The organism is Xylanibacillus composti, assembly GCF_018403685.1.
Lineage (GTDB): Bacteria > Bacillota > Bacilli > Paenibacillales > K13 > Xylanibacillus > Xylanibacillus composti.
The window spans coordinates 1-103,860 of the sequence record NZ_BOVK01000024.1 but is presented as its reverse complement, the minus strand read 5'-3'; the positions used below and the strand labels follow the sequence as shown (position 1 = coordinate 103,860).

General features: G+C 52.3%; 79 protein-coding genes and 1 pseudogene. 39 read left to right on the top strand and 41 right to left on the bottom strand.

Annotation, left to right across the window (positions count from 1 at the left end):
• Positions 1-472: 472 nt before the first annotated feature.
• From XYCOK13_RS09820 to XYCOK13_RS09800, 5 genes are all read left to right on the top strand, one after another.
• Positions 473-643, top strand: coding sequence for a hypothetical protein (locus tag XYCOK13_RS09820; protein ID WP_213411960.1), 171 nt, complete (start codon positions 473-475; stop codon positions 641-643).
• A gap of 201 nt (positions 644-844) precedes the next feature.
• The gene (locus tag XYCOK13_RS09815) at positions 845-1,543 is read left to right on the top strand and encodes a response regulator transcription factor (protein WP_213411969.1); all 699 of its coding nucleotides are present in this window, start codon (positions 845-847) and stop codon (positions 1,541-1,543) included.
• Complete coding sequence (locus XYCOK13_RS09810; protein WP_213411959.1) at positions 1,536-2,540, top strand: sensor histidine kinase; 1,005 nt, start codon at positions 1,536-1,538, stop codon at positions 2,538-2,540. The genes XYCOK13_RS09815 and XYCOK13_RS09810 overlap by 8 nt, the downstream gene beginning before the upstream one ends.
• Before the next feature lie 103 nt (positions 2,541-2,643).
• Complete coding sequence (locus tag XYCOK13_RS09805) at positions 2,644-3,405, top strand: ABC transporter ATP-binding protein (RefSeq protein ID WP_213411958.1); 762 nt, start codon at positions 2,644-2,646, stop codon at positions 3,403-3,405.
• The gene (locus XYCOK13_RS09800) at positions 3,395-5,335 is read left to right on the top strand and encodes an FtsX-like permease family protein (RefSeq protein ID WP_213411957.1); all 1,941 of its coding nucleotides are present in this window, start codon (positions 3,395-3,397) and stop codon (positions 5,333-5,335) included. The genes XYCOK13_RS09805 and XYCOK13_RS09800 overlap by 11 nt, the downstream gene beginning before the upstream one ends.
• A gap of 976 nt (positions 5,336-6,311) precedes the next feature.
• On the opposite strand, the gene XYCOK13_RS09795 is transcribed toward XYCOK13_RS09800, so the two are convergent.
• The 3 genes and pseudogenes from XYCOK13_RS09795 to XYCOK13_RS09785 all read right to left on the bottom strand — a co-directional run bounded on the left by XYCOK13_RS09795 (position 6,312) and on the right by XYCOK13_RS09785 (position 8,658).
• Positions 6,312-6,602: a LysM peptidoglycan-binding domain-containing protein gene (locus XYCOK13_RS09795; RefSeq protein WP_213411956.1), complete on the bottom strand. Its 291-nt coding sequence runs from the start codon at positions 6,600-6,602 to the stop codon at positions 6,312-6,314.
• A 241-nt stretch (positions 6,603-6,843) separates the two neighbouring features.
• Positions 6,844-7,677: an ion transporter gene (locus tag XYCOK13_RS09790; RefSeq protein WP_213411968.1), complete on the bottom strand. Its 834-nt coding sequence runs from the start codon at positions 7,675-7,677 to the stop codon at positions 6,844-6,846.
• 116 nt (positions 7,678-7,793) lie between these two features.
• A pseudogene (locus XYCOK13_RS09785) lies at positions 7,794-8,658 on the bottom strand (alpha/beta fold hydrolase).
• Between XYCOK13_RS09785 and XYCOK13_RS09780 the strand changes: the two are divergent.
• On the top strand, positions 8,563-8,865 hold the full coding sequence (locus XYCOK13_RS09780) for a hypothetical protein (protein WP_213411970.1): 303 nt from the start codon (positions 8,563-8,565) through the stop codon (positions 8,863-8,865). The pseudogene XYCOK13_RS09785 and the gene XYCOK13_RS09780 overlap by 96 nt on opposite strands.
• Before the next feature lie 71 nt (positions 8,866-8,936).
• On the opposite strand, the gene XYCOK13_RS09775 is transcribed toward XYCOK13_RS09780, so the two are convergent.
• The 4 genes from XYCOK13_RS09775 to XYCOK13_RS09760 form a co-directional block, all read right to left on the bottom strand.
• Positions 8,937-10,412, bottom strand: a complete 1,476-nt coding sequence (locus XYCOK13_RS09775; RefSeq protein WP_213411955.1) for a protein adenylyltransferase SelO — start codon at positions 10,410-10,412, stop codon at positions 8,937-8,939.
• Positions 10,413-10,523: 111 nt separating this feature from the next.
• Complete coding sequence (locus XYCOK13_RS09770) at positions 10,524-12,932, bottom strand: heavy metal translocating P-type ATPase (protein WP_213411954.1); 2,409 nt, start codon at positions 12,930-12,932, stop codon at positions 10,524-10,526.
• A 219-nt stretch (positions 12,933-13,151) separates the two neighbouring features.
• Positions 13,152-14,051 (bottom strand): hypothetical protein, encoded by a 900-nt coding sequence (locus XYCOK13_RS09765; protein ID WP_244865100.1) that lies wholly within the window; start codon positions 14,049-14,051, stop codon positions 13,152-13,154.
• Positions 14,052-14,342: 291 nt separating this feature from the next.
• The gene (locus XYCOK13_RS09760; RefSeq protein ID WP_213411953.1) at positions 14,343-15,944 is read right to left on the bottom strand and encodes an MFS transporter; all 1,602 of its coding nucleotides are present in this window, start codon (positions 15,942-15,944) and stop codon (positions 14,343-14,345) included.
• Positions 15,945-16,280: 336 nt separating this feature from the next.
• Between XYCOK13_RS09760 and XYCOK13_RS09755 the strand changes: the two genes are divergently transcribed.
• Positions 16,281-16,715, top strand: coding sequence for a MarR family winged helix-turn-helix transcriptional regulator (locus XYCOK13_RS09755; protein WP_213411952.1), 435 nt, complete (start codon positions 16,281-16,283; stop codon positions 16,713-16,715).
• Positions 16,716-16,728: 13 nt separating this feature from the next.
• Here XYCOK13_RS09755 and XYCOK13_RS09750 read toward each other — a convergent pair whose 3' ends face one another.
• Both XYCOK13_RS09750 and XYCOK13_RS09745 read right to left on the bottom strand, forming a co-directional pair.
• A complete protein-coding gene (locus tag XYCOK13_RS09750; RefSeq protein WP_213411966.1) occupies positions 16,729-17,688 on the bottom strand; it encodes a phosphotransferase family protein in 960 nt (319 codons plus the stop codon).
• Positions 17,689-17,914: 226 nt separating this feature from the next.
• Complete coding sequence (locus XYCOK13_RS09745) at positions 17,915-19,054, bottom strand: SGNH/GDSL hydrolase family protein (RefSeq protein ID WP_213411951.1); 1,140 nt, start codon at positions 19,052-19,054, stop codon at positions 17,915-17,917.
• Positions 19,055-19,326: 272 nt separating this feature from the next.
• On the opposite strand from XYCOK13_RS09745, the gene XYCOK13_RS09740 reads away from it, so the two are divergent.
• From XYCOK13_RS09740 to XYCOK13_RS09725, 4 genes are read left to right on the top strand one after another with little or no spacing between them, the layout of a single operon-like run.
• Positions 19,327-20,274 (top strand): putative selenate ABC transporter substrate-binding protein, encoded by a 948-nt coding sequence (locus XYCOK13_RS09740; protein ID WP_244865099.1) that lies wholly within the window; start codon positions 19,327-19,329, stop codon positions 20,272-20,274.
• A 31-nt stretch (positions 20,275-20,305) separates the two neighbouring features.
• Positions 20,306-21,073: a phosphonate ABC transporter ATP-binding protein gene (locus XYCOK13_RS09735; protein ID WP_213411950.1), complete on the top strand. Its 768-nt coding sequence runs from the start codon at positions 20,306-20,308 to the stop codon at positions 21,071-21,073.
• Complete coding sequence (locus XYCOK13_RS09730) at positions 21,070-21,864, top strand: PhnE/PtxC family ABC transporter permease (protein ID WP_213411949.1); 795 nt, start codon at positions 21,070-21,072, stop codon at positions 21,862-21,864. Before XYCOK13_RS09735 ends, XYCOK13_RS09730 begins: the two co-directional genes overlap by 4 nt.
• Complete coding sequence (locus XYCOK13_RS09725) at positions 21,864-22,736, top strand: PhnE/PtxC family ABC transporter permease (protein WP_213411948.1); 873 nt, start codon at positions 21,864-21,866, stop codon at positions 22,734-22,736. Before XYCOK13_RS09730 ends, XYCOK13_RS09725 begins: the two co-directional genes overlap by 1 nt.
• Positions 22,737-23,252: 516 nt before the next feature.
• Here the strand turns inward: XYCOK13_RS09725 and XYCOK13_RS09720 are convergent.
• Entirely contained in the window at positions 23,253-24,137 is an 885-nt protein-coding gene (locus tag XYCOK13_RS09720; protein ID WP_213411947.1) for a selenium metabolism-associated LysR family transcriptional regulator, read from the bottom strand.
• A gap of 300 nt (positions 24,138-24,437) precedes the next feature.
• Between XYCOK13_RS09720 and XYCOK13_RS09715 the strand changes: the two genes are divergently transcribed.
• Positions 24,438-25,202, top strand: a complete 765-nt coding sequence (locus XYCOK13_RS09715) for an IucA/IucC family C-terminal-domain containing protein (protein ID WP_213411946.1) — start codon at positions 24,438-24,440, stop codon at positions 25,200-25,202.
• A 27-nt stretch (positions 25,203-25,229) separates the two neighbouring features.
• Positions 25,230-26,489 carry an FAD-binding protein gene (locus XYCOK13_RS09710; RefSeq protein WP_213411945.1) on the top strand — a complete coding sequence of 420 codons (1,260 nt, stop codon included), beginning with the start codon at positions 25,230-25,232 and terminating at the stop codon, positions 26,487-26,489.
• A 30-nt stretch (positions 26,490-26,519) separates the two neighbouring features.
• Here XYCOK13_RS09710 and XYCOK13_RS09705 read toward each other — a convergent pair whose 3' ends face one another.
• The gene (locus tag XYCOK13_RS09705) at positions 26,520-27,617 is read right to left on the bottom strand and encodes a sensor histidine kinase (RefSeq protein ID WP_213411944.1); all 1,098 of its coding nucleotides are present in this window, start codon (positions 27,615-27,617) and stop codon (positions 26,520-26,522) included.
• Position 27,618: 1 nt separating this feature from the next.
• Positions 27,619-28,305 (bottom strand): response regulator transcription factor, encoded by a 687-nt coding sequence (locus tag XYCOK13_RS09700; protein ID WP_213411943.1) that lies wholly within the window; start codon positions 28,303-28,305, stop codon positions 27,619-27,621.
• Between the two features lie 223 nt (positions 28,306-28,528).
• On the opposite strand from XYCOK13_RS09700, the gene XYCOK13_RS09695 reads away from it, so the two are divergent.
• Positions 28,529-29,143 (top strand): DUF2306 domain-containing protein, encoded by a 615-nt coding sequence (locus XYCOK13_RS09695; protein ID WP_213411942.1) that lies wholly within the window; start codon positions 28,529-28,531, stop codon positions 29,141-29,143.
• 178 nt (positions 29,144-29,321) lie between these two features.
• On the opposite strand, the gene XYCOK13_RS09690 is transcribed toward XYCOK13_RS09695, so the two are convergent.
• The 7 genes from XYCOK13_RS09690 to XYCOK13_RS09660 all read right to left on the bottom strand — a co-directional run bounded on the left by XYCOK13_RS09690 (position 29,322) and on the right by XYCOK13_RS09660 (position 35,444).
• On the bottom strand, positions 29,322-30,077 hold the full coding sequence (locus XYCOK13_RS09690; protein ID WP_213411941.1) for a class I SAM-dependent methyltransferase: 756 nt from the start codon (positions 30,075-30,077) through the stop codon (positions 29,322-29,324).
• A 151-nt stretch (positions 30,078-30,228) separates the two neighbouring features.
• Entirely contained in the window at positions 30,229-30,678 is a 450-nt protein-coding gene (locus XYCOK13_RS09685; RefSeq protein WP_213411940.1) for a helix-turn-helix domain-containing protein, read from the bottom strand.
• A 146-nt stretch (positions 30,679-30,824) separates the two neighbouring features.
• Positions 30,825-31,646 carry a phosphotransferase family protein gene (locus tag XYCOK13_RS09680; RefSeq protein WP_213411939.1) on the bottom strand — a complete coding sequence of 274 codons (822 nt, stop codon included), beginning with the start codon at positions 31,644-31,646 and terminating at the stop codon, positions 30,825-30,827.
• A gap of 50 nt (positions 31,647-31,696) precedes the next feature.
• Positions 31,697-32,527 (bottom strand): ABC transporter permease, encoded by an 831-nt coding sequence (locus tag XYCOK13_RS09675; protein WP_244865105.1) that lies wholly within the window; start codon positions 32,525-32,527, stop codon positions 31,697-31,699.
• Positions 32,514-33,482, bottom strand: coding sequence for an ABC transporter ATP-binding protein (locus XYCOK13_RS09670; RefSeq protein WP_213411937.1), 969 nt, complete (start codon positions 33,480-33,482; stop codon positions 32,514-32,516). Before XYCOK13_RS09670 ends, XYCOK13_RS09675 begins: the two co-directional genes overlap by 14 nt.
• Before the next feature lie 63 nt (positions 33,483-33,545).
• On the bottom strand, positions 33,546-34,145 hold the full coding sequence (locus tag XYCOK13_RS09665) for a TetR/AcrR family transcriptional regulator (protein WP_213411936.1): 600 nt from the start codon (positions 34,143-34,145) through the stop codon (positions 33,546-33,548).
• Between the two features lie 99 nt (positions 34,146-34,244).
• Complete coding sequence (locus XYCOK13_RS09660) at positions 34,245-35,444, bottom strand: MFS transporter (RefSeq protein WP_244865104.1); 1,200 nt, start codon at positions 35,442-35,444, stop codon at positions 34,245-34,247.
• Positions 35,445-35,750: 306 nt separating this feature from the next.
• On the opposite strand from XYCOK13_RS09660, the gene XYCOK13_RS09655 reads away from it, so the two are divergent.
• On the top strand, positions 35,751-38,426 hold the full coding sequence (locus XYCOK13_RS09655; RefSeq protein WP_213411934.1) for a hypothetical protein: 2,676 nt from the start codon (positions 35,751-35,753) through the stop codon (positions 38,424-38,426).
• A gap of 29 nt (positions 38,427-38,455) precedes the next feature.
• Entirely contained in the window at positions 38,456-40,768 is a 2,313-nt protein-coding gene (locus XYCOK13_RS09650; RefSeq protein ID WP_213411933.1) for a diguanylate cyclase domain-containing protein, read from the top strand.
• Positions 40,769-40,799: 31 nt separating this feature from the next.
• Here XYCOK13_RS09650 and XYCOK13_RS09645 read toward each other — a convergent pair whose 3' ends face one another.
• Positions 40,800-42,296 carry a malate:quinone oxidoreductase gene (locus XYCOK13_RS09645; RefSeq protein WP_213411932.1) on the bottom strand — a complete coding sequence of 499 codons (1,497 nt, stop codon included), beginning with the start codon at positions 42,294-42,296 and terminating at the stop codon, positions 40,800-40,802.
• A gap of 315 nt (positions 42,297-42,611) precedes the next feature.
• Between XYCOK13_RS09645 and XYCOK13_RS09640 the strand changes: the two genes are divergently transcribed.
• From XYCOK13_RS09640 to XYCOK13_RS09630, 3 genes are all read left to right on the top strand, one after another.
• Positions 42,612-43,217, top strand: coding sequence for a TetR/AcrR family transcriptional regulator (locus XYCOK13_RS09640; RefSeq protein WP_213411931.1), 606 nt, complete (start codon positions 42,612-42,614; stop codon positions 43,215-43,217).
• A gap of 97 nt (positions 43,218-43,314) precedes the next feature.
• Positions 43,315-43,869: a hypothetical protein gene (locus XYCOK13_RS09635; RefSeq protein ID WP_213411930.1), complete on the top strand. Its 555-nt coding sequence runs from the start codon at positions 43,315-43,317 to the stop codon at positions 43,867-43,869.
• A gap of 297 nt (positions 43,870-44,166) precedes the next feature.
• Positions 44,167-44,619 carry a hypothetical protein gene (locus XYCOK13_RS09630; RefSeq protein WP_213411929.1) on the top strand — a complete coding sequence of 151 codons (453 nt, stop codon included), beginning with the start codon at positions 44,167-44,169 and terminating at the stop codon, positions 44,617-44,619.
• Between the two features lie 352 nt (positions 44,620-44,971).
• Here the strand turns inward: XYCOK13_RS09630 and XYCOK13_RS09625 are convergent, their stop codons facing one another.
• The gene (locus XYCOK13_RS09625; protein ID WP_213411964.1) at positions 44,972-45,592 is read right to left on the bottom strand and encodes a DUF1062 domain-containing protein; all 621 of its coding nucleotides are present in this window, start codon (positions 45,590-45,592) and stop codon (positions 44,972-44,974) included.
• Between the two features lie 991 nt (positions 45,593-46,583).
• On the opposite strand from XYCOK13_RS09625, the gene XYCOK13_RS09620 reads away from it, so the two are divergent.
• A complete protein-coding gene (locus XYCOK13_RS09620) occupies positions 46,584-49,844 on the top strand; it encodes a DEAD/DEAH box helicase (protein ID WP_213411928.1) in 3,261 nt (1,086 codons plus the stop codon).
• A gap of 193 nt (positions 49,845-50,037) precedes the next feature.
• Here the strand turns inward: XYCOK13_RS09620 and XYCOK13_RS09615 are convergent, their stop codons facing one another.
• The 11 genes from XYCOK13_RS09615 to XYCOK13_RS09565 all read right to left on the bottom strand — a co-directional run bounded on the left by XYCOK13_RS09615 (position 50,038) and on the right by XYCOK13_RS09565 (position 63,973).
• Positions 50,038-50,982 (bottom strand): ABC transporter permease, encoded by a 945-nt coding sequence (locus tag XYCOK13_RS09615; protein WP_213411927.1) that lies wholly within the window; start codon positions 50,980-50,982, stop codon positions 50,038-50,040.
• Positions 50,982-51,905 (bottom strand): ABC transporter ATP-binding protein, encoded by a 924-nt coding sequence (locus XYCOK13_RS09610; protein WP_213411926.1) that lies wholly within the window; start codon positions 51,903-51,905, stop codon positions 50,982-50,984. The genes XYCOK13_RS09615 and XYCOK13_RS09610 overlap by 1 nt, the downstream gene beginning before the upstream one ends.
• Before the next feature lie 9 nt (positions 51,906-51,914).
• Positions 51,915-52,202: a hypothetical protein gene (locus XYCOK13_RS09605; protein WP_213411925.1), complete on the bottom strand. Its 288-nt coding sequence runs from the start codon at positions 52,200-52,202 to the stop codon at positions 51,915-51,917.
• Between the two features lies 1 nt (position 52,203).
• Complete coding sequence (locus tag XYCOK13_RS09600; RefSeq protein WP_213411963.1) at positions 52,204-52,437, bottom strand: helix-turn-helix transcriptional regulator; 234 nt, start codon at positions 52,435-52,437, stop codon at positions 52,204-52,206.
• A 189-nt stretch (positions 52,438-52,626) separates the two neighbouring features.
• On the bottom strand, positions 52,627-55,884 hold the full coding sequence (locus XYCOK13_RS09595; protein ID WP_213411924.1) for a type 2 lanthipeptide synthetase LanM family protein: 3,258 nt from the start codon (positions 55,882-55,884) through the stop codon (positions 52,627-52,629).
• Between the two features lie 65 nt (positions 55,885-55,949).
• The gene (locus XYCOK13_RS09590; protein WP_213411923.1) at positions 55,950-56,186 is read right to left on the bottom strand and encodes a plantaricin C family lantibiotic; all 237 of its coding nucleotides are present in this window, start codon (positions 56,184-56,186) and stop codon (positions 55,950-55,952) included.
• Entirely contained in the window at positions 56,143-58,347 is a 2,205-nt protein-coding gene (locus XYCOK13_RS09585) for a peptidase domain-containing ABC transporter (protein ID WP_213411922.1), read from the bottom strand. Before XYCOK13_RS09585 ends, XYCOK13_RS09590 begins: the two co-directional genes overlap by 44 nt.
• Positions 58,344-61,493 (bottom strand): type 2 lanthipeptide synthetase LanM, encoded by a 3,150-nt coding sequence (lanM, locus tag XYCOK13_RS09580; protein WP_213411921.1) that lies wholly within the window; start codon positions 61,491-61,493, stop codon positions 58,344-58,346. The genes XYCOK13_RS09585 and lanM overlap by 4 nt, the downstream gene beginning before the upstream one ends.
• A 33-nt stretch (positions 61,494-61,526) precedes the next feature.
• A complete protein-coding gene (locus XYCOK13_RS09575; RefSeq protein ID WP_213411920.1) occupies positions 61,527-61,706 on the bottom strand; it encodes a class II lanthipeptide, LchA2/BrtA2 family in 180 nt (59 codons plus the stop codon).
• A 213-nt stretch (positions 61,707-61,919) separates the two neighbouring features.
• Positions 61,920-62,543, bottom strand: coding sequence for a helix-turn-helix transcriptional regulator (locus XYCOK13_RS09570; RefSeq protein ID WP_213411919.1), 624 nt, complete (start codon positions 62,541-62,543; stop codon positions 61,920-61,922).
• 17 nt (positions 62,544-62,560) lie between these two features.
• Positions 62,561-63,973 (bottom strand): S8 family peptidase, encoded by a 1,413-nt coding sequence (locus XYCOK13_RS09565; protein WP_244865098.1) that lies wholly within the window; start codon positions 63,971-63,973, stop codon positions 62,561-62,563.
• Positions 63,974-64,272: 299 nt separating this feature from the next.
• On the opposite strand from XYCOK13_RS09565, the gene XYCOK13_RS09560 reads away from it, so the two are divergent.
• The 4 genes from XYCOK13_RS09560 (at position 64,273) to XYCOK13_RS09545 (ending at position 69,626) form a co-directional block, all read left to right on the top strand.
• On the top strand, positions 64,273-65,031 hold the full coding sequence (locus XYCOK13_RS09560; protein ID WP_213411918.1) for an IclR family transcriptional regulator: 759 nt from the start codon (positions 64,273-64,275) through the stop codon (positions 65,029-65,031).
• A 123-nt stretch (positions 65,032-65,154) separates the two neighbouring features.
• Positions 65,155-66,036, top strand: coding sequence for a fumarylacetoacetate hydrolase family protein (locus XYCOK13_RS09555; RefSeq protein ID WP_213411917.1), 882 nt, complete (start codon positions 65,155-65,157; stop codon positions 66,034-66,036).
• Positions 66,037-66,137: 101 nt separating this feature from the next.
• Positions 66,138-67,601 (top strand): alpha-ketoglutaric semialdehyde dehydrogenase GucD, encoded by a 1,464-nt coding sequence (gene gucD, locus XYCOK13_RS09550; protein ID WP_213411916.1) that lies wholly within the window; start codon positions 66,138-66,140, stop codon positions 67,599-67,601.
• A 27-nt stretch (positions 67,602-67,628) separates the two neighbouring features.
• Complete coding sequence (locus XYCOK13_RS09545; RefSeq protein WP_213411915.1) at positions 67,629-69,626, top strand: YjhG/YagF family D-xylonate dehydratase; 1,998 nt, start codon at positions 67,629-67,631, stop codon at positions 69,624-69,626.
• Positions 69,627-69,896: 270 nt separating this feature from the next.
• On the opposite strand, the gene XYCOK13_RS09540 is transcribed toward XYCOK13_RS09545, so the two are convergent.
• A complete protein-coding gene (locus XYCOK13_RS09540; RefSeq protein WP_213411914.1) occupies positions 69,897-70,376 on the bottom strand; it encodes a DinB family protein in 480 nt (159 codons plus the stop codon).
• A 209-nt stretch (positions 70,377-70,585) separates the two neighbouring features.
• The gene (locus XYCOK13_RS09535; RefSeq protein ID WP_213411913.1) at positions 70,586-71,227 is read right to left on the bottom strand and encodes a universal stress protein; all 642 of its coding nucleotides are present in this window, start codon (positions 71,225-71,227) and stop codon (positions 70,586-70,588) included.
• 185 nt (positions 71,228-71,412) lie between these two features.
• On the opposite strand from XYCOK13_RS09535, the gene XYCOK13_RS09530 reads away from it, so the two are divergent.
• The 10 genes from XYCOK13_RS09530 to XYCOK13_RS09485 all read left to right on the top strand — a co-directional run bounded on the left by XYCOK13_RS09530 (position 71,413) and on the right by XYCOK13_RS09485 (position 80,108).
• The gene (locus tag XYCOK13_RS09530) at positions 71,413-73,806 is read left to right on the top strand and encodes a Na+/H+ antiporter subunit A (protein WP_213411912.1); all 2,394 of its coding nucleotides are present in this window, start codon (positions 71,413-71,415) and stop codon (positions 73,804-73,806) included.
• Positions 73,803-74,225, top strand: coding sequence for a Na(+)/H(+) antiporter subunit B (locus tag XYCOK13_RS09525; RefSeq protein ID WP_213411911.1), 423 nt, complete (start codon positions 73,803-73,805; stop codon positions 74,223-74,225). Before XYCOK13_RS09530 ends, XYCOK13_RS09525 begins: the two co-directional genes overlap by 4 nt.
• Before the next feature lies 1 nt (position 74,226).
• Complete coding sequence (locus XYCOK13_RS09520; RefSeq protein ID WP_213411910.1) at positions 74,227-74,565, top strand: Na(+)/H(+) antiporter subunit C; 339 nt, start codon at positions 74,227-74,229, stop codon at positions 74,563-74,565.
• The gene (locus XYCOK13_RS09515; protein WP_213411909.1) at positions 74,558-76,039 is read left to right on the top strand and encodes a Na+/H+ antiporter subunit D; all 1,482 of its coding nucleotides are present in this window, start codon (positions 74,558-74,560) and stop codon (positions 76,037-76,039) included. Before XYCOK13_RS09520 ends, XYCOK13_RS09515 begins: the two co-directional genes overlap by 8 nt.
• Before the next feature lie 19 nt (positions 76,040-76,058).
• Positions 76,059-76,535, top strand: a complete 477-nt coding sequence (locus tag XYCOK13_RS09510; protein ID WP_213411908.1) for a Na+/H+ antiporter subunit E — start codon at positions 76,059-76,061, stop codon at positions 76,533-76,535.
• Positions 76,535-76,819, top strand: coding sequence for a Na(+)/H(+) antiporter subunit F1 (locus XYCOK13_RS09505; protein WP_213411907.1), 285 nt, complete (start codon positions 76,535-76,537; stop codon positions 76,817-76,819). Before XYCOK13_RS09510 ends, XYCOK13_RS09505 begins: the two co-directional genes overlap by 1 nt.
• Entirely contained in the window at positions 76,797-77,174 is a 378-nt protein-coding gene (gene mnhG, locus XYCOK13_RS09500) for a monovalent cation/H(+) antiporter subunit G (protein ID WP_373314369.1), read from the top strand. Before XYCOK13_RS09505 ends, mnhG begins: the two co-directional genes overlap by 23 nt.
• A gap of 220 nt (positions 77,175-77,394) precedes the next feature.
• Positions 77,395-78,483 carry a sporulation integral membrane protein YtvI gene (gene ytvI, locus XYCOK13_RS09495; protein ID WP_244865097.1) on the top strand — a complete coding sequence of 363 codons (1,089 nt, stop codon included), beginning with the start codon at positions 77,395-77,397 and terminating at the stop codon, positions 78,481-78,483.
• Between the two features lie 269 nt (positions 78,484-78,752).
• Complete coding sequence (locus XYCOK13_RS09490) at positions 78,753-79,568, top strand: AraC family transcriptional regulator (protein ID WP_244865103.1); 816 nt, start codon at positions 78,753-78,755, stop codon at positions 79,566-79,568.
• Positions 79,569-79,697: 129 nt separating this feature from the next.
• Positions 79,698-80,108: a VOC family protein gene (locus tag XYCOK13_RS09485; RefSeq protein WP_213411904.1), complete on the top strand. Its 411-nt coding sequence runs from the start codon at positions 79,698-79,700 to the stop codon at positions 80,106-80,108.
• 168 nt (positions 80,109-80,276) lie between these two features.
• On the opposite strand, the gene XYCOK13_RS09480 is transcribed toward XYCOK13_RS09485, so the two are convergent.
• The gene (locus tag XYCOK13_RS09480) at positions 80,277-81,221 is read right to left on the bottom strand and encodes a helix-turn-helix transcriptional regulator (protein WP_213411903.1); all 945 of its coding nucleotides are present in this window, start codon (positions 81,219-81,221) and stop codon (positions 80,277-80,279) included.
• A gap of 115 nt (positions 81,222-81,336) precedes the next feature.
• Here XYCOK13_RS09480 and XYCOK13_RS09475 point away from each other — a divergent pair, with 115 nt between their 5' ends.
• Both XYCOK13_RS09475 and XYCOK13_RS09470 read left to right on the top strand, forming a co-directional pair.
• The gene (locus XYCOK13_RS09475) at positions 81,337-82,077 is read left to right on the top strand and encodes an alpha/beta fold hydrolase (protein ID WP_213411902.1); all 741 of its coding nucleotides are present in this window, start codon (positions 81,337-81,339) and stop codon (positions 82,075-82,077) included.
• Between the two features lie 366 nt (positions 82,078-82,443).
• Positions 82,444-85,584, top strand: coding sequence for an ATP-binding protein (locus tag XYCOK13_RS09470; RefSeq protein WP_213411901.1), 3,141 nt, complete (start codon positions 82,444-82,446; stop codon positions 85,582-85,584).
• 533 nt (positions 85,585-86,117) lie between these two features.
• On the opposite strand, the gene XYCOK13_RS09465 is transcribed toward XYCOK13_RS09470, so the two are convergent.
• The gene (locus tag XYCOK13_RS09465) at positions 86,118-88,106 is read right to left on the bottom strand and encodes a glycoside hydrolase family 127 protein (protein WP_373314372.1); all 1,989 of its coding nucleotides are present in this window, start codon (positions 88,104-88,106) and stop codon (positions 86,118-86,120) included.
• A gap of 140 nt (positions 88,107-88,246) precedes the next feature.
• Between XYCOK13_RS09465 and XYCOK13_RS09460 the strand changes: the two genes are divergently transcribed.
• A complete protein-coding gene (locus XYCOK13_RS09460; RefSeq protein ID WP_213411899.1) occupies positions 88,247-89,107 on the top strand; it encodes an AraC family transcriptional regulator in 861 nt (286 codons plus the stop codon).
• Positions 89,108-89,865: 758 nt separating this feature from the next.
• Here XYCOK13_RS09460 and XYCOK13_RS09455 read toward each other — a convergent pair.
• From XYCOK13_RS09455 to XYCOK13_RS09435, 5 genes are all read right to left on the bottom strand, one after another.
• The gene (locus tag XYCOK13_RS09455; RefSeq protein WP_213411898.1) at positions 89,866-91,992 is read right to left on the bottom strand and encodes an S-layer homology domain-containing protein; all 2,127 of its coding nucleotides are present in this window, start codon (positions 91,990-91,992) and stop codon (positions 89,866-89,868) included.
• A gap of 11 nt (positions 91,993-92,003) precedes the next feature.
• On the bottom strand, positions 92,004-97,157 hold the full coding sequence (locus tag XYCOK13_RS09450) for a 5'-nucleotidase C-terminal domain-containing protein (RefSeq protein WP_213411897.1): 5,154 nt from the start codon (positions 97,155-97,157) through the stop codon (positions 92,004-92,006).
• 255 nt (positions 97,158-97,412) lie between these two features.
• Complete coding sequence (gene araA, locus XYCOK13_RS09445) at positions 97,413-98,837, bottom strand: L-arabinose isomerase (protein ID WP_213411896.1); 1,425 nt, start codon at positions 98,835-98,837, stop codon at positions 97,413-97,415.
• A 38-nt stretch (positions 98,838-98,875) separates the two neighbouring features.
• On the bottom strand, positions 98,876-99,571 hold the full coding sequence (locus tag XYCOK13_RS09440; RefSeq protein ID WP_213411895.1) for an L-ribulose-5-phosphate 4-epimerase: 696 nt from the start codon (positions 99,569-99,571) through the stop codon (positions 98,876-98,878).
• Between the two features lie 2 nt (positions 99,572-99,573).
• Positions 99,574-101,184, bottom strand: a complete 1,611-nt coding sequence (locus XYCOK13_RS09435) for a xylulokinase (protein WP_213411894.1) — start codon at positions 101,182-101,184, stop codon at positions 99,574-99,576.
• A 312-nt stretch (positions 101,185-101,496) separates the two neighbouring features.
• Between XYCOK13_RS09435 and XYCOK13_RS09430 the strand changes: the two genes are divergently transcribed.
• Both XYCOK13_RS09430 and XYCOK13_RS09425 read left to right on the top strand, forming a co-directional pair.
• Positions 101,497-102,588, top strand: coding sequence for a GntR family transcriptional regulator (locus XYCOK13_RS09430; protein ID WP_213411893.1), 1,092 nt, complete (start codon positions 101,497-101,499; stop codon positions 102,586-102,588).
• A gap of 97 nt (positions 102,589-102,685) precedes the next feature.
• A complete protein-coding gene (locus XYCOK13_RS09425) occupies positions 102,686-103,537 on the top strand; it encodes a DUF72 domain-containing protein (protein ID WP_213411892.1) in 852 nt (283 codons plus the stop codon).
• The last annotated feature ends 323 nt before the right edge of the window (positions 103,538-103,860 follow it).

The following is a 103,860-nucleotide window of genomic DNA, read 5'->3' as shown; positions in this document are numbered from 1 at the left end:
TATCACGGAATAGTAACACATATGTCTGGCCTTGGTGGCAATCTTTCGCGATCTGTGTTAACATGGGGACATCTTACAGAATGGAGGGTTACGTGTGATTCATTATTCCCGATTGAGAGTACAAGCGAACTAATGGCTGTCGCTCATTCACGCTGTCTTATGCAGCAAAATCGGGATAGGTTTGTCCATTTACACGTATATCCGCCTTCTTCTATCGATCAGGCTCGCTTTCCAGGCCCTTGCTTGGAAGCCTGCTTATTCACATCGCATGTTCAGCATGAAGCTGCGGAATAGAGGTAGTCGTCAGGAATGTCCTGCGGCTTGCCCTTTCTATGAAGGCCTTGTCGCAATGGCTGTTTCAGCCTGAACAAGGAATTCCTTATGCGTGATTCACCTGACATCTTCCGGTTCGATTTCGTGCACGGACAGCATCATGGTCTGTGTGTTATTCGAAAAGGAGGATGTTTTCTTTATGACAAAATTACCCGAATCCCCCATGCCATCCGGCGCGCAACACCTGTTATCCCTAGCGGAACAGCATGGCCTCCGTCTGCGTGCCGAGCAACTGGAAATCAACGAATCCGGCATGGATTTCCTTGTAGCTTTTGCAACAGACGAAGCCGGGCAAGCATGTTTGCCCTGATTACCGGCACGGAAGACAATAGGGAAATGGCTCGCGGCATGCTCGCCAATTGGAACGTGGAATAAAGCCGCTTTTCGTCCGACCGGTCAGACTCATCGCATGCAGCTTGGCGCAGCGGAGAACGGGGCTTTCGCATCTGAAGCTCCGGCTTGCCGCTGCTTCCTGTCTTCCATCTACTCTATACGCTGTGTGGTGACGCTCATGTTCAAGCTGTTAATAATCGAAGACGATTACGCCCTGTTCCAGGAAGTCAAGGAGCGGTTAACCGGCTGGTCCTACGAGGTTCATGGCATCCGGGATTTCCGCATGGTGCTGCAGGAATTTACTGCGCTCAAGCCGGACCTCGTCATGATTGACATCCAATTGCCTTACTTCGACGGCTTCCATTGGTGCCGCTTGATCCGCTCCCATTCGAGCGTCCCGATTATCTTTTTGTCTTCGCGCGACCATCCGACCGACATGGTTATGTCGATGCAGCTGGGAGCTGACGATTACATCCAGAAGCCCTTCCATTTCGATGTGCTGATTGCCAAGATCCAGGCAGTGCTGCGGCGCGTATACCAGTACAACACCGAGCAGATTGAGCTGAGGAGCTGGTGCGGCGCCATGATCGATTACAAGAAGAACACCGTCACCAAGGGCTCGCATACGATCACTTTGACGAAGAACGAAATGTTTATACTGGTGCGTCTGTTAGAGCAGAAAAACCGCATTGTCCCTAGAGAGACGCTGATCGAAAGCCTATGGGAGGACAGCCGCTTTATCAGCGACAACACCTTGACCGTGAATGTGAACCGATTGAGAAAAAGATTAGACGAGTTGGATTTGGGCCGTTATATCGAGACGAAGGTCGGCCAGGGCTACATGGCGATGGAAGATGAGGCATTCCGTCATGATTAGGGCCTATCTCAAGGAGCGACGAAGCTGGATCGTCATGATGCTCGCGCTGCAAGGGCTTGGACTATTCATTGCAGCAGTGGACCCGATGATCCCCGTGTTGTCGATGCTGTATGTTGCTTTTTTGTCCACTCTGCTTTTCGTGATCTTTCTGGTCTTTCGCTATTACAAGGAAACACGTTTCTACAAGAGCCTGCTTCAACGCGAGCACAACCTGGATATGACGACGATTGCGGACGCGAGCAGCCCGCTCGAACGTATTGTGGCGGAAAGCCTGACGGGCGAGATTGAGCAGCTGAGGCAGGATGCCGCTATGAATCGATTGCTGCTGGAACAGGAAAAGGACGAGCTTCTCGCCTGGATCCATGAAGTGAAAACACCGCTTACAGCTATGCGCTTAATGATGGACCGCATGCAGCATGATCCCGTCAAGGCCCAGCTGCACGTCGAGTGGCTCCGTCTGCATCACCTGCTGGATCAGCAGCTCCATCAGAAGCGGCTGCCTTTCATGGAAAATGACCTGTACATCGATGCCGTCAATCTGGAAGATATCGTCGTGCAAGAGATCAAGACGCTGCAGGCCTGGTGCATTCAGAAGGGCCTCGGCTTTGACATTCAACTTGCCGTCACGGAAGTCCTCAGCGATGCGAAGTGGCTGTCATTCATTCTCCGCCAGCTGCTCAGCAACGCAGTAAAGTACAGTGAACAGGCAGACATCACCATCCTGAGCGAGCAGCGCCGTCAGCATACGGTTCTCCTCATTCGCGATGCGGGTATGGGCATTGATCCCAAGGATCTCCCTCGTATTTTCGACAAGGGCTTTACCTCCACCACCGAGCATCAGAATGGGGCGGCAACCGGCATGGGCTTGTATTTGGCCAAAAAGGCCGCGCAATCGCTGCACATCGCCATTGATGCGGCCTCCACGCCGGGGGAGGGCACAACGTTTACGTTGACGTTCCCCAAGCGAAACGAATTCGTCACCACCCAAAGCATGTGACATGATTGTCACATGCTTCTCTTCATTTGTTCGGTGAATCGCAGGAGCGGAAGCGGTGTTCCCTTCTATAATGAGTGGAGACCTATCAGAAGGAGTGAAGAGAATGCCGATTGTAGAGGCACAGAAACTTCATAAAAGCTACGGCAACAAATGGAACCGGCAAGAGGTCCTGAAGGGCATTGACCTCCAAATTGAGCAAGGGGAATTCGTCAGTATCATGGGACCGTCCGGCTCCGGCAAGACGACCTTGCTCAACGTCCTTTCCTCCATAGACAAAGCAAGCAGCGGCTCTGTTCGTATCGAAGGCCAAGAGCTGACGCGTATGAAGGAAAAACAAATCGCGGCCTTTCGCAAACACCACCTGGGGTTCATCTTCCAGGACTATCACCTGCTTGACACTCTGACCGTGAAGGAGAATGTTCTCCTGCCCTTGTCCATTACGAGCCTTTCGCGGCGCGAGGCCGAGCAGTGGTTTCAAGCACTCGCCGAGGAGCTGGGCATCTACGAGCTCCGGGACAAGTACCCGAATGAGCTGTCCGGCGGTCAGAAGCAGCGCACTTCCGCCGCTCGCGCCTTCATCCATCAGCCCAGCGTCATCTTCGCGGACGAGCCGACCGGCGCGCTTGATTCCAAATCGGCATCCGATCTGCTGAATAAATTAAGCGAGCTCAACCGCAAGCGGCAGGCCACGATCGTCATGGTTACGCATGACATGACAGCCGCCAGCTTCAGCAGCCGCGTGATTTTCATCCGCGACGGGCAGATATACACCCAGCTGCATCGCGGCGATGATACGAGACAAGCCTTCTACGAAGCGATCATGCGAACCCAAGGCGTGCTGGGCGGTGTGCAGCATGAGCATTAGTCAGCTGATCTGGCGCAACCTGAAGACAAACCTCAAGAACGATTATTTGTATGTGTTCGCCTTGATCTTCAGCGTCGCGCTGTACTTCGCCTTTGTCACTCTGCAGTACGATCCGGCTATGGATGAGGCCAAGGGCAGTATTAAGGGAGCGGCCGCCATCCGGGCAGCCTCTATTTTGCTCGTCGCCATCGTTGCGGTTTTTCTTGTGTATGCGAACAAAATATTCATCAAGCGCCGCAGCAAAGAGATCGGCCTGTTCCAATTTATCGGCATGACCAAGGGCATGGTCTTCCGCATCGTCAGCGCGGAGAGCTTCCTGCTTTACTTCGGCTCGCTCTTGGCAGGCTCGTTCCTCGGCTTCTCTGTATCCAGGCTGATCATGATGATTCTATTCAAGATCACGGGCGTGGAAGAGGTGGCCACGCTGCAATTTTCCAAGCAGGCCTTTCAGCAGACGATCGCGGTATTCGCGGCCATCTATCTGGTCATTATGCTGCTGAACTGGCTGTTCCTGAAGAAACAGACGATTCTTGCTCTATTTCAGGTTGTCTCCTCTACCGAGGACAAGGTCAGAAAGATGTCAATAGGAGAGGTGCTGGTTGGCATTCTGGGCCTGGCTTTTATCCTTAGCGGCTACTTCGTGTCGGCCCAGCTGTTCAGCGGGGCTTTCTCCAGCATCGAAGCGCTGTTCCTGGCCATGGTCGCTATTCTGGCACTCGTCATTGCCGGCACCTATTTGTTCTACAAAGGCTCGGTCCGGTTTCTCTTGAATGTCCTGCGCCGAAGCAAGAAGGGGCACCTGAACTTAAGCGATGTCGTTTCTCTCTCTTCGCTGATGTTCCGCATGAGATCGAATGCGCTGCTGTTAACGATTATCACGACCGTTTCCGCTCTGGCGATCGGCCTGTTGTCCTTGAGCTACATTTCCTATTATTCCGCAGAACAATCTGCGGCCGATTATGTAGCGGCAGACTTCTCCTTCATCGATCAGGATGAGGCCGCCGCCTTTGCAGAGGCTCTGCATGCGCATGGTATTGCTTATCGCGAACATGTGCACGAGGTGCTGCAAGTGGAGGTCAATATTGAATCGCTGGTGACATCGTCTGTGAACCTGAATGTAGACCCGACCCGTAGTGTGTTCCCCGTCATTAGCGATGAAGGGCTGGATGGCGTGGATATAGCACCTGGCGAGGCGATGCTCAGCGGCTTCAATGACCTGATCCAAACGGTTATGGCGCTGCGCTCTTCTGGCCCTCTTGAGCTGATTGGCTTGCAGCAGACAACTCCTCTGCACTATGTCGGCATACGAGAGGAGTTCCCTGTCTCCTCGTACTTTACGAGCGGACTTCCCGTCTTGATTGTGGATGAAGCGGTATTTGCGCAGCTGCGGCAAGATATCAACCCGGACATCCAGTATCGCTATTCGGTTCATGCAGGCATCGACATAGCGGATGCTTCCGCCTTGCCGCAGGCCAACGCCTTGTTCGGGGAGATGACCGGACAGCAGCAAAACCTCGGCATGTCCCGACTGGACATCAGCGCTTCGCAGAAGCTGAACATGGGTCTTGTCATGTTCATTGTCGGCTTTCTTGGCCTGGCCTTCCTGATTACATCTGGCTGCATCCTTTACTTCAAGCAAATGGATGAAGGCGAGGAAGAGCGATGGAGCTATACCATCTTGAGGAAGCTCGGCTTTACGCCTGCAGACCTGCTCCGCGGCATTCGCGTCAAGCAGCTGTTCAACTTTGGCATTCCCCTTATTGTGGGACTGCTGCACAGCTACTTCGCCGTGCAGTCTGGCTGGTTCCTGTTCGGAACCGAGCTTTGGACACCGATGCTCGTCGTCATGGTCATTTACACCGCGCTCTACTCGGTATTCGGCATGCTGTCGGTCTTGCATTACCGCAAAATCGTGAAAGAATCGCTCTAATCCTCTTGCCAGCCCCGGGGCCATCCGCTCCGGGGCTTTGTTATGCCGGCAGAGCTGCCTCGCGCCAGGGAGGCATGGTGCCTAGTGCTGCGTGCCGAGGCATAAGCAGACACCGGGCGGACAACTGACTCGTGTCATGTGAAACTGACTCGTGTCATGTGCATCTGACTCGTGCCTTTGTCGCTGCATCGTATCTCGCGCAACTCTCTCGCGCCGTGTGCATCTGACTCGTGCCTCAGGCCTCAGGCTGCTGCCTCGTGCACAATAGCGGGAAATGCTGTTCCTATTTCACATTCGTCGAAGAGGGCCACTGAAATAGCGGAAATAAAGGGTCGTATTGACGCGCCCGCTTGCGCTCCTAAGCCAATATCGTGGAAATAAGGCCAGTTTTTTCCGCAATTCGCGTCTCGAACTTAACTTCAACAGCGATAAGGCCTGTTTTTTCCCCTATACAGCTGACATCGGCAAAAGCAAAGCAGTCCCAGACGGGAATGTGTCACCTGGCAGAGATTGAGCCCGGCGGGCACGGACACTCTCGCGCAGAGACAGACTGTCGCCGCTGGTGTTGCGGCAGGAGCAGACCACGGGACGAGACGGCTTTCGCCGTTGGTTCACGGCAGAGATTGAGCCCGGCGGGCACGGACACTTCCGCGCAGAGACAGACTGTCGCCACTGGTGTTGCGGCAGGAGCAGACCACGGGACGAGACGGCTTTCGCCGTTGGTTCACGGCAGAGATTGAGCCCGGCGGGCACGGACACTCTCGCGCAGAGACAGACTGTCGCCGCTGGCGTTGCGGCAGGAGCAGACCACGGGACGAGACGGCTTTCGCCGTTGGTTCACGGCAGGGACAAACCACGGGCACGGGCACTCCCGCGCAGAGCAGCGACGAATGCTGGGGGCCCCCCAGCGGCCGGATCAGTCGTGGCCCATAGCTGCGGGCTGGCGATTCGGGGCATCAGCCGCAGCATGCAGCCGTTACCGCTGGCCGGTGATGCGCTCCAATCGATCGACGCGGCGGTCCAGCTGCTGCACTGCTCTCTCCAATTGTGTCAGCCTGCGCTGCACATCCCCGACGCCGCCCCCGGGCGGAAACGGCGGAAAAACAGGGCCTGGACCCGGTCCTGGAATCGGGATAAAAATTGTGAGTCCTGCATAGATTTGGCTTGGATCGGAGATGCGATTGGCCTGCATGATAGCCTGCACAGTGGTGCCGAAACGCTGGGCAATCGACCATAAGTTGTCACCGGGCTGAATGACGTAGTTCATCAAGCGATTCCTCCAATTTCTTGTTTTTACACCATACAGTGTATGTGCCCGGCCGGTCATCTGCCCCCTATCATCCGCCTAATTTAAAAAAGCCTCATGCCCTGCCCTATATGCTGGCACGCGGATACTCGGGCATGAAAAAAAAAGATGGAGACAAAACGCCCCATCTTTTTGCGTTGCGCCCTGGCCCCGGAATCTATCCATTCCAGGCGGCACGTTCATAATGTCAGGCCGGATAAGATCACCCGTTCCGCTTCAGCTGGTCCAGCAGCAGCTGCTTCATTTCCTGCATCTCCTGCTTCAATTCCTCATTCTCCTTGAACAAGCGCTCCATCTGCTGGCTATGAAGGTCCTCCTCTTCCTGTCCCAAGTAGCTGAGAATAACAGCCACCACCAGATTCAAGATGACAAGCGCACCGATAATAATAAAGGAGACAAAATAGAGCCATGCCCAAGGAATCTCGTGAATGACAGGCCGAGCCACCTGACTCGCCCAGGATTCAAATGTCACGACCTGCATCAAGGTAAACAGCGAAGCATGAAAGCTGCCGAAGAACTCGGCGGGCAGGACTTCACTGAAATAGGTCGTTCCGATGATCGCATAAATCGTGAAGATCAACATCGTCATGCCGAGAACGCCTGTCAAGGCAGGTACGGCTTTCATCAAGGCGTCGACGATCTTCCGCAAAGCCGGAATGGCCGGGATCATTCTGAGCAGACGCAGCACCCGGAGCAAACGCATCATGCTCACAAAAGGCGTGCTGTAGAAGGCCAAGCTTCCTACTACGATGAGAAAGTCAAATATATTCCACCCGTCCCGAAAGTACCGCTTGTAGCCAAATCCCGCCAGCTTCAAGACGAGCTCCAGGACAAAGACCCATACGATAATTCGATCAATCATTTGCAGGGAGCGATTGCCGACGAAATACGTTTCGGCTACGATGATGACACCATTAAATAATATAAGTCCGATAATAAAGGTTTGAAAACGTTTGTCTTCTACCCACTGCCGGATTCTGGCCCGCAAGGAATCAGGCTCCTGCACAGCATGGTTGTTGTTCTCTCTATGCTCCATATTGGTCAACCGCATTCCTCTCTATGAAATGATGAACAGCACAGCTCTCTCTCATTATACAAAGCCAGCGTCTCTTTGTTAACAGCCCGTCTCCTTTTCCCCGGCTGGCCCTGCCCTCACATCCCCTTGCCGTTCCCCAAAAAAGCAAACAGCTTCTCGTGAACTTGTTCGGAACCTTTTCCCAGCCAGATCAGGTGCCCCCACGTGTCAAGGATGCAAAGCTGAGAGCCGTTAATCTGCTCGTGCGCATAATGGGCATGCTCGATCGGGACCGAGCTGTCGTGTTGGCTGTGCATGACGAGGGTCGGGCACGAAATGACGCGCAAATCGACATCCGGCTTCCCCGTCTGCTCCAGATCGATCATAAAACCATGACCGGACCGTTGTTGGCAGATCATCTGCTTGAACGTTTGCACATCTCCCGGGTTCAAATAGGTCTGTACTTCCGAGTAGGGCAGCTTGCTGAAGGATGGTGCCATCATTCTCATCAGGAAGGCAGGGAAAAGGCTGCACAAGGCCCCCATCGCCTTCCACGTGTACTTCTCCACCCCTGGACGGAAGATGATCTTGGCTGCTTTGTACTCCCCCGGGCGTGAGCCATTGCTTGGTTACCGCCGATTGCAAGACAAGGCTCCTGATCCGCTCCGGGAAATGCGCGGCCAAATAAAGGCCGCTCGGTCCCCCGGCGGATATAGCCACAACATGCACCTTGTCCATGTTCAAGTGGTCCAACAGGGCAATGTAGGCTTCGCAGGCGGTTGCCAGACTTGACCCGATTGCAGGGGACGTGCGTCCGTAGCCTGCTCTGGAAGGCGTAATCAGCCTGTATCCCTGCGCGACAAGCTCTTCGTACCCTAAGAACTCGCGGCAGCTGGAATGCCCGCCATGCAGAATGAGAACAGGCGTCCCGGCTCCTTCCACACCATATTCGAGCTGCGCGCCATCTTGAAGCTGAATGTAGTCAATAGGTTTCTCGGCCATCGTATCTCCCCCCTACCCAACTGCCTCGTACCAGCCGCAGCGCTATGCATACGACCCATATCTGCCAGAGCGGGATTTCACTATGTCTGCTATTATCTAAACTCACTGTATCAAACGGCTATCGCCTTGGCAACAGCCGACGGGGCGGCGCAAATCCGGCCGGAAGCCGGCGGGATACGACCAAAAGCGAACCGTTCTCTGGTATAACCCCAAGGGCAATCCCTTAGGGTCAGATCAGAGAGGTTCGCTGTTTTTTTGGGGCGCAGGCAGTATGGTCATCACGTGCCGCAGAATGTGCGATAGGGCTGGGTGGATCGCGATGGCTGGGTGTAGGTGTCATCGTGCTCACAGCCATACTCGTACGGCTTGGCCAGTACGGCAAGCAGGCGATCCATGACGCTGTAGTCGCCTTCGTCCACTGCCGCCGCGAGCGCTTCCTCTACGCGATGATTGCGTGGAATATATGCCGGATTGCTGTCCCGCATCAGCTGGCGCGAGGCTTCCTCCGCTTCCGGCTGCCTCGTTCTCCGCTCTTGCCACTGCTTGTGCCACTCTGCAAATTCCGGCGTTTCGAATAGCAGGCTGCCTGTCAGCTGATCTATCGTCAACGCACGGAAGGTATTCGTGTAATCTGCTTGATACGTCTGCATCAGGCCAAGGAACGCTTCGACCAGCGCCTCATCCTCCGGCTCCTCGTTCCAGATTCCGAGCTTGGCTCGCATGCCGTTCAGCCAATTGGTTTGAAACAGCTCTGAGAAATGGGCGATTTCCTTCTCCGCCAGCTTGACCGCCTCGGCTTCGTCATCATGCAGCAGCGGCAGCAAGGTCTCAGCGAATCGGGCCAGGTTCCATGCCCCTATTGCCGGCTGATTGCCGTAGGCATAACGCCCATGTCTATCAATCGAGCTGAATACGGTAGCCGGATCATACGTATCCATGAATGCGCATGGACCATAATCGATCGTCTCGCCGCCGAGCGCCATATTGTCCGTATTCATCACCCCATGGATAAAGCCTACCAGCTGCCACTGGGCGATCAGCTTAGCCTGGCGCTCGATCACTTCCCGCAGCAGCAACAGGTAGCGATTGTCGTCCTTGGCCGCTTCGGGGAAATGCCTTTGCAGCGTATAGTCGGCCAGGATCCGCACATCCTCGACCGCTCCCCTGGCTGCGGCATATTGGAAGGTGCCGACACGCAGATGGCTGCTCGCCACACGAGTCAATACGGCTCCCGGCAAAGCCGTTTCGCGGATGACAGGCTCGCCTGTGCTCACAACCGCCAAGCTGCGTGTTGTGGGAATGCCCAGCGCATGCATCGCCTCGCTGATGATATATTCGCGCAGCATCGGACCCAGCGCCGCGCGGCCGTCCCCTCCCCGGGAATAAGGCGTTCTTCCCGAGCCCTTCAGCTGGATGTCCATCCGTTCTCCGCTTGGCGTCACCTGCTCGCCAAGCAGCAGCGCCCGCCCGTCGCCCAGTATGGTGAAGTGGCCGAACTGATGCCCGGCGTAGGCTTGAGCCAGCGGCTCGGCTCCTTCGGGGATGCGATTGCCGGCCAATATCGCCGCGCCTTCCTGGCTCCGCAGCGCGTCGACATTCAGGCCCAGGGAGAGCGCCAGCGATTCATTAAGCTTGACCAATCCCGGCTCGCGCACCTCCGTCGGATTCAGGCGACTGTAGAAAAAATCCGGCAACCGCGCATAGCTGTTGTCCCATTGCCACCCTGTTCGGATTTTCGTTGTTTCTTCGCTCATCGTTTCTCCTTTCTCGCGCCATGCAGCCTGGTTTAGGTTGTGCCTCCAGTGCTGTCTTATACATGCGCAACGCAATCGACAATCCGCCGCAAGCAAGCCCCTCGCCTTTCATCAAGACAAGCGCATCCGCTGCAGGCGCAGCGCGTTCAGCACCACCGATACCGAGCTCAATGCCATTGCCGCTCCGGCCAGCCACGGCGCCAGCAAGCCAACAGCAGCTACGGGAATGCCGAGCGAATTATACGCAAGCGCCCAGAACAAATTCTGCTTAATATTGGTCATCGTCTTGCGGCTCATCCTGATCGCATCCGGTATGCTGTTCAAATCGCCGCGCATGAGCGTCACATCGGCCGCCTCCATGGCTACATCCGTTCCAGTGCCAATGGCCATGCCGATATCGGCCGTAGCCAGCGCCGGCGCATCATTGATGCCGTCTCCGACCATGGCCACCTTCAGACCTTGCGCTTGCAGCTTCTTCACTTCCTCCGCCTTGCCCTCAGGGAGTACTTCCGCCAGCACCCGATCAATGCCTACCTGCTTGGCAATCGATTCGGCTGTCCGCTGATTATCCCCTGTTATCATGATCACCTGAATCCCCATTTGTTGCAAGCGCGCAATGGCCTCTTTCGAAGTTTCCTTGATCGTATCCGCTACGGCGACCAGTCCCGCATATTGTCCGTCAATCGCTGCCAGCATAGCAGTCTTGCCGCTCAACTCCATCGCTTCCATATCCGCTGCGGCCTGCTCGAACGAGATATTCTCCTGCTGCAGCAGCCTCCGGGTGCCAATGAGCACAGGCTTGCCTTGCACAACCGCACGAATGCCGAATCCGGGAATCGCCTCGAACTGCTCCGCTGCCGGGAGGTCAATGCCCTTGGCTTGAATGCCCTTCACAATCGCCTCAGCCAACGGATGCTCGGAAAGCTTCTCCGCAGCGCCTACCCACTGCAGAAACTCGATTTCATTCATCTCCGTCCGCACATCTGTCAGCTCCGGCTGCCCCTTCGTTACCGTACCGGTCTTATCCAGAATGACCGCTTCAATCTGATGGGTCGATTCCAGGTGTTCTCCTCCCCGGAACAAAATTCCTGCTTCGGCCGCCCGGCCTGAGCCCGCCATAATGGAGGTAGGCGTAGCCAAGCCCAGGGCACAAGGGCACGCAATCACCAGCACGGCTATCGCTTTCTCCAATGCCCCGGCGAAATGGCCGGGATCGGCGACAAAGAACCAAATCAGGAATGTGACCAGGGCAATGCCGACTACAATCGGCACGAAGACGCCGGAAATGCGGTCAGCTACCCGCTGAATAGGCGCCTTGGAGCCCTGGGCCTCTTCCACCACTTTGATGATTTGGGCCAATGCGGTTTCTTTCCCTACCTTGGTCGCCTCAATAGTGAGAGAGCCGTTCTTGTTCAGTGTTGCGCCGATGACGGCATCTCCCGCTTTCTTCTCGACCGGAATGCTTTCCCCTGTCAGCATGGATTCGTCAACGGAGGACTGACCCTCCACTACCGTACCATCCACTGGAACCTTTTCTCCCGGCTTCACAAGTACCCTATCCCCTACTGCTACCTCTTCCACGGGCACAACCTGCTCTTGCCCGTTCCGAACAATCGAAGCGGTCTTCGCTTGCAGACCCATCAAGGTTTTGATCGCTTCCGAAGTACGGCCCTTCGCCAATGCTTCAAACAGCTTGCCCAGGATGATGAGCGTAATAAGAATGGCGCTAGTCTCGTAGTACATCTCCGGCGCGTGATGACCGGGGCTTTCCAGCCATTGTATGGTCAAGTAAATGCTGTAGAAGTAAGCGGCCGAGGTGCCCAGCGCGACCAGCACATCCATATTCGCACTGCGATTGCGCAGCGCTTTGTACGCGCCGACATAGAACTGCTTGCCTATCCAGAACTGCACTGGCGTAGCCAGAGCCAGCTGAAACCAGGGATTCATGAACACGTCCGGCGACCAGATGAACGAAGTCCAGGCAAAATGATCGACCATCGCCCAGAGCAAGGGAAAGGACAGAATGGCGGAGACGACAAACTTCACCTTTTGTGCGCGAATTTCCCGCTCCCTCGGGTTGTCTTCGCTTTGTGCGTCTTCCTTGAGCGAGGCTTGATAGCCCAGCTGCTCCACTTTCTTCTGAATGTCCTGGACTGACAGCTCGGGACTGGCGTATTCCACATGAGCGGTTTCCAGTGCGAAATTGACCGTTGCCCGGCTGACGCCCGGCAGCTTGTTCAAGCCCTTCTCAATACGATTGGCGCAAGCCGCGCACGTCATGCCCGTAATTTGCAGCTCGACACTTTCCTTGACCGTGCCGTATCCCAGCCGCTCAATCTGCTGCTCCAAGGCTGCCGCATCCACCTGTTCGGGGTGGAACGTAACCGTGGCTCTCTCCAGCGCAAAGTTCACATTCGCTTCTTCCACCCCGTCCATGCGCTTCAAGCCTTTTTCGATTCGGTTCGCACAAGCGGCGCAGGTCATGCCTGTAATGCGCATCGTTGCTTGTTTGGTTTCCATACTTTATCCACTCCCTAATACCCCTAATAGGTATACATGATTGCAAAAAAAGAGCTCGCCTGCCACCATTCATTCAAGCGGCAACAGAGGGCGGTTGACTTCTGAATATGAAGCAGCATAACCGCACTCCCAAATACCCCCCTGGCGTATTTGGAATACTCTAATCATAGTATACCCCCAAGGGGTATGTCAATGCATGAGTGGCTCCATTTTTCAACTTCAGCTGGCCTGATCTATACCCATGCGCCGTGCCGCAGCTGACGTGGTTTGGCGGAACAACAGCGCTCCCGGCGCCAACGCAAGCAAGAAGCAGCCGCATGCCAGGATAGGGAGCACGTCCCATTCGAACACCGAGCGCCCAAGCCAAGTCTGCCATCCGATCGCAATCAAGCCCAAAATATACGCGCAACCCGTTATATGCAGGACCCCGCGCCGCCAGATTCCCGCGTTCCACTTTTGTCTGAGGAGCCATGCAGCAAGGGGCAGTGCCTGTAGAGCATGAAAGCCAAATCCGTGCAGCCAGATCACATTGCCCTCGCTGCCTGTGAACCGGCTCTGCAGTACGGAAATCCATATCCCGGCTGCGAACGAAAGCATGACGCCAATCATGGCATACCGGATAGCTGCGACAAGTTCGGGATGCTTCACATAAGCTTTTTTGCGGAAAAAATAAGCAGCGAAAAACATATAACACACGACCAGCAGCACCGCGTCAATTGCAAAGAGCGCACCGATTATATAATCGAAGGGCGTGCCATCCTTGACGAAGCGCGGGTTGACGCCCCGCATATGCTGCACGGTCTCTGCGAAGTACGCATATAGCGCCAGTACAATATAGGACCAGCGGAAGAATACTCGGCTTTTCTTGCCCATGGCCGCGAAAGGAACAAGCAGCGCCGTCGACAGCAGAAACAATCCTAGTGCGGCATTGAAGGAAAGGGCCTTGGATACATCGCCATCCGGAGCGACATACCCCCCTTTGAACAACATCCACCCTGCGCAAAATGCTGCAAGCGCAAATCCCAACAGTCCGGTAAGCGTCAGCCACCTCTCCTCTTTTAACCGATTGGCAATACCCGCTGCCGCATACCCGAATTCTTCTCTGCTCATTATGCTCATATTGTTCATCCTCCTGCAAAGTAGTAGTTGGTTCAACTTTACAAGAGGAGATGGATGCGCATAACAGGCGCTGGATGGAAACTGGACTGGTCCCGCGGAACGGCTGAGCACCCCGTCTAAAGTCCAGCTGGCTAACCGTTTTTTTTCTAGCTCGTGCAAGGCCGGGTGTGACCTTTCGTCGTTCAACGCGAAAAAGCTGCCCATCATCTCGAACGGGCAGCTTCCTCGTCGTATGCAAATCGTATGGTTTCCAAGACTCATGCCGAACATATCCTTGCAGAGAAGGATCGATTAGAGCTGCGGCTCTGGCTTTAACGATGGCTGCGTTGTCGCTTCCGGTTCTTGCTCGCCGGAACGGAGCGGAACCTCCCTTAAGCAGAATACCAGTACAAGTCCAATCAGCATCAGCACTGCCACGCTGAAAAAGATCGTAGACAGCGTATCCGCCAGCACAGCGCGCAGCATGCCCAGCATCTGCCCGAATAAGGTTTGCAGCTGTTCCGGCATCGCGGCCTGAATGGTCTTCAACTGCGGCTGATCCAGCAGGATCTGCGGGTTCATCAGCGGAGCAAGCTGCTCGGCCGCAGCCGTATCAAGCTGCGACAAATCTGCTTGGGCTGCCGCTTGTTCCAGGTTGCGGGAAAGCGTGCTGTTCATCACTGAGCCCAGCAGCGCAATACCGATCGTACCGCCAAGATTCCGGAACAGCGTCGTCGTCGCAGTCGCCACGCCGAGCTGCGCCGTCGGCACCGCATTTTGCACAACCAGGGTGAAGACTGGCATGCTCAAGCCCAAGCCAACGCCAAATACGCACATGCTGGCTACCGCCATCGTGATCGTTTCCATATACCCCATCATCACCATGCCCAGAATCATGAAGCCGAAGCCGATAATCGCATAACGCTTGTACTTCCCTGTTTTGGACATCCATCGTCCAACCAAAGTGCTGAGCACAATCATCGTGATCGTCATCGGCATATTAATCAGACCAGATTGCGTCGGACTGTACCCCTTCACCCCTTGGACGAAGAACGGCAAATACATCATCGCCCCCATCATGCCCGCATTCATCAAGAAGCCAATGGCGTTGGAAACATTCACAATGCCATTCTTGAACAAGGATAGGGGCAGGATCGGATTCGCAGCCTTGCGCTCAATAAGCACCAGAACGACTGCACTCGCGATGGTAATGGCAAACAGGCCGATGATTTCCATGGAAGCCCACGCATACTTCGAACCGCCCCAAGAAACAGCCAGCAGCAAAGCTACAATAGCGACGGATAACGCTGCCGCACCCGCATAATCGATAGATTCCCTGCTGGTCTGCACCTTCTTGGGAAACATCCGTCCAATCATGATGAAAGCGACAAAACCGAGGGGAAGGAAAATCCAGAACAACCACTGCCATGGCATATAGTCAATCAAAAATCCGCCCAAGGTCGGACCCACCACGCTGGAAAAACCGAAAATGGCCATCATCAGCCCCGTCCACTTGGCCCTCTCGCGAGGCGCGAACAAGTCCCCTACAGCCATCGTCGTAGCAGCCATCAAAATACCGCCGCCCAGACCCTGGATTCCGCGATAAGCAATCATCTGAAAAATGCTCGTGGAAAATCCAGTTAAACATGCGCCCGCCATAAAAACGATAATCCCAATGAGCAGGAACGGCTTTCTCCCATACATATCCGACAGCTTGCCGACCAGCACGGTCGCAACGGTTGAAGTCAGCAAGTAAATCGTAATAACCCATGAATAGTAATCCATGCCTCCGAGCATGGCCACAATTCGCGGCATAGACGTACTGACAAGCGTCTGGTTGATGGCTGCGAAAAACATGGAAGCCATTAACGCGATCATAATGGTTACTTTCTGTTTATAGGACAAGCTCTCCATATCCAATCCCTCTTTCTCTTTTTATTGCTGTCCAAACAATTAGGTAGGTAACCTAAATATATAGGAACATACAACGGATATTGTTTGTAATCAAGGACCTTCTTTTTCCTCCCTGCCTTGCTGCATAGGTGTTCTGGATAAATCGGTTCATTCTGGCCATCCTACAAAGTATGCACAAGACAGTCGAACAGACTTCCGTCATTATAGTTGTATCATACAAACATATAATTGTATCCTACAACCAGATTGCGCATTTGTCAAGAGACTGGCACATTGCTCCTCTTCTCCGGTATGCGTTATGATAGACGAAAGCAGGATCACATTGAGGTGTCAGCCATGCATGAGCAATCTATGGAACGGATCGAACAGGAATTAACGGATTTCATCCGCAGAATTGTGGCCACGGAGACGAGAACAGGCAGTCTGGACCGCTCGGCCTATATTCTTTTGCGCCAACTGTCCCTGCATGGTCCAGCGGGTGTCAAAACCTTGGCGGACGAGCTTCGTCTGGATGTGTCAACCGTCAGCCGACAGGCCGCAGCGCTTGTGGACAAGCAATATGTGGAGAAAGTCCCGAATCCGCTGGATGGGCGGTCGTATTTCTATCGGCTGTCTGCACGGGGTGAGAAGGAATTCGAGGAAAACCGACGGCTGCGGCAAGCCAAGCTGATGGAGGTCTTTCAGGATTGGACGGAGGAGGAGCGCGAGAGCTTCGGACAGCTGCTGCAAAAGTACAACCAGTCTGTCAATCGGATGCTCCACAACCTGTAAAGGGCTGCTTAGTCTACAGATATTGCAGCAGGCACGCCGCATGATAAGCTGCCAAACGCTCCGCAAACGCTTGATCGGGAAAGCCTCTGTGCAGCAGCTTCAAGCCGCCCGAAGTCAAGGAGATATGATGGTGGAACCGGTAGAAGCGCATCCTGTCCGGGTCCAGCCGATCCGTGGAGAAATAGCGATAATGCTCGCCGAATCGCAGCTGCAGGAAGGCGTGTTCGTGCTCGATATCAAAGTATTGGGCTCCTTCTATATCAATCAAGCAAGGTTCCAACAAATCGTTGACTAGCACATGATCTGGACCCAGCTCCCCATGAATCCATCCGTATCGACGCCTGGGACGAATGTTGGAGGCGAGCTCGGCCAATACATCAAGCAGTTTGTTACGATGTTCCCGGATGGTGTCCTCATGTTCGATTAGATATGACAGCTGTATCCTCGCATTTTCTAATAAGATATGGTGGCAGTCTGCTGCCTTTGCTTCCAACCCGGGAACGCCGTATTCCTTCCTTTCCCTAGTATGCATATGCTGCACCATTGCGCCCAACCGCTCGAACACATCGTCCTGTACGCGCTTATCGGCATGTTGCATGTATGATTCAGCCTTGCGCCCTTCTATATACTCTACAAGCGCGTAATCGAACGGATACTTGTCCCGCTCCTGATTCAAATCATACAAGACTGGTACACGAACACCCAGCTTCCCCATCTCATCATGGGCGCGTCTAAATGGCTCGCTGCCATATGTCTGGGCATGAATCCCTCCGCGCACAATATCTTCTTCAAAGTAATTCTCGGCTAGCTCCCACACATACAGCACGCAGGAAAATCCATTGGTTGCATCCACCTTCCAAATCACTTTTTGCGCGCCGCCATGCAGTCTCGTTGCTTGCTTAACCTCATAACTTGAACCTAGCACGTTTTTGACATACGTTTGCAAGTCTTTCTGATTGAGATGATTGTTCATCGCCACGGGGGACACTACTTCCACTGTTGCTGACGGACGGCAGCTTGTACTATTGGGGAAATTAGAGCGAAATATAGAATTGCCGGCAACCTCACTGTAGGACAAATTCCGCAGAAATACTAGACTGTTTCTTTCCTGTTTGGTATGATGTTGTATAAGGTCTAGGTAAAAATATCCATACAAAAAAGCCTCTGGATGCAAGTCCAAAGGCTTTTTTTTGATCGCTTCAAAGCGATGCTGCACCGTTCAGCAGCCCGCGAATATAGGCAGACAGGTCGCGCGCAGCCCGTTCATGCGCCAACCGCCCTGGATGGGTGCGGGCGCCGATCGTCTCTGCGGTCGTATCCGGCAGCTGGAAGACGGTCACGTTCCGGTCTCCGGTCTGCTTCCTATACGCATCCACCGCACGGTAAATCGCCGGCATCATCGGAATGCCCAGCATGCCGTAAGCCCAGACGATCTGTGCTTGCGGATTGCACCTTCTGAGCTTGCGGAGAAATTGCACGACAGCATCTTCGAACGCTTGCACATCCTCCGCATGATAAGTGCCATCCTCCAGCAAGCGCTGTTGATGCGTCTCCCCTGTCGCCTCATCCCGCCAAGGAGGCGAGTGAAATGCTCCGCCGTCATTGGTCCCCAGATTCACTACCACCACATCCGGCTGCCACGAGGCAAAGTCATGCGCTTCGAACGCCCCCAGCGCCCGGTTCTTCTCGCCTGTCAGCAAGCCGCATACTTGCTCGTAGTAATCCGGCAGATTGCCGCGGGGATTGTTGTCCCAGCTCGTCAATACTCCCCAGCCGCTTTGGGAGAGAATGCGATATTCGGCATTCAACGCTTCCGCAGTCAGCGCAGCATAGTTATGGACAGCGCTGAACCACATCGGAATCCAGTCTTCCTCTTCCTTCGCGCCGATTGCGCCTTCTCCCGATGTGATGCTGTCGCCTATAAATTCAATTTTGTACGGCTTCTCCTCGACAGGCAGGATGTGCCCGTCGCTCTTCACCGCATGGATATGCAGCGAGCAAGCCGGGTCCGCGCTCATCGCCTGCAAGTCTTTGACCAGTCGAATCTGCTTCGCTTTGGCCGCATTCATGCCGCGGAACAGGCATATCCAATACCGGCCTGCGGTGAGCATTTGCCTGCTGACCACAGCGCCGTTAACCAAGAGGCTAATCCACGGCTCGTACTGCTCATAGTCGACTTCCACCTCGATCCACAGCTCCGAGCCTGTTGCGTTCAGCTCGATCCCGCTGCCTGTCCAGAACAGCGTTAGCGGAGACAGGCGGCCTGTCGTGCGGCCGTGAACCTTCAAATGCTCGATATCGGACAGCCTATATTCCTTCATGTTGGTGCTTGCCTTCATGATGGACTCCTCCTCATATTCGTCCTTTCTCCCTAGTCTACTTGAATTTGCTCTTGCGGCAAATAACTATTCTTCATCAGCATCGCCCATGACTACACACGCGCCAATCCGTCGATTGCTTCTGTACGCCGCTCTGACTTCCCGGCTTTTCATACCAATTTACATTCTCTTCGATTGGTGCTACATTATTTGATGATATTTTTTTCTAAGCTTGCTGAGGAAATATCATGATCACCAAAACACTAGACATCACTTGCAGGGGGTACTTGTACATGTTCGCAATGACAAGAAAAACTATACTAGCGCTTGCAGCCTTAGCGGCTGTTCTCGTTCTGCTCGCAGGATGCGGCGGCGGAAGCAACGGGAGCGGAAGCAACGGGGGCGCGAACAGCGCCAATGAGGGTGCGGCGGCGAATACGCCTGAGGTAACGCCTGTCTTCAAGATCGGCGGTATTCCCGATCAAGACGTGGCCGTGCTGACTAGAAGATTCGGCGGAGTGGCTGACTATCTGAGCGAGCAAACCGGGCTGACGGTGGAATATGTGCCTACGCAGGATTACGCTGCACTCGTGACGGCTTTCCAGCGCGGGGATATTCAGCTGGCTTGGTTCGGCGGGCTGACTGGCGTGCAGGCTCGCAATATGACGCCGGGCTCCGAAGCGATTGCCATGCGGCCCGAGGATGGCGAGTTCCATTCCGTATTCATCGCGCAAGCTGATCTGGATGTGAATAGCCTGTCGGATTTGGCTGGACTGAGCTTCGCCTTCGGCAGCGAAAGCTCGACATCCGGTCATCTGATGCCGCGCCACTTCCTCATGCAAGCGGGGATTGATCCGGAGCAGGATTTCGACGGCACTCCGAACTATACGGGTTCCCATGACAAGACCTGGCAGCTGGTGGAGTCCGGCGCTTACCAAGCCGGGGCATTGAATGCGGTAGTCTGGAAGAGCCGCGTCGAAGAAGGATCGATTGACTTGAGCAAAGTCAAGGTTGTAGAAACAACGCCGGCTTACTTCGATTACAACTGGACGATTAACGATGTCGATGCCGCGTACGGCGATGGGACGAAGGAAGCGGTCGCCGCCGCGCTGCTCGGCATGAATATGACCGAACACGCTGAGCTGCTGGAGCCGTTCCAGACCGATCAATTCGTCGAGACGAACAACGGCAACTATGCGGAAATTGAGGAAGTCGCCAAGCAATTGGGCATTATCAAATAAGAAGGAACAACTAGACTGAAGGGGACAAACCATGCCTGATACCGAAATGTTCGCGCTGGAACAGGTCTGCAAGTCCTACGGGGCAGCCTATACGCTGCATCCCTTGGATCTGCACATACGCAAAGGCGAGATCGTCGCGCTGATCGGACCTAGCGGCGCCGGCAAGACCACTTGCTTGAATATGCTGGCCGGCACGATCCGGCCTGATGCCGGGTCGCTGCGCATTGCCGGAAAGCCCGCCGAGAGCTACGCTTCCGGCAAGCAATTGGCGAAGGTCGTCGGCATGATCCGCCAGCAATTCGACTTGGTCGGCTCTCTGCCTGTCATTCATAATGTGCTTGCAGGACGGCTGCATGAGTGGGGACTTGGCAAGTCCCTGCTCTCTTTCTTGTTCCCGCAGGACAAGCCTATCGCGGCAGACGCCTTGCATCGCGTCGGGTTAGCCGACAAGCTGTATGACAAGACGGCCAACCTGTCCGGCGGCGAGCAGCAGCGCGTAGCGCTGGCGCGCCTGCTTGTGCAGCATCCGCAAGCGATTCTGGCCGATGAGCCGATCGCTTCGCTGGACCCGGCGCGAGCAGAGGACGTGCTCGGCATGCTCGTAAGGCTTGTGCGGGAAGAGAACCTGACGCTGGTGTCGAGTCTCCATTCCGTCGAGCTGGCCCGGCAATTTTTCGAGCGCATGATCGCGATCAAGGAAGGCCGGATATTCTTCGATCTGCCGACCGCACAAGTGACCGATCAGCTCATCAGCGAGCTTTATCAATTGGAGCACGCTCATGGGACGGGAGCCTCATGATCAGAACGTATCTTGATTTCCACAAAAAGAATCTATTGACCGGGCTGTTATTAGCCATCTTCATCTGGAGCCTGTTCGCGGTTCAGTGGGGACCCGGCTTGTTCCACCAGGGCGGCCGGGCTGCGTTGAGCCAGATGCTGCAAGGACTTATCCAACCCGATTTTTCCGGAGAGATCCTGCGATTGGCCTTCTCGGCCGCATGGACGACGCTGGCATACGCGGTGGCCGGGATGTCGCTGGCCATTGTGATCGCACTCGTGTTCGGGGTATTCGCCTCGGGGGTGCTCGCTTCAGGACGGTCCGCACGCACTGTGCAGACAGTCGGCTTTCGGAGCGTGCTTGGCTTCATGCGGGCGATTCACGAGCTGGTATGGGCATGGCTGTTCGTAGCGGCAATCGGGCTGTCGCCCTTTGCCGGCATTTTCGCCATTGCGATTCCTTATGGCGGCATTCTCGGGCGCATCTTCGCGGATATGCTGCAGGATGTGCCGGATGAACCCATTTCGGCCTTGCGGTCGGCGGGGGCATCCAAGCTGCAATTGCTGTGCTACGGATATTTCCCGATTGCTCTGGCGGACATGCTCAGCTACTTGATGTACCGCTTCGAATGCGCCATTCGATCTTCCGCGATTATGAGCTTTATCGGGTTAGGCGGACTTGGCTTTCAAATCCAGCTTTCGCTTCATGACCTGAGGTATGATCAAGTGTGGACGTTCCTCTTCTTCTTGATCGGTCTTGTCGTGCTGGTGGATTTGTGGAGCCAACAGCTGCGGAAAAGGCTGGTGGCATAATGCAGCCCATCCAACCTGCAACACCTGACGCGCGCAAGCCCGGCCGACGGTTCGGATTCGTCCGCTTCTCGGTATACCTGGCACTTGTCCTTGCCGCAGCTTCGTGGGCATACATCTTCGTTGGGGAACAGGCCAGTCTCGCTGCGCTATTCTCGGCCAAGAACCTGCACTATGCTGTCCAGTTTCTGAAGGGTATGGCAGGAATCGGGGAAGCAAGCCCCGCCTTCCTCGACATCGAGAGCTGGAAGCGAGCCCTGGCCCTGACCTATCAGACGCTCCAAATGAGCCTGATGGCGATCGGCTTCGCCACAATCGGCATGCTGCTCACAGTCATTCCCGCCTCCCGCGTATATGCCGGGGGCAGCGAATCGGCTGCGCGAAGATGGTATAATCGGGCCGCATACGGCCTTGTCCGGGCCATGTATGTCGTGTCCCGTTCGGTTCCCGAGCTTATCTGGGCCATGATGATTATCTTCTTTTTCAAGCCGGGTCTGCTGCCTGGGGCCATCGCTTTAGCCCTGCACAACTTCGGCATTCTCGGGAAGCTGTGCGCCGAGGTGATCGAAGACCTGGACATGCGCCCGATCCGCAATCTGGCTTCGTCCGGCGCTTCCAAGGCGCAAATATTGGTATACGGGATCATTCCCGCCGTGCTGCCGCGATTCCTGACGTACATACTGTACCGCTGGGAGGTCATCATCCGTACAACGATCGTTGTCGGATTTGTTGGCGCGGGCGGTCTGGGACTCGAGTTCAAGCTGAGCATGAGCTGGTTCCACTATACCGAGTTGACGCTGTACCTGATGTGCTATCTGCTGCTCGTGTTCGCGGTCGATCTGATTTCCGCCGGACTTCGCAAGTGGATGCAATAAAGATTGGAAGCTGCCCCATCTCTGAGGCAGCTTCTTGTATACGTGGAAAGTTGAAGCCGTCTATATCGCTTTTGGCGCCGAAATCACCGAAGGCGGCTTGTTCTGAAATTCGTTGCAACGGGAATTATTGGCAGTCGTACTATTCGTTAATGGTAGCAACTTCACTCTTTTTGAGGGATTTTCGATGAAAATGATCCATCTATTACCCTATTACTATTATTACTTACGCTGCCTTCCACTATGAATGGTAATTCGGTAATATATGCGACTCTATATGCTGTATGCGCCATTTTTCATTACTTTGCTGCCCTAAATGATTGATAGTACTGCTAATAATCGTTCATGCCAGCGATGAATGGCAAAGGACATGCGGCTAGTGATTGCGGCAGATTGCTGCTTAGTCACTGGAATTGCGGTGCGGATACGGCGGCTAGATATGATGAGATGAGTTGCTGGAACCGTCGGTGTGACAACGGCGCGTACCCGCTGCAACTATCAGCTGTGCTCGATTCCCGTTCAAGGCTGGCTGCCGCCAATCGTATTCACCGTCTCGGCGATGAAGGATTGAACAAGCGCGTCATGCTGGCGCGATGCCAGGGCAACGGTCGAGAAGCAACGGTCCGTCGCGAGCTCCATTAATATGTGCACATGCTGGCGGGGCCGGTTGCCGACAGCCCAGCAGGAGACAAGCGAAAGCCCCATCCCTGCCTCCACTAAGGCAAGGACCGATTCCGTCGTGTTGACTTCCGCGACTGTCCGAAGCTGCTCCGGATCGAGGCCGTGGCTGCGCAACGCCCGGTCCGCCGCCTCCCTTGTCCCGGAGCCTTTCTCCCTCATAATAAACGGATCATGCACGACCTCCTCCAGCGTGGACACCTTGCGCTCGGGATCGCTGCCAATCAGCGCCAGACGGTCTTCTGCGATCACCTTCGATACCAGTCCTGAACCTTGGGGGCTGTCGCCAATCAGCGCAACGTCTATCCGTCGCTCTACCAGCTGCTGCAGAATGCTCGCCGAGTCGTCCATGCTGATAGACAATTCCACCTGCGGATACTTGTTGCGGAAGGCCTGTGCCACACTCGGAAGCATGTACAGAGCCGGTATCGTGCTCGCGCCAATGCGCAGCAGCCCCGATAAGCCCTCCTGCAGCTGGCGGCACTCCCGCTGGAACTGCTCCCAATGTCCCAGCAGCTCCCTGGCTTTCTTGTAGACCACCCGCCCCGCAGACGTAAGCTCCACAAACGCCGTATTGCGGTTGAACAGCTGCAGACCCAACTCCTCCTCCAGCGTCTTGATCTGCCGGCTGACCGCCGATTGCGTCAGCTTCAGCCGTTCTGCCGCCTCGGAGAAATGGTGATGGTCCGCCACGCGAATAAATGTCTCAAGCCTTTTCAGATTCATCATCAATCTCCTTGCCTATACGTATTGCTTGCAGTATATCGAATTGCGTCCCTTCCTACAATCTGTTTCTCCCGACTGCCGCAGCTCGCCGTTATGCATCACCGTCTGCATAAGAAACCTCTAATCAGCACCCCCATCGCTTTAGCCGCAAACGAAATGCGTCGCGGACATGCAATGAGACTGATTCTCAATTTCTTTGACAATGATTCTCATTTGCGTTATCTTGAATACAGAGCATTATCCAGAACGATTACGGCTGCATGGATTGTCCGTACAGACCGACACAAGCAGGTGAACAGAATGAAGATCATGCCGTTAACAGCGGACGAACGAAGAGTGCTGTCCGATTATCGTGTAGCGTTGGAGCGACTGGGAGAGAGCGACTTGTCTCTCGCTGCCGCTTCCTTATTCCGTCCGCATGAACTGAGACCATTCTTGGCGAAGGCGCAAGACGTGCTGAAAGCCCCTGATCTGCGCACAGCCGCATCCATCTTCGCCAAGCGATATGGCTATTTGTTGACCGTTCCCGCGTTCTATAGCTTCTCCGTATGGAACAAATCCTTGCAGCTGCACAGTGACCGGCTGTATCTTGAACCGTCCGACTCCGAGGAGCACTGGCTTCCCAGACTGGGTGTTCCGGACACCGTCACTGTACCCGAATCTGCGGCAGAGCGGGAGCTCCTGCGGGACACCCTGATTCAAGCCGTATTCGCCGATCACCTGCATCCCTTGTGGAGCCTGCTCTCCGAGACAGCTTCCATCTCCAAGCAAGTGCTTTGGGAGAATACAGCGATCTATCTGTACTGGCTGTACGAGACTCTCTTGCACTCGGATTTGCCGGAAGACGTGATGAAGAGAGTTCGCGAGGATTTGGACTATGTGCTGCATGCGGACTTCCGCTTGTTCGGCACCGCGCAAAAGCAGCCGCTTGCCAAGTTTTACACGGATAAGAGGCAGGTAGACGACCAGCTCATTCGCATTCGACAAACCTGCTGCCTCACTTACATGGCAAGCGGTTCCTACTGCAAGTCTTGTCCGAAAGCGTGCCATGTCCTACAATCATAGAAAAGCCAATATATGAGGTGATCCCGAATGAAGGATCGAAACTGGGCGGGCAACCTCCGTTACCAAGCCAAGGAGTGCCTTGTCCCGGAGCATGTGGAGCAAGTGCAGGAGTGGGTCGCGCGAAGCGGGCAGATCAAGACGCTGGGCAGCCGCCATTCCTTCAATGAAATAGCCGATTGCACCGGCAGCCACATCTCGCTGGAGAAGCTGAATCGCATCATCGCCCTGGATCGCGAGAAGCATCAAATCACCGTGGAGGGCGGCATCCGCTATGGGGAGTTGTGCCAATACTTGCATCAGGCAGGCTATGCCCTGCACAATTTGGCCTCACTGCCGCACATTACGGTAGCAGGCGCCTGCGCGACAGCTACACACGGTTCCGGCGACCAGAACGGCAATCTCGCCACGGTCGTCGCTTCGCTGGAAGTGGCGAAGGCCGACGGCGAGACGGTCACACTATCTCGCGGCAACCATCCGGACTTTGCCGGGGCTGCGGTTAATCTGGGCGCCATTGGCATCGTCACGAAGCTCACCCTGGACCTGATACCCGCCTTCCAGATGCGCCAGCATGTATACGAACGGCTGCACCTCGAGCAGCTTGAAGCCAATTTCGACGCGATCTTCTCCAGCGCTTACAGCGTCAGCCTGTTCACGGATTGGCGGGAGCCCATCTTCAACCAAGTTTGGCTGAAGGAAAAGCTGACCGGCGAGGACCGGCCAGAGGCAGAAGCTACGCGCTGGGGGGCCGCGCTGGCGAAGGCCAATGTCCATCCCGTACCTGGCATGGAGGCGGAGCCTTGCAGTGCGCAGATGGGCATACCCGGAGCCTGGCATGACCGGTTGCCGCACTTCCGCTTCGAATTCCAGCCAAGCGCCGGCGACGAGCTGCAAAGCGAATATTTCGTGCCGCGGGAGCAGGCTTATGCGGCGCTGTCCGCTCTCAGCCGCATCCGTTCGCAGATTGCCCCGCTGCTGCACATCAGCGAAATTCGCACGATTGCCGCTGACGAGCTGTGGATGAGCCCCTGCTGCCAACAGCATACGGTCGGCATCCATTTTACCTGGAAAGCAGACTGGGAGGCCGTTCGGGCCGTCCTGCCGCTAATCGAAGCTGAACTCGAGCCGTTCGGCGCACGTCCGCATTGGGGGAAGCTGTTCACTATGCCCGCCAGCAAGCTGAAGGCCATGTATGCCAAATTGCCAGACTTTCAGAAGCTAGTGCACCGCTATGATCCATCAGGGAAATTTGCCAACGCCTTTATACGTCAATATATCCGGGAAGCCTGACGGCTTCCCTTTTCTATGCTCTCATCAGGTTTATTTTAATAATAAGGATTGTCCAGCATTCGAGCAGTAAGCTGGTATCCAGCCTTTTATCCGTGCACCGCCTTCTGAATGGTTACTTACGACAAGGTCGCCTCTATGTTGCCTTATGATCTTTCTTGAAATCGTTAACCCTAAGCCTATTCCTCCGGTTGAGCGATTTCTCGAGGATTCACCACGATATAGCGGTTCGAAAGCACGTTGTATTTCTTCCGATGAGAAACCTTCCCCTGTATCTTGAACAGTAAAGGTCACATTGCTGCCATCCTTGCAGCATTGAACAACAATCTTACCAGAGTGCGGCGTATGTCTGACAGCATTATCCAATAGGTTGTTCATGGCACGTTCTAATAAATACGAATCCCCCATGACTATACTATCTTCACCGAACTCGCTCAGGATAGAGATATGCTTCTGTCGAGCCAGCAGAGCCAGGCTGTTAATCGATTTCTGCAATATATGCGAAAGATCCAATATATTTTCTTTGATGTCCATCTCCACATATTCCGTCTTAGCAAATGCAAAAAGGTCCTCTACAAGACGGTCCAATTGTGCTGACTTCTCCTTGCAGACCGCCAGATATTTGGATTTCTTTTCCGGCGTATCGGCAATTCCCTGTTCCAGGCCGTCCAAATAACCACGCAAGGCAAATAATGGTGTCCGTAAATCATGGGCGACTGCAGCAATGACAAATCGCCGTTCTGCTTCTAATTCCACTTGTTTTTGAATCGATTCCTGAAGACTGTCTGTCATCACATTAAATCCATCGCGTACTTCAGTAATTTCAGTAATCCGGGAAGCAGGCAACTCGACGTCCAAATCTCCCTTGGCCACCTCTCGGACTGCTTGGCTCAATCTCTCAAGCGGTTTGAGAATAGACCGCTGCATTACATAACCAATGATGCAAAAAGCAAGCAGCAATCCTGCAACTGCCGCAATCATCTGGACCATTCTTGAATCCGGAGAATCATGCATATCGAGACGGAGTGATCCTGTTGTTAGCAAGTGGGCAGCTACATAACATACCCATGGCAACATCAAGATTAAAAGCAAACTAAGTATAGAAAATGTACGAATGCGAATCGATCTCATCCTATTCTCCTTTAAAACGGTAGCCTATGCCCCAGACATTGATTATATATTTGGGGTCGTTTGGATCGGACTCAATTTTCTCGCGCAAGCGGCTAATATGGACGCGGACAGTATGTTTATCGCCAATTCCGTCCCAAAATTTATCAAGTAATTGACCGTATGTGAAAACCAATTGCGGATGCTCGGCAAACAGTCGCAATAATTCATATTCTTTGGGTGTAAGCGAGATGCATCTTCCCTCTACAGATACTTCTCTTGCGGATAAATCCAAGGCAAGGCCGCCGTAATGCAAGACTCTCCTGCTAACTCCCTTCTGGGAACCAGCGCGTCGCAATACAGCCTTCACTCGGGCAATTATCTCTCCCGGAGATGCGGTTTTAACCATATAATCATCCCCTCCAAGCGCCAGCCCGCGAATTTTATCTACATCATCACTGAGGGCGCTCAGGAAGAGGATAGGAATGTTGCTTTCCTCCCGTACCTGCCGACAGAGCTCAAAACCATTCTGGTTCGGCATCATGATATCAAGAATTATGCAATCAATTGTAAATTTCTTAAGTGCGGACAGCGCTTGATCGGCATCATTAGCCGTTTTTACATAGAAACCGTCATTTTCCAAAAAGTCTCTTAATAGTTCGACAATGCTTCTGTCATCATCTACAACTAGAATCGTCTGTATTTCCTTCACAAAATCCTACCTTCCGTTCGATGTTAGTGAAAAGAAACGGACCTTCCAGCGCAATCTCCTTTCAGTATATCACTGTTTCCACCATGATCACTCTATTGTGATGGATTGTGATTGTTTTGTGACCTTTTTGCACCATCATTTGAGACACTTTGAGGGTATTCTTTTATGGTGAAACAATCGGCGGTTTATGCATCTCAATCTAAGAGGGAAAGGACAGCGATAAATGAAAAAGAACATGGGAATCGTTCTTCTAATCGTGTCATTCATGTGGGTCATGCATACATTATCCAAAAACTTCATGGTTGATCCCGCTTTTCAGGATTTTCTTGCGAAAAAAGATGCGGCCCTAACCAACGAGTCGTTGTGGGTGCTTATGATCAGATTCCACATCATTTTTGCGATTATCTCCCTAATCACTGGACCCTTGGGTGTGATTAAGAAATTGCGAATAAAATCTGTTCCATTTCATCGTTGGAATGGTCGAGTCTATGTGCTGTCTATTTTGTTGAATGTTATCCCTGGTGTTTACGTTTCTTTTTTTGCAACTGGAGGATGGTTGAGCACCATTGGATTTCTCGTTTTAAGTACACTTTGGTTTGGTACAACCATTCTAGGCTATATCCATATTAGAAGAAAAAACGTGCTCAAGCATAGTTCTTGGATGTCAAGAAGCTTCTTTCTTACCTTTGCCAATATGTTCATCTACATCCTTGTGGCCATTTCACACAATGCCTTGCAATTATCGTATGCTACTTCTTACACGATAGCTGTATGGTTATGCTGGGTGATCAGTTGGTGCATGGCAGAAATCATGATACGAAAAAAAGTATTTATATAATTGGGCATCCATCCAAATGCCCACTCCAGGAGATTGAAAAAAAAATCGAACGTGCCGCCATGATCGCTTATGAAGACAATGAATCATAATGGCCGTGGATAAAGCGCTCCGAACAAAAGGAGCCGTCCCAGAAAGTCTAATCCTAGACTGGAACAGCTCCTTTTCTCATCCATGCGCGCTACACTTCTCCCCAGAAAACCTCGGTCTCGTAATCAACGTGCACGTATCCGTCTTGCTGATGCTGGTCAAACATTCGCTGCAAATCTTTCATCATCGGTTCATACCCGGCATCCCCCGGCAGAGGCATATACGACGAGGAAATCACCCTTCCACGCAGCGCTTCAACATCCACGGTTTGTCCGTTGGGAAAACGCGCTTCCGTCATGCCCCCGGGTTTGAAAAATAGCGCCAAATCCGCCGGTGCAATGTTTTTGTGACGCACCTTGCTGTAATCCGTGCCGTGCGTTTCAAGCAGCCTGCTGTATGCTTCCCGGAAAGGCGTGCCGTGCGCAAGCCGAGTGTTCCAGATCAAGACGGCTTTCCCGCCCGGCTTCAAGATGCGCCTGAACTCGGCCTGTGCCGCTGGCCGGTCGAACCAGTGAAAAGCTTGCGCACACACGATGACATCTACCGATTGTTCCGGAAGTCCCGTCTCCTCAGCTGAACCCGGCACCAGGCTAAGATTCGGATAATGACCAAGCTTGCTGGCGGCCGCTTCCCGCATTTCGCGATTTGGCTCAACAGCCGTCACCTGGCTGCCCCGCTCCAGCAGCAGCTCGGTGAAAATGCCGGTTCCCGCCCCAATGTCAGCCACCTTGCCGCCGTTCTGAAGCCCCACAGTTTCATACAAGTAATCCAGCGCTTCCTTCGGATAACTGGGCCGGTATTTCACATACACCTCAACCCGGTTGGAAAAACGCTCCTTGCTGTTCATGGGAAACGCCCCCTCTCTAACCAAAATCGTTGGTCAACTTGGCTCCACGTCAGTATTTTACCATATTCCTTCCTGTGCAAATAAACGGGAATGCCCTTGGGACAAAAAGGACTCCCTGGAACAGCCCTATCTGTCCCAGAGAGTCCAGCCACTATTCCTTATACTTATCCTTCACGATGCTGGAGCCAATTCCCGCGCCGACCATCAGAATGAGGGGACCGAAGTTCCAGAGGAATGATCCCCCGTACAAAGGTATCTCCAAAGCCGTAAATTTGTTCAGAAGGACAGCGCCTATTTTGACCGCCAACAGACCGATTCCAATCAGAAATACGACATCGAATGCAAACTTCAGTCTCGGATACGCCAACTGCTTGCTGTCCTCGATTACCTTTTTCGTCAATTCCTCATCGCTCCTTAGCAGTTCATCAATGGTTACACCCAAGAGATCGCTGACTTTGATAATAATCTCAATGCTCGGGTAATTCTGGCCGTTCTCCCACTTGGAAACCGACTGTCGGCTGACATACAGCTTCTCTGCCAATTCTTCCTGTGACCAGCCTCTTTGCTTTCGCTCATTCTTCAGCTTCTCTCCAAAGATCATATCAGCAACAACCTTTCTGTTATCTGTGTCCCATTATGATGACTGCCGTAGCTTAAAGTAAAGATACCTTTGGTTGCAGACCCGCGCAACCCCTGGTTGCATCGCTATGAGGCCTGCAGTAGCAGCGTTTTTTCAATCGGGTCCGGTTATTCTGCTCGAGCCGCCGCCATACTCTTCATCCTCCGCTGAATCAGGCGCAGCAGCCACTTTCGCTCGCCTGGAACTTGCTCCTGCAACCTGGCGGCCGCGACGGGCAAGATCCACACGTCCACACGTTCGCGGCTGACCTTCGCCAATCTGCAATATTCCCGGATATAAGCACGATTCAACCATCTCCTGATCTGCCGTTCCAGGAAGGCCTTGATCGCCGAGATGTCCCGCAAGTTCGCAGGCGAGAGGAAGATCAAGGAAGTTCTGGCCACATCACACAACGGATCCCCGATGGTCGCATTGGACCAGTCTACGGCCACATAGTCGTCAGCCGTCACAAGAATATTGTCAGGATGCAAGTCGCCATGGCAAATCTGACGGCCTTCCGGCAAGGCGTGCAGATAGCTGCATATGGTCGCCGTGTTCTCCTTCAACAGCCCCTCGCCCTCCCGGATCGACTGCTCGAGCTTGTCCTTCTGGCGGGGAAGCTTCGTGGAGGAGCAGCTATGTATGCGATGATGCAGCCGGGCCATTTCCCTTGCATGCTTGAACAGACCCCTCGGATGAGCCCGCATCATCGCAGCCAAAGCGGAACCCGGGATTCGCTCGTAAATCAGGCCCCTCCGACCGCTCTCCTCCATCAACTCGTAAACCCTCGGAGCCGCCACTCCCGCTTCGCGAACGATCTGGCCGATTTCAGCTTCTCTTCGAATCGCATCCGCAGCGTACCCCGGATAGTACAGCTTCAAGGCGCGCTGTTCCCCCCAAGCATACACCTCGGCGGTCCTGCCTTTGCCAATCAGCTTCCCTTTTTTCATTCCAGATCCTCCATTGCGCCATTTTTGTGAAATCTCTTACTGCCATTCCGTCACAACAGATGGAAACCCTTCTTCTTGGCTACGCGCTCTACCTTATGCAAGAGGAAAACAGACAGCAGAGTGAATAACAGCGCGTAGGCGCCTAGAATCCCCCACTCTACCCCAATCGGCAGCAAGGGGCTCCACTCGGTCTGAAGGCTGTAGTAACGGACCAGATCGTATGCCCAGGTGAATGGAAGCATATAAGCCAGGGTCTGCACCAGAGGCGGAAGATGACTCACCGGAAAATAAGCGCCTGCTACAAATTCAAGCAGCATGGCCAAAACCCCTGCAAGCGCTTGCGCTTGTCTGAACAAAATGCCCAGCAGTGCGATCATCACGCCAAGCGCGACGAGAGAAGCTAACACCAATACACAGACCGCTAATATGATGAAGGATTCCATAACACCAAGCCCGGCATACATAATCAACATCACATATAACGGGAGAAAAAAGATCAGGTTCAGCGCCACGCCGCCCAAGACAGTGCCGAGGAAATAAGCGTATCGCGAAATCGGGTTGCTGTACAAGTACTCCAGTGTCCCGTTGTACAAATCATTCGTGACGGCCGACAAGGGAGCCTGCAAGGCAACTCCGCTAAAGATCCAGATCAGCATGGCACTAATGAAAAAAATGAATAATCGGTCGCCGGCCAAAGACTGCTCGCCCTGGAGGGCAATGTTGTCGGATAAAACCAAAAAGAATAATATCCGGATAGCCATCTGCACCAAATAGCCAATCGAGTTGGGCAAATACCTTGCGGCAATCTGCAATTCCTTCATCGCCGCCGCCCTGACTGCACCAAGAAACAGCGGAGCCGCGTCAGGCTTATGCACGCGCACGTTCAAGTGAATCCTCCTCCTTCTCCCCCAACAGCATCACGAACAAATCCTCCAGCGCCAGTGACCTGTGCCGGAACGTCGCACGGACATCGTCCTCTCTCAAAACCTGCAGAATCGCTTCCATGCCTTCCCATACCTGATAGACGCCGTAGGAAAGCACGGCGCCGTCCTCCCTCTCGGTGACGAACGCAACCTGCGGCAATTGCGAAAGCCTGTCTTGCGTGGCGGCTGGCAAATCGCTCTTGGGCATATCGATGAATTCGCTTGCCTTTGCCTGCTTGCGCAATTCAAGAACGGTGCCGCTCTGGATGCGCGCACCGTGGCGCATGAGGGATACCCGGTCGCTCAAATCCTCCACCTCGGATAAAATATGGGACGTGAGCAGAATCGACTTCCCTTTGTTCCTCGCATAATCCTTCAGGCAATTCCGCACTTGCGCCGATACGAGGGGGTCCAGCCCCTTCGTCGGTTCATCCAGATAGACAATCATCGGTTCATGAAGCAGCGCCCGCATGATCACCATTGTTTGCTTTTGTCCGCCGGACAAGTGCATGAATGGCGTATCCAGCTTGTCTTGAAAGCCCAAATCTGTACTCATATTAGTGATGCGAGTCCGGATCTGATCTTCCTTCATCCCCCGCAATCTTCCGAAGAATAGCAAGTTCTCCCTGGCTGTCAGCCGGGCGTAAGCCGATCTCTCCGTATCCTGTCCGACATAGCCGATCAAGCGGCGTATCCTGACCGGATCGCGGTCGATATCGTACCCGCCTATGCGAACAGCGCCGGAATCCTTCGCAAGGAGCGCGGACAAAATTTTGATAAAGGTAGTTTTGCCCGCCCCGTTCCTGCCCAGAATCGCATGAATCTCTCCCTTTTTCAGATCGAATGCCATATGGTCCAGGACCATTCGATTCCCGTATGCTTTGCACACGTCGAAAGCTGTCAACACTTCCATAAGAAAACCTCCTATAATTACGATTGATTAATCAATCGTTTTATGTGAAAAAGAGAGGGTCCGCTAGCGAATCGGACCAAAGATTTGAACTGCGCACGGCGCAAACTGCTCCCAGACCGGGTGATCGGGTTCATTGGTAATATTCAGGCGCAAGCCGATCAGAAAGCTGGTATAGGTAATGGCTGTCTTCTCTGCGTCGGAAGCCCTTAACTGGCCCTTTTCCTGCCCCTTCTGGATCAGCAGCGCAAGTCTTTGCACCAGATTCTTATGAAACTGCCTCAATAAGCTGTACTCCTTCGCAAATGTAGAGGGCTGCCCGATAATCTGTTGAATCAAGCGCAAATATATGCCCATCTTGGCGAACTGATAGAGGTGATCGCGAACCATCCGCTCTATTTCCTCCATCGGATGTTCCGGATCTGTCTGGAAATCCAAGATTTCCGCCTCTCGTTCCTGGAGAGGTTCTGCCACTACAGCATGAAAGAGCGCTTCCTTATTCTCGAAATAAGTGAAGACGCTGCCGAAGCTGACCTTGGACGCTTTCGCCACCTTCTGAATCGTCGTATCGTAATAGCCATATTCGGAAAACAGACGAAGCGCTTGCTCCAGGATTGTGGCCCGCTTCTGTTTCATGTTCTGTATTTGTTTCTCGGATGCCGGCATGAACGAAAACCTCCCGCCACAAACGATTGATTAGTCAATCATAATTTATACTTTCCTCGCGTCCTCTGTCAAGAAGGAATTTGCAAGCGCCTTCTCGCTCTAGATCACTTCTCCCCGCTTCCGCAAGTACAGGAATAGCAGAATGCCGGTTATGGCGCATAGCGCCGCGCATAAACCGATAAATCCGTAACCCGCCTGCAGACCGCGAAGCAAGGCTATCTGCGCGTCGGCCTTGTAGACGTTCTTCACGCCCTCGATAATCCAGCCAATCAGGTAATTGCCGATCACACTGCCGATGCCCATAAGCGTAACGGTGAACGTAATGGCCACATCGCTGCCGTTCGGATACCGCTTCGCCAGAAAAGCCATAACCGTGGGATACACCATAGCGATACCTATGCCTGAAGCCGCAAACAGGAATGCATAGCTTTCCCCACCGAGAATCGCGCCAAATGTGCAAATGGCTGAGAATGCAGAAAAACCGATCAGCGATATGGCAAAGCCCCATTTATCCGTCGCTGCTCCGAGTAATAGCCTTGCCGCCGCAAAGCAGACGAAAAATCCGGACAACAACCCGGAAGCCCGGACAGTATCCCAGCCGTAGGCCTTCTCCAGAAAGTTGACGAGCCATCCGCCCACGGCCAGCTCAGAGACCACGCCAAATGTGAGAATCAGCACCATCAGCCACAGCACGGGGTCGCGCACTAGTAATTTGAGCGGAACCCGCTCCTCCTGCTTCGTCGCATCGCCCGGAAACTTGCTGAACAGGGCAAACAGGATGGGCACAATAGACAACGACAGCATGGCCAAATACATGCCGCGCCAATCCAACGCATACCCGTTCACTGTCACGTTCATCAACCCTGTTGCGGCTAACGGGGCCACAACTGAACTCAGTCCATAGAAACCATGCACCAGATTCATCATCATACCGGCATTCTTCACGAAAATGCGCGCGCCAAGAATCGCCAGGGCGATCTCCAGCATTCCGTTGCCAATATACATAAGAAAGTAAGAGCCCGTAAACACGGAGAAGCTGTGAGAATAGAAGATCAGCACACCGGAGGCGATCATCGCTGCGAAGGCTGCGATCGTGACCTTCTGAAGCCCCCATACTCGCGTCAGGTAGGCTGTGAAGGAGCAGGCAATCAAATAACCCAGCGCATTAAGCGACAGCAAGGTGCCCAGCTGCGATTCCTCCAGCATGAACTCAAATTGTATACGCGGGATAGCCGGGCCCTTGATGTTTTCCGAGAATCCGAACAGGACAAAACCAATAAATATCGTCGCCAGCTGCATGGCGTAAATCTTGTTGATTCTTGCTGACTTCTTCCCCACTCTGTATGCTCCTTCGCCGTCTCTGTACTCTTTTTCTAACATGCCGCTTCGCTTGCCATATTATATCATGCCGTTCGTCTTCTGTATTCTCCACGCTATCAAATCTTTTGGTAAAGATTCTGCTCGGACATGCAGGCAAAAGCGCGAACCGGATGTCCTATTCTTCGCCGAAATCTTGTGACCTCTGCACAATAAATCGAGACACTTTGGGGCTGGCAGGCCGCATGCAAGTTCGCTACCCTTTACGTAGAAGAAGGAGGAGATAGCGTGGAATGGAACAAGCTCGAGGATTTGCTGACCAGAACCTTTTATCCCATCGGGATTTCCGGCGATGTGCCCAACCCGCTGAATCGCTGGTTGGTCAAGAGCGCGCAAGGCCCCCTCTCCTCGCCGTTCGATGACCCGCTGGCGGAGTTGGGCGGGCGCATCTTGCTTGCATGGGAAGAGGACCAGCTGGAGGAAAAAGTGAAAGAAACAAACTGGCGTTTCCATATTTCCGATATGGTGCATCGCTACCAGGAACCGAATCGAATCTTTCCTTTGTTTACATCCCGGCCAGATAACTATATGTATGCTTGCACAGGAGTCTATTGCTCCAGAGACACCGATGTCGTGGTCAATGTTCTCCCTTATTTCCCGTCTCCGATCCGCATATGGATCAACGGCGAGCTTGCGCTCTGCGGCCCCCGCTCGTCGATAGTCAACAATACGCATTTCATGTACCGGCTGCGCGCAGGGATGAATGCGGTGCTGGTCGAATGTCCGCTGTTTCACCCGATATCCCTAACCTATAACGAATTTATTGTGCATCTTCATCCTGTCCAGCATTTGCTAGAGACTGGAAAAGACTGGTTCTTCGATCCGGCATTCTTGTCCTACCTGCAGCAATCGTACTGTCTAGTGCCGGATCGGACTGAGGTGCGAGCCGGAGAAACGGTTCGCCTTCTCGTCCAGCCGCTGTATCTGGGCGATTCAACGCGGAGACGGGAGTCCTTGCTCGTATCCGCTCAAGACAGCGCCGGGTCCGTCGTGGCTGAGGCGAATGCGCTGCCGGGACAAGTCATAACGCTGCAGATGCCCGCTGACCAGCCAATCGGTGTGCTGCGCCTGCAGGTCAGAAGCTTGGCCGCCGACCAGACGCTTGGCCGCCTGTTTCTCGCCTGCGGTGAAATCGCAGAAATCGCTCAGTGCATAGAGGCGAAACTCCCCTCGCGAAGCGACTTTCACCCGGATGTGCAGCGTTCGGTTCAATTCGCAGCGGAGCTCCCGCGCATGCTGCAAGAAGTCCACCAATATTGCAATCGGGGTTGTCGGGAAGAAGCGCTCCGCACGCTTTACGAGACTGAACGTTATTTGCACAGTGCGGCTGGCGAGCACCCCGTGCAGCTGCATCAGGTTTTTCCGCGCATCTACACGTATGTTCAAACCAAGACCACAAGCAGCGGAACAGCAGCGTGCACGATCATATTGCCTGATCATTACAACCCGGAGCGAGCATACCCCGTCGTGTTCTTCTTCCATGATCCGCAAGCCAGGCAGATTCCTGTCCACCTGCCATGGACCGCGTGGACTTCCACTCGCGATGCCATCATAGCGTGCTTGCCCGGTATCGGAAGAAGGAACGATGCGGACGATCTCCAGACGATCCGAACCATTCGTGGCGTGATGGCGCATCTGAACGCGGACCGGGAACGCATATACGGCATCGGCTTCTGTTACGGCTCCACGAAGCTGTTCCAGATTGCCATGCTGGTGCCGCATCTGTTCGCTGCCATTGCACCGATTATCGGCGATCCTCGTCTCGATTCCGATCAGCCGGAATACGCGCGTATCGACAACCTGCAGCAACTGGCCATCTACGGCATCAGCAGTGTGCAGAATTGGTTCTATAACAGTCTTCGTATGCGTCATGCCTTGTCACGCATCCCCCAATCCCGCACCTGCATGGTCCATGGGTATATGCACAACGAAGTGAACGACTTTCTCAACAGCCGCTTGCTGCTCCGCCGTCTGACCGAGCATCGATTAACCGCCTACCCGCGGTCTGTGCGATTTGCCATCTTGAACCCCGCTTGCAATAAGGCATACTGGATTGAAGGAATCAGCCTGTACGACCGCGGTGAAAAAACCGCCTTCATCGAAGCGGAATGGAGCGCTGATGGCGATCTGCATGTACAAACAAGGAATATACGCGAAGTTACGCTGTTGTCAGGCAGAAGAGAAAGCGGCTGCGAAGATCGATTTCGCCTTACGGTGAATGCCTCCCGGCATGAAGCCACGCTTGGCAGCGATTATGCAAGCCTGGCTCTGACGCTGAATAAGGAAGGCCGGCTCGTGCAGCTCCGCACTGAAGCGATAAGCCAGTCAGATTTCGAGACGCGCTTGACCGCTATTGCGGAGGATACGGACAAGCTCGGTTTGCGCAAGCTCTACGTCAGCAATCCGCTGATTGTCAAGCCTTCGCCTGCCGGCGATCCCCGCCGCTCCTTTCACCTTCAGCTGTCTTACCTCTTGCAGCACCCGATTGGCGACCGCTACATTCATTATCATTATCGCGCTTGTTATGAGCATCAACTCGATCCATCGCAGCTTGAATCCGAGACGCTCTTATACCTGATCGACCTGAGACGAATGAGCGATGCGCAGGAGGAAGTGCTGAGGAAGCTGGGTCTGGCGGCGAATGCAGCAGCAATGGAGCTGGACGGACACCACTATGCAGGAGACTACGCGATGATGGCTATCCGACGGGATTGTCAGCGGCTTATCGAGATCGTTGCCTACAATAGCGATGCTTCCGGCGAAGCGCTGCTGGAGCTGTGGAAAACATTCGATGCCAACCCGGTCTTTCTCGAGGAAACCGTAATCTGGCACGAAGGAAAATGGAATGCACCCGCTCACCTTCTCGCCAATAAGAGGAAAATGCGCCCTTTTGTCGAATGGTAAACGTAACATCGCTTAGGGGAGTGAACTCCTTGGATACGAACAGCAAGCGTCGAACCATTGGATTGATTATTGATGATGTGGCAGGATGGGGATTTGGCGACTATATCCAATCGAACGTTATCGCTGGCGCTGCAGCCATGGCTCGCAAGCACGATGCGAATGTGCTTTGCTTCGCGGCCGGCAATCTTGATTCGCACAATGAATGGGTGCGCGGACGGAATATCCTTTTTGAGTTCATCGATGCAGACAAGGTGGACGGATTGATAGCGCTCACAACCTCCATTGGCCTGAGAGTTTCCAGGCAGAGAGTGTTGGAGAAATTAGCCCAATATAAGGGCATCCCTATCGTGACAATTGGCGATACTTTTGAAGAACATTATTCCGTGTCGATTCCTAACTATCAAGGTATGTGCGAAGCGTTAGAGCACATCATTCTGCACCATGACCGCAGGAAAATCGCCTTTATTAAGGGGGCTCCGGGAAGCAAAGAGGCGGAGGATCGATTCCGCGCCTACCGGGATACGCTGGCCAAATACAACATTCCTTATGACGAACGGCTCGTATTTCAAGGAAACTTCCTGTTCGAATCGGGGGCCAGTGCCATTCTTGCCCTCCACGAACAGCAGATCACGTATGACGCGGTAGTCGCAGCTAACGACAGCATGGCGATTGGCGCGCTGACAGAGATTCACAAGATTGACGGGAAGCTGCCGGAGCATCTTTCCATCGTTGGCTTTGACGACATTGAGCCCAGTGAGATGCTGTCCCTTACGACGGTGAAGCAGTCCTTCTATACCGAGGCAGAGACCGCCGTAGATATGCTGATCCGCGTGCTTAAAGGCGAAGATGTTCGCAAAAACCAGGAAACCCATACGCACCTGGTCGTACGTTCCTCATGCGGATGCATCCCGCGCATTATTGCCGAAACGACTCTGGATGTCGATTCCATAGCCATAGGCGCGAAGCTGTCCATTGACCAATTGAAAGATTCGTTCATGGCGCACATGGATCATATGGCCGAAGCTACTCCCGGCGCAATCAACCCCGATGTATATCGGGCCATTCGCTGCGATCTCGAGCACCTGCCGGATGCGCTTGTGCAAGAGCTCTTTTTCGAAAAAGACAAAATGTTCTTTTACGCTTGGAGAAGCATTATCTTTCATGCTATTCAGCATAAGATCGACTTGAGCTTTATGCATAATGCCCTATCTTTTATGCGTGTACTGACCCTTCACACCGTAACGGAAACAGCCGATGGTTCTGCCAAAGCGGAAAATCTGTTTCAGATGGCGCGCGTCCAAATTAGTGAAGCCGTTCAACGCACGAGCTTTTCGCTTTCCTATATGTCATCGTTGTTATCGAACCAGTTGGAACAGCTGGGCGAGCAGTTGGGCACTCACCTGGATATGTCCGGCTTGCAGGATGTCATCGTGAATGAGTTTCCGAAGCACGGCATCCATGAGGGGTATATTTGCCTCTATGAAAACCCGGATAAACCTTTGGACCGGGCACGATTGATGCTTGCCTATCGCAATGGCGAACGCATGGATGCGGATGCGAATGAGGTTTGTTTTCCAACTGCCCAGCTTCTGCCTCTGCAATTGCGAGCGAGGCTGGAGGACTATCGCCATCAGTTCATTGTCCAAACCTTGCATCTTAGCGATCACCATATTGGTTATGTGCTCTTCTCGTTCGATACAGCGGTCAATAAGGCGCATGACCTGCTTCGCTATCGGCTGAGCAATGTGCTTCGGGTAAGCAGGCTCCTCCATGATGTGCAGAAGCACTCGCTCGAGCTGGAAAGTCAGGTCATTGCCCGAACCAAGGAACTGTCCTTATTGAACGAAGAACTGCACAAGCAATCGATTCGCGACGATCTGACCGGTCTGCTGAACCGCCGCGGCTTTATGCGGCGCGGCCAGGAGGCGTTCGAGGAGGCTGCCTGCCAGCATGCGAGACTTCTCCTCGTCTTCGCGGATCTGGACAATCTGAAGAAGATTAATGATAATTTCGGTCATTCCGAGGGCGATCTGGCCATTCAAATGACGGCCGAGGTGTTGAAAAAAGCGTTCGGTCCGGACGACATTATCTCACGGCTGGCGGGAGATGAATTTACCGTGATCGTCGAAGGGCCGACCTCCCTTGCAGGGAAGACGATTAGACGTAACATCGAAGAAGAAACTGCCCGTATGAATCAGAAGCACGGCAAGCCGTTCAAGCTATCGATCAGCATCGGATTTGCCGAGTATCATCCAGATCATCCATGCACCTTTGACAAGCTGATGCGGCTGGCCGATGAAGCCTTGTACCGCGAGAAGAAAGGGAAGAAAAAAGCCACCTAAGAAAAAAAGCATAAATGCGCCAAACGGCCATTTATGCTTCCTGCAATACTTTTTCCTGCTGGAGATTCTCCAAGCCCAGCGTTCGCGCTGTCGAGGCATGAATGTCTTGAATCAGCTTCGGATTGTTCTTCAAGGACTCACCGTAAGAAGGGATCATCTCTTTGATCTTAGGCTCCCATTCTTGCAGGTGCTGCGGGAAGCATTTGTTGATAACTTCCAGCATGACAGAAACAGCCGTGGACGCCCCCGGCGAAGCGCCGAGCAAGGCGGCGATCGAACCGTCTGCCGCACTGATCACTTCTGTACCGAACTGCAGTGTGCCTCGGCCGGCTGCTGTGTCCTTGATAACTTGCACACGCTGGCCCGCTACGAGCAGATCCCAATCCTCGCTCTTGGCGTTCGGAATAAAGTCCCGCAGAGCGTCCATGCGCTGTTCCTTGGACAGCATGACTTGCTTAATCAAATACGTGGTCAAGGGCACATTCTTCGCGCCTGCCGCCAGCATAGTCACCAGATTATGCGGCTTGACGGATGTAAACAGGTCCATGAGGGAACCATACTTCAAGAACTTAGGCGAGAAGCCGGCGAATGGGCCGAACAACAGCGATTCCTTGCCGTCGATGTAGCGGGTGTCCAAATGCGGAACGGACATAGGCGGCGCGCCAACCGGCGCTTTGCCGTAGACCTTGGCCCGATGCTTGGCAACGATATCCGGATTTTGGCATACCATAAACAGACCGCTAACCGGGAATCCCCCAATGCCTCTGCCCTCCGGAATGCCGGATTTCTGCAGCAGGTGCAGGCTGCCGCCGCCGCCGCCGATAAATACGAATTTGGCCGTATGTCGCTCAACGGTGCCGGTCTTGACGTCACGCACCTTCAGCTCCCACGAGCCGTCGCCAGCACGCTTGATATCATCGACTTGTTGATTATAGTGGATATTAACATGCTGCTTCTGCAAGTGAGCGAACAACATTCGGGTTAACGCGCCGAAGTTAACGTCCGTACCGGATTCGATCCTTGTGGCCGCTATCGGCTTCGTCACGTTCCGATCCTGCATCATCAACGGAATCCATTCCTTCAGCTTGTCCGGATCGTCGGAGTATTCCATTCCTTGAAACAAGGGATTCTTCGAAAGCGCATCGAATCTCTTCTTAAGAAACGCTACATCCTCATCCCCCTGCACGAAGCTCATATGCGGCACAGACATGATAAAATCATGCGGGTTTTTGATCAGCTTGCTGTCAACAAGATAAGACCAGAACTGCTTGGATACTTGAAACTCTTCATTGACTTTGACGGCTTTGCTTATGTCAATGGAACCGTCCGGCTTTGCGGTAGTGTAGTTCAGCTCGCACAAGGAAGAATGCCCTGTACCCGCATTGTTCCATTCGTTGGAGCTTTCCTCCCCTGCGTTCGCGCGCCTCTCAAACACAGTAATCTCCCAGTCCGGTACTAATTCTTTCAGCAGTGACCCTAGGGTCGCACTCATGATCCCGGCACCAATTAAGATAACGTCTGTTCTCATGTATACCGCCTCTATATTTAAGATTTGCAGAAAAGATGCATGCGCTCCTGCTCAGGCGCCCAGCAAGCCAAGTTAAGACCTGGCCACACATCTTTCTGGATCAATTGATAACCTATCATAGTGTATCACTATTGCATGTGGATGAAAATATGCAACTACTATTATATGATAGTTGCCGTCTATTTCCTAGCGGTAAATGTCGGTGTTCACAGGTTGATCACTTGTACGCCGCACGAGAGAAGGCATAAACGCAAAAAACTTGACCGTTCGGTCGGTCACTATTACAATCAAAACAAATGAACGGAGGTTCTACGCATGACTGCCAACCTATCTGACAAGCGCTTGCGGAAGGGCGAGCAAACCCGCGCACATATCCTTCGTTCAGCCATCGAATTGATCGCCGGGCAAGGCTTGAAGTCGCTTTCCACTGCCAAGCTGGCATCCGCCAGCGGCGTAAGCAAGAGTACGATCTTTCACCATTTCCCTTCCAGCGATGATGTACTGGTCAGCGCGCTGCACCTTATTGTGGATGAGATGAAGCGTGCCATGCTGAGCGGTTCCTATCAGCATGTGGAGCATTTCATGCAGGCGCTCGGCGAATCTCTGTTTGACACGCCGGAGTCATCTATGACTTTGTTCCGGGCATTCCTCTCTTATTCGCATGAGAGCCTGTTCAATCCTGCGTATCATGCGCTGCTCGCTTCATTCGCTGACGAGCTGGAGCAGGCATTCTACGATCAACTGTCCAGACTCGTACCGGATTCTGTAAAACCCGAAGCCGTTCGTGCCGCCTCTTCACTCCTGCTGCCGCTCATGGACGGAATGGGCCTCCACTATCTCCTAACCGGGGACGACAGCAAGTATAAGCAAATGTGGTCCGCCCAAACAGCCTTTCTCGTCCAAATGCTTCAACCCTCGTAATGCCCGTCTGATTCGCAACAGATCGGGTATAGTTTTGCGCCCCAATAACTGACCGATTGGTCGGTTTGTTATAAATGCATTGTAAGGAGGAACAAAAATGAAGCATGTGCGCGTACCGAAAGCCTTTCACGAGCTGTTTGGCTTGCGAATACCTCTGCTGGAGTTGGTGCTTATCCTGCTGTTCTGTGCAGGCATGTCGGCTGTTCTGCTCGGTTGGACTTACCCGGAATGGCGCGTATTGGCGGGGTGGAAAATTGTGCTGCTCGTCGCCCTGACCATCGATATCACCGGCGGCGTGATTGCCAACTTCGCCTGTTCCACCAATGATTACTATCGATCCCGAGCAAGGACCCGGCTGCTCTTCATCGCTGTGCATATCCAGCCGATCCTGCTGGCCCTGCTGTTTGGTGAAGGCTATTGGGCTAGCATCCTGGTTTGGGGATATACGGGCGGGGCCGCACTGCTAGTCAACGCGTTGTTTGGCTTCCCCAGCCAGCGCATGATTGCCGCCATACTCGCCATTTCCGGGATCGTCCTGCTGCTGTTCTCGGCTGGCCACATCCCGAGCGTTCTGCTAGCCTTATGGTCTCTATTCATGTTCAAGGTCATATTCAGCTTCGCTGTCGACCATGACGCCGCACGATCGCATTGAAGCTTACGCCTGAGCGAGGCATGGGCCTGGTTAGCCTGCGCTCCAACTGCTCGCTAGTGAAATTCCTGCGATGAAGCAGGCTCTGCCGGCCCGACCGCCGTCAAATTGAGAAGTTCCTTCGATTCGATGGTAAACGCTTTTATTGCATGCAACAGGAACATTTGCAGTCATGAGAGAAGAGAGGATCGCGAGCATGCTGATGATTTCTTTATAATACACATCGTCACTTCCTTATTACAATGTGAAAAAGGCAAGCTTTATATTCAACCTCACTACTTCTCCTGGACCATTTGGGGCTTGGCCACATTCATCGTATTCTTCGCGCAGCTGCAGGATAACGGCGGTTTAGGGGCATGGCCCATGGGCGTATCGGGTGTCATTACGATCCTGATTGCCGTCATGGCGTATCAAAGAAGAAAGGATATTGTCATTACGCGGTTGGATTGGACCTTTCTAATTTTGGCGATTTCCTCATTGCCTGCATGGGCTCTGACTTCTGACCCGCTGTGGGCAGTCATTATCTTGACGGCAGTCGATGTGCTAGGATTTGGTCCATCCATACGAAAGGCTTATCACTATCCGTTCGAGGAGGATGTGACCTTCTTTGTTCTGTTCGTCATCCGAAATGTCTTGTCCGTTATTGCTTTGGAACATTATTCGATGACCACCATGCTGTTCCCCTTGACAGGGAGCGCCGCCTGTATCATCCTGATTCTTACGATCCTATGGAGAAGAAAAGCACTATCCTAAACCGCGCACTTCACAGCCGACAACCTGGGATGGCCTCAGACAGCAACCAGCCTGAACATGTTGCCAGCAATTTCGGTTGTTTAACGGCCAAGACATTGCAACAAAGTGTTGGTAAATGCAACTTGATCCTCTTTGTATTGGTTCGTATATTTGTTGAACATCCTAACACCTACTGCATTGTATTGCGGCAGAACGACACAATGACAATCAGCAGCTCCAGTAGCGTAGTACCATTTGTCTTGATGGGACCACTCGAGTATGCGTTTGGTTGGATACTGTGAATTCAATTCTTCGATATATGCAAACAATTTGATCGGAGATCATCTGCCCTTCCTTCACAGCCTCTTTCCCTCTAAAATGTGATATTGCTTGCCTCGCCTTTAATTGTAATCTCTACATCATGCTTGATTTTATGTTTTATGCTCACTTGCGGCTTTGTCCGAATTCTGCCTCCTTCAACCATCTGATACAGTTTTGATCTAGATATCCCTAGAACCTGCACCAACAACTTGTCTAATCGGAGATCAAACTTGTATGGGGAAACCAGATGAATCGTCACGTCTCCACTTTCCAATTTGATCGGCTTACTTACCGTCGTGTACTTGATATTCGTATTGACGCTATTGCACAGCTTCCTTAGTCTTTCTATCTGAAATGCATATGTCCAGGCAGTCTCGCGGTCGTTGTTCATGAATTTTTGATACAGATTCTTGTCGATTCCGCCGATACGAACTCTCGATATAACAGGTAAATTCCACGTGCTATCACAATATACACATTTATAGATGAGCCAGACGTCAATATGTTTCTGCTGTGCATTGACTCTAAACTTCTCACTACAATAAAACTCCGCGCTTTTTTTGCAGGCTTGACAATGGTGTTCGACCTTCGGCGGTTCTTGAGCGACAATTTGACATTGTATGGTATAACTCACTATATTGCTCCTCCAATTTCTCAGAGGAACGCAGAACATCGGTTGGGGGAGAAAAGATTTTCCACACAAAAAAAGAGCACCTTATAGGCACTCCGCATGGAATAGTAACAACTATGGTTACCCTGCGTCCCTGTAATGGTTAAAATAGGCACACTTCTCCCGAATTTGTTCAACATGTTCATGAGAGATGTGTTCTATTCGATTCCTTAACCATTACAAGTATGCTGGCAAAATGGGACTCCACCTTTCAGGTTCTCCTTATCCAAGCATATCTGTCATGATCCCGAATGTCAATCATTAACAGTATTTTTCTTCCTCCTCTGATGGCGTATCTCTAGCCACACCATTAGGGCAACCACTACGATTACGATCACCCCTAGTCCTGACTTTTCTGCAGGCGACATGGATAAGTACTATGATAGGATCAAATGAATCTCCCCTCCTTGCAAAAGGATTTTGAAATAATATGTTGGTCTCAAATGAAAAAATACCTATAAGTATTAACATATGCAATACTTTTGTGTTGCTTATTTTTCCACCCGCCATTGTCTACACTTGACTAAGAGGTGTTTACATTGCCAGATATCCGAAAATTAGTGGGTGCTAGAATTCGTGATTACCGAGTACCAACCAGCCGATTGAATGTATAGCGGTCCCCCATGACCATTAGAGCGAAAAAAACATTCCTTCAATTTTCTAACGGTCGCCGATGTCCATTAGAGGTCAAAAGGCGTCGTTTTGACCTGTCCATTCAGCGCTAATGGTCATCCGTGTCCGTTACAATGTCACATAACGCCGCATTCGGCCTTTAACGGTCGTCCGTGTCCGTTAAAGCTACATGTCATCGGCAAGGTCAATCGCAGTGGCCGAGCGTCAAGCCTGGCGGGTAGAGGAGCTAAACAGTATATAATTGGACGTTCGCTTCCGTCGCCGGCCTTCCCCTGCTGCCCGACCGCGATTTCGCTCTTTTCCAAGGAACTGTGCTACAATGGACAATACTAACCACCGCTGTGAAAAGAAGGTTCGATTGATGCGCTTAAGATTAACTCGAAAATCGATCAAGCAATGGTGCGGCACCTATGCTTACCAAACAGGCGAACGGCTGTCCCGCACCAATAAAGTTCGCTTCGTCCAATTTGACAAGCATACCGATACATATATAGCGGAAGTGTCTAGTTCCGACCTGCATGAAGTGTCTCTTGCGTTTCCTTCCAATGACAAGCCGGAAGCGCATTGCAGCTGTCCCTCACTGGCTTCCGTGCCTACATTTTGCCAGCATATTGCCGCTGCGCTCATCCAGCTCTACACGATGCAGCCATCTGGCCACGAGGCCGTTTCTTCCCCCCAGATCGAATCGAAGCCTGCGGACATGCCTGCGGAACTTCCTATCGCCGAACGAATTCTCGAACTGCTTGACGACAAGCCTGCTCGCCCCCTTCATAACCAAACATTGGCGGAAACGAGAACGCCGCTCGAAGCTGCGTTTATCCTGAAGCTCCTGTCGGTTAACCCCGACACTGCTATATTCGGGATCGAGCTTAAGATCGGACCCAGAGCGTTGTACATGGTCAAGCAGCTCTCCTCCTTCCTAGAGCATCTGGTGCGGGAGGAGAGCTATGTGTTCTCATCGCGATTCAGTTACGAACCGGAGCTGCACACCTTCTCGCAGGAAAACGAAGCCGTCTTGCAAGCTCTTATCGATATAGCGAATACCCATACGGTATACCGGGGGTCAAGCCGTCTCTATTCGACCCTTGCCTCAGACACGAAGGGGAACCGCATACTGCCGATCCCTCCTCAAGCCTGGAAGGGCTTGCTTCCCCTGTTGGCGCAAGCCCCAAGGGTTGTTCTGATGGATGGCGACCAGAAGTATGACGGAATCTCTGTAACGGCAGAGCCTCTGCCTCTTCGCTTCGCCTTTCGGGAAGCGCAATCCGATAACTTTGCACTTTGTATCTATGGATTAGAGCCCCTGACTGTCATGGAGCCTTATGAAATGGCCTTCCTGGAGGGAAAGCTGTTCCCGCTTACCGCCAAGCAAAGCAAACAGCTTCCAGAGTTGAAGAAGATCCTGGCCGAATCTGGTCAGAGCCGGATTGTAATGCAGCGCGATCAAATCATACCGTTTATCGAAAAAGCTACTCCCAGCCTTAAGAAGCTGGGCAGTGTCACAATCGCTCCCGCCATTGCCAATCGCATTGCATCATCCAAGCTGCAAGCGAAGCTTTACTTGGATCGTGTCAAGGATCGTCTGCTCGCCGCGGTTGAATTCCAGTATGATGGAGTCATCTTTAACCCGCTGGAGGACAAGCAAAGGCAGCCAGACTCTCCTCTTGTCGTCCTGCGGGATCTTGAGCAGGAGCAACGCATACTTGATTTGATCGAGCAATGCCCGTTTATGAAGACAGAAAGCGGCTACGTCATGAGCGAGGAGGAAGCGGAGTTCGACTTCCTTTACAACGTGGTTCCCCAGCTGGAAAAACTGCTTAAGGTCTATGCGACAACTGCCGTGAAGGTACGCGTACTCAAGAAGAGTGCGGTCCCCAAAGCCGATGTCCATGTATCCCCAGCCGAGCGAATCAACTGGCTGGAATTCCGCATCCATATGGGATGGATACCGGAAACGGAAATTCGCAGCCTGGTGAAGTCGGTAGTGGAGAAGCGGAGATATTACCGGCTGCCGAACGGCTCCCTCTTGCCGCTTGACAGCGAGGAGCTTCAGAACCTGGTTACATTCCTGAACGAAACCGGAATTCCTTATTCGGAGATGACGGAATCGAAGATCGAGATCCCTCTAGCGCGCGGCATCCATCTGTTGGAGCACACATTCGACGGCGTGAAGATCGAAAGATCGATCCGCCAGCTCTTGGACAACCTGCGCCATCCGGATAATCTCGCGTTTCCCATTCCCGCTCCGCTGGCGGAGGTGCTGCGGGATTATCAGAAGCTCGGCTACCAGTGGATGAAGACGTTGGCGCATTACGGGTTCGGCGGCATCCTGGCGGATGATATGGGCCTTGGGAAGACATTGCAGAGCATCGCCTATCTCGCCTCCATCTTGCCGGACATCCGCAAGCTGGGCACCCCGGCCCTTGTCATTTGCCCCGGTTCGCTTCTTTACAACTGGCGGAACGAAATTCAGAAATTTGCCCCCGACATACGGGTGCTGATCGCAGACGGCAACCGGTTCGAGCGGATCAACAAAATGCACGGGGTCGCGGGGGTGGACGTTGTCGTCACATCCTATCCGCTCCTGCTCCGGGATGCAAAGGATTATGCCAAGCAACGGTTCCACTCCCTCATCTTGGATGAGGCGCAGGTGTTCAAGAACCCTTCGACGCGGACCGCACATGCAGTCAAAGCCATTCAAGCCGATTACCGCTTCGCCCTAACGGGGACCTCGATAGAGAATCGCCTGGAAGAACTGTGGTCGATCTTCGACGTCGTCTTCCCGGCATTGTTCCAGGACCTGAAGACGTTCAGCAACTTGACACTTCAAGAGATAGCCAAGAGGACTCGGCCCTTCCTCCTGCGCAGGTGGAAGCGCGATGTACTGGAAGACCTGCCGGATAAGCTGGAATCGACAAAGCCTGTCGAGCTGTTCCCCGAACAGAAGAAGCTGTATGCCGCTTATCTGGCCAAGCTGCAGCAGGATACCTTGAAGCATCTGAGCGTGGACGGATATCAGAAGAGCCGGATCAAGATCCTGGCCGGGCTCACACGGCTCCGGCAAATTTGCTGCCACCCTGCTCTATTTGTGCAAGGGTACACAGGCGGCTCTGCGAAGCTGGAGCAATTGAAGGAGATAGTGGAGGAAGCTCTGGCCAATCGCAAGCGCCTGTTGATCTTCTCGCAATTCACAGACATGCTCAAGCTGATTGGCAAGGAACTCAGCGTGCACGGACACCCGTACTTTTACCTGGACGGAACGACGCCCTCCCGGGAGCGCGTCGAGCTCTGCAACCGATTTAATGATGGCGAAATGGATCTTTTCCTCATCTCCTTGAAGGCTGGAGGAACCGGCCTGAATCTGACAGGCGCGGACACCGTTGTCCTCTATGATTTGTGGTGGAATCCTGCCATCGAACAGCAAGCTGCCGACCGGGCCCATCGCATCGGCCAGAAGAACGTCGTCCAGATCATCCGGCTGATTACGCAAGGCACGATGGAAGAGAAGATGGTCGAGCTGCAGAGTCGGAAGAAGCATTTGATCGACGAAGTGCTTAGCCCCAACCAGGCAACAGCATCCATGCTAACGGAGCAGGATATTCGCGAGATTCTGATGATCTGAGGGGGTTTGCTTCGCTTGGAAGGAAACCCCTCTTCCTATGCCCCTGTCAAAAAGCCGCCTATAGATGCCGAGTCCTGATTTTCGCAATACGGAGGCCGACATAAAAAATACCTCTCCACAGGTAATCCCGTGTTAAGGTATCTTAAGGCCTTAATCCATCTCTTGTACAAACTCCATTACTGTACCAGCACTGTCAGGACAACGGCACGTCTTTGTTGTGCACGGATTTGTAGACCACCAGCGCAAATAATGCCAAGTGGACAAGCAGAAGCGTCAGCGAGAACGGCAAGGTCAGCCCTTCCGCCATAGGCCTGCCCTCAAAATACGCATTCAAATCCAAGTTTGCGAACAAGAGGTACTTCGCCCATTCGAATCGGGCAGCCAGCAAGCGGGCAACCAGTTCCCCCGAGTAATACAGAAACAGCGATACAGCCGTGGCGACAGCGACGCTGCGCAGGACGCAGGCCAAAGTAAAAGCGCCTGCACAATAGACCAAAATCTCCACGCCTGTCCATGCAAACTGACGGAGCGAGGCGAAGGCCGCGTTCTGAACTACGACTTCATCGCCTGCCACAACAAGCATTTCCGTAGGTCCGGACGTACCGAGCAGCACCAGTCCCGTCAGATACGATGCGGCGAACACAAAGCTGATGGCAACGAACGCCAGCGTCACAATCAGCGTCCACTTGCTGATCATGACCGATAGTGGCGCAACCGGCTTTAAGAATAGAAACTTGACCGTTCCTTGCTGGTATTCTGACGCCACCACATACACGGACATCGTGATCAAGTACAAGCCGACGACAGCTAGCAGCAGATGGTTATCGGAGACAAAGCTCCACACATTCCGGCCGTTGTCTGGCGGCATGTCATGCTCCAGTTGATACTGGTACAGTATCATGCGTTCCCGGTTGACCTCATACATCAGCGTCCCGGGATTCAGCTCTTGCTGCTGTTCCTCCAGCCGCTCCAGCTCGCTTTGCAATGCCGGCTGCCACGGCTCGCTTGTCGGAACAGGCTGCTGATAAGCCTGGATGACGCCGTGGCCAAGCGTCAGCACGAGCAAGCCGAGCAGAACGACAGCCAATACTTTTTGCCTGCGAATCTTCAGCCACTCGCCTTGCAGCAGCGCCAACATTATCCCCCTCCCCCTTCGGATTTACGGGTCATCTGCAAGTATGCCTCCTCCAAATCAAAGGATTTTTCCTGGATTGATCGCACCCCGGCCTGACTAAGCAGCAGAAGAAGCGAGGAATAATGGCTGCGTTCCATAACAAACGTAATTTTGCCGTCTGCACTCCGCTGCGGCTCGAAGATGTATGACTGCTGTTCAAGCAATTCGACGGCCCTTCCCGGGTCCTCAGCTTCAATGACAAACACAACGCTGTCGCCATAACGCGATTTATTAGCCCCGAGCAGCGTTAACGTGCCATTCTGCAGCAGGCCGAATTGGTGGCAGATATTCTCGATTTCCCTGAGATGATGGCTGGAGATCAGAACCGATAGCTTAAACTTGGAGGCAATGCTGCGGATCATCTCGCGAAATTCAATCATGGCCCCCGGATCAAGGCCGTTCGTGGGTTCATCCAATATCAGCAAGGTCGGCTTGTGCAGCAGGCATTGGGCAATGGCCAGACGCTTCTTCATTCCGAGGGAATATTGCCCGACCTTCTTGTGAATGAAATCCTCCAGCTTCAGAAGGGATAGGACCTCGGCGATCCGATCACTGGTGATCTCCCCATACAAGCGGCTGCCGTAGAGCATATGCTCCATGCCGGTCAAGTATTTATAGAAATGCGGTTCCTCAATCAGCGCTCCGATACGCCGGAGCACCTGCTTGCGCATCGTGCTAACCGGCATCCCTTCAACATGGATCGTTCCCGAGGTTGGCGCGATTAATCCGCACACCATACCGAGGACGGTTGTCTTTCCCGCGCCATTCTCCCCGATCAAGCCGAACACGGTCCCCCGTTCAATGGCAAACGACAGCGACCGGATAATCGTCTGATTGCCTATTTTTTTCATGACTTGCTTCACGCTCAGAACAGGCTGCGCACTCACTGCGATCACCTACATCTTTCGGTTCAAAATGATGGCCGTCAGCATCACCGTAAGATGGGCTGCCAGCACATCGACCAATACGGCTTCTTGAAAATGCTCGTCTACGACTTCGAATAACTTGGACAGAACAAATGTGACTAGCAGCGCCGCCAACATGACATAATAGGCATTCTGGAAGGCATGCTTCAAAATCAAGTTGGAGCGCTCGTCTCGTTCCCTGGGAAAGATAAGAATAAAATACACTCCGGATAAGGCAAATATGAACAAGGCTGCCGGCATCAAATAAGTCATGAACATTTCACTCATCCCCTTTCGTCTGCTGAGGGTGATAGCGGAACACATCCTCAATCCCCACCCCGAAAACTTCCGCAATGCGAAATGCCAGGATTAAGGAAGGATTGTAGCGATTCGCTTCGAGTGAGATGATCGTTTGTCTGCTGACGCCGATTTGTTCGGCCAGATATTTCTGCGACCACCTTCTTTCGGCACGCAGCATGTAGATGTTGTTAGTCAATGAACCTGCCACTTCGATCCCCTCCTTGCTTCACATGGTATACTATTTTTTACTGTATGTCAAATATATATTACATACTGTACAAAATAGTATACACCCCCTTCTTAGTTCCCGTGCAGGCCGGCGGAGCAGCCTGAAGCAAGTAAAAAAGGGACGGCTTGTCGGCAGCATTCATTCACGCATCCGCACGCTTCGTCCCTTACCCATTTACCCGACCCTTTGATTGGCTTGTCCCGCCATCGCTTCCTGTCCTTTCAATTCGAGCGTCAGCAGAGAGGGAACATCCTGCGGATCATGTATTCTTAACAGCCCGTATCCAATACTGGCCAAGCCGTTCATGACGCCGATTGCGTTAATATCCGCATGAATGACATCCGAACGGCGGAACAATTCATCCAGCATCGCATGTTTCTTGGCTTCAATCTGCGCCTGTTCCTGCATGCTGGCATACGGTGCCGCCAATACCAACACATCGAAATTGCCGAAATTGCCGTGGCAAAAGGAGAAGTTGCCGCCCAGCGATACGTCCAGTGTCGTGGCAAGTGCAGCTTGACGGTCGCGCTCCAGCTGCTCGTGGGCGATCCCGCAGCGGACAGCCTCCATTCTGGACAGCAAAATGCCGGGAGCCCCGTGACACCAGGCAATGGAATGCTTGTTCAGATGCACGCTGAACCAGTTCCGCACCGCTGGATCGTAGAATCGGTTCTCATAATCCAGGGCTTCCTGCACGGTCTTTTTGATCGCTGCTTGCTGCCTGGACCATGTCATGAACCGACAAAGCGCGAATATAATACCTGCATTGCCGTGGGAGAACCCGATATACGGTCGCTCCGGCGAGTTGGCCGGCGTCCACGCCACGCCCGATTCCATGGGGACGGCATGCTGGATCAAATGGCTAACCAGCTTCTCGCCAATTTCAATCAACCATGCGCTTTCGGGGTTTTGTTCCAGGACGCTTGCAATGACAGCCAGCGCCCCCGCGCTGCCCCCAATGAGGTCATATAGGCGGTCTTGATGGACAAGTCTCGGGATCTCCCTCAGCAGCCGGTCGCTGCATTGCTTCATCTCCGCATCTTTCAATACCGCGCCCAATTGGGCAAAGCCGTATGCCATCCCTCCGATGCCCAAGAAGGCCCCGAGATTAATATTGTCCGGCTGGACCAGTTCCTCCAGAATCAATTGAATGGGCCGGATAGCGGCCAAGCAAGCTTCGCGGTATCTTTCCTTCCCTGTCAATCGCCAAAGCTGGGCGAACAGCAGCGCGATGCCCGGGTTTCCGTCGTAGATGCCAGGACCTGTCACCGAATACTGCCAGACATGCTTTCTCCCGCCTTTGGTCACCATGCTGGTCCAGCAATATTCCAATCCCTGCTCCCCTTCATGCTTGATAGCGGCGCGAATGACGGTGTCCGCGATGATCTCTGCTTTGTGGAGCAAGTTCACTTGTTCGGCCTCCGTCGCTTTCCAATTGTCCAGACGGATCAATTTGATGTCCTCTTTGGCATACACGGCGGCAATGGTCGCTTGAATGATGTTCAACTGATGCTCCAGGTCAATTGCCGAAAGTTGATCGAGCTTGCGCAAACTCCGCGTTAGCCCATCTTCATAAAAAAAGCCGTCAATCGATTGGTTGCGGGCATCACGCATCCACGTTCCGGAAGGGATTGCGGAAAAGTACGGAATATCCCCGTCCAGCAAATCCGCGATCTCGGCCAATACGATGCGTCTGTCCAAATCGTCCGATGCAAGCGATATGCGATTTAGCAGCATCTCCCGATCCAGCTGGTTTCGGAGAAAATCGGGATGATAGCTCAAATGCAGCAGCTTGCTGTATATCATCGTGCTTTTTAAGATTTTTCGCACTTCACAATTTCCGAAGGCTTCCAACTGGCGGACCGCTTCAGGCTTATGAATCAGAAACAGCCGGTACCCGGCCTGAAAACCGTCCAGCAGAAAGTCCATATAGTGCATAATTTCGCGGCTTGCCCCATTATCCTGCTGCCCGGCCAATGGGTTGTTATGCCCTGATTCCAGCTTGCCCAATCTTTTGACCAGACGAATTTCGTCCGTATGCTTCCCTTCCACCGTTTGAATTTGAAAAGGGCTTTGCTGTTCTCCGATGCCGCCGACCCCGCTGATGTCAAAGCTCTGCTCCCGATCAATGTTTGTCGGCACAACCCCGGTCGACAAGACCGAATCCCGAATGAGTGTGAGCGCCCGGTTAATCGCGCCGCTTCCTGTATAATCGTGATCCTTGCTAACCGTATGCTGAAACAGCGACTCCAGATCAACCAATACAGGCTGGTCAGTACTGGCTATAATATTCTCATAATGAAAATCGGTGGCGTTCATCGTATGAAGCACGGCTAGAAGTTTGCCCAACCGGTAATAAAAACGCTGACGCTCCTCATCAGAGGCGCATGGCGCATACGAAATATATTCCATCCAGCCATATGTCTGCCGATTCCATACACCGGCCGTGCAAAGCGGCAAACCGTCATCCAACCGCTCGTTCATCCATTGCAAAAACTGTTGAAATGTATCGTCAATCCCCATGCTGCGGGGCTTATATACCAGCTTTGTGCCGCAGCCGAATTGAAGAATGGCGACGGTTCTCCCCTTCTTGTGGGAATCGCCCTTCCCCAGTTGAAGTCGGACAATGTCCGGCTCCCTCACGCTGAACCGCTGCTGCAATGCATGCCAGTCCTGGTGCGCATGCCCCAAGATTTCGCGGATGAATCGCTTCAGGTTTCCGGTTTTTTCGGCAATCAGCCGGAACATGACCGGATATTCCTCCAGCAGATTGCTCAAGTAATGCCGATTCCTTAGAAACTGCGAGACATAATGTTCATACCGCTGCTCAGGACTCTCTCCTTCCAGCTTCCCTTCCAAGCGCAAGCAGTTAATCTCCAGCATTAGCGTCTTGTGGGTGATGGCGTACAGGAGATCCAAATAATATTGAATCAGGTCATGCTTGGCCAGCCGGCGAACGACCATCTCAGGGGCAGCTCCCTCCCCGACGAACAGGTCCGTGTAAAATTCCTGTACAAGCGGTTCGTAAATGGTGTAGAACGGAAAGTCCGACAGGCTGGTGCCCTCCATGACCTGCTCATAGTCATGAAGGAGAGGGCTTCTTTCTTTCACATTTGTGCTTGAACCCGGATTCAGCCCTTCTGACCGCTTTATGAGTACTTCCTTCATATAAGCAACCCAGTCCGACTGCAGGTTTTCCGCCTTGCTCCCGCCGCCGGTTCCATCGGCATTCTCTCGAAAGTGCCGGCGAAGAAACGGAAGATCGATTTGGTAGTGACGTGCCAGAAGCGCTTCGAACGATTGCTCGCTTTCACAATCCAATAGCTGCCGCCAATACGGGAGAACCTCTGTCAGATCCGACTCGGCTCGCGCCGGACCGAATGATTTGCGCTCCTGAAGATGCAGGGCGTTGTATACAATGGACGAGGACATGCATTCACCTCCTGTCATGATTGGAGAGAGACAAGGCATGCTCGTCTCTCCCCGGTTTTGCGCGATTAGTTGCAGGAACGCTGGCACTCAACAGTCAGTGTGCACATATGTCCCGGATTGCCCATGAAGTAGCTGGCTGCAGCACATGCGACACCCGAAATGATCACTTCTAACCAGCGCTCTTCCGCTGCGCCGCTCACTTGCAGCAGCTCGTCCTCCTTCAATTCAACAAGAGGATTCTCGATCGGCAATTGGGCATTATGAGTTCTGGAGTACGGGTTTTTCAAACCTTGATTCATCATTGGATTCACCTCCTTTCATGTCCATGTCACGATAGGCTTCTATCAGCCTTCGGTAATATCCGCTCGTTCGTCTCAATTGTTCATGTGTGCCCCTCTCCACAATTTCTCCTTGCGACAGGACTAGGATTTGATCGGCGTCCATGATCGTGGACAACCGGTGCGCAATGACGATGCGCGTACATTGCAGCTGCGCCAAGTAGTCGTCGATCTTCTTCTCGTTGATGCTGTCCAAGGCGTTGGTAGCCTCGTCGAACACGATGATTCTTGGCGAATGGACAAGCGCTCTGGCGATTGCCAACCGCTGTCTTTGACCGCCGGACAAGTTTTGCCCGTTCTCGGACAAGATGGTCTCGTATCGCATGGGCATGGCCATGATTTCCTCGTGAATTTGCGCCACCATGGCGGCCCGCACAATATCGTCCATCGTCACGTGCGCATTGTTGCCTTTGATATTGTCGTATATGGATTGATTGTATAGAAATGGCTGCTGGTTGACGATCCCCATTTGTTTGCGAATATGCGGCTTATCGAGCTCTTCCAGGCGATGCGGCCCATAGTATACGGCGCCGGCGCTCGGCTGGTACAGGCCAACCAGCAAATTGGCGAGCGTGCTCTTGCCCGACCCGGACGCGCCGATAATGGCAACTTTTTGCCCGTTCCGGATGCGAAAGCTCATGTCTCTCAACACCGGCTTGGCGTAAGGCGTATAGGAGAACGAGACCTGGTCGAAGACAATCTCTCCATTCAGTTCAATCCGGCGCAGCGCCTGCCCTTCGGGCACTTCGCGGGGCGTATCGACCACATCGCGGATTCTCCGCAAATACACCTTAAGCTGATAAAAGGTTTCCAGTGACAAAATGAGAGAGTTGGCCGTACTGATGAAGTAAATGGCTATGGATTGAAAGGCGATCAGCTCGCCCAGCGACAACCCTCCGGCAGCAACCTGGCGGGCGCCGATCCAGATGATAAACAAGGGCATGTACAAGGCAAGCCCGCCGGAGAATGCGTTCAGCACGCCATACAGTCGCTCCCGGACAACGAACGCTTTAACGAAATCCTGATAATGCGACTTCCATCGCTCGGATACCGTCTGCTCGGCCCCGGAAATTTTCACGTTCAAAATACCGGATACAGATTCGTTCTGATAGGAGAATAGCTTCGTGTCTTTGGACAGTTCGCTGCGGCTTGCTTCATGCAGGTGCGGCCTCAGCAGTTGAATGCCCAGGTAGAGCAAACCGGCAAAGAGAAACACATACAGGGACAAATGCATCGATTGGGCCAGCATATATCCGATAATGACCAGGAACAGGATGGCGTCCAGCACACTCTTCATGACTTGGTTGGAAAGAATGAGGCGAATGGACCGTAAATTAGAGAAACGGTACATGATGTCCCCGGTGCTGCGTATTTGAAAAAAGTTATAGGGAATGGCAAGCAGATGGCGAAAGTACTCCCAGGACATCGCCTGATCCAAATGCTTGAACACTTGTATGGCTGCCTCGTTCTTAATTAGAGAAAAGGCGAAGTACAAACCGAGCGCCACGGTCATGCCGATCAGATATATGTGCATGTCCCCGATATTCTGCTTCACAACGAAATTATCAATCAGCTGCTGCACCATGATGGGAGTGACCAAGACAAACGACTGAAGCAGCAGATTGGCACCCAGCATAAAGGCGAGCAGCTTCGGCTTTTGCCATAACAACATCAAGTAAGGCTTCCAGAGACTCTTCGGCTTTTGCTTCTGAAATGCGGGTCCTGGCTTCCCGTACAGCACATAGCGGGAGAATAGACGGTTGAATTCGTCTTTGTCCAGCTTCATCCTGCCTTGTGCCGGGTCCAGAATGTGGAAGTAATCCCGGCTGATTTTCTCGAGAACGACATAATGCTTCTGCTCCCAGAAGCAGATAACCGGCTCGTCGATCTGCCTCAATATGTTCAGGTCTTCGACTTTGTAGCATTTGGCTTCGAAGCCGAGGTCCTCGCCTAATCGCTTCAGTTCGTACAAAGTGCTGCCGTCTCTGCCGCTGCCGATGCGATCGCGCAGCTCGAACAGGGTCACATGTTTGCCGTAGTAGGCGCTGAGCATGGCCATACAGGCAATGCCGCATTCCGTCTGGCTCATCTGTTCGATAAACGGAACTTTTCGCTTCGGCCTCAACGCGCCCCCTCCTCTGCAAACAATCGTTCCGGCCGCAGGCTCCCGGCCGCTTCCGCGGGAAATTGCAGCGTCAACGCGGAGGGCAATCCGGCCCGGGCAAGCCGCAGGCATGTCCATCCGATTCCTGCTACGCCCAGCATTAAGCCGACCAGTCCCCGTTCCTTCATGCCTTGAATCTTGCCCGGAATGTCGGGCCTTGCCGCCAAGCGCCACACGGCCTCCTCCATGACAGACCGGAGCGGCCGCCACTCGGGCTTGTCCATCAGGCTGAGCAGAATGTCAATATTGCCGAATACGCCATGGCATAAGGACAGGCGGGGGTTCGCCGATGTACGCTCAATTATGCTGCGCAGCAGCTTCTCCCTCTCCGCCGCCTCTACTTGCTCTACGTGCCCTTCGCTTCTGCCCAACAGCACTCCCGGCGCGCCGTGGCACCAGAACTGGGCGGCAAAGGGTTCCGCTGCATGGCTTCGCAGATCTTTCCAATTCGCCTTCGTCTTGTCGTAATGCGCGTTCTCGAATTGCAGCAGAGCCGGGATGAAGCCGCTTTCCTCAGGGAGAAGGCCATGCCGCTCCAGCTTGCCAAGCGCATACAGCAGGCCAGAGGAGCCGTGCGCAAACCCGGTTAAATTCACGCGCTCCCGACTCAATAACCCACAGAGCCTCTGACCGCTCATTCGCGCAGCTTCAAGCGCCTGAGGCTCCCGGAACCTCTCCCATATATGAATGCTTAGTGTGACAATGCCCGCGCAACCGTCTAGAAAGTCCAGCTCGGACTGCGTCTCGCTCTTCATTGCATGTTCGGGGATATGACTTGCTTGGCTATCTGACCCGATCCGCTTCAATTGTGCCAACGCAGCCTCGCGCGCTTCGGGAAATCCCCAAATCGCATGCAAGAAAAAGCCTGCGTATGCAACCGCTCCCCTGCCGTTAAATACAGACGGCAGCAGCTCATCGTCTCCCATCCTGTCGAACACGGACAGCACGTATCGGAAATTTTGGACGGCGGCGTCCCTGTAGACCGGATTTTTGGTTTCTCCATACATGAGGCCGAGAAACATGGAGATACCCAGCGTGCCGCTATAGATGGAGAAATCCAGCACGGCCATGCGAAACTGATTGTCATGATTCCTCAGTCCGATCCAGGCGGCATGTTCATCGTCCGCCAACCGATGCTCGATCAAGTAATCGGCAATGTCCGATGCCATGGCCAGCGGTTCGAACGGCCTTCCCGATGCGACTGGGGACGGATGATCCAGCGCCTCTGCTTCGGGCAGCTCCATGCCGCCGACATGAGCAGAATGAATGGCGTACTTCAACAGGCGCAGTTGGAACGCCAAGTCTTCCTCACCATACCGATCCAAGCGTTCTTCGATCCATTGCAAGCTGCTCTTTCGGAATACGGCCGGAATCCGCTGTTTGCTGCTCGTATACAAGCACGTGTCCTTCACATCAAATGTGAAATAAGGTATATCATGATGGAGCAAATCGGCGATCTCGGCGGGCACGATCTGCTCAAACGCTTTTTCGCCTTTGGTAATGTTCCACAGCATCTCCAGCAGCTTCTCCCGGTCCAGGCCGTCCTGCAAATATTGCGGATGCTGGGACGCCGTCAAAAAACGGGCGTACAGGTAAGTCGGCCGCAGCAGCGCTCTGCCGGTCAACCGACCGAAGCGCTCCCGGATTTCCCGCTTCGCCGCTTCTTTATCACGCGCAAGGATGCGGTAAACGTCCGCAAACCCTTCGCCAATCTCCGGCACATACTTGACCGGGTCTACGATCTCGCCCTCCAGTCTGACCAGATGTTGGGCCTGCTTTGTCACAAAGGGCACTTCCGCAAATTTGATTTCATCTGTCCCTTCCTGCTGCAATATCCAGCCTTTCATATTCGTCGAGGTTTGCTCCGGTTTTCCGGCGATGCCGCTCAAGTCGAAATCAATCCTCGACTGGAACAGCTGTCCGGTTGGCACAAGGCCCGATAGCAAGACGCTGCGGTACAGGTGGGATAGGGGGAAATGCAGCTTCTCCTCATCGTAAATGTTATTGGCCAGCAAAGTTTCGTTATCAATAACGTAAGGCATGTCGCCGCATGCCACGATGTTCTCATAATGCATGTCCGTTGATTGCAGCGTGAGGAAGACGCCGCACAGTACGCCCATTCGGTAGTAATACCGCCTTACTTCCTCCTCGTTCACGCAAGGCCGATGCTCCACAAACTGCTGCCAGCCGTACTGCTGCTTGGCGATAGTGGCCGGAACGCCCAACGGATAACGAAGTCCCTGGTGTCCCAAGCAGTGAAGCCATCCGGCCAAAGCGATGTCTGTTTCCAACGAACGGGGCTTGTACACCAGCTTCAGGCCGCAGTCGAACTGCAGCGTGGCGACCGTTCTCCCGTCTTGGTGGGAATCGCCTTCCCCCATCTGCACAGACTGCAGGCGAGGGCGCCTGCCGCCGAAATAAACCTTGTCCAATTCGTCATAATCGTCCAGGAACCGCTCAAGCATTTCTTTACTGTTGCGCGCCGCGCGGGTCGTCATTTCCGTCAATATTCTGGCCAGTACAGGGAAGGACGCAAGCAGCTTCTCGATTTCCGACGTTCCTGCAGCCAGGCGTGCCACGAAAGTTTCGATCGTCAAGGCCGTGTCTTGCTCCTTCGCCTGATGAAAAACATAGACAACTGTCCGGTCGGCAGCCATGCGCAGATCGCGCAGGTGACTGTTCTGCAAGGATTGCAAGACAGAATCCAACAGTACTTTGCCTGCTGCCGCAGCGGGGAACCACCGGCGTACCCGGTCGGTCAATTCATGAAGAAACGGCAGGACAAATACGCCAATCCCCATATGTAAATGTTGGGCCAACCAGGAATCGGGCGTATGGTTCAGAATACGCTCGAGTTCCTCCATCCAGCCCGTATTTGAGGTAGTGGGGATATCTCTGCTCGCAAGCAAACGGTTGAACTCCTGCAGGCTCAATCCCTTCGATTTTAGCCTTGTTTCGAATTCTTCCTCGGTCGCCCTGGACTTGGCCATCCAGGAAGCCAGCTCTGCCGAACAGTCTGCCGGACGGGCATGGTCGGCGGCGACCGGGATTCGCTCCGAAACATAAGAGGCCCTCCTGTACGGATGTTCCGATTTGAGAGTAACCATAGATATCCCCACCTTTCTACCGATCAGATTACATTAGCATCTCGAAGAACACGCAGTCGTCGGGCAAGAATTGCTGGAATCCTGGATCGTATAAATGATTACCGGCGGCGTAATGGCGCAAGGCCACGAGCTGCGCTGCTCGACTTCCCCGGCGCCTGCCAGTTCCATCAATTCTGCTTCATTGACTTCACCGATCATTTCCAAAGCCTTCATGAGTTTCACCTCCTTTCATCAAGCAGGTCAACCCGGTCCATTGTTGTTCTCTTTGTTTTATCTTAATGGACTCCCCCATGACCGCCTATCCGGGAAGTCCACATACTTCCCTTGCGGATTTCCACATACTAGCGCGGCACGTCAAAAAAAGCCTGAAGACAAGGACCGTTCAGGTCTCTTGTTTCAGGCTTACGGTCAGGCTTGCAGTCAGGCTTATGGCGCCGTGCTTTGAATATATTTGCAAACGGCCTCCACTCGATTGCGAGCACCGAGCTTGCGATAGATTTTATTCAAATGCGTCTCCACTGTGCGCACGCTAAGATGCATCATCCGGGCGATTTCCGTATTCGTGCGCCCTGCCGCGACTTGCTCCAGTACCTGCTGCTCGTTTTCGGTCAACATGGAGGAGGGACTGCGTAAGGATTGGCTGACCTCCACCTGCTTGGCCATATGGACAGGCATGACGGAAAATCCGCAAAGTTCGCCTTCGAGCGCAAGCATCAATTGCTTCGGATTGGAGTGAAAGGGCAGGTAACTGACAATGTGACATTTCCACAACTCGTCTACCCTCAAATCTTTGTCTTTGTCATATAAAACAATAATATGATCAACGACCCGACTGCTTTTCCATTCTGCCAGCTTCTGTGCGTGAGCATAGGCGATCGTGTCTTCCAGAAGCAGGATGTCTGGCCTCAGCCGTTCAACGGCACACGGCTCCAACCCGTTGCTGAGCGTTACTCTCTCGATGAATTCGAACTGTTCAATGATATGCTTCAGGCCAAATACAATAGACGCATAGCTCATGATGATTTTGACGACTTTTTTGTGTCCCCTCATCATTCGCGTCTACCTCTCTAACGGCTAACGGCTTGATACACGTTCAAGTGGCCGTTGCCGAAATACGCCTTGTCCCGGCCCTTCGAACGGTCAACGCCATATTGGAACAGATGGCGCTCCGCAACACCCGGATTTTTCTGATACCCGTATTTGCCTATAATTAGCGCCAGTGCGCCCGAAACTTTCGGCGTAGCGGCGGAAGTGCCTGACGAGAAGAAATAAGCGCCGTTCGGGGCCGTGCTGAGAATCAACTCCTTCTGATACCAGCCTTCCGCCAGCCACCGTTCCATTCCATATTGCTCCAGATACCGGGTATCCCCGCCTGGCGCTGCTATATCGATCAATCCATTCCCGTAGTTCGAGAAGGAAGACAGTTGGCCGGTTGGTCCTACCGAACTTACGGTGACTACCCCCGGCAGCGCAGCTGGCACGTCATAGACATTGCCGGTGAAGCGAACGCCGTCTTCCGCCAGCTTGGCTTGCATCCACGCGCGAAACTGTTTCCTGTCGCGTTCGTTGATGCCGTCGTTGCCTACAGCGGCCACAATGACAGAACCAGCCCTTCGCGCATAGTTAATCGCTCTGCGATACCCTTCGATCTCGACCAAGTCTTGATTGCCTTTGCCATCCGCGCTAAAGGTCTTGCCTTTAATTAGATAGCTGCCCAAACTCAGATTGATCACATCCACATTATCCTTGGCAGCTTCGACGATCGCTTTCAGCACCCACACCGTCTCGGCAGATGTGGAACCGAATACGCGGTAGGCGCGAATGCCGGTATTCGGCGCAACCCCCTTCATCAATCCGTTCGCGGCAACTTGTCCGGCCGTGTGGGTGCCGTGCCCGGTCAAATCCGCAAGCCTGTCCGCTGCACCTGTCTCATTGGGCTCTGTCCCCCTGAACCCGCCTGCCGGAACCAGATTTTTCGAGCCTTGGCGAACGTTGGCGGCCAAATCTGGATGGTTGATCGCAAGCCCCGAATCCACGATGCCGACCACAACATGTGGAGATCCCGCATACACTTGGTAGCTGCTTCCCTGGTTCGTCAATTCGTGCATGTCCCACTGCAGCTCCCAAAGCTCCGGCAGGTCGACGCTTCGCGGTGCCGTCATCGGCGAAAAAGACGGCTCCACAGCTCGTACTGATCTGTTGTAATTTTCAACAGACGTGGATTGTCCCAGTAGCCGAATTTGGTCAGCCGTCCCCCGCAATTGATAAATATCGATTTCCCTAATCTCGTAAACCAATTCCAGACCTCGTTGCTGTACTTGTCTTATAAAATTATCGTAGGTTACGTGTCTGCTCTTCAAAACAGTATAATACCCAAATTGCGATTCTGGGGATTCCGCAGACACATTGACAGAAGCGAATACCATCAACATGACAACAAATCCTATAGTCCACCGTACAAACAACTTCTTCTTCCTCACGAACCATCCTCTCCCTTCTTCGTGATTTGCTTCTGATTGGTTTTGTGCAGTTAAGCACTTAAGCCGCGCCACCCCCCTTTACCTTCCGCTTCGCCTCTCTTCTTGTCATTTGACAAAGATTATAGCACTCTCTCACATTATACCAATTTTTGCGACCATATCAAACTTGCAATCTATTTAGGATAGACTGCTCGAAAGGGAAAGACATTGCGTTACTTCTTGCGTAAACAAACCCGTGTTTGGTACAATTATATAGAACCAAGTTCTATAATATAAAACACAGGATGGAATGGAACGAAATGCCGATCATTCAAGCCGTAGACCGCGCGCTGAGAATCCTCGATCTGTTCAATGAACAGACAAAGGAACTGAAGATTTCCGAAATTAGCGCCCAGATGCAATTACATAAGAGCACGGTGCATTCTTTGCTGAAGACCCTCCAGTTGCATGGATACATGGAACAAAACCCCGCTACGGGCCAGTACCGGCTCGGGATCAAGCTGGTAGAGCGAGGACAGCTGCTTCTGCAAGGGTTCGATATACGCGCCCTGGCCCGGCCGTTCCTGCAGCAATTGTCTGACGAAACTGGGCAGACCACTCATTTGGTCATCATGGAAGGGGCGCACGGCGTATACATTGATAAGGTGGAAGGAACAAGGGCGCCGATCCGCTACTCCCGGGTCGGGCGAAGAATCCCGCTTCACAGCAGCGCCTGCGGAAAGATCCTGGCCGCCTTCCTGCCCGCCGAGAAATTGCACAGGCTGTTGGAAAGCTATGATTTCAGTCCGCATACCTCTCACACCATTCGATCTCGCGAGAAGTTTCTGCAAGCCTTAGAGCTGGTTTGTCAAGAAGGAATCGCCTTTGACCGCGAAGAGAATGAACCGGGTGTGCGCTGCGCTGCGGCGCCAATCCTGGATCATACCGGAGAGGTCATTGCCGCAATCAGCATCTCTACCACTGTCTCGCATGTGGATGAAACCGAGCTGCTACAGCTTGGGCATCGACTGCGTCAAGTTTCCGAACGCATCTCCCGGCAGCTCGGACATACGTTCTAGACATACATGCAAGTGTAATGTTCTATATTACATTGCGTTCAATTGTGCGGTCATTGCCGCACTATCATTTTCGCTACATAGTAGAACAATGTTTTATATTATAAAACAAAAGGAGAGATTGGGTTGCGCATTATTCGCTATCTACAAGATTCATCCGCCGTGACAGCCGCCGTGACCGATGACGATCAAGTATTTCCTTTGCAGGACTCTAGCTTTATGGAGCTTGTCTATCGCGCGCGCGAAGAGAACAGCTCCCCGCTTGACCGGGTGCGACGCCAAGTGGCGAATGCCCGGCCTTTGGACGCCAAGTGGATCCATCTGCCTTTGCTCGTTCCAATAGAAGCGCCGGAGGTATGGGCTGCAGGGGTGACCTATCAGCGCAGCCGCGAAGCGAGAAATTATGAAGCCACGGAAGGAAAACTTGACGCCGCCACGTTCTACGACAAGGTTTATGTTGCGGAGCGGCCCGAGCTATTCCTCAAATCCACACAGGCACGGACCGTCGGTCCGAAGGCAGAAGTATGCCTGCGCAGCGATTCGAATTGGCAGGTGCCTGAGCCGGAGCTTGGCCTGGTGCTAGACCGTGACGGTTCAATCTTGGGGTACACCATCGGCAACGATATGAGCTGCCGGGATATTGAAGGCGAGAATCCGCTCTACTTGCCGCAAGCGAAGATATGGCGCCAATCGTGCTCCATCGGGCCCGCCATACGCCTGGCTGAGACCGTAGCGAATCCTTATGACTTCGAGCTAACCTGCCGTATCTATCGTCAAGGAGAGCTTGCGGTGACTGAATCAGCCAATACCGGACTTCTGAAACGAAAGCTGGAAGAATTGGTTTCCTTCCTGTGCAGAGACAACATCTTGTTCGCTGGCACCGTTCTGCTCACCGGGACTTGCATCGTGCCGCCCAATCAGTTCACGTTGAAATCCGGAGACCGCATTGAGATTTCAATCAGCCAAATCGGGACATTGATCAACACCGTTGCGCCAGCCAGCCCATAACACTCTCGCGCCTCTCTCGGATATGACGCAAGCTTGCGCCAACTTGTTATGTTATCCAGATTTACTGGAAATTCCATTACGAAAGGAAGCAGAGTATTGACATGAATATGCATGAAACGATCACCGTAAACAATTACGTGAATGGCGCCTGGACGGCCCCATCAAGCGAGGAGAAGTCTAAGAGCATCAATCCTGCCAATATGCAGGAAATTGTCGGACTTGTGCCGGACTCGACCCTAGAGGACCTGGACCGTGCCGTCGCCGCAGCCGAAGCGGCAAGAACCGTCTGGCGCAAGCTGCCCGGTGCGGAACGCGGTTCTCTCCTTTACAAGGCAGCCGATCTGTTGGAGCAGCGTGCGGACGACATTGGGGTAACCATGACCCGCGAAATGGGCAAGACGCTGCCGGAAGCGAAGGGCGAGACACTGAGAGGCGTGGCGATCTTGCGTTATTATGCCGGGGAAGGCATGCGCAAGATCGGGGATGTCATTCCCTCCACGGACGCGGATGCGTTCATGTACACCACACGTTCTCCGCTTGGGGTGGTAGGCGTCATATCCCCGTGGAACTTCCCGGTAGCGATCCCGATATGGAAGATCGCCCCGGCCTTGATTTATGGCAATGCGGTTGTCTGGAAGCCAGCCACGGAAACAGCAGTGACCGCCGCGAAGGTCATGGCATGCTTCCATGACGCGGGCTTCCCTGCGGGCGTTCTCAACATGGTTGTGGGCAGCGGAAGCGTAATCGGCCACGGCATTGCTTCGCATCCCGGCATTCACGGCGTGACCTTCACGGGTTCCAATGCTGTGGGCAAGCACGTCGGACAGGCGGCATTGTCACGGGGAGCGAAATATCAACTGGAGATGGGCGGCAAAAACCCGATTATCGTCGCAGCCGATGCCGACCTGGATCTGGCGGTTGATGCAGCGATCAGCGGCGGCTTGAAGTCCACCGGACAGAAGTGCACGGCAACAAGCCGCGTAATTGTAGTGAAGGACATATATGAGTCGTTCAAAGCCAGGCTAGTCGAGAAAGTAGCCGCACTGAAAGTCGGCGACGGGCTTGACCCTTCTACCTGGATGGGACCATGTGCGAATGAAAGCCAGATGATGCAGGTTCTCGATTATGTAAAGAAAGGGATTGAAGAAGGGGCCGAACTGTTGGTCGGCGGTCAACGTGTGGAGGAGAAAGGACGAACGAATGGTTTCTACGTCTCCCCGGCAGTGTTCGACAAAGTGACCGCGACGATGACCATCGCCCGGGAGGAAATCTTCGGGCCGGTGCTGGCGCTGATCGAAGTGGACAGCTTCGAGGAGGCCATACAGGTCGCCAACGATTCCGAATACGGATTGAGCGCATCCATCTATACGAAGAACATCGGCCATATCCTGCAATTCGTCCAGGATATGGAGGCAGGGCTTGTCCGCGTGAACGCGGAAACTGCGGGTGTAGAGCTGCAAGCGCCATTCGGGGGCATGAAGCAGTCCAGCTCCCACTCCCGCGAGCAAGGCCAAGCCGCCATCGAATTCTTCACCTCTATCAAGACCGTATTCATTAAGCCATAGAGCGAACGCTAAAGGGGGCGAACCCGCATGAAGTCAAGTTTAGAACAGATCATGGGCCGGCATGAGGAAGACGTCTACCAGATCACCACCAAAGCGCCAGGACCGGAGGGGAAGCTTCCCCTCACATCCGAGATGCTACTGGATTCCCCCAGCGGCCATCTCTTCGGCTGGACGCAAAATGTTGGCATGGGCTGGAGCCCTTCCAAGCTGCTCGGCAAGCAAGTGCTCATTCTAGGCACGCAGGGCGGCATTCGCAGGCCGGATGGCGCGCCGGTTGCCCTCGGTTATCATACCGGCCACTGGGAGGTCGGGCTCCTGATGCAGGAAGCCGCCGAAGAGATCTCGCGGGCAGGCAACATTCCCTTCGCAGGCTTCGTCAGCGACCCGTGTGACGGACGCTCGCAGGGCACTTCCGGCATGTTCGACTCGCTGCCGTACCGGAATGACGCCGCCATGGTCATGCGCCGCCTGATCCGTTCGCTGCCTACCTGCTCAGCCGTGCTGGGAGTGGCCACCTGCGACAAGGGATTGCCCGCGATGATGATCGCGCTGGCGAGCATGCACTCGCTGCCGGTCGTCGTCGTGCCGGGCGGAGTAACGCTGCCGCCAATTCAGGGAGAAGATGCCGGCAAGGTTCAGACGATCGGCTCCCGTTATGCGCACGGCGAACTGTCGCTAGAGGAAGCGGCCGATTTGGGCTGCCGCGCCTGCGCCACACCCGGCGGCGGCTGCCAGTTCCTTGGCACGGCAGGCACAGCACAAGTCGTGGCCGAGGCGCTGGGTCTGACGGTGCCGCACGCGGCTCTCGCTCCGTCTGGCCAGCCGGTTTGGCTGGAGATGGCGCGGCAATCGGCGCGGGCTGCGCAGCATATGGCTGCCGAGGGGCTGATCGCTGCGCACATCTTGACGGATGAAGCGATTGAGAATGCGATGGCGGTCCATGCGGCATTCGGCGGCTCTACGAATTTGCTTCTTCACATCCCGGCGATCGCGCACGCCAGCAAGCGGAGAATGCCGGATGTGTCCGACTGGACGCGCATCAACCGCGAGGTGCCCAGGCTCGTCAGCGTATTGCCGAATGGGCCAATCCCGCATCCTACTGTCCGACTCTTCCTTGCCGGCGGGGTGCCGGAGGTCATGCTGCATATGCGGCGCCTGGGCGTCCTTCACGAACAGGCGATTACTGTCACGGGACAGACTGTAGGTGAAGTACTGGATTGGTGGAGCGACTCCGAGCGCCGCCACCGCATGCGGACCTACTTGAAAGAAGTGGAGGGCATCGACCCGGATACCGTCATCTATTCTGCGAAATCCGCCAAGCAAGCCGGGCTGGCCTCAACGCTCACCTTCCCGACCGGCAACATCGCGCCGGAAGGTTCCGTCATCAAATCGACCGCGATCGACCCATCCATGCTCGATGAACACGGGGTCTACCATCATGTCGGACGAGTCAAAGTGTTCACCGCGGAACGGGATGCGATCCGGGCGATCAAGTCCGGCGGCATTGCCGCAGGCGATGTGCTGGCCCTGATCGGCAGAGGGCCGCTTGGAACAGGAATGGAGGAGACATATCAACTCACCTCCGCACTGAAGCACCTCCCGTTCGGCAAGGAGGTCTCCTTGATCACGGATGCCAGATTCTCCGGCGTATCGACTGGCGCTTGCTTGGGCCATATCGGCCCAGAGGCATTGGACGGCGGGCCACTCGGCAAGCTCCGCGACGGGGACTGGATCGAGATCCGGATTGACACCAGACGGCTCCAAGGCTCGCTGAATATGGTGGGGAGCGGCGAGCAGCCGGGATCACCCGGAGAAGGACAAGCGGTGCTCGACTGCCGCGATCCGCACCCCGGGCTAAGCGCTGACCCCGAATTGCCGGACGATACCCGCTTATGGGCGGCCCTGCAGGCGGCAAGCGGCGGCACCTGGAGCGGCTGTGTGTACGATGTAGACCGGATAATTGAAACACTGGAGGCCGGAATACAAGCGCTCCAACGAAAGCAATCCGCAACCGGGCGTCAATGAGAGAAGAGTGGCGAGATATCGTCGCAAACATCCGGCAGCCGGCCTGATCATCAACGCGGTTTGATTAGAGTCTACATTGATGAATTCTATATGATATTTCGTATACATGGAGCTATTTCTCCTTAAATACGCGAAGTCAAATTCGCTGGAGGCTTTTTGGATGCTTGCAAGTTGGCGAACTTTACGACGGTTCAAGAATTTTAGAGCAAGATGAAGATAAAGAAAAACCGCCCCATAAGGGACGGTTTCATAAACTCGAACTCGAAAGAATCAGATTACCGATAAAATTTGATTCTTATGGTGAATGTCATGCTCAATAAATTCGTAGATGATGTAGAGCAATGAGTAGGGAGTGCCTGTATGTGGACAATTTTCCACACCGTTTGCCGTCACATTTTTAGTGGCGACATCTGGCTCTGTTAGCATTATCTCAATCAACTGAATACGGGTTTGCTTGAATTCGTCGAGCAAACCTTTTTTGGAAATGCCCGAACGAGCATATTCATAAGCTTTTTGATTGAACGAATCGAAATCGGGAAAGACCATTCCTTCGCCATTTTTAATTGCTGGGATAATGGTATTGATAAGGTAATTATCCCAATTTTTAAGATGTGAAATAATCTCCGCCACTGTTGCTTTTCCTTCAGCGATTGGAGTTAACCAAATGTTATCGTCCAAATCACTTAATGTGTCCGTCCATTCTATAAATTCTTTATATCGATGAATCGTTTCCTTGCCTAAACTTATCATATCGGGACCTCCAGGTTATTAAGCCAAAATGGGAACCTACGTTCCTATTTTATTCTATAATATCCCCGAAAGCAAGAGATGTTAATACTTTTAGTTAAAAGCAACAATATTTCCGAAAACAGCGATAAAAAAAAAAAAGACTGCCGACAGAAAATTGTCGACAGTCTAGACCGCCTCAACGGGTCGGTCGATTGCCATGTTCAAGATATCTATTCAAGATCAGTGACATAATCCTCTTTAACATGCACTTCGATCATCTGGTTATCTTTCATAAACTTAAAGATCCCGTTATTGAAATCCGTGCCAATCTCCTTGAAGAAAATCCCTTCGTGTACATCCTGCGGCGTATGAACGAAAGTTAGCTTATATCCTTTTGAATCCTTGATCAAATATGCCCGAATTCCTTTTTCATAAAACCCATCCTGATTTTTCAGTTCCCTGGAAACCGAAACAATATGCAAGTCAATGAAAGGAATCTCATGCAGCAAGACATTGATGAATGATCCCTTCGTAATTTCTCTCCAGCGGCTCTGCGCGGTCTGACCCAGAACGATTTGCGTAATATGCTTCTGCTTGACCACTTCGCCAATCACTTTGGCAATAGGGCGCTTCTCGTTGTATTTCACGATGAATTCCTCTGCGCCATGCTCCTTCGCCAGTTCCTCCCACTTGGAAATATAGTGGCTTTTCTCTATGTCCAACTCATCCTCCGGCAGCGGATCCACAGTTAAAATATACAGAGGGCAGTCTAGCATCTGGGCCATTTTACAGCCTCTTCTTATCAATCGTTCACCATTGGGACCATAGTACACGCATACCAGTATACTTTCGTCCATTCTTTGATGTTTCATTTCAACAATTCACCTCATCAAAAATAAGCAGAGAAAGCTCTCCTTAATCAATATATAGGGTACATGGTAAACAGTCGACTGTCAAATTCCACATTTAACGCCTCTTTGTGAATTTATCCTTCGAATAGTGTATAATATATTAGTGCCGGAATACTGAAATAAAAAAACATTAGGGGGAGCCAAGATTGTCATTATTGCATTTCATGATCCTGACACCATTTGTATTCGCAGTTTTTGTACCATTGTTCAGAACATATATGCGGAACATACATACAGGGTGGTTTGTATTAGCTGTACCGCTCATTTTATTTTCTTATTTTGCAAGTCATCTGTCTACAAATTTAGGCTTTGCCCCCGTTACATATTCCATTCCTTGGATTGAAAAACTCGATATCCACTTTACCGTTTATCTTGACGGTTTAAGTTTACTGCTTTCCTTAATTATTACGGCTATCGGTGCATTGGTCATATTCTATTCTATTTATTATATGTCGAAAGAACGCGAATCGCTCCACAACTTCTACATCTATCTACTTATGTTCATGGGCGCGATGCTGGGGGTTGTCTTGTCAGACAACCTTATGGTTCTTTATTTGTTCTGGGAATTGACAAGTGTCGCTTCCTTCTTGCTGATCGCGTACTGGTTTCAACGGCAAAAGCCGCGGTACGGCGCACAAAAATCCATGTTGATCACGATCACCGGCGGATTTTTCATGCTTTTGGGTTTTCTCCTCGTCTATGCGATGACCGGAACGTTCAGCCTTCGTGAAATTATTGCAGATACAAGTCTGATTACGGAACATGCCTTGTTCGTGCCTGCCATGCTCCTGATTCTGTTCGGCGCATTCACCAAATCGGCTCAATTTCCATTTCACATCTGGCTTCCCGACGCAATGGAAGCTCCTACGCCTATCAGCGCCTACCTTCACTCGGCAACGATGGTGAAGGCCGGAGTTTACCTGGTGGCACGATTCACCCCGGTATTCGGAGGTACAACGGAATGGTTTTGGATTATTGCGTCCTTCGGCATCGTCACCTTGTTCTGGGGTTCTTTTATGGCCATCCGTCAATCTGACCTTAAGGCATTGCTGGCTTATTCAACGATAAGTCAGCTGGGCTTGATCATGTCCTTGCTTGGGATTGGTTCCATGGCGCTTCACCCGGATCAAGCTGCCAATTCCATGCTCTTGGCAGGCGCTACGCTCGCGGCAGTGTTCCATCTGTTCAACCATTCCATGTTTAAGGGATGCTTATTCATGGTTATTGGGATCTTGGACCACGAAACCGGGACTCGCGACATTCGCCGCTTGGGGGGACTGATGAGCTTAATGCCGGTTTCATTCACGCTTACGGTCATTGGTGGCCTCTCGATGGCTGGCCTTCCTCCTTTCAGCGGTTTTCTCAGCAAGGAGATGTTTTTCACCGGCGTATTAAGCGCCTATCGGAGCATGGACGGTTGGGTTGTACTGGTGCCTGTATTGGCATGGGTCGCAAGCATCCTGACATTTGTTTATAGCATGATCCTGATTTTCAGAACCTTTACCGGTCCCTTTAAGCAGGAGCAATTGGATAAGACTCCGCATGAGGCCCCGTTTGGCATGCTGTTGTCGCCATTGATTCTGGCTTCCATCGTGGTTATAACGTTCTTTTTTCCTAATTTGTTGTCGTACACCATTCTGGAGCCTGCCATGCATGCTATTTTGCCGAGTCTGCTCCAGGGCGAAGAAGTGTTCACCGTTAAAATCAAACCATGGCATGGATGGAATACAGAATTGTTCATGACATTGGGGGTTGTTGCCATTGGCGCGCTCCTGTATATATACCGTCGCTACTGGTCCGGCATTTACGAGTGGCTGACACCGAAATTCTCGCTGAACCACTTGTATGATCGAGGATTAGTCGGCATGGAGAATATGTCTGCCCGGATTACCAGGCTGCATATGACAGGCTATTTACGCGATTACTTGGCATATGTCTTTGCCTTCTTGATCTTCGTTGTCGGCGGATCACTCATTATGCAAAATGCCTTGAGATTGGATATCTCTTCCGGCGCTGTGATCAGTATCTACGAATATGTACTTGGCATTTCCATCGCCGGCACCGCATTGTTTGTCGTCTTTTCCAACTCGAGACTCATTTCCATTATTACCGTAGGAGCGATCGGGTATATTGTTTCTCTGTTTTTCGTCATATTCAGGGCGCCTGACCTGGCTTTGACACAGTTGGTTGTCGAAACCATGACAACTGCCATATTCCTGCTTTGCTTTTATTTCCTGCCGAAATTAAAGAAAGAAATTACACGCATCCGGTTTCGGTTGAGCAATTTTATCATTTCGCTTGGCGTTGGGGTTACATTAACGTTGATCGGATTATCTGTGCAAAATTACAGACTGTTCGAACCCATTTCTTCCTACTTTGAAGAATCCTATACTTTGGCAGGAGCAAAAAACATGGTCAATGCGATATTGGTTGATTTCCGCGCGTTTGACACCATGCTCGAAATTGTAGTTCTGTTCATTGCCGGCGCAGGTGTATTTACGCTCATTAAACTACGTCAGAGCAGGAGGAATGCGGAATGAAATTTACCGATATCATCTTACAGACTACAACCAAAGTATTGGTCTTCATTATTCTGACGTATTCCGTCTATATCCTATTTGCGGGCCATCATAACCCGGGCGGGGGCTTTATCGGCGGATTAATTACAGCTTCATCCCTTGTCCTGCTATACATGGCATTTGATGTGCAAACCGTGCGCAAGATTGTGCCTTTTGATTTCAAGCGAGTTGGGGCGATCGGTGTCATTATAGCGCTATTGACCGGCACCAGCGCTCTCTTGTTCGGAGCTCCGTTCTTATTCCAGACCTTCTCTTATGTTGACCTGCCGGTGTTTGGCACGAGGGAATTGGCAACGGCGGTTTTGTTCGATCTGGGCGTTTATTTCGCGGTCATCGGCACAGCCATAACGATTATACTGAGCATAAGCGAGGATCGTTGATATGGAAACATTCATGACTATTATCGCGGGAATCTTATTCACTGTCGGCACCTACCTTGCTCTCAGCAAAAGCTTGCTTAGAATCATTCTGGGAACAGCGATTTTTGCCCATGCTACCCATTTAATGCTGCTGACTATTGCCGGTTTAAAACAGGGAGCCGCCCCCTTGCTCGGCGAACAATCCGGCACCTATACCGATCCCCTGCCGCAAGCACTGATACTGACTTCGATCGTAATCAGCTTTGCGCTTACTGCATACTTCTTAGTTTTGGGATACCGCGCTTATATTGAATTGGGGACAGACGATATGGATAAATTAAGGGGGGAAGAGCATGAATAATCTAGTTGTATTTCCTATCCTTCTCCCTGTATTAAGCGGCATGATTATGTTCTTGTTCCGGGATAACATTCGCTTGCAAAAGTGGATTTCGATCATCGGCTTGTCAGGGGCGCTCGTTACTTCCTTGTTCCTGGTGAATGCCAATATGAACGACGGCATTCAGGTTCTTCAAGTTGGCGGATGGGAAGCGCCCTTCGGGATTTCATTGGTCGCTGACATGCTGGCGAGCTTGCTCGTATCGACATCTTCCATTGTCAGTTTGGCTTGTCTAATCTACGCCTTTCACTCAACAGACAAACAGCGTGAGAGACACTATACCTATCCTTTAATCATGCTGCTTGTTTGTGGAGTGAACGGTTCCTTTCTGACAGGCGATTTATTTAATCTGTTCGTGTTCTTCGAGGTGATGCTGATCGCATCCTATGTATTGCTGAGCCTCGGCGGCAGTAAAACACAGTTGCGCGAATCGATTAAATATGTAGCCATCAACATTATCTCATCCATGCTGTTTATTGTGGCCATAGCCTATCTTTACGGTGTCGTTGGAACGTTGAATATGGCCCACCTCTCCGAACGAGTCGCGGAGATTGGACAAGATGGCATGATCACCACAATCAGCTTAATGTTTCTGCTCGTTTTTGGCCTAAAGGCAGCGCTGTTCCTGTACTTCTGGCTCCCAGGTTCCTACAGCTCCCCGCCTGCAGCTGTATCGGCCATCTTTGCCGCATTGCTGACCAAGGTCGGGATTTATACGATCCTCCGGATGTTTACGCTCGTATTTTATCACCACACTGCAGTCACGCATAATCTGATGATTTGGCTGGCTGGGCTCACTATGCTCTTCGGCGCTTTCGGCGCTGTGTCGCAATGGAATGTAAGGAAGATTCTCGCTTATAACGTCATTATTGCAGTAGGCTTCATCGTCGTCGGAATTGGTCTGAATAATGCCGCCGCTTTAACGGGAACTCTGTTTTATCTTGTTCACGATATGATCGCCAAAGCCTTGATATTTATACTGGGCGGGGCCATGATCAGTATTGCCGGTACGCATAAATTGCGTGAAATAAGCGGCTTAATCAGCCATCACCCGCTGCTTGGATGGTTGTTTTTCCTCTCTGCCTTGGCGTTGGCAGGCGTTCCGCCGTTCAGCGGATTTGTAGGAAAATTGATGATTCTTCAAGGCGGTGTTGAGAAGGAGTTTTATGCAATTGTTAGTATCAGTTTAGTAACCAGCTTGCTCGTCCTATATTCTGTCATGAAGATATTTATTCATGGTTTCTGGGGAGAAACCATTCTCAGTGAGGATGAAGAAAAATCAACGGGGAAAGGGATACTGATCCCTGGATCAATCTTGGCGGCATTTATCATTGCGCTCGGTCTTGGCGCAGATTGGGCGCTCATCTACATTGATCAAGCCGTTGAAGTGTTAATGAATCCATCCCTTTATATTGAAGCAGTGTATTCTAAGTCATGATTGGAGGAAGTGATGCAGGATGGCTATACAAATTTTACTAAATCTGATAATCGCTTTACTCTGGATGCTCTTGCATGATGTGTGGGATTCCCTAACGTTCGCAATCGGATACTTGCTCGGTATGTTGTTTATATTTACGCTTCGCAGATTTTTCCCTGGACCGTTCTACGGCAAAAAAGTGATCTCCATCATAAAGTTGTTCTATTTGTTTAATGTGGAGCTAATTAAATCGAGCGCGGTCGTGATCGCTCAAATTACGCGTCCCCGAATTAACATAAAGCCCGGCGTTTTCAGAATGGAAACCAAGTTAAGAGGACAATGGGAAATTACTATTTTATGCTGCTTGCTCACTTTAACTCCGGGATCTGTTGTTCTGGAGGTAGCACCCGAAGACGGAGTCCTGTATCTCCATGGCATGGATGTTGCAGAAATCGAGGATATGATCATTCAAACTAAAACCGTCTTTGAAGAGGCAATTATAGAGGTGATGAATTGATGTTCGAATGGCTATTGTTATTTTGTATGTTTTTATTGTCCGTATCCATTGTTGTTGCTGTATTCCGCTTAATTAAAGGCCCTTCCATGTCGGACCGTGTCTTATCCTTGGACTCTATAGGCTATAACATTATTGGCATCGTTACCGTACTGACTGTGATGATGAAAACACAGGCTTTTCTTGAAATCATCCTGCTGATTGGCATCATAGCCTTTCTGGGTACGATTGCATTATCAAAGTTTGTAGAGCGAGGTGTAGTGATTGAATACAACCGTGATGAGTGAAGTCATTGCCGGCATTCTCATAATTTCAGGCACTATACTAAGTTTGCTAAGCTCTCTTGGTTTACTGCGCCTGCCTGATGTATATACAAGATCCCATGCCGGAACCAAAAGTGTTACGCTCGGCTTATTATGCATTTTAATGGGCGCATTTTTATATTTCCTCATAAAAGACGGGTTCGTTAGTATCAGGCTGCTGCTAGGCATTGTGTTCGTATTTTTAACGGCCCCGGTCGCAGGTCATTTAATAGCGCGATCGGCATACCGGTCCGGCGTCAAGCTTGCGGATATTAGTGTAAAAGACGAGTTGAGGGACGACAAGCTAAAATTAGAACAGCAAAAAACTTCCGACTCCTAGGAAACTCGCACATGATTCAAAGGGTATATTGGGGCAACCAACCATCGGTCTTCATGGCGATGGTTGTTTTTCCTTGGTTTGTATCAGGCAAAAGTGGGCAACTCTAATGAAGACGGGAAATCATCGTATTCCCGTTTACATTCTTTCATCTAGACATTAAGATAAAAATAGAGAGGCGGCACGATCCACAATCTCCTCTCGTCTTTAGCATATACAAGGTATGTGGAAGGCAGGTTATCACTTGATAAATAAAATTCTTCTTAGACGGATAATAATCGTACTGGCTTTATTGGTTATATGCGTTTTTGCTTACATTTATTTCTCCAAAATCTTGCCAATATTGCTCGCTCTCCTGACTGCCATGATGTTTGAACCCCTTGTCAGATGGCTGCAACGACGGATGAAAACAGAGAAAAGACTTCTCCCTGTCACGATCGTCTTCACAACTTTCTTTGCAATTTGTTCGGCTACTCTGTATTTAACCTTAACCAGAGTCTTGAAATCAATCTATGAATTGGCGTTAAAAATACCGCATTATGCCGTAGAAATGCAACAGTTTATTGATAACCTCATCGTGAGTTTCAACAAATTCATCGATGAAATTCCACAAGGGCATCTCATTATCATGGAGTTAGAGAACCAGTCTAAGGGGTTGACGACAACTGCGGTTCAGATGACGTCCCAACTGATTAACTGGCTCGGCATGTGGCTGCAATCCATCCCTAATATGTTATTTGTTACGCTGATATATTTCATTACCTTCTTTCTAATCAGTCTGGATTTGCCCAGGCTGCTAAACGTATTTTTCAATTTTTTTGAAGCAGAGACATCCGGCAAGCTGCGCTTCGTCTTTCAACGAATGGGCAAGGTATTCCTCGGATATTGGAAAGCCCAATTCATTCTTAGTATAGGCGTCCTGCTTATTACCTATATCAGCCTCCTGTTTATATCACCGAAGGCCGCTCTATTGATGTCCATTATTATTTGGGTAGTCGATATCATTCCCCTCTATGTAGGCCCTGCACTCGTGCTGGTCCCTTGGGCGCTGCTGGAGATCATAATGGGAAATACGCATACAGGCATTCAGCTTCTCATTCTTGCCACCGTTCTGCTCATTCTTCGTCGTGTGATCGAGCCGAAGGTGCTTGGCGATTCTATCGGCCTTGCCGCTCTGCCGACGGTGTTATCGATGTACTTCGGCTTCGTATTCTTTGGAGTAACAGGCTTGATCTTAGGGCCATTTGTTTACATTGCCATTCGTTCGGCCAAGGAATCCGGACTGTTTCATTTGAACTTTATGAAGAAATGAGAGCATACGGGAATCATTTCGGGCAACTTAACAAGTCCCCTCTATGGCAAGATACCATACACATAAACATAGAGGGAGGGTTTTATATCAGGGGCGCCTTGGAAAAGGCGTCCTTTGTCAAAGCGCCGTCGCGCACACGGACGAATACGGCTGCCGTGGTCTGGTAGCATGGGCTAGGACCCAAAGGAGATCACGCCTACATTAAAAAATCCGTTGATGCCATGATGTTCGTTCAGCTGAAATCTGTCTCGTAAAGGAGATGTTTGGGCATGATCATGCACACTTGCAAATCCACCGGGGTATTATCAGCATTCGTGGATTATTTTTGGTACATGGAAAGCCAAAACACTTCATATCAAAATGAGCTTTCATTACCGGACGGTTCTGTTGATCTCATTATTGATTTAACTGCGGATAAAGTCCTCATGGCAACTGCATCGAACGAGACATTGCGGCTCAACCATGTATTTGTCTGCGGGCCTCATTCGAGACATTTCGTCATCTGCAATTCGCTTGAAACGAGAGTGATTGGCATCCATTTCAAACCCGGTGGCGCTTATCCGTTTCTCGGCTGTCCACTGGATCAATTACATAATGTCATGCAATCGATGGATGCGATCTGGGGGCATTCAGCCGGAGAATTACGCGAGGAGCTGCTTGAATTGTCATCTGTCGGGCAAATGTTTCACGTGCTAAGCGACCGATTGTTGCAATTGGCGGTTAAGCCGCTTGATAGCCATCCGGCAGTTCACTATGCGATTGAACAATTAGATAAAATAAACGTACAGACGGACCAAGTTGGAAATATTGTTGGCCGAATTGGCATCAGCCACAGACGGTTTATCGAGCTGTTCCAGAGGGAAACCGGCTATACACCGAAACGCTACAGCCGCATCCGGCGATTTCAAGAGGTGCTCAGGAAACTGAATGAACGTCAGAACACGATACAATGGTCAGATATCGCTTTCGACTGCGGGTATTTCGATCAGTCCCACTTTATTAAGGATTTTCGCGCTTTTTCCGGATTGAACCCGTCTGATTATGAGGCGATTCCCGGGAGGCATTACAACCATGTGCCGTTATGAAGAATAGGGGTCAATTATTTACAATACGGTGAACTGTGTTAGTTATAAAATAAGTTTCGAACAAGCACGAAACAAAGCAACAGCTTATCACTTAACGCTTTTACGCCTTATCGCGAGGAGGACATTAGGATGGGAAATGAATGGACCCCGGCAAGATATTCTTCCGTTGTTCCGACACTGCGTGCGGACAACGCCAGTCGATTATTGGACTTTTTGCAAGCCGTTTTCGATGCGGAAGTTCTTCACTGTGCGACAGATAATACTGGAAAGATTACGCATGCCGAAGTGCTTATCGGCCATGGAATTATCGAAGTGTCGGATGCTAATGAGGCGTGGCCGGCCAATGAAACTTCATTGCATGTTTTTGTTCAGAATGCGGATGAGTGCTACAGACGTGCATTAGAAGCTGGAGCGGTTTCTCTATATGAACCGGCTGACATGCCGTATGGAGAAAGATGCGGCGGTATCCAAGATCCATTCGGAAACAGTTGGTTTATTGCAACATTTCAACGTGGTGAAGGGAAGGGCTATTACGATTGATGACGTGCGGACGAATTAGGACCCTCAACCTGTTCGTATCCGGAAATCGGAAACCACTCGGAACAGATTCGTTCCCATAGCTTTTCCAAATCACACGGCGGCTCCGGGAAAATAGCTATCGCGGATTGAAGTGTCTTGCCTTGCATTCCTTGCACCAATTTGTCAGCATTAAAGGGCATAAAGCAACCGCATAGACTCGATTTTTTGATGCATGTATGCCTTGGCCTCGGCAGGCCCCACAATTTTGACTTCATCTCCCCACTGCCATAACAAGTCCACGTAGAACTTCATGTCCTGCACCGCTATACCCATTGTCAGTGTCCCGCTGCCATCCTTGTTGTGCTGTATGAATGAACGAAAACGAGGGTTGGATTCCAGCAGCCACACCCCTTTCTTCGTCAGCTCCAGTTCGATTATAGTCTGTTCCAGACCTTCCTTATTAGGTTTATCCAATAAAGTCTTCTGACTGATTTCCGCCCGGCAAGGAATGGTTCCGTTGAGCTCGGCGGAGAGGATCCGATCGGCTCTGAACTGCCTCATGTCCTCTCTAGTGAAGCAATATGCGGGACAATACCAATAACCGGAACTGGCATAAAGACCGATCGGCTGAATGTTCCGCTCCGAGACTCCGCTGCTAGATTTATACTCGATGGTGACCACACTGCGGACCATTATCGAATGCAGGAGAGTTTGAAGAACCTCCGCAGACATGAATCGATACGGGCTCCAGAACATGATCCTGTTTTTTAGCCGGTCAATCTGTTCTCTTACATCGGCAGGCAAGTAATGATAAAACTTGTGAAGCGCTGCGTCCGCTCCCTCGCCAAAAGGCAAAGAGCCGAAATAATCCATCGTCTGACATGCAAAAAACATTGCCACTGCTTCATGTTCGGTGAAGCTGATTGGTGGCAGCAGCCTTTCTTGCAGCAGCTTGTATCCTCCCCCCCTTCCCTGAACGGAATAAACCGGAACGCCGAGTTCGCTCAGCTCTTGCAGATCCCTTGTAATCGTACGTGTGGACAGGCCAAATTCATCGGCCAACTCTTTAACAGTGAAGGATCGTTTGGCGTTGATCCTCATAATCATTTGGATGAGACGCTGTGATTTTTGCATTGGCCCACCTCATGCTTTTATTTTTTTCATATTACCGTATAAATAAGACATATTCTGTCTTGTTTTCGTGCTACCATTATCTTATAAGTAAGCTGAAAAGACAACGACAGGGGGCATGATCGGTGTGCTAAAGCATTCCCAAGAAAAAATAGGCTTTGTTTTCGTCCATGGGGCAGGCTTGGAAGGCCTCGTTTGGAGTAAAGTGGTGGAGGATTTCGAACATCCGTGTTTACTTGTTGAGTTTCCTTTGAGGAAGAGCTCTCTAGAGTCAAGGAGCAGTCTTTCTTTGGAGGATTATGTGGCACATATGAAAAGACAAGTGGATGAATGGGGGACACGCAAAATTGTCATTGTCGCGCATTCAATTGGTGGCGTGCTTGCTCAAAGCCTGGCATCCGGACTGACGGATCGGCTGGCTGGCATTGTGGCTGTAGGGGCGGCAATCCCGAAGAATGGCGGTTCATTCGTATCCGTTTTACCGCTTCCCCAGAAGCTTATCATGTCTGTTATCCTGCGAATGTTGGGCACGAAACCGCCAGAGTCGGTCATCCGCAAGGGGTTATGCAGCGATCTCTCGCCGGATCAAGCTACGGAGATCGTGAAAGGATTCATTCCCGAGGCGGTGCGTTTGTATACGGATCGAATCAACGTGCCTGTTCCGGATGTACCAAGGCTATATGTGAAGCTAACCAACGATAAAGAATTCAGTCCTTCTTTACAAGATAAAATGATTTCAAACTTTTCCCCGCAATCCGTCCAAAGCTTGGAAACCGGACATTTGCCGATGATAAGCAACCCGGAAGGCTTGAGATCGATACTGGAACATTTCTTATCGGAAGAACTGCGGCAACCTTAAATGATCGCGTAGAAAATATAACTTGCCGTGGTCGGAAAGCGGCCCTCAAGCAGCTCAATACCGATCTGCTGCAAGCGACTGCCGCGCTCAATCGTTCAAGGGCAGCGGCAAGGCAAGCTCCGGGAAAGGGAATCGATGCCGTCGAGATCGCTCTTAACCCTTGTACTCGAAAAAGGGGAACCGTTGTGAAACACCCGGGCGCATGAGAAAATAGCTCCGCTGGTACATGATGGTTCCCACCAAAGGATAACCATGCTAAACTTAGCCTATCACTCTGATTTTCTCCGTCGAAACTATCGCGCTTCCGACAGAATAGATCTGGCTGGTGAAGCAGGCTGGTTCATTCACGATGTATGATGGTTTTGGGTGAAGCAGAAAGGAATGGGCTATTTGAAAAATAAAATGGTACTCCCCTTCATCATGATCGCCATCACCCTCTTGACAACGTACTACGTCCTTCATTCCTTTCGTGTATTCGACTCCCATGCATTCACGGCACAAGATGGGGTTCTTTCCTTGCAGCATTGGGATCAACAGAAGGATCGAGTTATTCCGCTAGATGGGGTATGGGATTTTTATCCGGATGAATTAATCGTGCCTAGCCCGGATGAAGATGTCTTTGAACAATATAGGGACAAGCGCCAATCCATTCCAGTCCCTTCAGCCTGGGATCGCTATAAACCGGATAGCGCAAGCCCTCATGGGGCGGGTACGTATCGCTTGCTTATTCACGTTCCGGAGGACGACCGTTACGGGGTAAAGCTCAATACGATTCGAAATGCCAATACCGTGTATATAAACGGGAAAGAGCTAGGCTCAGCTGGGGTTCCTTCAAAAAACACCGATGAATATCGCTTCGATTACAAAAAGTATGTCGTGCTGGAAAATAGTACAAATAAACAAATAGAGCTGGTTATCCTAGTTGCTAACCATGACTATGCGGTTGGCGGGATTGTCAGTTCGCTCCATTTCGGTCCAGCCGATCAAATATTAGCATTGCAAGGCCGTGAAAAATTTATTGAAGCCTTCCTCATTTCCGGCTATTTATTGTTTGCATGTATCTACTTTACGAGGTACCTGCAGCATAAACGGAGATTCCGGTATGAGCTATATTTTAGTCTATCCAGTTTGGCGCAAGCTATCCATATATCGACGATCAATGAAAGATGGATCTACTTACTGTTTCCGGAGGTCAGCCCAACCTCACAAGTAACGATACAAGCTATTTCACTTACACTTTTCGTATTGTTTTTCCTATTGTTTGTATATCATTTCTTCAACATGTCTGCCAGCAAAAGGATCGTCACAGCATTAAGTGCCATATTAGGATTTCAAGCCTTGGCAATAAGTGTGTTAAGCATAACGATTGATCTAGTAGCAAAGGTTTCATTTCCGCTCATACAACTCATTGTTTCAGGGACTATCGCTCTTGGTTATGTGTATATCTTTATTATGCTGTTAAAAGCCTACAAGCAAAAAACGGATGAGTCCAACTATGTGCTGATGGTTGTTTTTACTTTTGCCCTTTATGGCGCGCTGCTTGCAGTGGTCCTGCTATTTGAAGTGGATATCGAAATACCGTCGCTTCTTTTGTTTTTAACTATGGTGATGAACTTGGCGCTGTTAATGAGTCATCGTTCTCAACAAGCTTATAATGATATTGAGAAGCTGTCTGCTGAGTTGCTTGAATTCGACCGAATCAAGGATGAATTTCTAGTCAAGACATCGCATGAGCTCGGTACGCCGCTCCACAGTATTATGAATCTATCTCAATCGCTGCTGGAGGGGGTAGAGGGACCTTTAAAAAAGAAACAGCAAGAAAATGTGATTTTGATACATTCGGTCAGCAAAAGATTAGCTAGTTTGGTTAAGGATCTGCTATATATTTCAAAAATAAAGCAAGGCGAGGTGTTGATTACATCCAAACCTATCGAGATCCGAATTATTGAAGAAGTGCTCGATGAGGTTGCCTATCTCATGCCGCCCGCTCATCCTGTTCAATTGATCAATGCGATCCCAGAAAATTTGCCGCTTGTCTACACCGATGGGCAGAAGCTAAAGCAAGTTTTCTTCAATTTGATCTACAATGCAATTAAATTCACCAAGCAGGGGACCATCACGATTTCCGCTCAAATCATAGAGGAACAGATGCACATATCGATTGAGGATACGGGCCCGGGTATTGCTCCAGAGTACCAAGACCTCATATTTACAACTTTTTATCAAGTTGAAAGCAGTCGGATCAGGGAATCCGTAGGACTTGGGTTGGGGTTAAGCATTGCCAAAGAAATTGTGGAGGGTGCAGGCGGACGAATCTGGGTAACTTCTGAAATCGGCAAAGGCTCATGCTTTACCTTCACCATCCCATTGGCTACTCCACAACAGCTGTTAGAACATCAAGAACTCAACCATCATGAAATGAACAAGCAAATGACGCCTGATCCAAACAAAAATCGGAGGCTGCAGCAGTCTCAGGTTATCCTGCCTGCAAAAGTGAAGGGCTCGAAGCCATATACGATACTAGTTGTAGATGATGAGCCCGCCAACTTGAAGGTGCTGATTAATATGCTTCAATCGCTTCATTACAGCGTAATTGCAGTAGGCAGCGGGCAAGAGGCACTTGACGTCATCGCAAAGGAAAAGGTGGATCTATTAATTTTAGATTTGATGATGCCCCATATGACAGGATATGAGGTTTGCAAAACGATCAGACAGGAGTACGACTTAGTAGAACTGCCTGTTATCATATTAACTGCATCAGGACAATTGTCTGACTTAGTCGCATCCTTCCAATTCGGGGCCAATGATTATTTGCAAAAGCCTGTTAATTTGAAAGAATTAGAGGTTCGCGTCAATTCCTTGTTATTAATGAAAAAATCGGCGCAGGATGCGGTGGAGCATGAACTCAACTACTTTTACACCCAGATTAAACCGCATTTTTTATACAACACACTCAGCGCCATTATTCATCTAAGTTCGTCTGATCCGAACAAAGCCGGAACTGCATTAACCCATCTTTCTACCTATTTCCGCGGAAAGCTGAATTACCAGAAGCAGCGCTCACTCATCCCTCTGGAGGAAGAAATCGAATTAGTGAAAGCTTACCTGGCGATAGAACAAATGCGCTTCGAAGAAAGGCTTCATATCGAATATAACATTGACGAAACGATTCAAACCTATATCCCAGCCATGACACTGCAGCCGCTAGTTGAAAATGCCGTTCATCACGGGATATCCAACAGAAGAAATGGCGGAACGCTGCGTCTAACTATCGAGCGGGAGCAACCGTATATCAAGATCGTGATAGAGGATAACGGTGTCGGGATTCCTCCAGAAAAGCAGCAAGAGCTATTGCGTGGTCAAAATGAGCGCCTGGGCTTCACCAATCCATTTAAAAAGCTTTCCCTTGTTAAAGGAGCCCGTTTGCAAATGAACAGCGAGGTGGGTAAAGGAACAACCATCATCATTCATATGCTCGAGGTCCAGGACAACAGGGAAGCATTCTAATTCTGATGAATGACGTTCAACTCTTCCTGTCGATGCGCCCTGTCTAGAAAAGTGGTCAGTTTCTACATGGCTCCAAAAGCTTTCTTCAGATGGTTATGGGGATGAGCACTAAAGACTTCGGTGCTTATGCCGAATATAAATGTCTGGCCGAAGAGAGTCCCCTAGGAGGATTTCACGAAAGCGGACAAAGCTTATGATGTCGTATTTGATGCTGTAGGCAAACGCTCCTTCTCGGCATGCAAGCGTGTACTTACGGCCAAGGGAATTTATCTGACTACCGTACCCAAGCTGTGTACCGTTATACAGATGATGTGGACCAGCCTATTTAAAGGCAAACTCCTGCCGGATGCCCACAAATACGTAGACACCGAACGAAAAAAAGGGAATGTGATTATTACGTTCTAAGGTAGAACAGGGACATATCGCTCAAAACTTGCCGTTACTTCTGATGCGGTTCGCTTGCTCCAGCAAAGCAGACGGACGAAAGCGGCTGACGTCCGTCTGCATCTGGGAGCTCTACGAAGCCCTTGCTTCTATTCGTGGCAAGCGCGGATCCACACCGTCATTTCGCCCGGCGTCCGATTGCCCCACAGGTAATAAGGCACGGCCCTCAGCTTGACCGGCTCCTTCGGTTGCGATGGTGCGAAGGGCCGGTATGGCGTATCCGGGCTCCATGAGGCTTGTTCGTCGACACGACCCTCTGCTTCGATCACAACGGTTCCGCCAAGCAATCCGTCATCGTTATGCGCTTCCAGCTTTGTACTGGGTATAATCGACAAAGCCGAAAGCGGGCTGCCATTGTCCGCTTCCTCCAGGCAGTAGACAAGCGGTCCGCGTTCAATGGCGACTTTCCCTGCAGTGGCCCGTATCTTCGGATTGGCGGCAATGATTTGCGGCTCAAGACGAGGCTCCCATTCCACAACGTCCCCCTTCTCCCATTGCCTGCACACAGTCGCATACCCATGGACAACGTCATACGCCACAGCAACGCCATTCACTTTCATCGCGGCCTTTCCATAGCACCAGGACGGTATGCGCAATGCGAGCGAGAATGCATCGTCCGGCACTTCGGTCAGCTCCAACCGCACGTAACCTTCCCGAGGCAGACGCGATTGCTGCCGGAAAGCCACCCGGCCAGCGGCCAGCTCGAATTGCGCTTCGCCGCCGATGAACAGATGCGTGTAGATCTTGTTGCGATCAGCGGAAGCCGTATAGATGTATTGGTTCAAGGAGCTAAGCAGCCGCGCCACATTCGGCGGGCAGCAGGAGCATCCGAACCATTTCTGCCGTACCGCCTTTACGTGATGACGGCCGGGATTCTTCTCTGAAGCTTCCGGCCATACCTCCAAGGGGTTTACATAAAAGTAATGCTTGCCGTCCTGTGACATGCTGCCAATTACATTGTTGTAAAGCGCGCGTTCCATAACATCCGCATATTCGCTCTTCTCCTCCAACTGCAGCATGCGTTGGGCAAAGAAGATCAGTCCGATGGAAGCGCATGTCTCCGCATAGACCGTATCGTTCGGCAAGTCATAGTCGAAGGAGAACGCCTCTCCGTGATGCGTGGAGCCGATGCCTCCCGTAATGTACATTTGTCTTCTTGTCATGTTCTTCCACAATCGCCTGCATGCTTCAAGCAGCCCTTGATCGTTCGTGAGCAAGGCAAGATCGGCCATAGCCGTATACATGTACACCGCCCGGACGGAGTGTCCCACTGCGACATCCTGCTCGCGCACCGGCTTATGCGCCTGATTGTATGCCATCTGCTCAGGCGAAGGTATCGGCATCTTCCTCTTGGCCCAATGGCTGTACCCGTCCCTCTGCTTGCACTCCTCCACCAGGAAGTTCGGCGTCGCGCCGCGCTCGTCTATGAAGAACTGCGCCAGCTTCAGATAACGCTCTTCCCTTGTCACCTTATACAGCTTGACCAGCGCAAGCTCAATTTCCTGGTGTCCGTCGTATCCCCGCAGCTTGCCCGGCTCTCTGCCGAACACCGTGTCGATATAGTCGGCGAATTTGCACACCACATCCAGCAGCTTCCGTTTTCCTGTAGCTTCGTAATAAGCTGCTGCCGCTTCTATCATATGGCCTGCACAGTACAATTCGTGCGCTTCATGAAGATTCGTCCACTGCTTGCCCGGTTCCTGGATGGAGAAATACGTGTTGAGATACCCATTCTCATGCTGGGCGGCGGCAATCAACTCGATCACCTCGTCCGCGGTCCGCTCCAGCTCGGGATCGGGATGCGCTTCCAGCGAATATCCCACTGCCTCCAGCCACTTGGCCACATCGCTGTCTTGGAATACCATGCCTCCGAATTCTCCCTGCTCCCATCCGGCCGCAATGCGGAAGTTCCGAATCGCGTAGCTCGGTTCAGCATCCGGAATCCGGTCGTTCAGAGCCTCCCATTGATACGGAATCACCGTCTTCCGCACCAGCTCTGTATATCGGTCCCAAAATTCGTCCTTTATGCGTATGCGCGGTTTGCCCTGCGGCCCGTTTTTTGCGATTTCCACTGCAATCCCTCCTGAAAGCACTACTAGAATTATATGAAATTTGAATATGACTCTCATTCAGTTTATCCTTGTTATCAAAGGTAAACTACGAACGATTCCAACTTGTTTTTTATAATATTTAACACTTCGAGGAGGGCGGCAATCGCATGAGCGATCAGGGACTCATTCTGTTGGAGATTCCACCGGTTCCTTATTACATCACGACTGGACTGTCTGTCTTTCAACCCGGAGAACAGCATCCGAGCCGGCACAATTTGGGCGTATTCGACCTGCTGTGGGTGATAGAAGGCACGCTTTATATCGGCGAAGAGGATCAACAGTGGGAGGTGACGAGCGGACAGACGCTGCTGTTGCTGCCCGATCGCTATCATTATGCGGTGAGGCCCTGTGAGGCAGAAACCCGCTTCTACTGGAACCACTTTGATTTCAGAGGAAGGTGGCGCCAGACGGAGAAAATCGGCGGTCCCGTCCACCCTGTGCGAAATGCGTGGGAGAACCCTTATAAGGTCCGGCTTCGCCAATATGCCGCTCCGCCGGAATTCTCGCTTGCCGAACGGCATTTGCGGCAGCTGCTCTCTTATGCAAGCCAAATCCCCGGAGAAGCATACTGGAGGGAGCAGCAGCTTTTCATGGAACTGCTGCGCCTGCTGGAGGTAGGATATCGCGGTAGTCAGGACTCCCCCGCCCTGAAGCTCGCCGAGCAGACAGAAGCCTACCTGCGCCAGCATTACCAGGCTGATGTGACGAATGAAGTGCTTGCGGAGGTGCTTCATTTCCACCCGAATTATATTGTCCGGTGCATGAAAGAAATCTACCGCTGCACCCCGATGGAATATTTGCACGAGTATCGGTTGGAGCAAGCCAAGCTGCTGCTCATCAAGACGGAATGGCCGATCTCCCGAATTGCAGAGCATGTCGGTTTTCCATACACGCCGTACTTCTCCAGGTGCTTCAAACAGTACGCCGGCATCTCGCCATTGCGGTTCCGCAAGCAATTTGTGCCATAAGTATGATCACTGGCTTCAAGCCTGAGTCGAGTCCGAATGGTACTGACCGCGGGCACCGCTAGCGATTAGCATATGCGCATGTTCGGCACGCTGCGTTCGCATTGTTCCTCTCGACCGGATGCACCCTGACGTTCCTGCAGTGGTCGGCTTATGCTATGCGGATGCATGCTGAACAGAGGCGGCCCCAAAAGTCATGATAGGACTTGGGCCGCCTCTTCTTGTTAAACGGATGCATGGGCTTCTATTTGGTCAGGGTAGGGGATTCCGATCTCTTCCACTGCCGCTAACCCCATTGCCATCACTTTGTGCGTGACTTCCGTTGTAGAGTGACAGCGATTCGACGTATCTTTCATTAGCACCCGTTATGCGGATGAGAATGTCGATTCGAATAGCCGAAACTGCCGCTCCTTGTTTGTACGAAGTATCGTACAAATGTGCTGGCTATACTTTGCCGTTCCCTCTTCTTGTACGAAAAATCGTACAAATGTGCTAGCTGCACGCTACCGATCCCTCTCTTTGTACGAAATATCGTACAAATGTGCTGGCTATACTCTGCGGCCCACGGCATTTGTACGAAGTATCGTATAAGCAGCCGGTTTACCGCCATGTTGGACTGATTTTGTATGAAGATCCGCAAGTTTGGCGAATAGCCTTAGCATCAAACATTGAATTGATATGCTCACGATGGCTCTTGGAGCTTGGAAATCCCGAATATAGCTTTCGGGCAGCTCCTTCATGTTTGTAGAAAACGGCTGGCTCTAGTTCAATTGCGCAAGCAGGTTGTAGATCGCCTGCGCTGCTTCTGCACGAGTAGCGAACGCCCTGGGTGCAAACATGCGGGCGTCGGACCCGATCATCAGCCCCGCTTCGGCTGCCCGGTTCACATAAGGCACCGCCCATGCCGCGATCTCATCCTGATCCGCATATCCGGGAGAAGAGGCGGTTCCCTGTCCCCCTTTGGCATAGGCATACGCCCTTACGAGCATCGCTGCCATCTCCTCGCGCGTGATGTTCCCATGCGGCAGGAAGAGACCCTCCGCTTGACCGCTGACTATGCCTGCTTCATAAGCAGCCGCCACATCCCCGGCATACCAAGCAGAGCCGGGAACATCCCGGAACGGCTGAGAGTGGACAGCGGCCTTTAAGCCAAGCCCGCGGACCAATAATGCCGTGAATGACGCCCGGTTCACTGTCTGCTGCGGCGCGAACGTTGTGTCTGTCACACCGCTAATGACGTGCTTGGCCGCAAGCGCCTTAATTGTCGGGCTCGCCCAATGGTTCGCCGGAACGTCGGCAAATATCTTCTCATACTCTAGAACGGCGTACGTGCTGAAGTGGTACAGCTTCGCCACAATACGGCGAAGGTCCGCATCGATTTCCCCGCCGATATATTCCCACATGCCGATATCTTCATTCCGGTAATAGATGCCTAGCAAATTCTCGTCAGCATCTGCATCGTAGCTGAAGGCAACCTCAATCGGCTGGGAGAATGCGGACAGCCTTCTTGCAACGCCATCCTTCGTTGTAATCGCCAGGTCGAACTGCAGCACTTGACCCGCTATCTGCAGCCTCGTACCGCTTTGGCCGATCGGCATGGTTTCGTCCGCTTCCTCCCGCGCCCCTTCCGCGAACTGGAGGGAAATCGAGGCATCCTCGAATCCCTCATTGTCTGCGAGATGCAACAGCTCCGCCAACACTTCAGGCTGGATGATCATTGTCATCCGCCCGCTTTGCAGCCGCAGGCTGCTGCTGCCCAACAGCTCGGCAGCGTTAGCCGGCAGCAGCACCTCCTCCTTGCCAGCCGGAACCATGACCGTGACGAAACCGCTGTCCGGATCAGATGGCACGAGGCTGTCCGCATTCACTACATGCGTCCGCTGCATGCTGTCCTCATCATCGCCTTCCGTCTCCCGACCGGTATTGCTGTCTGCTTCCTGCGAACCTCCTCCACCGCCGCTGCTGCCGCTGTTGCCGCTATTGCCGGGGCGTCTTGTTCGCACATCTATACTTGCCGCTGCGGACACATTGCCGGCGTCATCCCTGGCTCTCACTAGATACAAATAGAGCGTATTGGTCTGCAGGCCTGTATCCGTAAAGGAAGTGTCGCTGACAAAGGCCGTCTTCATCAGCTTCTTGCCCCGCCATGCTTCGACTTCGTAGCCAGCTACCCCGACATTGTCTGTGGAGGCTTGCCAGTTCAAAGAAACGGTATTCCTCGTAGCCGTCGCCGTTACATTGGCGGGGGCCGATGGCGGCGTAGCGTCATGAACGGTTACCTCTGCAGCATCTGTCTTGCCGCCGTCCACCGTCGTTGCCGTGATGATCGCCGTTCCTGCTCCCTGTGCCGTCACCAAGCCGGATGGACTCACGACCGCCACCGCTTCGTCGGACGAGCTCCACTCCACCTGCTTGTTCGTCGCATCCGCAGGGCTTACAGTTGCAGTCAAGGAGGCAGACGTGACTTCCTCCGTATCCAGCGTCACTTGCTTGGGCGTCACGGAGACACCTGTCACCGCAACGCCTTCAACAGAGGTGGAATACGTGAACGTCGTAGTCGCTGGGCTGCTCACTCCGCTGCCCCCGGCCTTTACCATATACGTCCCGCTCCTGTTGTCATCCAGCGTGTATCGGAACGCATAACGGCCACCGCTGCCGCTCGTTGTCTGATCGATATAATCTATGCTGCCGGAAGGATGGGTCACCAGCACCGTCACCTGCTGCCCTGCTCCGCTGGAAATCGTGCCGGTAATTGTCACAGCCTTCGCGGCATTGTCTACCTCCGCGACAACCGATAAGCTCGGCTCGTCCGCACTTGCGAGAGGCGTCAGCAAGAATGACGTGATGAACAGGAAACTGGATAGTAGCAGAAACAATCGTTTTTTCATAGAATCCCCTCTCAGCCCGCTTCCGGGAACGCAACCGCTTCGGACAACGGCTGCATGCTATGGAAGCTGTCCCATACAAAGACTTTCACAACATGGCCCTCGACATTCTCCGGGAGGCTGAATCCGGCATTCAGCGTGACCGTGTCGCCTGCGCCGATCTGCTTATCCACGAAGGAAATGTTCCGCACACTGCCATTCGCATCATATAGCGCCGCGATCAAGGACGCCTGCTTGTCTTCACTCGTTCGATTCGTTATGGCCACGCCAGCCTTGACAAAGCCGTTCGGCGTCAACGCCGTTACCTCTTCGCCGGCGAAGTTCGTGAAGATCGGCGTGCCAACCACAAATCCAAAATCGGGTACTTCATGAACAGCTTTGAAATCCCTCATCATTCTGGGCTTCAACTCATAGTCTCCTCGATAAGGCGCCGCAATGCCTGTGATGTGAAGCAGGTCTCCCTCCGCGTATGCCGAAGTAAAGGAGTCGTGGGAGATGCCTGTGCGGCTATCGACATAAATTCTCGTCACATGGTCATCGCTGACCGCTTGGAAGCTAAAGTTGCCATACCCGTCCACGCCTGAAATATCCGCCACTCTCACATTGCGCAGCATGACCAGCTCATAGGCCAAGGTGTCATCCAACTCAATCACGATTTGCGGCAATGGCTCAACCTGGCCCTGTATGTCAAAGGCAGCGATGCCATTGAGCTGCAATGTCCCATTGTACGTGTCCTTCTTCGACTTCAGCTTCACTTGATCGCCGAGGCTCACTCCGGGATTCGCATACGTATATACTTGGATTGCGCCGGACGCATCCTCCAAGTAAAAGCTGTTGTTGGCGCCGAACGCGCCAGGGGGAATCGTGACGATGCCTTCCACCGTAACCTCCGTGCCGTCGGCAAGGAGCTTCGCATTCGCAATGCTGATCACCTCGCCAAATACGGGACCGCTGACCGCAACTTCGGAAATCCGGCCCTCAGCGGCATAAGCAATCGGTCCGTCAAAGCTCTTCACGAAGCGAACAAGCCCGTCCAGATCCTCTGGTCCCATGACCGGGTTTTGGCCCAGCTGTCCAATCGCTTTGTATTTATCCCCGGTTGAGGTGGCCATAAAATTATTGACTGCCAGCGTATAAGTCGCGTCCGGGTCAATCGCGCTGCCGTCTGGAAAGGTGATGTCCGCCACTTTGGCAGTGGAGCCGTCCCACGTATACTTGAATCCGCTGATGCTGAAGTCCGGCCCGTAATAGCTGGATAACTGGCCGTTGACGATCTCCCTCAGTTCACTGCCTGTTACCTCAAGCTTCATCAGTACATTATTAAAAGGCAAAATATTATACAGCTCGCCATACGTTATGTCTCCGGCATTCAGACGATCGCGGATGCCGCCGCCGTTCATCATGGCAAAATCGCTGTCCATTGCCCATTTCATGCTGTCCGCAATCAGATTGCCCAGCGCATTGTCGCCGATCTCGCCTTTGACGCCGTAGCCGCCCTCCATCTCATGCGCGGCTACGCCCACCACTTCGTTCAGCAGCGGAGCGACCAGCTCTTCATAATAGTCCAGGATTCCCCTGACTTCCGAATCTGGCTCTATCTGCGCGTTGTCCACCCAGATAATGTCGGCGCTCTTCTCCACAATATCACCTGTGGTCGGGTCAATCGCCAACTGTACGTGACTGAGCGCCTTGCCATATTCCGATGCTTGTACAATGAGCGTATCGCCAACCAGTCCATTCACGATGGCATGATTGTGCGCAGCGAAGATCACATCGACGTCCGCATCAATCTGACCGACGTAGGCAGCAGATTCGCCAGTAATGTTCCCGCGCTCGTCTTGTTCCGCTGCGCTGTGCGCCAGCACAATAATCGCATGAATGCCCTGAGCCTGCAGCTCGCCCACCGCATCGTTAATGGCATCTACCGGGTCCGTAAATACAATGTCCTGAATGCCTGCAGGCATGACCATATCCGCGGCCCCTTCGGTAACAACCCCGATGAAGCCAATTTGCTGCCCTGCCGCTTCCACAATCTCATAGGCAGGCAGAATGGTCTCCCCTGCGCGGTCTCCGGATTTCCAGACAACGTTCGCGGCCAGCTGCGCAAAATCCATGCCCGCATACTCGCGATATACGTCATCGCCCGGATAATCGCCGCCGTTCACCATTCGCATCAATTCCGTGACACCTCTATCAAATTCGTGGTTGCCGACTGTATTCACGTCCATGTCCAAGGCGTTCAAGATTTCAACTGTCGGCTCATCCTGGAACAGTGCGGATACCGGGGAGCTTCCGCCAATCAGGTCGCCTACGCCAACGAATAAGGTATCCGGGTTAGCGGCTTGCACCTCCCGAACATAGGCCGCCCAGTACTCCGCTCCGCCATAGGTGCCATCCACCAAGCCGTCGCCGTTAATATCCAATTCATAGCGCTGATCGATCTTGCCGTGAAGATCGTTGAGGCCGATCAGATCCACTTCGATCCAGTCCGAACCATAGTCGGAGAATGCAATATCATCCGCTGAACGGGGCTTCAGCTGATACGTCCCGTTATAGATGCTGGCAACACCGGCAAGATCCAACACGTCGCCTTCGGTGTATTGAGCCGTAAAGGTATCGTAGTTCACCCCCGTGCGGTTATCGATGCGGACGAGCGTGCTGACGTCCCCCTTCACCGCCCGGAGCTCAAGCGTGCCATAGCTGTCTGCTCTCACAATATTCGTAATCGTGACAGCTTCCAGCTTTACAACCTGCCCCTGGTTGCTGTCGTCTACCGTATCCACCACCTTCGGTGCCGGCAGCGTGCCAGTGCCAAGTACGGTGATTTCGGACACATTGGCCAATTCCAGCTCCGTATTGTACAGCGTCACTTCCCCTGTCACCTGTACGCGCTGACCGGGCTGGTAGCCGTTCGAGGTCTGGTAAATATAAATGCCGCCTGTCTCATCCTGCAGGTAGAATGCTTGTCCGCCCCAGGAGCCCGGCTTCGAGGTAATGGTCCCTTCTACAGTCAGCGTGGTACGGACCGGGTATTGTCTTGCCTCTCCGATCGATGTCACACCTGGAATGACGACCGGCCCCGGCGCTTCTTTACCCGAACCATAGGAGCCTGGCGCGAAGGTAGTCGGATCATGCCACTTGTATCCGGCCGGCGGGGTTGTCCATGGCTCCGTTTGCGGCTCAGTCGAGTCCGCAGGATTCTCAAAATCCAGCAACGGCGTAACAGGGCTTAATTCGACCAGCCCTTCGAAGCTTGTATAGTCTTCTTGAATGGCCAGCCATTTCACGGTCTGGAGCAAAAATTCGCTGTTGTCTCCTTCTTCCAGAAATCCGTCATAGGTCGTCTTGGTGGCGCCGCTGTCCTCGCGCAGATACTTCGGCGAGGCGTCCTCCACCGGTGAGGAATCGCCGATGAACGCAGCTTTCCCCGCGCCTACCTTGGCTATAGCCGCAAAGGGCCCTTCGTCAATGCCCCCGCCGTTATAAACCCCTTGATCCACCGCAGGTCCCCATGCAGGCGGGTTCTCCGGCACATACACAAGCCCCTTCGCAATCGTCGGGTCCAGGATCGCCAGCGTACCGCCGGCATGCATCTCAACTGTTCTTACACCTTCCGTTATGCCGAACGAATCACCCGGCGGCACCACAATATGTCCGCTTTCAATTGTGCCCAGCGCATTGTAGCGGAACCGAATGCCGAAGTGCGTCCCCAGCCAATCCGTACTGGTCACATCCTGCATAGCTCCAGAGCTCGCCTCTTCTGCAGACATGCCTTTCGTCGGATTTCCGTATGCGCCGCGGCGATAACCATTGAAGACCTCGGTGGAATCCCAACGATTATAGTTGCGGTCCGCATTATAGTGGTCGCCGATGAAGAAGATGCTTCCCCCGCCCTGCACATAAGCAAGCATGGCATCTTGTTCAGACGTCTTAAACGGAATATTCGCTTCACCGAGAATGAATACGTCATATTCTTGCAGCTTCTCCAGCGTGATGGCTTGTTCGCTGAAATCGAACGGATAGTCGCGCTCCAGCTGATCCACGGTGAAGCCTTCCGCTCTCAGCCCATCCGCGAAATCAGAAAATCCGCCGTCGATAATCCAGTCCGACGCACCCGCGGTTTGGCCGTGCGTATTGGCGAATAATACCTTCTTGCCGGTCCCGTCTGCCAATGCCGGAATGATATCGTTCACACCGGTTGGCTTGATTTCCAGACCGCCGCCATAAGGAATGACCACGCCAGTGATGTTTACGACAAGACCGTTGCGGACAGCATCCTTGGTCAGGCCTGTCCGATTGTCTACATAGATGAGGATTCGACCGTCGCTGCCATTCGCATAGAAGGAATACGACCCATACGCGCCGACATCCGCAATGTCGCTGACCGTTACCCCGGCAAGCTTTACCAGCTGGCCGTATACGTTGCCCGTTACCGTTGCCGGAGTCAATGCGATAGGTGCCGGGACTGCATCCGCACCCGTTATGACTATGGTCGGATTGATGATTTCCACTTCATTCGCATAGGTCGTCTTGGTACCGGTGACCTTGACCGCATCGCCCGGTTTCAGATCTATCTGATCCTGGTATAGCAGAATGCCCGCCGTATCGTCTTGCACGTACACGCTCTTCTTGCCATAGACGCCGGATGGCGTGGTCACGACCCCTCTGATTACGACCGTTTCCCCGTCGGCGGCTGCCCGCGCATCAGCAATTGAGACGACGTCGGGGTCTGTCTCTTCTACAACCCATGCCATCGCGGTTGGGCTTCTGAGTCCAGGGAAGTTGTTGTAGAGCTGGAAGCTTCCCGACACTCGAACCTTCTTCCCGATTAGATCGGGATTCGTCTGAAGCCCGAACTCGGCTCTGTACCCAGCTGTAACCTGGACATCCAACACCTTGGTCAAATCCCGCTCACTCGCAGAATCGGCAATCAAGAAGTTGAAATCATTGGCGAATGGCGGGGTAAACTTGGCGGTGCGAGAGCCGGTAGCATGTCCGACAATATACCCTTCTACTGTACCGCTGCCGCTATTATTGGCGATGGCCTCGGCTACCGTCATCGCTCCATTCGCAGCAGACGCCTGATTCGGCATCAGCGTGAAGAAATTCGTGAATAAGAGCATGCTGCTTAAGAATAGAGCCAGCCACTTTCTGTTGATCGATCTCATTGCATCATATCCCTCCTATACTTTTCTCACTTTCTCCCAAAGTATAGCTGAGAGAGGTTTAGGAAGCTTTTGCGCTATGTAAAATCGGATTGAAAGTTTTGTAAATAGCAGGAATCTGATCCTAGTTCTCCCTACCCATTTCATAAAAAATCCCCCTGCAGAAGAGAGTTACTCTTACCGCAAGGGGTTCTGTTCGACTATTTATACATGCATCCAGGCACATACTATTGCATTGGCAGCTATGATGGTTCCCGACTACTTTATAACGACGTACTCCAAGTCAACCAGCTTCGCGTAGGTGACGATCTGATCTGTCGTCAGGTTCAAGGAAACGACCGTATGGTGTCCGCCGCCGTTCTCGATCCAGGCTTTGACCCCGTCCTGGAAATTCGGCTTCACCTTCCACAGAACGCGAGCCACGGGAAGCTTCGGAGCTGGAACCGTCGGTTCGAACGCGGTAATCTCGTTGATCAGCAGCTTGTAGTGCGTCCCGAAGTCCGCCATGGATACGACGACGCCCTCGCCGGCCTTGCCGTCGAATACGAGACGCGCCGGATCTTCACGGTCACCGATTCCGAGAGGAGATACGACGATTCTCGGCTTTGTGCTTGCCAAGCTCGGGTCCACTTCAAGCATATGGGATTGCAGAATAGACTCCTGACCGGCAGCCAACTCGTACGTGTAATCTTCCATAAAGCCCGTGTTTTGGTTACGGCTCATGACCTTCAACAACCGATCAAGCGCAGCAGTCTTCCAATCGCCCTCTCCGGCAAATCCGTACCCTTGCGCCATCAGGCGCTGCACGGCAAGACCCGGAAGCTGCCTCATGCCGTGCAGATCTTCGAAGTTCGAGGTGAACGCATTGTATCCTCTCTCGTCCAAGAAACGTTTAAGCGCGATCTCATAGCTGGCTTGGATTCTAACGCTGGCTTCCCAATCTTCCTTGCTGTAATTCCCGTAATCGAAGTCGTAGAGCTCTGCATATTCACCCATCAGCTCATCGATTTCCTTCTCCGTCACCGCATTCACGTACTGGACAAGATCGCCGATTCCGTAATAGTCTACGGTCCATCCGAATTGAATCTGCGCCTCAACCTTGTCCCCTTCGGTTACGCCAACATGGCGCATATTATCGCCGAACCGAGCGACTTTGATGTTGAAGCTTTCGTCATAGGCAACCGCCACGTCCATCCAATCCGCAATCTGCTGCTGCACCTCCGGACGCTTCCAGTATCCGACGACGATCTTGTTTTGCTTGTTCAGGCGGGCATTGATGAATCCGTATTCGCGATCTCCGTGCGCGGCCTGGTTCAGATTCATGAAGTCCATGTCGATCGTTGCCCAAGGAATGCTTTCATTGAACTGCGTAGCCAAGTGAAGCAGCGGCTTCTGCAACAATTTGGTCCCGCGAATCCACATCTTCGCAGGCGAGAACGTATGCATCCAGGTGATGACACCCGCTACCTCGTCGCGATAGTTGACCTCTTTCATAATACTGGTGATGGTATCCGCACTGACGGCCAGATCCTGCAGAACAAGCGGATATGGCAGCACACCGCTGTTATTTAAGGCATCCGTCATCGTCTGTGCGTTCGCCCTGACTTCTGCAAGCGCTTCTTCCCCATACAGATGCTGCGAACCGACGACGAACCAAAACTGTTTCGTTGCTGCTTTAGACATCTTGATCATCCTCTTTTCTGTAAAAGTGTCGTTACCCCTTACTTCTGCCCGTAGTAGGCATCTTTCCCGTGCTTGCGAAGATAGTGTTTATCCAGGATGCCTTGCGGCAATTCCTTGGCGAAATGGTTCAACTGACGCGCGTATAGATTCGTCATACAAACCTCTTCCAGCACAACGCTGTTGACGACAGCCGACTTCACATCCTTGCCCCAGGTGAAAGGCGCGTGCCCTTGGAGCAGGACGGCCGGAATCGCCATGACATCCAAGCCCCGCTCCTCGAATGTCTCGATGATGACGCGGCCTGTTTCGTATTCGTATCCCCGGTCGATCTCCTCTTGCTTCAGGAATCGGGCGCAGGGAACGGCACCATAGAAGGTGTCGGCGTGCGTCGTTCCCATAACGGGCACATCAAGACCGGCTTGCGCCCAGATGGTTGCCCAGGTAGAGTGCGTATGCACAATACCGCCGATTTGCGGAAAATGCTTATACAGAACAGCGTGCGTGGCGGTGTCGGAGGAAGGTCTCAACTCGCCCTCTACGACATGACCGTCGAGATCGACGACCACCATATCGCTCGGTTTCATCGCTTCATAACTGACTCCGCTCGGCTTGATGACGATAAGGCCGCTCTCCCGATCGATACCGCTTGCATTGCCCCATGTGAATTTGACAAGTCCTTGCTTGGGCAATTCCAAATTGGCCTCATACACTTCTTCTTTCAGTCGCTCTAACACGGCTATGCCCTCCCGTTCTCTAGCAAATGCTCTACAGCTGCCCGTTCGATTGCCAGTCCTGCCCGATAACGCTCGATGAATGCTTCAAATCCTTGTACATCCGCCCTGTCCGGAGACAGCTTCTCACCCTCAACAGCTTGGAATACCTTCTGTTCGAGGAAGTCCTCCAAGCTTTCCCCTTGATCTTGGTTGGTCATGTAAGCGGCCAAAAGCGCCATCCCCCATGCCCCGCCTTCTCCTGCCGTAGACATGACCGACACCGGTACGTTCAGCGCAGCGGCCAGCATTTTCTGCCCGACAACAGGCGTCTTGAAGAGACCTCCATGAGCCAATATGCTGTCTATCGCCACCTGTTCGTTCTCGGTCAATATGTCCATGCCGATCTTCAGCGCTCCGAATGCTGTGAATAAGTGCGTGCGCATGAAGTTCGCCAGATTGAACTTGCTTTCAGGCGAGCGAACGAATAACGGCCGGCCTTGCTCGAGCCCTGTAATATTCTCTCCCGAGAGATAGCCGTAGCTGAGCAATCCCCCGCCATCCGGATCGGCTTCAAGCGCTTTATTCAGCAGCACGCTGAACAGCTTGCCGGAATCCGCACCGAAGCCCATCGCCTCGGAAAACTCGCGGAACAAGTCCATCCATGCGTTCAAATCGCTGGAGCAGTTGTTGGCATGCACCATCGCGACCGGACTGCCGCTTGGCGTTGTGACCATGTCGATCTCCGGATACACTTTGGATAATTCCTTCTCCAGAACAATCATCGCAAAGACGGAAGTGCCGACGGAGATGTTGCCGGTGCGCTTCCTCACGCTATTCGTCGCCACCATCCCCGTTCCGGCATCGCCTTCAGGCGGGCAGAGCGGAATGCCGGGCGCAAGATCCCGATCCGGATCCAGAATGCCGACCCCCGATTCTGTCAATACACCGGCTTGCTGACCGGAGAGATACACGCTCGGCAAAATATCCTCAAGCTTCCACGGATAGCCCTTCTCTGCGATAAGCGCATCGAATTGCTGGATCATCGATGGATGGTAGTTATGGGTTGCTTCATCAATCGGGAATATGCCTGATGCATCTCCGACGCCAATCGCTTTGTTGCCGGTCAGCAGCCAATGTACGTATCCGGCAAGCGTCGTCACGTAATCAATGCGCGGCACATGCTCTTCTTCATTCAATATAGCCTGGTACAAATGGGCGATGCTCCAACGCTCGGGAATATTGAACCCGAATAATTCCGTCAGCTTCCTTGCAGCGGCGCCTGTTGTTGCGTTGCGCCAAGTCCGAAACGGCACGAGCAGTTCACCCTTGCTGTCAAAGGCCATGTACCCGTGCATCATCGCGGAGAATCCAATCGAACCGATGGTGCGGAGGGTGACGCCGTATCTCTTGTTCACTTCCCGCTTCATTTCACGATAAGCAGACTGAAGGCCCGTTATCATATCCGCTTGATCGTATGTCCAATATCCACCCTTTAACTGATTTTCCCACTCGTAGCTCCCGGATGCGATTGTCTGGAAGTGACGATCGATCAGCACCGCTTTAATCCGAGTAGATCCCAATTCGATGCCTAGGGAAGTGTCTCCATTGATTATCGCTTCTTTCCATTGATTCATGAGCACGCGAGTCCCCTTTCTGTACGCGGTTAGGAGCAATCCTCCAACGCGAGAATTGCAAATCGAAGAAGGCTCTTTCACTACCCTTAGTTTATTTTCCTGTACGTACATTTGTCAATCAATATTGGTAGTTATACATACATGGAATACAGGAACGATTTCTTGTTTACCATCGGGCGTTCTTCTGGTCAATCCATACTCGCTGAGTTGTCGTTTTTCGACATTACTTGACACTGCATTTTCAAAATATGAAATTCATGCTAGTATATGTACGTACAACTTTTTGAAGTATGAATGAAAGAAGTGGACCGTGTGAAGCCAAAGTACCAGATCATCATTGATGATATCAAGAGTCATATCTTGTCGGGGACATACAAAGCAGGCGAGCAGATCCCTTCGGAGGCCGCTCTGCAGCATATGTATAAGGTGAGCCGGCAGACTGTCCGCAAAGCGATATTAGCGTTATCGCAAGAGGGATTTCTTAGAAGCGAGAAAGGGTCGGGCACGTATGTCAGCAACCAGTACAGGTTGAGATCGAATGGAAAAACGACGAATAAAACGATCGGCGTCATCACGACTTATATCTCGGACTACATCTTCCCTTCGATCATCCGCGGCATTGAAAGCCGGTTGAACGAAGACAGCTATTCCTTGCTGTTGGCGAGTACGAATAATGATGTCACACAAGAGAAAAAAGCGTTGGAGACGATGCTGTCCAATGGTGTGGACGGACTGATTGTCGAGCCTACCAGGAGCAACGTATACAATCCCAATATCGCTTACTACTTGATGTTTCAAGAGCAAGAGACCCCTCTCGTCATGATCAATGCCTTTTATGAAGAGCTGGAGGTTCCTTTCTTCTGTTTGGATGATGTGCAGTCCAGCTATCTCGCGACAAATGAACTAATCGCCAAAGGGCATACGCGGATCGGCATAATAGCCAAGATGGATGACTTGCAAGGGAAATATCGCATGAAAGGGTTCATCAAGGCGCTTGGAGAAGCCAAGTTGCCGTTCGATCCTGGACATGTGTTATCTTTCGATACGACGACGAAGCCGGATTTGTCAACGAACCTGGAGAAGTTTCTCAGCGACCATTTGCACGAATTGACCGCCCTGGTGTGTTACAACGACGAGGTCGGGTTGGAAGTCGTGCATGTGTGCAGAAGACTGGGGATCTCCATTCCAGGGGAGCTGTCCATTGTCGGTCAGGACAATTCGTATATCGCCAAGAATGCGAATATTCAACTCACTACGCTTACCCACCCGCAGGAACAGATGGGACGAGACGCAGCAGACTGGATTATCCGGCGTCTGCAAGGCAAAAAAGATCTGCCCGCGAGCACATACTATGAACCTGTACTCATAGAAGGGGAAACCATACGAGCAATCGAAGCGGAATAACGTTGTCCGTGCGTCACGACCAACGAGATCGGCCGCAATGCTGAGATGGAGAAGTTAAACACGTGTATGCCGAAAGGCGTGGCAAGGAGGGGTTCGCTTGATTCTGATCGGACTCGCTGGTTGGGGGGATCATGACGATCTGTACCCGGACGGGACCCCTGCCGGCGATAAGCTCAAAGTGTACAGCCGCCACTTCCCGGTTGTGGAGGTAGACAGCTCGTTCTATGCGGTGCAGCCGGAACGGAATATCGCCAAATGGTTGAGGGACACCCCCGGCCATTTCAGTTTCGTGTTCAAGGCGTACCAGGGTATGACGGGGCATGCCAGAGGCAAGCTCCCGTACGCTACCGCGGATGAGATGTTCGACAGCTTTCATCTTTCGATCGGACCGGTTCACCGGGCCGGGCGGCTGAAGGCGGTGTTGTTCCAGTATCCGCCCTGGTTCGACTGCTGCAAAAAACACGTCGAGCTATTGAAGCGGACGAGGGAAAGGATGGGCGATGTGCCTGTGGCGCTCGAATTTCGCCACCAATCCTGGTTTCGCCCAGCGTACATCGAGAAGACGCTTGCCTTCATGGAGCGTGAAGGATGGATTCACAGCATATGCGATGAGCCTCAGGCGGGAGAAGGCTCTGTACCGACTGTTGAACGAGTCACTTCGCATACGCGGACGATCGTACGCTTTCACGGTCGCAATGCGGAGGGATGGAACCGCCAAGGGAAGCGCGACGAATGGCGAGCCGTTCGCTATCTGTACCGCTATAGCGAGGCTGAGCTGGAGGAATGGAAAGCGCGGCTCATCCGACTTGAGAAGCAGTGCGAGGAGATTTGCGTGCTGTTCAACAACAATTCGGGCGGAGATGCGGCCAGCAACGCGAAACAATTGCAGCAGATGCTGGGACAAGAGCCGGAGCCTCTGCCGCCGAGTCAGATCGAGTTGGATAGTTAACAGGAAGCAGACAGTTCCATTTGCGTACCATACTGGACGGATTTGCGTGGCATATCGTTGCTTCTTGCTGCCCAATATCTGCGGAAATATCGGACGGTGCCAGAGCAGGAAAAGTAGCGGATAGGAGCAGAAAGGATGACCGGACCAGCCGGTTCAAGCTGCTGCGGTCATCCATGTCCATCAAAGCGAAAAAAAAAACGTTCTTTCGATTTTCTAACGGCCGCCGATGTCCATTAGAGGCCAAAAAGCGTTGATTTGACTTGTCCATTCTGCGCTAACGGTCATCCGTATCCGTTATAATGCCAATCAACGCCTCATCTGCC

What these genes read in the sequence shown, in the direction of transcription:
- XYCOK13_RS09540 (WP_213411914.1), bottom strand. Translation starts at nt 70,376, where the DNA reads ATGATAAGTTTAGGCAAGGAAACGATTCATCGATATAAAGAATTTATA.
- XYCOK13_RS09755 (WP_213411952.1), top strand. Translation starts at nt 16,281, where the DNA reads ATGCATGAGCAATCTATGGAACGGATCGAACAGGAATTAACGGATTTC.
- XYCOK13_RS09560 (WP_213411918.1), top strand. Translation starts at nt 64,273, where the DNA reads ATGCCGATCATTCAAGCCGTAGACCGCGCGCTGAGAATCCTCGATCTG.
- XYCOK13_RS09575 (WP_213411920.1), bottom strand. Translation starts at nt 61,706, where the DNA reads ATGAAGGCTTTGGAAATGATCGGTGAAGTCAATGAAGCAGAATTGATG.
- XYCOK13_RS09535 (WP_213411913.1), bottom strand. Translation starts at nt 71,227, where the DNA reads ATGAAACATCAAAGAATGGACGAAAGTATACTGGTATGCGTGTACTAT.
- XYCOK13_RS09815 (WP_213411969.1), top strand. Translation starts at nt 845, where the DNA reads ATGTTCAAGCTGTTAATAATCGAAGACGATTACGCCCTGTTCCAGGAA.
- XYCOK13_RS09490 (WP_244865103.1), top strand. Translation starts at nt 78,753, where the DNA reads ATGATCATGCACACTTGCAAATCCACCGGGGTATTATCAGCATTCGTG.
- XYCOK13_RS09740 (WP_244865099.1), top strand. Translation starts at nt 19,327, where the DNA reads ATGTTCGCAATGACAAGAAAAACTATACTAGCGCTTGCAGCCTTAGCG.
- XYCOK13_RS09665 (WP_213411936.1), bottom strand. Translation starts at nt 34,145, where the DNA reads ATGCCGGCATCCGAGAAACAAATACAGAACATGAAACAGAAGCGGGCC.
- XYCOK13_RS09780 (WP_213411970.1), top strand. Translation starts at nt 8,563, where the DNA reads ATGCAGAATGAGAACAGGCGTCCCGGCTCCTTCCACACCATATTCGAG.
- XYCOK13_RS09525 (WP_213411911.1), top strand. Translation starts at nt 73,803, where the DNA reads ATGAAATTTACCGATATCATCTTACAGACTACAACCAAAGTATTGGTC.
- XYCOK13_RS09720 (WP_213411947.1), bottom strand. Translation starts at nt 24,137, where the DNA reads ATGAATCTGAAAAGGCTTGAGACATTTATTCGCGTGGCGGACCATCAC.
- XYCOK13_RS09710 (WP_213411945.1), top strand. Translation starts at nt 25,230, where the DNA reads ATGAAGGATCGAAACTGGGCGGGCAACCTCCGTTACCAAGCCAAGGAG.
- XYCOK13_RS09475 (WP_213411902.1), top strand. Translation starts at nt 81,337, where the DNA reads ATGATCGGTGTGCTAAAGCATTCCCAAGAAAAAATAGGCTTTGTTTTC.
- araA (WP_213411896.1), bottom strand. Translation starts at nt 98,837, where the DNA reads ATGTCTAAAGCAGCAACGAAACAGTTTTGGTTCGTCGTCGGTTCGCAG.
- XYCOK13_RS09800 (WP_213411957.1), top strand. Translation starts at nt 3,395, where the DNA reads ATGAGCATTAGTCAGCTGATCTGGCGCAACCTGAAGACAAACCTCAAG.
- XYCOK13_RS09510 (WP_213411908.1), top strand. Translation starts at nt 76,059, where the DNA reads ATGGCTATACAAATTTTACTAAATCTGATAATCGCTTTACTCTGGATG.
- XYCOK13_RS09695 (WP_213411942.1), top strand. Translation starts at nt 28,529, where the DNA reads ATGAAAAAGAACATGGGAATCGTTCTTCTAATCGTGTCATTCATGTGG.
- XYCOK13_RS09670 (WP_213411937.1), bottom strand. Translation starts at nt 33,482, where the DNA reads ATGGAAGTGTTGACAGCTTTCGACGTGTGCAAAGCATACGGGAATCGA.
- XYCOK13_RS09690 (WP_213411941.1), bottom strand. Translation starts at nt 30,077, where the DNA reads ATGAACAGCAAGGAGCGTTTTTCCAACCGGGTTGAGGTGTATGTGAAA.
- XYCOK13_RS09645 (WP_213411932.1), bottom strand. Translation starts at nt 42,296, where the DNA reads ATGAGAACAGACGTTATCTTAATTGGTGCCGGGATCATGAGTGCGACC.
- XYCOK13_RS09715 (WP_213411946.1), top strand. Translation starts at nt 24,438, where the DNA reads ATGAAGATCATGCCGTTAACAGCGGACGAACGAAGAGTGCTGTCCGAT.
- XYCOK13_RS09660 (WP_244865104.1), bottom strand. Translation starts at nt 35,444, where the DNA reads ATGCAGCTGGCGACGATATTTATTGGTTTTGTCCTGTTCGGATTCTCG.
- XYCOK13_RS09520 (WP_213411910.1), top strand. Translation starts at nt 74,227, where the DNA reads ATGGAAACATTCATGACTATTATCGCGGGAATCTTATTCACTGTCGGC.
- XYCOK13_RS09725 (WP_213411948.1), top strand. Translation starts at nt 21,864, where the DNA reads ATGCAGCCCATCCAACCTGCAACACCTGACGCGCGCAAGCCCGGCCGA.
- XYCOK13_RS09735 (WP_213411950.1), top strand. Translation starts at nt 20,306, where the DNA reads ATGCCTGATACCGAAATGTTCGCGCTGGAACAGGTCTGCAAGTCCTAC.
- XYCOK13_RS09590 (WP_213411923.1), bottom strand. Translation starts at nt 56,186, where the DNA reads ATGATGAATCAAGGTTTGAAAAACCCGTACTCCAGAACTCATAATGCC.
- lanM (WP_213411921.1), bottom strand. Translation starts at nt 61,493, where the DNA reads ATGGTTACTCTCAAATCGGAACATCCGTACAGGAGGGCCTCTTATGTT.
- XYCOK13_RS09595 (WP_213411924.1), bottom strand. Translation starts at nt 55,884, where the DNA reads ATGTCCTCGTCCATTGTATACAACGCCCTGCATCTTCAGGAGCGCAAA.
- XYCOK13_RS09805 (WP_213411958.1), top strand. Translation starts at nt 2,644, where the DNA reads ATGCCGATTGTAGAGGCACAGAAACTTCATAAAAGCTACGGCAACAAA.
- XYCOK13_RS09460 (WP_213411899.1), top strand. Translation starts at nt 88,247, where the DNA reads ATGAGCGATCAGGGACTCATTCTGTTGGAGATTCCACCGGTTCCTTAT.
- XYCOK13_RS09545 (WP_213411915.1), top strand. Translation starts at nt 67,629, where the DNA reads ATGAAGTCAAGTTTAGAACAGATCATGGGCCGGCATGAGGAAGACGTC.
- XYCOK13_RS09485 (WP_213411904.1), top strand. Translation starts at nt 79,698, where the DNA reads ATGGGAAATGAATGGACCCCGGCAAGATATTCTTCCGTTGTTCCGACA.
- XYCOK13_RS09515 (WP_213411909.1), top strand. Translation starts at nt 74,558, where the DNA reads ATGAATAATCTAGTTGTATTTCCTATCCTTCTCCCTGTATTAAGCGGC.
- XYCOK13_RS09745 (WP_213411951.1), bottom strand. Translation starts at nt 19,054, where the DNA reads ATGAAGGCAAGCACCAACATGAAGGAATATAGGCTGTCCGATATCGAG.
- XYCOK13_RS09750 (WP_213411966.1), bottom strand. Translation starts at nt 17,688, where the DNA reads ATGAACAATCATCTCAATCAGAAAGACTTGCAAACGTATGTCAAAAAC.
- XYCOK13_RS09770 (WP_213411954.1), bottom strand. Translation starts at nt 12,932, where the DNA reads ATGGAAACCAAACAAGCAACGATGCGCATTACAGGCATGACCTGCGCC.
- XYCOK13_RS09435 (WP_213411894.1), bottom strand. Translation starts at nt 101,184, where the DNA reads ATGAATCAATGGAAAGAAGCGATAATCAATGGAGACACTTCCCTAGGC.
- XYCOK13_RS09615 (WP_213411927.1), bottom strand. Translation starts at nt 50,982, where the DNA reads ATGTTGGCGCTGCTGCAAGGCGAGTGGCTGAAGATTCGCAGGCAAAAA.
- XYCOK13_RS09605 (WP_213411925.1), bottom strand. Translation starts at nt 52,202, where the DNA reads ATGTTCATGACTTATTTGATGCCGGCAGCCTTGTTCATATTTGCCTTA.
- XYCOK13_RS09795 (WP_213411956.1), bottom strand. Translation starts at nt 6,602, where the DNA reads ATGAACTACGTCATTCAGCCCGGTGACAACTTATGGTCGATTGCCCAG.
- XYCOK13_RS09455 (WP_213411898.1), bottom strand. Translation starts at nt 91,992, where the DNA reads ATGAAAAAACGATTGTTTCTGCTACTATCCAGTTTCCTGTTCATCACG.
- XYCOK13_RS09775 (WP_213411955.1), bottom strand. Translation starts at nt 10,412, where the DNA reads ATGAGCGAAGAAACAACGAAAATCCGAACAGGGTGGCAATGGGACAAC.
- XYCOK13_RS09570 (WP_213411919.1), bottom strand. Translation starts at nt 62,543, where the DNA reads ATGAGGGGACACAAAAAAGTCGTCAAAATCATCATGAGCTATGCGTCT.
- XYCOK13_RS09790 (WP_213411968.1), bottom strand. Translation starts at nt 7,677, where the DNA reads ATGGAGCATAGAGAGAACAACAACCATGCTGTGCAGGAGCCTGATTCC.
- gucD (WP_213411916.1), top strand. Translation starts at nt 66,138, where the DNA reads ATGAATATGCATGAAACGATCACCGTAAACAATTACGTGAATGGCGCC.
- XYCOK13_RS09450 (WP_213411897.1), bottom strand. Translation starts at nt 97,157, where the DNA reads ATGAGATCGATCAACAGAAAGTGGCTGGCTCTATTCTTAAGCAGCATG.
- XYCOK13_RS09505 (WP_213411907.1), top strand. Translation starts at nt 76,535, where the DNA reads ATGTTCGAATGGCTATTGTTATTTTGTATGTTTTTATTGTCCGTATCC.
- XYCOK13_RS09685 (WP_213411940.1), bottom strand. Translation starts at nt 30,678, where the DNA reads ATGATCTTTGGAGAGAAGCTGAAGAATGAGCGAAAGCAAAGAGGCTGG.
- XYCOK13_RS09635 (WP_213411930.1), top strand. Translation starts at nt 43,315, where the DNA reads ATGAAGCATGTGCGCGTACCGAAAGCCTTTCACGAGCTGTTTGGCTTG.
- XYCOK13_RS09730 (WP_213411949.1), top strand. Translation starts at nt 21,070, where the DNA reads ATGATCAGAACGTATCTTGATTTCCACAAAAAGAATCTATTGACCGGG.
- XYCOK13_RS09760 (WP_213411953.1), bottom strand. Translation starts at nt 15,944, where the DNA reads ATGGAGAGCTTGTCCTATAAACAGAAAGTAACCATTATGATCGCGTTA.
- XYCOK13_RS09620 (WP_213411928.1), top strand. Translation starts at nt 46,584, where the DNA reads ATGCGCTTAAGATTAACTCGAAAATCGATCAAGCAATGGTGCGGCACC.
- XYCOK13_RS09680 (WP_213411939.1), bottom strand. Translation starts at nt 31,646, where the DNA reads ATGAAAAAAGGGAAGCTGATTGGCAAAGGCAGGACCGCCGAGGTGTAT.
- XYCOK13_RS09705 (WP_213411944.1), bottom strand. Translation starts at nt 27,617, where the DNA reads ATGAGATCGATTCGCATTCGTACATTTTCTATACTTAGTTTGCTTTTA.
- XYCOK13_RS09480 (WP_213411903.1), bottom strand. Translation starts at nt 81,221, where the DNA reads ATGCAAAAATCACAGCGTCTCATCCAAATGATTATGAGGATCAACGCC.
- XYCOK13_RS09820 (WP_213411960.1), top strand. Translation starts at nt 473, where the DNA reads ATGACAAAATTACCCGAATCCCCCATGCCATCCGGCGCGCAACACCTG.
- ytvI (WP_244865097.1), top strand. Translation starts at nt 77,395, where the DNA reads ATGTGGAAGGCAGGTTATCACTTGATAAATAAAATTCTTCTTAGACGG.
- XYCOK13_RS09625 (WP_213411964.1), bottom strand. Translation starts at nt 45,592, where the DNA reads ATGTTCTGCGTTCCTCTGAGAAATTGGAGGAGCAATATAGTGAGTTAT.
- XYCOK13_RS09765 (WP_244865100.1), bottom strand. Translation starts at nt 14,051, where the DNA reads ATGAGCATAATGAGCAGAGAAGAATTCGGGTATGCGGCAGCGGGTATT.
- XYCOK13_RS09640 (WP_213411931.1), top strand. Translation starts at nt 42,612, where the DNA reads ATGACTGCCAACCTATCTGACAAGCGCTTGCGGAAGGGCGAGCAAACC.
- XYCOK13_RS09810 (WP_213411959.1), top strand. Translation starts at nt 1,536, where the DNA reads ATGATTAGGGCCTATCTCAAGGAGCGACGAAGCTGGATCGTCATGATG.